Genomic DNA, 115343 nt, shown 5'->3' with positions numbered 1-115343 from the left:
AAAAAATAAATAAAAGGATGCTATAATAAAAACTACAAGTATGCTTTTAAAAGAGGTGAGATTCATTGAAAGTTAAATTTACAAGAACCATTTTTAAAAAGGCTGTAGATATATGCAGAAAAATTTGTGATAACAAAAGCAATCCGCAAATTTGGATAAGATCTTTTACAGATACAGATGTGTTATTTTATACGCAAAGAGATGATAAGGGGATTAAATATTTTCATCATATAAAAACAAATGAGCCTTTAGAAAAGGAAATATCGTTTGTCGCTAATCCTACTGATATGTCTGATTTAGCTGGTGGAAAGATAAAGGAATTGGATTTAACATTTTCAAAAGAAAACGATGACGATATATTGATTAGTTCAAATGGTAAAAAGGCAATTATTAAACATATACAGGGTAAATTCCCTTTAGAAAAACTTCCATACATATCAATGAAAGATCCAGATCTATTTATCAGTTTGATAGAAGATATAGTGAAATTTTCTTCAAAAGAAGTGAATAGTATTGAAATTGGTGGTTATGAAGTATCAATTAAAACGCCTATCTATTTCAAAAGGTTTAATTTAGTAGAGGACTTTCCTAAATTTATTTTCCCTTTGGATTATATCGAACAACTTAAAAAACATATATTATGGACAAAGAGCACAGTTAATCAAATGTCTCAATGTTCTAAAAAAGGTGAACTTTATATCAGAGTAGAAAATAAACACAAAAAAAATGAAAGTTTAACTGTAAGACAACTTTTTATACTTAATCAAAGGGATTCCTTTTCCCCAAGTATAAAACAAAGAGATGAAGAAATTGTTGAAACTATTAATTTGGATGCAGAAGATTTATATGAGATTTTAAGCGACTATCCAGCAGCAGTTAATGACGTATATTTATATGATAACAATGGAGACTTAATGATAGATCCATATGATAAAAAAGGTGAACCCCTTGATGAGGACGAAATTCATCCTATATACAAATTAAAATACGAGGGAAAAGTAAAGAAAACGAAAATCAACCGTATCGGATTATCCGCTCTTGTAGGTGGATATAAAGGGAATCAAAAAATAGATATAATAAAATATAAAAATGATGAAGGAGAAAACGAGGAAGTAATATTTGCTTTTAGAATATATGATAAAAATATTTACAGTTTGGTTTTAGCCAAGAATGAACCTAATTATATAAAAGTGCAAAACAAACTAGATAAATATTTGGAATATGAAAAAACATTAACATTTTTGAATGAATAGGCGCTAAATCATAGCGTCTATTATTTTTTTTGAACTAATTGAAGAATATAATGAAAGATAAAAAATTCGAAAGGTGAGAAAATGATTAAACCATTCAAAGTCGTAGTTACTGGCGGTGGTACAGCCGGACACATCACTCCAGCTATATCAATCGCAAAATCATTAGAGAAGAAATATAACGCTTCTATTTTTTACTTAGGGAATGAAAATTTTATTGAAAAGGATTTAGCAAGCAAGGCGAGTTATCCATTTTTCCATATCAATTCACAAGGGATGGAAGGTGATAAACCTTTCGAAAAGTGGAAAAATTTTATTCTGAGAAACTTCAAAGGAATCAATCAAGCTTACAGGCATTTAAAGAACATTGGACCAGATTTTATTGTGAGTACTGGGGGATTTGTAACCGCACCTGTGCTCGTTGCAGCAAAGATGCTTGCCATTCCGTATTTTATTCACGAACAAAATACCGTTATGGGAAGAGTTAATAAATTATTTGTCAAGGATGCGTTGGAAGTTTACTTTTCTTTCGCCAACACAATCAACGTAAAAAATGACAGGAAAGGAAAAGTTTACGGAAATCCTGTACCAATCAATGAAAAAATTGATCCAGGAAATGATGTTGTTGTATTAGGTGGAAGCGGAGGATCTGAATTCCTAAACGAGTGGGCCGTTTCGTTTGCAGAAAAAAATCCTAAAATTAACATACATCTGCAAGCTGGAAAAAAGAATGAAGAGAAAACAAAAGAAATAGTCGAAAAAAAAGGTCTTAAATCTCTGAATGTATATGGATTTGTTGATATTGTAGCTATGTATAAAAAGGCCAAGTTTGTAATTACCAGAGGTGGAACAAGTAGTTTATTCGAATTAGCCAATGCCGAAATTCCTTCGATAATTGTTCCGCTTCCTAATTCAATGGATAATCATCAATATATGAATGGACTTCAATTTCAAAAACTTGGTGGTATGACAGTGGTAGAACAACATTCACAAGATGAAGATAACGAATTAGATAAAGTTGTACAAGAATGGTCGTCTAAGCCGGAAGTTATAAATGAAAAAAGAAAGAATTTATCAAAATTCAGTTACATAAATTGCGCAGATCAAATCGCAGAAGACATTTTCGATATGTTCGGAGAAAAAACAAAAAAATTGAACTTGTAAAAAAAGAGTTAGGGGATTCCCTAGCTCTTTTTAATATGTATACATTGTTTCGAGTTCAAAGAATAAATTTAAAAAACTTAGAGATAATAATAGGTTCATCAAAATGCATTTTACTCATTGTATTTTCGATGTTTTTTAACTCTTGTTTTGTTGGAACGTAATTTAAACTTTTAGATTGCTCGATAATTTCTTTAATCATATGTAACAGGCTCCTTTTAGGTTTGTAAAAGAATGATACTCGCTTTTCGTTTTTTTGGGGAAAAAAATTATTTTCTTGTTTTCTTGTTTTCTATAAAAGACCTTGCGAAAAAGAATGGTGTTGCAAAAATAATGATTGGGATAGCGACAATAAGGAGGACTATAAAATGGGAAAAACTAATGGGTTGTTCATATAGATAACCTTCTTCGTCATATAAGGATTGGAATTCATTGTGTAATCCAGTGGAGTGAGAATAACCTTTTGTTTTCAAAGTCTCGATAAATGTGTGAATATCATAGTCTGCTTTGAAAATTTTTTTACTTGAAAACATACAAGATAATTCATTTTTACAAAGTTGGCAAGCGGAAAAACTATTAGGAAGAGTATCATTGATATTTGCTTGAATAAAAGGTGGAGATTTCATACGAAGAGTTTCGTTATTAACCGAAGTGCTATTAATATTTAAGGATTTGCCGTAATGAGAAAAACTATTATAAGTGAATATTTTGCTATATGGGCAACACAGACTTATAAGAATGAAGTCTTCAATATTTTGTGCAATGTGAAAAGGGAAATGGTTCTTTAATTTCAAATAGTCTTTTCTATATAACAAAATTGAAGAGCTGTATTGATCAAAAAAATAGGTTTTTTTAAGAAAAAAACTATTTTTTCTTAAAGAAGACCATTTTAATGTTCCTGTAAATTTCAAAAGTGCACCTCTTTTCATAAAAATCAAAGGAGTATAGAATGTTGATTACTGTTTTTTTAAAACTAAGCATTGCTGCGATAATTGGTATGGTATTAGGTTTAGAAAGAGAATTGAAAAGAAAACCGCTCGGATTAAAGACTAGCACTGTTATTTGTATTGCAAGCTGTCTTGTGACAATCGTTTCAATTCAATCAGCATACCAATTTGACAAGCCGAATCATATAACAATGGATCCATTGCGTTTAGCAGCCCAAATTATTTCTGGTGTAGGATTTCTGGGAGCAGGTGTAATAATGGTGAAAGGGTTAACTGTCACTGGTTTAACGACTGCTGCATTAATTTGGAGTGCATCTGGACTTGGAGTAGCTGTGGGAGCGGGATTTTGGAAAGAAGCTATAATTGCCTTTATTTTAATGATTGTTTGCGTGGAGTTGGTACCAACCTTAATTAAAATGGTTGGACCAGGAAGATTAAGAGAGAAAGAGCTGCAAATGTCTATAGTGGTCGAAGAATCAGTAAACGTTGAGGACATCCAGAAAAAAATTAAAGGAAAGAATATTGTGATCCATCAAGTGAGAGTTAAAGATTTAAGTACTGGGGAAAGAAAACTAGAGTATATATTATCAACCTACGAAAAAAGGTATACCACAAATGTATACCAAGAGGTAAAATCTATTAACGGCGTAACCATTGTTGAAATATCTACAGTAGGCTAGTTTAATTTATTATAAATTATATAAAAGTTAAAGTTCCATAGATCGAATATGAAAATTAAAACTTCAACTCAATAGGTTGAAGTTTTTTTAAATATGAATAATGTAAGTAACAATGAGATGATTTTTGTAAAAGATAGAGGGGAGAAGAAAATTATGATATCTAGAGTATTAATTAAGGAAAAAGTTTATCGATACTATGAAGAAACCATTAATTTATGGTTAATCTTTTCTTGGTCAGTTTTGTTATTAAGTTATTCATTTTTCATTGTTGCAAGCACTTTGTTTTATGAGGCTCCAACTTGGTTAGAGGTATTAGGGGATTATGGAATCGTTATATCAATCATCAACTTTTTTATAGCTGTGCTAGTCGTGATATGTTGCATCATTGTTTGGCTAAAAGAAAGAGAATTTGATGTAATTAAAACTAAATTATTTATCACAATTAGTTTTAATTTGGTATCTCTAATTTTATATTTTGTTTTGTCGTGAACCTCCCCGCCTAAATGGTGACGGAGCGAGATGGACCGAGCTATAACCTGGGTTCCGACGGCTTATGATGTATATAAAATTAATTAGGCTGCTTGTAGGAGTCTTTTTCCTTCTTCTCTGATGTTGATGGCTGCGTTGCAATCTCGATCCATAATGTTACCGCAGACACATTCAAATAAACGTTCAGAAAGAGGGAGGTTTTCTTTAACCTTACCAGTGTAGGTTATTTTATTTTTTCTTTCGGTTAGCATTTTATAGACAAAGCGAACACAAGCGAAGGTTTTAGCAGACATTGAAGTTTGATCTTCCGTTGAGACCAATCTAAAATTATACGATCATATTCATCCCCTCCTAAATCAAAGATTATAGAAGGAGAATTCTGCGAGTAATTGTTAAAAACCGCTAGGAAAAAGTCAGCGGTTTTTACTTTTAAAATGATATTGTGCGTTTAGAATAAATTAAAATCATCGAAATAACTAGAGAAAAGATAGAAAGTGTTGCAGCTGCATACAATATGTAGAATGGATCTTTTAACACAAGCGTCCCCATATAACCTAAGCTGAATGCTGTTCCAATATTTCTTGAGAAGCTTTGCAGGGAAGAGGAAAATCCTTTATCTTCGTTTGCTGATAATTCATAAGAACCTATTGAAGAAATCGTTTGTATCAAACCATAACAAAATCCTTGTATGGCTAAAATGGCAAATGTAATGTAAAACGGAGTGTCAGTTGAATAAAAGAAAAATGGGATAGTGGAAAGTGTAATGATGACATTGCCAATGAGAACCGGTCTTTTATAACCGTAATTCAAAACAATCTTACCGGATGGATAAGAAGAGAATATCCAACCAATACTTATTCCGGATAAAACCAGTCCGCTCATCAGTACACTGCTATTTTGAGCTTCTTGTAAGAAGTACGGAATAAAAGATTCCAAACCAAATAAAGCGAAGAAAAATAAAAATGTATTGACATTAAAAAATAAAATAGGAAAGTTTTTAAACATAGATAAGGGGAGGAAAGGGTTTGTTGTTTTTCTTTCTGATCGGTAAAAGAAATATAAAGAAATAATTGAAACAGGGAGTAAATAAATGATCCAACTTATATCTATTGTGACGGCCAGTAATGAAACTGTAGCAACCGAAAAAAGAAAAGCGGATAACCAATTAATTGGTCTTTTTATTTTTTCGAATGTTTCATCATAAAAATAAACGCAAGCTAAGATGAAAAGACCTAGTGGAATGTTAATAAAAAATATCCATCTCCAACTTGAAAATTCAACAATAAAGGATCCTAAGAGTGGTCCTAAAACAGCGCTAACAGCCCAAATTAATGAAAAGTGTCCTTGATACTTTCCTCTTTCTTTGAGAGTTAAAAGATCTCCTAGAATAATACCGGCAGAAGGAAGAACTCCGCCAGCTGCTATTCCTTTTATTGCTCGAAAGATAATTAGTTGAGGCATTGTTTGTGCAATCCCGCATAGGAAAGATGCCAAAGTAAACAATGAAACAGAAATTAAAAATGATTTCTTTCTCCCCAATCTATCTGCTAACTTCCCGAATATCGGAATTGTAATCGTAGATAAAAGGGTATATATAGCGAAAATCCAAGCATAATAACCCGCTCCGCCAATATCCTTCGTAATTAGAGGTCCGGTTGTATTTAATATAGTCGTGTCCATAGCTACAACAAAATTAGATATCAATAAGCTCCATAAGACAATCTTTGTCTTTATTTTCAATACGATTCACTCCTAGAGTAATAAGACTTAATTACTTCATTATTTTGAATTGAGGATTATCCCTTGAAAAAAATCATTCAAATCATTCTTCATTGCGACTAACTGTTTTAATTCAAGTCTTTATCGATTTCTAGATAAAACTTGAATTCACCAAAAAAGTTTATTGATATAGAAATTGTTTGTATATTGTAAATGATAAGATTTTGTCGATTTTAGTCGAAATTTGATGCAAGTAGATAATAGGAATAAAAAATAATGTAGATTAAAATTGACTTTGATTATTCAAGAGGAGGAATATATTGAAAAACGAATTTTTTCCTTTCCCAGAAGAAAATAAGTGGAATAAGTTATATTTAAATATTTTTTATAGAACGAGTCTCAACGGGGAGAAAAAAGAAAATTTTAATTTACAAAAAGAGTATGAGAATGACGTGTTTGTTTTTCGTCCATATTCAGAAGAATGCAGCTGCGGTTTTTGTGAAAAATATATAAAGGTCTATGGAATGGATCACCAAAAAAATTGCGCGACCAGAAGTATATCGGAGATAACTCTCCTTTATATATATTTCGGTGCAAAGTATGGTAGTTTAGATAAAATAATCAAAAATGAAGCCGAAGCAATGGGATTTGAATCTAATTTCAATGGAAATCTAAATGAGCTATGCACTTGTGAATGGATGGAGAAAGTAAGGGAATGGGAAAAAAAGAACGATCATTCATCAAACTGTTCAGCGGTTTTGCCGAATTTTCATCATAAAAGGTTAAATATCAAAATCTATTCAAGAAAAAATAGTGTCGAAGGTTTTATAATGAATAAAAAGATACCTTTTGATGTGTTTGAGAATGTGGTCAATGAAGTGTTGCAATCTATTCGGTGAGGAAGTGTAAATGTGGAGCAAGTCGAAATTAAAAAGTTGAAAGAACTTATTGATAAAGCTAAAAAGATCGTGTTTTTAACAGGTGCTGGGGCATCTACCGAATCAAATATCCCTGATTTCAGAGGTTCGGGCGGGTTATGGAAAAACAATCAGTCCTTTGCAAGTTTAATATCTAAATCTTATTTCAACCGTAATCCAAAAGATTTCTGGAAAAGTTACAAAGAAATTTTTTCGATAAAATTGTTGCAACAATACGAACCCAACTCTGGTCATTATTTTATTACTCAGTTGCAAAATAGCGGAAAAGACATAACTGTCATCACGCAGAACATTGATGGTTTGCATACAAAAGCAGGGACAAAAGATGTATTTGAAGTTCACGGAACTTTGCAGACCGCTACTTGTCCTAAATGTAAAACTGTTTATGATATAGATTATATTAGAGAAAATGAAATACCAAGATGTAACAAAGTAAATGCAAAAGAGAGTAAATGTGAATTTATTTTAAAACCAGATGTCGTCCTTTACGGGGACCAGATTAAATCTTTTAACCAGGCTCTCGGTGCAGCATACGATTCTGATTTATTCATCGTTATGGGTTCTTCTCTGGAAGTAGGACCAATTAATACAATTCCTAAATATATAGGAGATACGAATATACCGACAGTATTGATTAATAAAGAAAAAACAGATTTAGATGATTACTTTGATTTGTGCATTTACGACAAGATAGGAAATGTTGTGAAAGAACTGAAAAAGTGAATTTCAAATAGCAGTGAGGATGAACCCTTGCTGCTATTTTTAAATGTTGCTTCTAAAGGATAGCCTTTATAAGTAAAGAATGAACTAATAATTAACTCAAAGAGGGGTGATTATGAGTGAAAAAGTTAGTTTGCGGGATAGGTGTTGCTATTTTTGCTACTAGTGTTATTAACGTAGCAAACCCTTCGGTTGTATTAGCTGATGCGTCACCAGGGGATATAATCGTTACTTTAGGGGAAGACTTAAGTATTAACCAAAAAAATAAAGTGTTAGAAGATATGGGAGTAAACGAAAAAGATACAGAAATTGTCTATGTATCAAACGATGAGGAACATAAATATCTTGACTCTTATATTCCTAAAGCTCAAATTGGATCTAAATCAATCTCTTCTGCAAAGATTACACTCGGAGAGAAGAATACTGGCCTTGTAGTAGAGAGCAATAACATTAATTACATAACTGATGATATGTATTTAAATGCTTTGTCTACAGCTGGAATAACTGACGCTAAAGTATATGTGACAAGTCCTTTTGAAGTTTCCGGAACAGGAGCATTAACGGGCATTATAAAAGCATACGAGGTATCAAGCGGTAAAGTGATAAAAGAGGAAAATAAAGAAGCTGCAAACGAAGAAATGGTTACAACAGCTAAATTGGCTTCAGATAAAGACATCGGACAAGAAAAAGCGGTTGAGTTTATGAAAAAGGTTAAAGAAGAAATCGCTAAAGAAAATCCGAAATCTGAAAGTGATATTAGAACTCTTATACAAAAAGTTGCTAATGATATGGGAATTACCCTAACAGATAGCCAATTAGATCAACTAGTTGACTTATTTAATAAAATTAAGGATCTAAACATAGATTGGGATAAAGTGAATAAAACATTTGAATCAGCAAAAGAAAAATGGAATAATTTCGCTAACTCTGATGAAGGAAAAAACATCATAGACAGTTTCATTTCATTTATGAATAGCATATGGGATGGTATAAAAGCATTCTTCACAAAAAACTAATATATAGTTTTTTACGATTTCGTTTGTATATGTAATATAATTCAGTAATCATTTTCATTTACTAGTAAGAAGAACAAAATCAAATGTTCCGTTAAAAAAAGTGGTGAAATAATGAATATAAATTCAATGTTTGATTTGGTGATATTTATTGCAACATCATTTGTAGTTCTTGGACTCATACATACAATATTTAAACCGTTTACGTCAAAAGGGGAAATATCTATTGAAAAAGATTATAAAAAACAGGGACATAACGAATAATATAGAGCCATACCGTTTAAAGTTATTAAAGAAGACAATAGATAATAAAACAGTTCAAAGATCAATGGACGTAAAGGATATGATAGACAGAACTTCTCAATTTGTTGAAAGAATATCTCAGCAAATAAAAAAAGAGGATGATCAAATAAACGAATTAATAATCACAAAGAAAGAAAGACAACAAGAAGCGTACGAAAATTTCAATTTGATTATGAAAAAAATGAACGATGTTATGGACGGAACGGGACGTTAATGTTGGAGGCAAGAGCAAGGCGTTATAAATGTCTTGCTTTTAAAATCTTTAACTCCTATAACATTAAAGGATGAGGAAAATAATGAAAAGATATATTGTTTTTACACCATATTATATGGCTAACGGAGAAGTTTATTTCGTAAACGAAGGGCTAGAATTAAACGAGTTACTTTCGTATTTGGATGGCCAAAGAATACACAAAGATGTCAATCAGTCTTTGCTGTCTATATATAAAGTGATTGAGGAAAACAAAAAGTATCCAACCACAATAAAAGAATTAGTAAAAGTGATGAACGAAAGAATTAAAGATCCTGAAAGCGAAAATTTTATAATACGTTGGGAAGATTCTTCTCTAGGTGAATACAAATTAGATGGTAATAAATCGAGAGAGGGAATTGAGGAAAAATTAGTGGAACTGACCACAGCAGGTGAAACTGATATCTTAATACTTAATGCTGATGAAGCTAAGGACGCCGAGAATTTCTATAAAGAACATCGAAATAAAATGTTAATTGGCTTAGATAAAGAAGAAGCAACAGAAAAAACAATCTTCTTCGTAACAGCTTTTGAAAAATTATCAAAAACAGAAAATGGGGAGTACGATCTTGGAGACAAACTGATTATTGGGGTATCAGAAGATATCGAAGATGCCCGTAGTAATCTAAGAAAACAAGAGAAATTTATTCGTGGAAATCTCTATAAATTTGTTATTATTGAAGAAATTTTTATAGGTATGCGACCTTTTACAAAAAAATATTCCGAAACTTATAGTGATGGTACACTTTCTCCCAAAGAAGAAAATGATTTTGACGAATTGTTTTTTAAAATAATAGACACACCTGATGATTTTAAATATATGACCGTTGGACTTTAAGTTTTTTACTGAAGAGACAAGTATAAATTGCTTGTTTTTTTATTTAGAACTGGATAATGTGAATATAGATATTTTTTTAAAGAGGAGCGGCTATATGAACAAAAAAGACCGTGTTGGAAACCAAAAAGAAGATACAGTTATCTTTGTTACCACTTTTGAAAAGTTAGAGAAAAATGAAGGTGACTACTACGAGTTCGGTAGTACACGCACAGTAGGTGTATTTAAAGATATTGAAGAAGCGCGAGATATTGTTGAAAATAATAAAAATGATATAAACGAAACCATCTATAATTATGCTGTTATCGAAGAAGTTGATATGGGCTTATATCCAACGCTAAAAAGAGAACCCGAATTTTATAAAGCAACCAATGTTATGAAAGCAGGGGTTGATGGAAAAGAAAAACACAACTCAGACTTAATTTATGAACTTATTGAAGCTCCTGAAAATTCACAAAATGATTTACCTCTCGCCATAGGTTGAAGAATTTATTTTTTGAAAAGAAGCGGGTTAAATACGCTTCTTTTTCATTAATGCAAAAGGGGGGCTTGTTTAATGGAGAAAAAAGAAGAAATATTTAAAAATCTTTTAGAAGAAATCGTATCAATAGCTGAATCTAATAAATTAGAAGAAAAAATACAAACTGCTCTAAAATTATTAGAAATCATAGAGAAAGATCGTAAAACAGCAGACGTATTGTACGATGAAAGAATATCGTTACAAAATATCAGTGATTCTCTATATAATCTACGGTGTCAACTAAAGGGGATTGATAACACTCTTATAGAAGATATTGAATAATTGGCTACAAAATAATTATAAAAAAATAAAACCTATCTTAAACAGATAGGTTTTTAAATATATTAATCGAAGTAAATTGATAGTGACCAAGAAAAACCTGGAATAAAATATGCTCCATACTTAGCTAATAAAGATTTAAATTCTTCATATAATTTAGGCGAGCTATAATCATTTAAAACTTTGTATAGAGAACTTTCGAACGTCATTGTAATGCCTTCTTTATTGTAGTATTCGACGTACTCGGAAGGATCCATATTATCTAACCATTTGTTTTTATTTGTGTCATAAGCTTTTCCGTTTGTATAGATACGCGTATCAGTATTTAGGCGGTTCTTTTTCAACCAGTCAATTATGTCGTTAGCAAGTTCTTCATTTCTTGAATTTATTTCATATGTAGTCATTAGACCGCTCTCCTTTAATATCTTTTCTTTATTTTATATCCAAATAAAAAAAAGTGAAAAAAATTTATTTATTATGAAAAAGGGGATAGTATATCTCTGATTATTAGACCTGATGAGGTGGACAAATGAAAAAAACGATAACAGCTTTGATATCAACTTTTGCAATTTCTTTATCTTTACCAACACTAGTAGGTGAACCGACTAAGGCGTTAGAAACAAATACATACATTAAAATTTTAAAAGATAAAACGCCGATATACGAAAATAGAAAAGGCGTATTAGAAGTTGTTGGATACCTAAAATCAAATCAACAATATTTGTTGAATAAGGATTATAACCAAAATTGGTTCCAAATAAAAATGGGGAATTCATTTGCTTATGTCTCTAAGCTTTCTTCAATTAAAGAGAAGTATCCTTCTTATAAGAATGCTAATGTGAAATATAAAAATTCTAAGAAAACAATTAAGACCATAACAGATACGCCGGTATATGATAATACATCCGGAAAATTAGTTGATTTTGCTACGATAAAAGAAAATAGAAGATACCCTGTCCTTTATAAAGCGGGTAATTGGTGGGTGGTTGATATATCCGGGAGAATAGGATTTGTACATAATTCTAAGGTGAAAGAGGATAAAGGAGTATCGGTTTTAATGTACCACCATTTATTAAAGGCGAGTGAAAACACAAATCATAGGAATAATCAAACTGTGACGCCGGAAGAATTTAAAGCTCAAATGGATTACCTTCATCAAAAAGGTTACGAAACAATAACGACTGGTCAGTTAGAGCAATATATACGTGGAAACTTAAATTTACCTGCTAAAACCGTATTAGTTACATTTGATGATGGTTTAAAGTCAGTATATCTTTATGCGTATCCTATTTTGAAAGCAAATAATATGAAGGCAACGGAATTTATGATTACTTCGAGAGTTACAAATACGCCTTCAAATTTTAATCCTATTAAATTACAAACTTTATCTAAGACAGAAATGGCAAGAATGAGTGACGTTTTTGAATTTCAGGGACATACAAATAACCTACATAATATTGATTCGAAAAAACGTTCAATGCTTTTGTCAAAAACGAGCAGCCAGATTAAACAGGATCTTACCCTGAATAAAAAGTTCCTTAATGCAAAGGTTTTTTCTTATCCATTCGGTCAATCTAATTTCAAAACTGTTTCAGCGTTAAAGCAGGTTGGATTTACAAGTGCATATACAATGGATAAAGGATATGTAAACATAGGGGATGATGTATACAAAATTAAACGTTTTGGGATCGAGCCAGGTATGTCTCTAACAGCGTTTAAAGATATTTTTGAAAAATAAAAAAGTTGGTATACCACCAACTTTTTTTATGATATATGCGTCAGAAATTTCGCTTTAACGTAATTATTGAAATGAAATTATTTAACTTCAGATCTCAAATAAGATTTTAAATACTCTCCTTTGTAATTTTTGATGAATGATTTGATTTGCAATATGGTAGATAAACTAATGCTTGTGCGTCTATTCATATGTGAGTCAATTAACAAACCCCTATCAAGGTTAAGAAAAGTATCGAAATCATAGCAAAAGGGGTTAGGAGACCAATCTGGATGTGGTGTTGTTTGGAAAGAAACAACCGGTCTGTCATAGTATCCCATATACAAATAGGCGTATAATGTTTCGCCTTGTTCTGAATTTATTTTCAATTTATTCTTCATACTAAACATCCTTCCTTGTTTGTTTGAGTTATAATTATATCTTTATATTAATTTTTTTGGTAAAAAAAACTTTTTTTCTCATACCTATCGATTTAATTAATGAAGAGCGCTGCCGTTTAATTTGAGCGGAAAATAATGACTTCCCAGATTAGTGGATGTTCTTTTTCTTGAATTGGCCGCCTTTAACATCGTTTACATAACCAACTGCTAGGAATGCATTTTTATCTACATCGTCAACAATGCTTTTCATTTTTGCTTCTTCTAACCGGTTGATAATACAAAAGATGACTTTCTTTTTATCTTGAGAATACGCTCCTTCGCCCTCGAGATAGGTTACAGTTCTTCCTAACCGATCCATAATAGCTTGGCCAATTTGTAGATGGTTGTCGCTAATAATCCATACTGATTTTGTTTCACTCATACCTTGGACCACAACATCCATTGTTTTTGAAGCAATATAATATGTGATTAAGCTGTACATTGCTCCGGGCCAACCAAATACAAAGCCGGCACTTGTTAAGATAAACAAGTTAAAAAACATTACAACGTTGCCTACAGAAAAGGGAGTTTTAGTGCTTATTAGAACAGCCAATATTTCAGTGCCATCTAAACTTCCGGAACTCCTTAGAACTGTTCCTACACCTACGCCTACGATTATCCCACCAAATACAGCTGCCAGTAAAGGATCGTTTGTTGCTGGTTTAATATGATGAAACAATAATGTGAAGACGGAAGTTGCAACAATACCGTATGAGCTTTGAATGGCAAATGTGCGGCCAACTTGTTTATAACCCACATAAACAAATGGAGCGTTCAGTAGCATTAGAAACAAAGCCAATTTAATGCCGGTGATTTTTGATAGCATAATTGATATACCTACAATTCCGCCATCAATCATTGAGTTTGGAATTAGAAAGAGCTCAATGCCTAATGATAGAAGTAAAGCTCCTAAAGTGATGAAAATAAAATTCTTAATTAACCTTGTAAATGTCTTTTTTTTATTTGTTTTTTGTTTCAGTATTATTCCTCCTCGCGATTTAAAGTGAGTGTCAATGTTGCTTTAAAAATTGGAGCTTTTTCTATAGCATCTCTTTTTAAAACAACATTTTTTTAAGTATGGGGTTTATCACTATCATCCCATCTAATTCATTAGTGAAAAGATCGGAATTTCCTGATTATTCACTGTCAAAAAAGGAACAGCAAGTCCATTCCTTTCTTAGACAGATAACGAAGTAAACAATAAAATAAGTGACAAAAACAAAATACAAATAAGAGTAGTGAAGAACGGTTTAATTAAGATTTTGTTATATCTGAATTCGGTTTTTTCTCTGAAAAACTTATGATATACAGCGAGAAACGGGATGGAGGAAAGTAGGAGAAAGAAGAATATGAAAGCGGATGAACTGGTTGTTATTTCTAGTTTTTCGATGAAGAGAGAAGTTTTCATTGAGGATAGATCAATAACAGGAACGCCAAACATATAAATTGTTTTTCGGAAACCCATATAGAAAAGAACGGAAAACAGACCTTGATATCCTATAATAGCTGCTACTAAAGTTAAAAAATAACGTTCTACATAATACTGTGGTAGACCAGTGTCTATTATCATATGACCGAATACATACATCAAAGTAACAATCAAAATACATATCACAATTAAATCCCAAGAATAATCGATTAGTTCTTGTCCTGGAAGATGAGACATTTGCTTCACCACCTTTTCAAACTTTATTGTTTTCTACCAAATGAGTGAACTTAAGTCAAAGATAAGTGATAAAAACTTAGAAAATAAACTTAATCTGGATTTGATATCGAATATTTCTAAGAAGAAACGCTGTTGGTTGTGGAAGACAGTGGCTTTTTCTTTTTTTATTTTAAGTTCGATTCTTTTTTTCTCCATAGTTCTCCATTTTTTCAAATGGCATATTAACCATTTAATCAACCCACCCATATAAGGAATATTTCTATTTAAGGCTAAATACGCTAAATCTTATTTATTTTAGGTTTAAAAAAAGAAATCGGATATTTCTTATTTAAAAAAAGAGGGGGGTGATAAAGTTTGAAAAAAGAACAAAATTCATTTTTGGGTATAAGAGGTTCTGAACAACGAATTAGCAGAAGAGATTTTCTTGGAAATATTCCTCAAGACATACGCACAATAATCATAAATGCTGAATATTATTTATCTCCAGAAAGAGAAGAAATCATTATGGATCTATTAGATAAGCAATCGAAAAGAAACAAATTCACCAAAAATGTTAATGATGAAAAATCAGTTTTAAAATTTGTTAGCAACTTTAAAAGGATCCCAGAAAAATTGTTTGTATACGTGTGGTCTAGTTTGGATTACGGTCCAGTCTATAAGTTGAATTTAAAATGGACTCTAGAGAACTTCGAACACTTATGGAACCAGCATAACAATTATGATTTAAACCTTGTCAGTGAGAACGGGAAAATAGGAATGATGATTTCTCCGAATCACGATCCTCAAGAATGCGGATATTACCTGGTTACCAAATGGGGATTAATATAATTTTGAATTTCACCAATTAAGTGGAATTCCTGTAAAATATAATAAAGTCGTGTGGAGGTGAAATTTGTGAAAGCGGTTGGAACGATGAGCGACTTCAATATAGAGGATTGTGTTGCCATTATTGGTCCCCGAAAAGCGAGTAAAGAAGAATATGCTGTTGCATATCATCTAGCTCAAAAGGTTGTTCAAAAGGGGAAGATCGTTGTATCAGGTTTAGCTGAAGGAATCGATACTTATGCTCACCAAGGGGCAATTGATGCAGGTGGTAAAACAATAGCCATTTTAAGTACTTCTGAAGATGAGCCGATTTATCCTAAAACCAATCAACAATTGGCAGAGAAAATTAAGAATAACGGTTGTTTAATATATCCTTTTGAACTGTCTGCAAAGGAAGCAGATAAACGGTTCGGAAAACCAAAACACAAAAAACAAAGGTACATTTTGAGGTTACTGGAGAGAGACATTTTGTTGGCGAGTATATGTCCTTATATAATGGCTGTTTCAGAAAAACGAGTTACCGGCGGGACAAGATGGGGAATGAATTATGGAATGTTATTTAATCATTCAGTTCAGCAGTTCGGAAAAGAGGGAAAAGCTATTGATCTGAATTTCAATCAAAATGTTGCAATAGATTGGGAAATGGAAATAACGATACAAAAATTAGAATCTTAGGAGGGTGAAATGAAAGCATTTTTACAAGATCAAAAAAACAATGAAGAAATTGAGTTTACCGTTATAAATGATATAGCATTTATGAAATTTGAGGATAAGGATAATCTTTACCATCCAACAGAAAAAGATGATTACATAAGAAAAATCGGTTTTCGATTGGATGACTTCAAAAAATCAATAATAGCATTAAAGAAAATACGCACATTATCTTTTGAATTATTTTTGACAGAAGATAGCTTTAACACAAACATAACAGATCAAAAATTTACATTAAACTCATACGAAGATATTTATATTTGTTATGAATTACAGATAGAAGAACATACAATGCATATAAAACAAGATGAATTAGAAGCGGTTATTGAAGCATTTGATTTATAACTTCCAAGGACCGATATGACTCGGTTCTTTTTGTCTCTGTTTGCAATGATAAGTAGAAAAAAAGAGCTGAATAAATTCAACTCTTTATGATTTTATCGTATTTTTGTTAGCCCTTTGATCTAAAAACTAACAACCTGTTTTTCTGGATACACGTACTTTTCTATATATTCTCTGTCCTTTGTAAACTCAGGAGTATTCCAATCAACATCCCACTTGCGTCTTATGCTTTGAGTTGCTTTGCCATCGGGGGTTTGCCCTTGCTTAACAATTTCTTTTTTTATAATTGCTACTCCGCGTTTTTGCCAAATAGGAAGCTTGCTCCAATTGATTTGTTTTTCTTGCCATAACTTTTCTTGAAGTTGTTTCCCGTTTAAATTGTTAAGTTTATTTTGGTGGAAATGAGCTTGAGCAACCATTGCGATGCTGTTTTTTGTAGCATCTAATTGTCTCCAAATGAAGGCATTTGCAACTTCTTCTTTTGGTATGGTCCAAGCTCTTGCATCAAATTCAGCCCATTCTTTTTCAGGATATAATTTTGACATCACTTGGTTGAAACCAACAGTTGCTTTTGAAGCAGCAATTGTCTCTATTTTTGTCTTATTATTATTATAATAAGTTTCAGTGCCAAATTTAAATGGATTGTAATTTATTAAGAGGAGGGTGATTTCATCACTTTGAGTATAAGCTAATTTGCAACCAGTCATAGTTTTACAAAGATATTTGGCTGTTTCTTGCATCGCACTAGCAAGATCCTTATCAAATGGTTTTTCCATACCTTTTGTGTATGTATGAAATGCCTTACCATCAACCCTAATCAGTATGGGCATTCTTTTGGTTAGATATGTGGTGTTCACTTTTTCATATTCCTTCATTCGAGCAGAAAAATCATCGTATTTTTGCGTCATCAGTTCTATCTCCTTTTTCTCTATGTTAGTTGTAATATTGTTTATTCTTTGGTCGTAATAACAAAAGGTAATCCTTTTGTAAGCCCCCAGTACTCTTTTGGAAGAGTATATTCTAAAAGATTATTGGCAATAGAAAGAACAACAAGTTGTTCTACTTGACGATGATCTCCCCATTGATAGTTCTTTTTATCATAGCAAAGGTTTAAAAAATGCTGGCCTTTAGATAAGTCAACTGAGATTTCTCCTAAATATTTTTTAATTGTTTCTTTATACATTCTCGTGCGTAAAGGGTGTAAAGCGAAGCAGTTAACAATTCCTTGAACAACAATAGCATCTTCAGGCACTTTCCCATCGATTACTTCAGTTTTTTCATATAAACAATTCATAAACATATTGTCTAATTCTTTAGTTGAAATCACTTTAGAAACACTCCTTAATCCTTTTGATTTAGAATATTTTACACGAAGTACGATTAATTGGTGAAAAAATAAAAAACAACGTAGAAAAAGGAAACTTTTATAAACCTTGATAATTTAGGAACTAAAAAAGGATTAGTTATACACTAATCCTTTGAAACTATAGTTTGAATATTTTCCAGGACCCATTAATTGTTCCGAATTTGAATTCGTTTGTCTCGAACCAACTTTTTAGATCAAGACTTTCTTCTAATTTACCTGAATTTAAACGATAATAATACTTACTTTCGTCTTGAGCTATCATTCCATTAGACATTGCTTTGAAAAAGTCTTCAATATTGCCTTCTTTTACAAAATCAATATTCATTTTAATTTCACCTCGTTGTTTTTGTTATTTTACCTGAGTTTTTTAAAAATTGAGATGTTTTTTGAAAATTACCTTATACAGAAAAGTACAAAAAAGAACTTCTGAGATTGTTACTAGAGTTGTTTTGTTTGGCAATATAACGATGCTCTAATTGACTGGACGCAGGACCTTGTTTCATTAAGATTTCGTGAAAATACTTTAATTTAAGCTGTCTTCGTAGGGATTGTTGTTTTTTCACCATAATAGAAAGACCTTAGATTATTATCCAGGTCTTTAATGACTTAATTGTATATTTCATTCGTACTGTTTAGTTGCAAAAAATCAGCTTCTATCAATCTTCATTTAAACAATCTTCGCAAGCGTTACAAGACCAACAATATAACAACCACAATCATTTCCTCCACAATCACAACAGTTATAGATTTGTTCGCAATTACATTCATTGTTCATATACGATCACTACTTATATAAGTATTTCATAGTCGAAATATACACCGTAATTGACCAAATAAAACACCTCCACCTGTACGTGTATTGTAACGCATTATAAATAAAAAAATAAAAAATGTGACATTAATAAATTGCATTATTATTCCCAGAATAACTGCTTTCTAGTCATAAAAAATAAAACAAAACACAAGAAATTTTTGCATAAAAAGCGAAATGTAGACAAATAATATAATCAAAATACGAAAGGAGGAGCTAAAATGGCTCAACAACAATCACGTTCTAACAATAACAATGAATTATTAGTTCCTGAAGCTGCAATGGCTTTAGAACAAATGAAGGTGGAAATCGCCCAAGAATTTGGTGTTAATTTAGGTCCTGACACAACTTCAAGAGCTAACGGATCAGTTGGTGGAGAAATCACAAAACGGCTTGTCCGTTTTGCTCAAAGCAATATGTCTGGAAACGGATTTTAATTCTAATCATTTGGAACAAAGGCTGTTAAGCATTTTAGCTTAATGGCCTTTTGTTATTTGAGGATGATATTCTGATTTCGCTGAGCATATCATTAATTGGGGCGAAAAAAGAACTTTTTCAAAGGTATATCTGCTCTTATATTAAACATTTATAGTGAGAATATAATGTGGAGAGGGAAATACATATATGAATTTATTTTTAACTTTATTTGTATCATTTTTCATTTCAATTGTTGTTGGGCCATTTTTCATCAAACTTTTACGGAAGTTTCAATTCGGCCAAAGCATAAGAGAAGAAGGGCCTGAATCGCACAAGAAGAAATCAGGAACACCAACATTAGGTGGGATCATCTTCTTAATAGCTCTTACAATTTCAACTTTACTAATGGCAGGTCCTAAACCTGAAATATTGTTGTTATTGTTTATTACTCTGGGGAATGGGGCTATTGGTTTTCTTGACGATTTCATTAAAATTGCATTCAAACGCAATCTAGGATTAACCAGTAAACAAAAATTATTGCTTCAAATGGTTGTTTCAATCATTTTTCTAATATGCTTGAGTAAACAGGGGATGAATACAAATCTATATCTGCCTGGAACAGAGATTTCTATAAATTTTCATTGGTTCTATTATATATTTGTTTTGTTCCTAGTTGTGGGAACTTCTAATGCAACAAATTTAACCGATGGATTAGATGGACTTCTAACAGGGACAAGTATTCTTTCGTTAGGAGCATTTGCGACAATTGCTATGATGGTTGGTTCACAAAGTATAAGCTTATTTTCGATATCATTGGTTGGAGGATTATTAGGATTTCTAATCTTTAATAAGTATCCAGCCAAGGTGTTTATGGGGGATACGGGTTCATTGGCAATCGGTGGTGCGTTGGTTGGTATCGCGGTACTCTTAAAGATGGAAGTAATGTTGGCCATTATAGGAGGCGTTTATGTAATTGAAACATTGTCTGTAATCATCCAGGTTCTATCTTTTAAGATTAGGAAGAAAAGAGTATTTAAAATGAGCCCACTTCATCACCATTTTGAATTAAGTAATTTTAGTGAAACTCAAGTTGTAAAGGGTTTTTGGGCTACCGGATTTGTTCTTGCTGCAATAAGTTTACTCCTTGTTTAAGAGAAATTTACTAAAGAGGTATGATAAATCCTCTTTAGTTTTTTTTCATTTTGTTTGCAATTTCAGTACTGCTATGTATAAAAGAAGTGTTTTACGGAATTAGGAGGTGATTAGGATGAAAAAAGAAATGACCGATTTACAGCCGTTGTCATCTTTAACACCTTATTTAAACGATGATTTCAATAAAAACATAAATCAATTAGCGGCAAATCATAAGGTTGTTATTTTTTATATTCCTCGCCAAGATAAAGAAATTTTAACAATAATGCCTTCCATATTAAAACACATAAGTTTAGGATATGAAGTGCATTTGGTATCTTATTCAGTTCACTCTAATGAAGAGTTTAAGCTTATTAATCAAAAAATTTTTAGACAAAACAGAGAGCGTAATCAAATAAGTTCAATTACTAGACTATTAGATAAACAGACGTTTATTAATGACAAAAATAATGAATTCATTCAGTCGTCAGTGGAATTAGGCGTAAGAAAAGAGAACATACATATTTATAATTCAGAAAAAAACGCTAGTATTAGCGAACTTGTGTGTATTATTAGGGAATTGGAAAATAGGTTTCCTCTTGCAAGTCATAGATCATTAAGTTTTGTCGATGAAGAAGAACATTCTTCACTTTGGGGGAAAGCACTTATAAAATCATACGAAAAAAATGTAGTTACTAATGTTAACTTTTATATAAAGTCTGAGAATAAAGCCTCTGTAAACAAGATTAAACCTTTAATTGAACAAGTAAGCGAAGAAGAGATTACGCAATTAAAAAGAGCTGCTTATTCATATAGGATTAAGAAGGCGTCTGAGAGTAAATGCACAAAAAGTTATATTCAATTAAAAGAAAGTTTCGAGCGGTTTTTACAATTTCCAGTAAGTTATGTTCACGGTCCAACCATATAATTTAACCATTTTCGAGAAAGGCCTCTTATAGAGGCTTTTTGTTTGTGTTGTTTTGATGAGAATTTCTTAATTTTAAACAAAAGTTAATTCTAAAACATTTGTTTTGGGTAAAAGTTAGACCATATAATGAAAGAAATAATAGACAATTCGTAAGGAATATAAACGATTTTTTAAAAATGAATAAAAGAAAAATGAGCGATGTTAATTCGATTTATAACAAATTAAAGGCGATTGCTGAAGAAAAGTTAATTAAAATAATAATTATCTAATGAAACGAGGGATTATATGTTACAAACATTTAATAAAAGAGACCCTAAACGATTTTGGAGATGGTTTAAAAGGCGCGAAAAGGAGTTTCTCAATATAAATGATGAAAACATAGATATGATTTATGAGAAGTTCTACAAGTATTTCAATTTTTATAATCCCCATATAGAAGTAGAATTTTTCGAATTAAAAAAAGATAATAGAATGGAGATTACTTTCACTGCTAACGGCAATAAGGATTTATTTGACTCAATATTCACTTTAGTGAACGCAGCGCCAAAAGATTTAGAAAAAAGATGGATCATTAATGCTTTGAAACAACCAAGAGTAAATGAAGTTATTATTCATTTTGATGAAAAAACTGTAAGTTCAAAAGAAATTTTTTATGAGCTGGAGCCGTCAGAAAAAGATCCTTCAATGTATGATGTGTTTCTCAACATAAAGGGGATTGAATATGTAAATGAGAAATTTGAGACGCACGTAGCGGAAACAATGATCGCCGTACTTGATGCTGTACTAGGAGAATATTTAGTCACAATGAAAATTAACGAACTAATCTTGGTAGAAGATGGGGAGCTAAACTATCCAAAAACCATAATCAATATAAAAGATGACATTAAAAAATAGATGCTTGCTTTCGCAAGTGTCTTTTTTTATTTTTTTAAACCATTTTTATTATTTTGATTAAAATATAAGCAGAAAACATTCAAGGAGTGACATATGATGTTGAAAAAAAGAAAAGCCAAAAAAAGCGAACGCGGCATTTACATACAAGATATTCAATTAAAAGACAGTGTTTTCAAACCTGGTTCACATTTTAAATATATGATTGATAACAAGAAAAAAGAAGTTGTCATTCTTCCTGCTAAAGATGCTAAAAATACAGTTTCTAAACGTTCAATTAAAGATGGTGTTAAACCTGTAATCGATATAAGAAATACTGAGGCATTAAAAGCATTCAGTGATATGGATTACTTAGAAGTTGAAATCTTTGAAGAAAAAATTTTAGTTAAAGGATTGAAAGAAGAACCTGTAGATGAGACTAATACGTTAGTTTCAAAAATTAAAAAGACGGCAAAAAAAGTTGTAAGCAAAATTTCAAATGTAATTGATATCACGGAAAAAATTGAATTAAAGAAAAAGTTTGAGTTCTTATTATCCAGAGATCAACTAGATCAAGTTGTAGGTCAATCTTACAAACAAATATCTCTATTTGATTTTTTGAACGAAGAAGATGATGCGACTCACGATGATACATCCTCTGCAATTAAAAAGGCCATTTTCAATGCGAAAATACCGCTTCAAATAGCAAGTCTTTATAGTGGGGCGGGCATTATGGATTTAGGTTTTAAACAAGCAGGTTTTGAACTTAAGTTTGGATTAGAATTAAGCGAAGAAGCTGCTGAAACATACCGATATAACCTTGGTGATCATATTAATGTTGCGAATATCCAAAAGTTTGATTTAAATAGCATCTATAAAGCATCTGTGATGATTATGGGAAATCCTTGTACAGTCTTTACAAATTCCAACCGCTCTAAAAAGAGACTATTAGATCATCCGGATTATGTTCTTGTCAAAAGAACAATTGAAGCTATTAAAGCAAATCAGAATTGCGCAATTTTCGTTTGGGAAAATGTACCGCAAATTTTAACAGCATTAGAAGGTCAAGTACTAGAAGAAATCATTGAAGAACTAAACGAATTTGAAATTAGTTATGGAGTTCTAAACGCAGCTGACTTTGGTGCAGCTCAACTAAGAAAGCGTGCATTTATTATTGGCTCGAAAATAGGAAGAGTTGAATTACCACAACCTTATTTTGAACCAAAAGATTATAGGACTGTTGAAGAAGCGTTTTTAGATCTCGATGACACAGTTCCAAATCAAATGGATTTCACTAAGCCCAAAGCAGAAACTTTGGAAAAAATGAAATATGTTGGACCGGGAAGCAATTGGCGAGACATACCTGATCATTTAAAAAATAAGAAGATGGCTGCTGGATCTACACACAGTTCTATTTTTCGTAGATTAGAGTGGGATAAACCGAGTGTTAGTTTGCCTAATGTTCGAAAATGTAACATAATGCCACCTGAAGGGCTTAGAAGTTTAAGCGTTAGAGAAACGGCCAGACTTTTCGGTGTTCCTGATGATTTTATTTTCAAAGGTAAATTAAGTAGTATGCAACAACAAATTTGTAATGCAGTTTGCGTTCCGATGGCAAGAGCTATAGGAATTGTTGTCAAAAAAACAATTCAGCAATTCAATATTAGAAATGGATTCGAAAAATTTGGATTAGTATAAAGTATGAAAGCATCGAAGTAACTTCGATGCTTTTTTGTCTATTCAAGCGTTGTAGAAAATAAGTTGTTCGAAATATGATGTAGTACATCTATATAATTTGAGGTGATTGATATTTCAAAGATGTTTTATGTAATCAAGTTATCTTGTTTAGTGATCATACTGGGTTTCATTTGTTGCTTTTGTTTTACTATATATGAAAGCGAAAACCAAAAAAACGAACTACTAGAAAAGGAAATTACGCGGCAAGTAAAAGAAGGGAAGAACCAATCTTTTGATATCCAAAAAGTCGTCTCTGTACGAACACCAAGTTATGATGAAAAAGCCAAAATGAAAACGTATTTTAAAGATGAGATGAAAAAATCAGATCATTTATTGGTAATTGAAGCTTACATATATAAGGGTCGGAAGAAAGTTGATACACTCGTATACGCAAAAACTAGTGATTTCAAGAAAATAAAAGAAATCAAAAGAATTGAAGGCATACATATAAAGGATCAAGATAATGAATTGAATGTAATTGTGAATGTGGTTATCCAATAGTGAGTAAAAAAAGCCAACTTAATTAATAGTTGGTTTTTTTATAATACTTTGCTCTTTGGGCAAATTCTTTGTGTTTTTTAACTTCTCTTTTGTTTTTGGAATAATCTTCGTGTATTAACATACGTATGAACTTTCTGGAGCGATTAAAGAAGGATTTTTTGTTGAGGTAATTTAACGTTGAAGATAATTCATTTATATGAATTACACCAGAGGGGGGATCTTTAAGAGTAACGCGATCAGAAGTAAAAACAACAAGGGATAATATTCTGTATCCATATAACCGGTATTTATCCATTTTTTTATATAGCATCTTAATATGACCTTCGTTTTGTTTTATTGGGTTATAAAACTGATGATGTTTTTTTCCAATGACTTGTAACCATTTGTCGTCATCGGCTGCACCAGTTATAAATCCATCCTTATTTTTTGTTTCGATTACTAGAATTGTTTTATTAGGAAAAATAACAATATGATCGAATTGACTTGAAACAGGACCTTGTTTCATTAAAGTATCGTGGAAAAACTTTAATTTATGAGATTTTAATATATCATTGACTCGTGTTTCCCCGATAAGGCCTTTTACTTCGGCTGCTGTTGATTTTTGTTTGAAGAAATATTTAAAATATAATACTAAAAATAAAATGATTAAAGCTATTAATAATACCATCAATACGCACACACCACCTTGTTTATATGATTTTTTAAATTATAAGTGGGAATTGAATTAATAGGAAAAATAAATAAACAAATACAATTTTCAAAATGTTCAAAGGGGTAAAGTAAATAAATCTGTAGACAAATTAGAGAATATAGAAAAATTCTTGAAAAATGTAAATGGTGTGGAATAATTAATAAGAGGTTATCACGATTATTCGAATATCGTGCCTCCTTAAGCTGAGCGAGGTCATCAGAAAATTCAAAAGAAAATAACGTATTATTTTATTTTTTTGTTCATATAAATGAACTTCTAAATATAATGAGACAAAAATAGATAAAGGATTGATAAAAATGGAAGACCGCGAATTTTACTGTAGAAAGTGTAATGAATATTACGATGAAGATGAATTCGACACTCGATCGGATATCTGCATCTATTGCTTAGAGGATCATTATGAAGAAAAAGAGAAAAGAACTGAAAATCCGAGGATATTATCCCGTCCGAATCATAAAAGGGACGAAGAAAAAGATGCTCATAATGATGACAAAGAATATCGATGTAGAAGTTGTGGTTATTACTATGAGGAAGAAGAATTTGATTTTAATCATCGAAAATGCTATTCCTGTTTATCTGGTATCAATGACATCGGTGTGAATAGAAACGAGCGTAAAGGCGATAAAGACATTACGTTTTTGATCTTATTTGCATTGCTGATAGTTGCAGCATTTTTGATCACACGATAAAGCGAAAAAAGCATCTGTTTATATGATGCTTTTTGTTTTGCGTTTTACAGCCAGCCTTTTTCTTCTAGGATTCCTTGATCTCCATATATTTGTATGATTTTAGAGCCAACATAATTCTTTTCCGATACCTTTGTTAAAACTCCACAATTATTTGAAAAGTCATATTTAAATTCCCTAAGTTCATTTTCTGATACAAACAAACCTTTATCTTCGTTGAAAGAAAATAGGGTTTGAATCTCCAATATCAAAGGCGATGAATTCACTGAAATATTTATAACATCTATTTTATTTGAAGGTAATCCACAAACAGAAGAAATCATATCAAGACCTATGCTTTGAACTAATTGCCGTGTTTCCAAAAAATATCACCTCGCAATGTTTTGTGTATTCTACTTGTTTTCATAAGGAATTGTAAAAAAAATTTATAAACCTACTCTAGATAAAGTCTAGAGAGGGGAAACAAAATTGCCTGTTAAAATCTCTGTACTAGCTGCAAAAATGGCTCAAAAAGCTAGTAGAATGTTAAATAAAAATGGAAGCAATATACCTGGAGTCGTTGCAAGAAAAATTGATAAAAACGTTTTGAAAAAGCTTTCCGAAAAAACCGAAAAGATTATTTTCATTACGGGCACAAACGGTAAAACAACAACATCTCAGTTTGTAGGACACATACTAAAAGAATCTGGATTTAAAATCATACATAACAGTGAAGGATCTAATATGATTACAGGAATAACTACAGCATTTATCGATAATGAAAATTTCATTTCGGGAAACAAAGCGGATTTCGCGGTAATTGAAATTGATGAGGGTTCGATTGAGAAAGTAACAAAAGAAGTAAAGCCTGACTTAGTGGTCGTAACAAACTTTTTTAGAGATCAATTGGACAGATTTGGTGAAATCGATACTTTGGTTAATAAAATTGGAGAATCATTAAAAACAACTAATGCAAAATTGATTCTTAACGCTGATGATCCTTTCGTTAGTCGATTAGGAAGAATAGAAATGAGAGCAGATTATTTTGGATTAGGAAAAAACTCTTTCACTTTTGCTCAACACAATATGATTGAGTCCACGTTCTGTCCTGAGTGTGGCAAGAAACTTCAATATTCTTACACACATTATGGGCAACTTGGCCATTATCACTGTGAATGCAGTTTTGGCAGACAAACGCCTAAGTACGAAATCACTAAATTACAAGTAGGTAAGGGATTGGAATTTAATACTAATGTTGGTAACTTCAACATACCTGTTATGGGATCTTATAACGCTATCAATGCTTTAGCAGCTATCAGTGTTTGTTTGGAAGCGGGATTATCGCAAGAGCAAATACAACAAGCTTTAAGCACATTTAACGTTGGAAACGGAAGAATGGAAAGATTTGAAGATAAGGAAAAACAAATCGTATTGAACTTAGCTAAAAATCCTGCTGGAGTGAATGTAAGTTTATCAGAATCTCAATATACGGATAATCAAAAACAATATTTGCTTATCTTAAATGACTTGGCCTATGATGGTCGAGATATTTCTTGGATTTGGGATGCTGATTACGAAAAGATTAACAATGCAAAAACAGAAAGAGTTCTTTGTAGTGGAATAAGGGCAGAAGATATGGCTTTAAGAATGAAATATGCAGGAATTCCCCAAGAAAAAATCTTTGTAATTAGCGACCTGGAGGAGGCTGTAAATGAAATGATACGTGGAACAGAAGATGCATTTATTGTTCCGAACTATACAGCTCTTGAACCGACCAGAAAAGCTTTAATAAATAAATTGAAAAAATAAGGTGGAGTTTAAATGCTAATAACAAAAAAGCTAACTTTATATCATTTTTTTCCGGATAAATTGAACTTGTACGGGGACCGAGGAAATATCATCTGCTTAAAGAAGAGGTGTGAATGGCGTGGAATAGAACTCATTGTAAGGGAAGTTAGTGAGACCGATAACTTAGATATGAGTGATATGGATTTATTTTTTATCGGTGGTGGCAGTGACCGAGAACAAAGTTTAGCAACAAACGAATTACAAAAAATTAAGGATACCTTAAAAGAAAAAATTGAATCCGGAGTTCCAGGTCTCACTATATGTGGAGGATATCAATTCTTAGGAACTGAGTACATAGATGCTAACGGAAATAGACTTGAAACATTAGGAATTCTAGATTTTAAAACAGAAGCAAAGAACCCTAGGTTAATCGGAAATGTTCTTATTAAATCAGATCAATTTGGAAAAGTAGTCGGATTTGAAAATCACGGTGGTAGGACTTATCACAATTACGAGACATTAGGAGTAGTTGAGAAAGGTTTTGGGAACGAAGATAACGATAAGAAGGAAGGAATTGTATACAAAAATTTAATTGGAACATATTTACACGGTCCGATCCTTCCAAAGAATCCAGAAGTTGCTGATTTTCTCGTTAAACAAGCGATAGAGAAAAAGTATGGTGAGGAAATTGCAGAAGATTGGATGCTGCAACTTGATAATACGTTTGAGAATCGCGCCAAAGAAAGTGTATGGAAAAGAGTTAAAAATGGATGACTTCATCCAAAAATAAAACTGATATTTCTTTTAAAAAATGGTCATTAAAGGTAATGCGGGATTTTATGATAATCATAGGCTTTATTTTAATCATTAAAATTTTCTTGTTCGATTTTGGATTTGTAGACGGTGAATCAATGGAGCCTACTTTACACGATGGTGACTTGTTATTAATAAAAAAGTGGGATATTAACTTCAAAATTAAAGATAAGAGCAAAGGATTAAAATTTTATGATGAAGTTGTTCTCAAGGATGTAGTGTTCGAAAGTAAAAAGCAACCAATAGATATAGTTAAACGTGTAATTGGTCTTCCTGGGGACCACATTGAAATTAGAAATGGATTGGTTTATAGAAATCATAAACTAATAGAAGAACCCTCTATCAAAGAAAAAGCGATGCAAGTAAATCAAACATTCGATATAAAAGAAGGACAAATATTTGTAATGGGGGATAACAGAAATAATAGTACAGATAGTCGGCATATCGGACCACAATCGATTAATAAGGTTTCTGGTATTGTAATTGAGCATTTTCAAGCAAAAGTATTAGCCGGATTAAAAAATAAAATTGAAGCTCATTTCAATTAATTTTCAAAAACAAAGAAACCCTTTTCCATAGGGTTTTCTTTGTGTAACCAAAGGGAACTTCTGTTTTAAGTCCAAAGAAGGTGGAAGAGGTGAGCTTTAATTGAATAACTATAATTCCATTCATTTTCTCGAAGAATCAAAAAAAATAATTGATGAATCTATAGAATTAATAAAGGAAAATACAATTGATTCTCTACTTAGGTATTTTCAAACAGGGAAGATTAAAGATAACATTCATTTACCAACTTTATTAATTGAAGATGACTTTATTATTGAAAAATTGTTGGCTCAAAAAATAAAGCCAATCATAAACGAACTCGGGTTCGAATTGAATGAAAACGATTTAAATGAGAAAGGGAAACTGATTCTAGATTACGTAAAAGAAGATTTGGTTCTTTCGTTTGCAACTATAAATTTAAACGATAGAGTGCTGGAATTCCACTTCGATTTTGTGGAAATGGAGAGGGAGAGAGAAGTAAAACTAGAGAATCTTAAACGAAAAATCGCGTCTACCCAGCAAAAATATATGGATATCAAAGCGTATTTAAAAAGAGAGAAAAAGGGTGTTAAGAAGATTAAATATGGAGACATTTTCGACAGGTTAGAGGAGACAATATCTAAAATCAAAGATGACATAACTGTTATCGAGAAAGAAATATACGAAATAAACAATCAAAAAACTTTATTAGAAGATATTAAAAATGCTTTGCCTGATATTGAATATCAGTTTAGAAAATATGGTTTCTTAATTGAATTTGTAAAAGGCGAAGAGTACGAAATTTGAACTACTCGGCACTAAAGTACCGATTCAAAGCAAAAGGCCGTTCGGCTTTCATCCCACGACTGAAGTCACGGGTGTTCTGCTAAACTATCATAAATAAGAAAGCGGGATCATCATTGAATAAAAAATATTTATTGGTTGGATTAGGAACATCGAATAAGGCTGTTGCCAGAGATTTGATTAAAGAAAATAGAAAGTTCGACATATATATGGATAAAGGAGAAGTTCCTGACGACATAAAAGAATATGCCGGGGTTTCTTTGTTTAGTGAAGCAAATGATGTAATTACAAACCATTATAAAGCAGTGATTAAGAGTCCAGGGGTTCCTTTTTCTCATCCTCTTCTGGAAAAGTTTGATGTCGGCAATATTGCTGTTACGAACGAGATAGGTTATGCTCAAAAATACGTCCGACAACCTTTCATTTCTATAACGGGAACGAATGGGAAGACCACAACAACAAGCTTGGTGGAATACATATTAAACATAAGTAAAGATAGAGCTCGTTCGGTTGGAAATATAGGATACTCTTTTTTAGAAGAGGCAGTAAAAGGAGAGAATATACTGGTAACTGAATTATCCAGCTTTCAATTAAGAGAATTGGACAAGCTTAATCCAGATGTTTCGGTATGGTTAAATATATCTTCTGCGCATTTAGATTATCACAAAACGTTTGAAGACTATATCAATGCAAAGAAAAAAATATTTGTTAACCAATCAGAAGAAAATCTTTTGGTTTTCAATGAAGATGATCAAAATGTAAAAGAAGCAGCAAAGTTGAAACAGGGAAAGAAAAAATCTTTTTCCCTTGTAAATAAAGAGGCTGACGCTTATTTCGACGGAAAATTTATTTGGATTAGTGGAGAGAAGTGGCTTCGTAAAAGTGATGTAGGCATAAAAGGTGTACACAATATACAAAATGCAATGGCCGCAATATTAACCACATTAGAATTTGCGTCTAAGGAAGAGATTATAAAAGGAATATCTCAATTCAAGGGAGTAGAGCATAGGCTTGAAGTAGTTCTAGAAAGTGAAATATTAAAGATTTATAACGACTCTAAATCAACAAATATCACTGCTGTTAAAGCTGCTTTATCAGCGTTTGATAAACCGGTCGTATTAATGATGGGTGGGCTAGACAGAGGGAATGGTTATGAAGATTTAACAAATGAGTGGAGTAAAGTCGAAACTTTAATTTGTTTTGGTCAAAGCGGGCCCAAAATTTATGATTCTGCTAAAAACTATACTGAAGTAATCATAGAAAACGACATAGAGAAAGCCATATTGATAGCTAAAGGAAAAGTCTCGAAAGGTGGGATTTTGCTCTTCTCTCCTGGTTGTGCTAGTTGGGATCGTTTTAAAAATTTTGAAGAACGTGGAGAATTTTTTAAAAAAATTGTCCAGAAATAAACAATTTGTATATACTGTCAGTAAGAAAAGGAACAAAATACATATCAAAGGTGGAAACAAAAGTGGCAGTTATTTTAAATGAAATTGCTAAATTAAGAAAAGAAATAAGAGACTTGGAAGACTCTATGTCGTCTAAACTTAACCTGACTACAATTAGAGTTATCCAAAATGAAATTGATAAATTAATGGAAAAAATTGAACGCTTAGCGCCTAAAGGGTTTGTTCTAGCTGATGTTAAACTTAAAACAAGTGAATATATTAAACGAGCTTGCATTTTTACTGTGGAAAGCGGTATAGGATCAGAGGCATTTACTGATTATAATGAAGCAAAAGAATATTTAGAAGAAAACGATGAGGTTTATTTACAATCAGAAGACGAAGACTTTTGTGATGTTATCGAAACAGATCTTATTGAAGAATATAAATTATACTACGGTAAAGTTAATGATGAGAAGGCTGAAAACGAAACCGCAAACACAGAAAAATCTAAAATCAGATTAAAATTAACTAGAACTTATGTATGGGAATACGAGCCGAAAAAAGAGAACTATGATAAAGATATGACAATCGAGGAAATGGCTAAGTTTGATGCGGAAAACCCGATCATAACTGACTATATACCTAAAGATTCATATACGGATGAAGCAGTTACATATGAAATCATTTAATTAATATATCTAAAAAAGAATTGGTAAAATCCAATTCTTTTTTTTGAGTAAATGTAGGTTTTGTACAAAGTAATACGCAAGGGAAATATACCCTTGCGTATTACCGCTTATCTTGTTTTGAGGGTTTGACCAACCTTAACAACACTAGATGATAAATTATTTAATTTCATTAGTGTATCCACAGACGTATTCGTTTTTCTTGATATTGACCATAAAGTATCTCCACTTACTACTCTATACGCGTTAATAGCTGCGGAAGTGCCATAAGTGAAACTTTTTGATGCTGTGTTTGTAATTCCGTATTGATTTTTAGTTGTAATAGTAACTGTATAGTTACCTTTAGGGAAACTGCTTATATTACCTGCATATGCGTAGCTTCCAGAGCTTAATTGTTGATAATACGTTAGTTTTTGTAATCCTGGTCCTTTTAAGAGTATTGATACCAACGAATCCTTGTCAATGGTATAAGTACCGTAATAAACAGCATTTGAAAAACTAAAAGTATTTAAATTAATCGTGGTTGGTAATCCTCGGTTAATATTAAAGGTCTTTGTTTGTAAGGTTTTATCGATTCCATTATCGGCTTCGATTGTAATTGTATATAAACCGTTAGGGAAGCTATCAAGAATAGGTCCGCCAAATTTATATTGGCCGGCTTTAACATCTTGAGAGTAGATGAATTTATTTACACCTTGACCAGTTAAATGAATGGCCACTTTGCTATCTTGATCTACTGAGTAATAGCCCGAGAAAGTTGAATTTGTTGAATCTATATCCGTAACTGTTATTGATGGGCTTTCTTTTTTAACAAAAGTAGCTGTTTTAGAAACTGATTTATCACCAGCAGTAGCGGTTACGGTTACCGTGTAAGTTCCTGGAGGGGCAGATGAAATTGGTCCTCCAAAAGCATAAGAACCGGAATCTAACGTATTCAAAAACGTTAATTTATTATAACCATTTGGGCCGGTTAATCTAACAGAAACAATTGCTTTTTGGTTGATTGTGTATTCGCCGTGAAATGTTGATTGTGTATTTGTTGTATTTTTAATCTGTATTTCAGGAGAAACCACAGAAGGAGTAGGGGATTGATCGGGGATACTTTGTTGAGCTGTAATATAATCTTTATGGACATAACCGTATTTTCCGGCATAAGAAACTCTGTACCAATCAGAGCTTGTATCAAGAATCTCCATAGTTGCTCCTTTGCTTATAACCGTTATCACATTACCAGACCAACTTTTGATGTCTCTAAGATTGATAGCCATATTTGCTGTTGCAAAAGATCCGCCTTTTGATGGTGACGTGGAGGTATTATTATTATTTGTGTTAGTGCCAGGAACAAATGAAGTTATAGCTGTGCCAGGATAATAAAAAGAAACTATTTGTTGTGCTTTTTGTCCTTCTTTAGAGCGTTGATAAGCACCCCATTGGCTTAGTCCTATCCCGTGGCCCCAACCTCCGCCAGTAATAACATATTGGCTTGTATTTGAAGTTGAAGTTTTGATGTTAGGGCTTTTAAGAACACCGCTTCCAAAGGCATTATAAAGATAATAATCATACGTTCTAGTTGTTTTATCGAATGTTAATACTTTGATTGTTCCATCTGTGTTTTTAACGTATGTTTTTGTTGCTGGGTTATAGGCCAAAAATGATATCTTGATATGACCGTTTAATTGCGTGCTGCTGGTTGGATTGTCATTATGATCTGTAAAATCCAAAGTATCAATAGTAACAATTTTCAAATCATAATTAGCATAAGTAGTTAGATATCGCTTAATAAAGCTTTTTAAAGAACTTATTTTTGATGAGTCAGTGGAGTTTTCAAAAACTGAATTCCACCAGTTTTCGGGCCTAGTTAAATCTAATCCAGATAAATTTATTTGATTTTTATTTATAGAGAAAGTCCAATTGGTGTTTGAACTTCCTGATCTTTGATCGTAAGGATCGGTAATTCTAGATAAGTACGAAATATTGTTCCAACTTGCGGTTCCCCAAGAATTTATTTTGGATAAGACGGTTCCGCCGTTAGAAGAAGAGAAGACTGCATTATTGTTAATAGATGCTCCATTATAAGTTATGATTTGCTTTCTGGTAGCATCTACAGCATCTTCTACATACCCATAAGAAGAATTATATCCGTTATAGACTTGATAACTTTGTCCGTTGTCTATTTCTTTTCCAACATCACCATATGAATATGTTCTAGCCGTAATTGCTTGTGCTTTAAGTGCTTCGAATCCGCCATATTTCCCCCAATCGTTTGACATCTCAGAAGAAACAACACCAAGCAAATAATCTTCTTGCGACAACGTATTAACTGGTAATACGTTATTTCCTTTTAATCTAAAAGTAATATCTCCTAAAAAACAATAAGAACCAAGTTTAATACAATTGTTACGATCATAATTTAAAGGAAATAAAGTAATCGTTGTTCCTGAGTAAATAATAGAATTGTCTTTTAATAGTTGTATGGTACCGCTAGAATTTTTCACTGTATATGTTCCGCTTGTTAACAACAGGCTATTTTTTCCTGAGATTGAATAATTGCCATTAATAGTAAAAGAATACGAGGTTTTTTGAAAAGCTGTATAACCTAAACGAATTGATATTGGTGATTCGAAATTTGGTTCTGTATACGTTGCAGCTTTTACGTTAGTGGCAAAAGGGGTTAACAAGCTTAAAGAAAGAGTTAAAGTTAAAAAATAAGAACTTGTTTTCATCAAAACAATCCCCCCTTTAAGTCGCCCACATCATATATAAAAAGGGAGGTAATGCAACTAAATGAACAAAAAAAGATTGATTTTGAGTTAAAAAAACAGACACGACAAAGGTTTAGTCGCATCTGAAATAATAATATTTACAATTTGAAATTGTAAGCTTTCCATATGAATTTTTCTATTTGTTCTATTTTTTTAATGATGTAATATGCCTCCCAATATTTCGTCCCATTTTTATATACGCGGACGAAAATAATAGGTGGGTTTATCTTTAGCAGCTTAGGAAAAAGTCTATCAGGGTGAATAGGTGAGTCCAATAAATAAAACTGATGATTATTTTTATTGCGTTCTATTTTCACGTAGGGGATGTTCTTGTTCAATGAAAACCACCTTTCCTTTCAGGTATTTTTTTAAACATATTGTCATCTCTGGTTGTAATAAATGTAATGAGTCGTATACAATTAGTTGAAATGGATTAAGAAACAAAACTTCTGCTACTGCTTGCTCCTGCTGGTAATAAGAATAATTGCCGATTACAGTACAATCTTTCTTCTCCAATGTGATTGACCCATTCGGTTCTACTACCATATAAACAATATCTGTTTTCTCTTTTCCAAAGCTTATTTCTTTGGCATTTTTTTTGGAATAAGACAAATGTTCATAAAATGTATTTTTAATATATTTTTGAATGTCAGAAGCTGAAAAAGAAATAAATCTATCAATAGAAAATTCAATATGATCATTGAGGGTATGATAAAGCAGATTAACGCAGTAGTATTGAATCTCTTTTTTAAGTTGAATATCTATGAGGGAAAAAAAATCATCTTTTTGATTATTAGATAGGAGTTTATTTTTAATTAGATTATCTAGCTCGGTTTCAATTATGTAATCAGTGAAAAAAGAAGATGTTATTTCTGCGAAATGTTCCTTATGTAAAAAAATAAAAATGCCATCTGTATTTGGTATGTTTTTCGATATAAGGTGATCATAGAAATCCCTGTGATATTTAATACAGATTTTAAACATAAAAAGCACCTCTCTTATTATAAATGTTTTTAAGCGGGGGTTTGTGAATACCTTTAATAGGATTAAGAGAAAAATGCATTAATTGATTTTATGTAATAAGTTAACGTTTGGAGGAAATGAGTAGTGAAAGAATTCTTTCATTTTATTGGAATAAAAGGTTCGGGAATGAGTAGTTTAGCTCAAATATTATTTGATAATGGATACCCTGTTCAGGGTTCAGACATAGAAGAAACATTGTTCACACAAAAAGGGCTAGAAAAGAGAGGAATTAAGATGTTTCCGTTTGATGAAAAAAACATCAGCGGAGAACATATTTATATTATCGGTAATGCTTTTGATGAAAAAAACAAAGAAGTTAAAAAGGTACTTGATGAAAATTATAGGCATTATAGATATCACGAGTTTTTAGGGGTTTTTATGCAACGTTTTGTGTCCATAGGTGTGAGTGGCACACACGGAAAAACTTCAACAACTAGTCTATTAGCGCACGTATTAAAGAATCAATTTCCAACTAGTGCATTGATTGGTGACGGAACTGGATATGGAGAAAAACAAAGCAAATTTTTTGCTTTTGAAGCTTGTGAATATAAAAGACATTTTCTGAAATATAACGCTGACTATTCCATTATCACTAATGTTGATTATGATCATCCTGATTACTTTACAGGTATAGAGGATGTATTAGACGCGTTCAATGGATTTGCAAAGAATACAAAAAAGAAAGTAATTGTTTGTGGAGATGACCTTAACACTTCTAAATTAAATAGATATAATCAAGCAATAACATACGGCATAAATGAACATAATATAGTAAACGCTCAAAACATTAAAGTCAGACCGGAATTCACTATGTTTGAAGTGTATTTTAAAGGGGAGAAACAGGGGATGGTCAAAATACCGCAACACGGAAATCACGCCATCCAAAACGCACTAGCTGTTATAACTGTTTGTCTTTTAGAAGGAATGAGTATAAGTAATGTCGCACCACATTTATTGAGTTTTGCGGGCGCAAAAAGAAGATTTAACGTAGAAAAATGGAATGACTTTGTTGTTGTTGATGATTACGCTCATCACCCTAAAGAAATTGAGGTCACGATTGAAGCTGCGCGTCAAAAGTTTCCGGATAAACAGCTGGTTGCTGTTTTTCAACCGCATACTTATACAAGGACTGCTACCTTTTTAGAAGGATTCAAGAGTTCTCTTGGTAAAGCAGATAAAGTGTATGGTTGTAGTATATTTGGATCTGCGCGAGAGTCTGCGGAAACATTGAGTATAAATCATTTAACTAATCTTATCCCAGGATCAGAAGTATTAACACTCGAGACCATTGATAAGTTAACAGACCATAGAAATGCTGTTTTGTTGTTTATGGGAGCGGGGGACATTGGTAAATATATTGATGCTTTCAAAGACAATATAAAAATAAAAAAACAAGCATAAAAGAAGAGCCATTTAAAATGGCTCTTTTATTTTCTAAATACATAAATTTTCTCTTTTGAATCTTCTATTTTTAATCCTATTTATGTAGTAGTTGAATTTCATTTCGCCTTTTTCAAAATTATGAAAATTGCAAGATGTGCATAAATTTTCCTCGCTATTATCGCCGCCGCTAACAATTGGGTTTTTATGATCGAGTGTTAAAAATGTATTTGGTTTGGTCTCTCCATATTCTATTTGGCAGTAAACACATTTATAATTATCTCTAGCATAAATTTTCCTTCTTAGTTCTGGAGTTATTTCGTCTCGTACGTTTCGTCTTTTTTGGATTAGATGGAATATAAAAGATACGTGATCCATATTCAATGTATTTCTATAATTACTGCATTTATCGCAATAGCAAATGCCGTGCGTATTAGGAAATATCTTAAAAAACTCAGGGACTCTTAATAGCGTTCCAGTCTGAATATCCTCTAAACTTAATTTGGGGTTTAAATTCAGTAGTTGCTCTTTGCTTGTTCTATAATATGTGAGTATATCATTAACAGTTTCTTTATTTTTAACAATGTGGAAGGGTTCAAGAGAAGTGGTTAATTTTTTTTTATCTAAGTGTCTGTGGCAATAACAACATTTATATTTAGCTTTTCTTTTTATATAATCTGATCGGGATTCGTTTCTTCTTCTAATTCTTTTATTATTTAAACTGCTTTTTAATCTGCGAATATCATTTAATAATTCTGTCGCATCCATTTCTTCACTCCCTTTGATGTTTTATAGAATTATATTTAAGTATTAAACCGATTTTCAAGATAAGAAAAAACCTAAAAGTGGGTATTTAAGAAAGTTTTTGCTTATAATAGGTAATAGAGAAGTTTGTGGATGAAACATCGCATTAAAAAGAAAGGTGGGTGAGGTAATGGGTTGGTTTGAAAAAAAAATGAAGAGAACTCTATATAAAAAAATGCTTCTGGAGAAAGATATTGCAATGGCAATTAATGATGGAAGTGTTGACAGAGTGGTAAGAATTGTTCCTAAACATTCGAAAGATATATTTGAAAATCGATTAAAAGCTGTAAGGCCAGATTTGCTAAATTAGGTATTGAGTTAGCTAGCTGTAAAAGATATATAAACAAACCATTACTCATAAGTGTAATGGTTTTCATTTTATAATGTATATTTATCTTGATTTCGTATTCGAAAAAGAAAATTCTAAAAACAAACAAAAGTGCAGAGCCTATGATCTGCACTTTTGTTTGTTATATTTATCGACGACGAATGATGTCATCAACAAGCCCATATTCTTTCGCTTCTTCTGAGAGTAGAAAGTAATCACGTTCGCAATCGTGTTTAACTTTTTCAAATGGCTGTCCTGTATTTTCTGCTAGGGTTTTAGTTAAACTCTCTTTCATTCTTAGAATACGTTTTGCAGCAATATCAATCTCTGTTGCTTGACCTTGCGCTCCACCAAGTGGTTGATGAATCATTACTTCTGAATTTGGAAGGGCAAATCGTTTACCTTTAGCACCAGAAGATAACAAGAATGCTCCCATTGAAGCTGCCATACCCACACATATTGTTGAGACGTCAGGTTTAATTAAATTCATCGTATCATAAATGGCCATACCATCGGTGATACTTCCGCCAGGGCTATTAATGTACATCGTAATATCTTTTTCAGGATCTTGGCTTTCTAAAAAAAGAAGTTGCGAGGTAATAGAAGCGGCCATATTGCCATCAACACCACCATACATTAGAATAATGCGGTCTTTAAGCAAACGTGAAGGCATATCATAAATTCTTTCTCCACGAGGAGTATCTTCAACGACGTTAGGAAAAAAAGTGTTGTACATATGTATAATCCCCTTATTTTTCATTTTGTATGGTCATTATATTCTCAAAAGAAATAAAAAACAGGGGGAGAACAGAGTTTTATAATCTTTCTAAATATATTTTAGAAACGCCTTCTGTTGGAAAATCAAAAGCATTTGTATATAGATTCAAAAAATCGCTATAGTGAAAGCTACCTCCATTTTCCTTATAAGAATCAAACAATTCTTCCATTGATTTATCTAGATAATAAAAAGAAATCTCAGCATTATATTTTTGTGCCAATTTGTAAATTAGAGAGTGTTGATTATTAGTCAAAAACCAACCATATATATGTATTTCGTTTTTTAATGAAAGTTCGTGTTCTGCTTTTAATAAAAAATTTTTAGAGATTCCATCTTTTAATGGCAAAAGTGTATCTTCATCGAGACCTGTTTTGTAAATCAGTGGTTTTAGTGCTTTGTCTGAAAAATAATTACCATAATTCATTACAGGAAAGGAAGAATAAAGGTTAATCTTTTTTGTATTAATCATTTAGTTTTCTCCTTAAAAATAATTGTTAAAAAACTTGTTTTTTTAATCATATTTTTATAATGTACTCCCAGTTAGAAAGGAGGAACCGTTTGATGAAAAGAAAAATCGACTTAACCTCAATCGGCGGTTTACTTATAGCCTTATTAGGTATCGGAATCGGGTACTCTCTTGAGGGCGGAGAATTTGGTGCCTTGTTAGCAGTATCTCCTTTATTAATTATTTTTGGAGGTACCATTGGTGTTGTAACGGTTACTATGAGTATGAGTACTTTAAAAGATATGCCGAAACTATTTAAATATATTTTTACAGATGTCTCATACGATTTTCAAGCTTTAATTGAAAATATGATTGAATGGGGAAAAGTGGCAAGAAGAGACGGGGTAGTTGCTCTAGGTAACATAGCTGAAAAAATTGAAGATCCATTCGTTAAAAAAGGGATGAATTATGTTTTAGATGGCAGTGATTATGAAGTGATTAAAGAACTTTTAGAAAAAGAAATTGAAGCTATGATGGAACGACATCATACTGGAGCTAAACCATTTGAACAAGCGGGTGGGTTTGCGCCTACAATGGGGATCATCGGTACAGTTCTTGGGCTTGTTACTATACTAGGAAGTTTAGGAAGTGCTGGTATTGAAGAATTAGGTCACGGTATAGCTACAGCCTTTCTCGCAACTTTTATGGGGGTAGCATCGGCCAACTTAGTGTTCTTGCCTTTTGCAGAAAAATTAAAAGGTAAAAGTACAATGGAAGTCTTGTACAAAGAAATAGCTATGAACGGAATACTGGGTATTCAGCAAGGAGCAAATCCTACAATGTTAAAAAAGAAACTAGAATCATTTCTACCTGATGCGTTGCTTAACAAGCCGTCTAAACCTGGAAAAGAGGAAGAGTAATGAAAAAGAAAGCGCACGGACACGTTAACCACGAGAGGTATCTAGTTACATATTCAGATTTAATCACATTATTGCTAGCATTCTTTATAATCCTTTATGCAATGAGTAGTCCTGACGAGTCCAAATTAGAGGCTTTGGCAGAACAATTAACTTTGGCATTTCACCCGAGCGCTGAATCTTTGCTACCTCAGTTGAACTCTCAAGGAGGAGAAAGTAGACAAAGAGGGCAAGCTGCTACAAGTGAAGAACAAAAAACTATGGAGTCAGTCTCAGAACAAAGCTCTTTAAGAAAAGTTAAAGAAAAGATAGATGAAGAAGCTGGTAAACAAGGGGTATCCGGAGAAATTCAAACTAAGTTGACTGACGAAGGACTAAAAATTGTTTTAACAGATGATATATTGTTTAATTCAGGATCAGCTACTCTTAAAGATGAAAAAAGTACAGCAATCATCGGAAATATTGGATTAATTCTATCTACAATTAATAATCCTGTAACAATTGATGGACATACAGATAATATTCCAATAAGTAATAGTCAATACCCGTCAAACTGGGAATTATCAGCAGCTCGTTCATTAAGTGTTTTGAGAGAAATGGTTAATTTCACACCTAAACTCGATCCGACAAGATTTTCTGCTTCTGGATATGGAGAATACAGACCGGTTGCGGATAATTCCGTTGAACACGGAAGAAAGGCAAACAGAAGAGTTGAAATTCTTGTTAAACGTGAAAATCAAGATGGTTTATTGAAAGCGGGAGGTGAAAGCAAAAAATGAATAAAAAATTAATAATTATTATCATAGTTGTTTTATTATTAGCAGGTGCTGGAGTGGGATTTTGGTTTTATAAAAAAAGTTCCTCTTCGAATGATGATACAACATCAACAGCTTCTGAATCATCAACTAAATCTAATAGTTGGAATCCATATTCCACAGAAAGTCATCATACTGTAACTTTGACAGACCAACTGCTTAGCGCAGGAAATGGTGATTTTGTTGTAAAAATGAACATTACTTTAGATTTTGCTGGGGATGAAGCATATTACAAATATGTTGGTTATGAAACTAAAAAAGAAGCTGAAAAAGCTGAAAAAAGCAGTGAATCTCATTCATCTTCTAAAGATAAAGTAGCAACACCTATGGAATTGAAAATCAACGATACTATTGGGGAACTTATGATGAAAGCTAATGAAACACAAATTAAAAATAGAGAAACATTGAGAAATTATCTTAAGGACGGCATCAATAGAGAATTGGGATTTGATCAAGAGACTATTAAAAATCTTTACATTGAGAATTTTGTTATTCAATAAAAAACAGTACTATAAAAGTACTGTTTTTTTAGTGCGTACATATAATTTGATTTCTTTTATAAGACATAAGACAAAGTAACCTATAAAGAAATACATAACATAGATTGAGTTCAAGTCAAACCAATAATATAAAAATGAATTAATGATAAACGCGGTTAATAATCTTGAAAGCCAAATCAGGAAAAAACCATAGCTTTTTTCAGACAAGATGAAGTCTGAAGACTTCCACTTAATTAGAAAGGGGATGATCAGTAGTAACAAGAGTAAAAAAGAGGCCATTAGCTTTTTGCTCCTTATAAAAATAGTTTATTTATTCCTCGTCATCTTCGTCGTCATCATCATCGTCGTCTTCGTCGTCATCTGACAATAAGAACGTATCATCTTCGGTGAAATCTACGAGTTCCTCCTCGACGTCACCTTCTAATTCTTTTGAAATATAATCTTCTATTGAACTTTGAATTGTTTCTAGTAGTTCGTCTTTTTCGTGAGGGAAGATGCTTAGCGTTTCTGATATGGGATCGTAGTGTCCTATATTTTCGGAAGACTGTTTAACCAGTTCGAACATAGCTTCCAATGATATCTCGATTCTTTCCAAAACTTACACCCTTTCAAATAGTAAAACTTTTGGATGTTAATTGTGTTTTAATTTGTTTTTTCCTTCATTTTTTTATGAATGAAAAGAGCTCTTACGAACTGATTAGACAAGGGTATGAGGTTGTTTAAAGAAAGGTAAGAAAAGAGGTGGATATAATGCGAACGATTAGTATCTATAATAACTTTCTTCCCAAAAATCAAGAAAAAAGAGAAATGCTAAACAATAAAATAAAAGAGAACGGTTTTGGTACTGGAAGAGATGGAGATTTTATGTTTGTTGTCGGGGGGGATGGTACATTTTTAAAAGCGATTAAAAAAAATATGAAAATCAATCCACCAGTGCTCATTGGGATAAACACTGGTAATTTAGGATACTTGCACGAATTTTCATTTGATGAAGTAGACAGTATTTTTGAAATGATCAAAAAGAAAGATTATTGGTTACAATCTATACCCGTTTACGAAGCATTAGTTACGACGAAAAATCAAACAAAACGTTTATATTTTGTTAATGATTTAGTTATTGAAAGAAAAGAGACGAAAGTAATTCATTCTGAAATTCAGATAAACGGAGAAAAGCTTACCCAAATATCTGGTGATGGTGTAGTAATATCTTCCTCGTTGGGTTCTACCGCTTATAATCTTTCTGCGAATGGGCCTATTTCTTATGATTGTGATGATGTCTTGCAATTAGTACCCCTCCATCCAATTAACAACAGCAGATATCGTTCTCTCTCGAATGCTGTGATTCTGAAAACAAATAATGAAGTTACAATATTACCTAGTTACAAAAAGCAAATACCTTTCAGAGTCGTTTTTGACGGAAATGAGGGGAAGTTTAAGGATATAAAATCAGTAACGATTACGAAGTCTCCATTCAGTGTTAAACTCTTTAGAAGCAAAAATTATAAGAGTATTGATAACCTAAAAAATAAAATATTGCCTTACTAATCTCCTGGAATAAATTCCGGAGATTTTTTTTATTTTTTTCACAAAAAAATAAAATGTAGTCTAACATCTATTTCAGATTAATTGAAAGGGGGGGTTATATGAATAGATTAAACTCTATCCAAAACTATTTTACTCATTCGATAAAAAATGGTAAAGGCAAGGAGAACACGATTCAAGAATGTCTAAACCGTTTAAAAACTTATCAGGAGAAAGATCGATTTATTCGTTTTGTTGAACAGAAAGGATGAAAAGCAAAAAACCAGACTCAAAAAGGAATCTGGTTTTTATTTATTTTGTTCTTCGATTTCTTTTTCCATTGTTTTGTTTTCTTTCTTTATTCTGCCTAACTTGTTTCAAAGTATCTTCAGAGGTTTTTAAATAATCCCTCATTTTAGATTCAAAAACTTCTTTTCTATACTTATCTTCATCTAATAAAGATAACGAGAGTTGGAAAGATATTTTTCCTTTATGTCTTTTTGAAGAAGTAATCCTTGCTTTTACTGTTTCACCAACAGTAATTATATCTGACATATGTTTAATGTATCCGCTTGATTTTGTTTTGGCATCTTTGATATGCAAGAAATAATCATATGAATCATTTGCAGTTAATATCGCACCGCTTGGAAGCACTTTTACTACCTTAACTTCAATTACATCGCCTATTTTTGGCATTCGGATAAACCTCCTAGAAATAACTCTATTAGTTTTTATTCCAAAAAAGAAAGAAATCCTTTTTAAAAGGAGAAAAATAAAAAGATCATAAATAAGAGAATAAGAGGTGTAATTTATAATGATGAATCGAAAATTATCTTTAATAATTTTATTTATTCTATTTGGGTTGCTAATAACTGTTTTATTGACTTTTATGTCTTTCTCACAAAGTGGGAACAATCAAGATGTAGGGGAATTGAAAACTGGTTATGATCAACTCACTAAACAGGTAAAAGAATTAAAAGTTACTACTGACGAACTTAATTCAAAAGTTAATGATTCGAGTGGTTCTCAGACTTCAACTGTAAAAGCTACAACTCCTCAAACAACTTCTCCAGCGAGTCCTCCGGCGACTTCTCCGGCCACAACTAGCCCAACTGCTACAAAAACTGTTATTGGAAATAAAATTAATATGAGGTCTACTCCATCGACTGGAGCTAGAGTCGTAAAACAATTGGCGAATGGAGAAAAGGTTACACCAACTGGACAAACTCAAACTGTGAGTGGTTATAGTTGGATTCAAGTGAAAGATGCCCAAGGAAATTTAGGGTGGATAGTGGCTAGTTATATTAAATAAAATAATTTAATTTATACTAAATCAAATTTGATTTAAAAAGGTGCATATAAGTGGCTAACGGGAAAACTCACGAAAAATTAAACATTTCTTTTTTGGTATTTGCAATATTAGTTGCAGCTACAGTATTTAATAAAAGCAGATATATAGAGGGGATTTTTATTATTATTGGTTACCTTATAGGGACCTTTTATTTAAACCCTGATCTTGATTTGCCGAGCAGACCTTTTAAAAGATGGGGGATATTAAAATTTATATGGTATCCTTATCAAACATTTAAACATCGATCTATATGGACTCACGGATACATAATTGGTGATTTGATTAGGTATTCGTATATGATGAGTGTATTAATTATCCCAGTTATGTTGTTTAACTTCTTGCCTTTTGTTTCAACAGTTTTTTTGATAAAAGATTTATTAATTTTTATTGAGCAATACAAAATTGTATTTTTCTTAATCATTGTCGGGAATGTCCTATCGTCAGCAGTTCACACGTTAACAGATCAAACATCAAGCAAATTTAAAAAAATGACTAAAATAAAAACGCAGGAATAATCCTGCGTTTTTATTATTGCTTAATTATTTCGTTGACTATTAAATTGACTTCATCGCCAGTTAATGTTTCTTTTTCTATAAGGTTTTCCGCTATTTTTTTTAATGCAAGTGAATTTTGTTTTAATAATTGTCTGGTTTTTTCAAAACAATTATTAATGATCTTTTTAATTTCTTTGTCACTATCTGATTTTGTGGTGAAAGAGAAGCCTTCCAAGGTCATACCTAAATCATTAACCATATTTGTTGCAATTTTTTTTGACTGTTCATAATCTTGAGATACGCCTAACGAGTGTTCGTTAAAGTATAATTCTTCGGTTAAACCCCCGGCTAATAAAATGCACACTTGATCCATAAGTTCTTTAGACGTTTTTAATTGAGTATTTTCTTCCTCTTTGACCAAAACAACCCCAAGGATGTCTGAATGAGGGATTATAGTAACTTTTTGAATCATATTTGGTCTTAGCAGCGAGGTTAATAAAGCGTGACCTGATTCGTGATAAGCGATACGTTTAATGATTTCTTCAGAATGGGTAATCCGGCCCCTAGTGCCTAAAATAATTCTGTCAATTCCATTTTGAACATCTTGATACGTTATATAAGATCGTTCTTCCTGTAAAGCAATGATTTGAGCTTTTTGAAAAATATCTTCTATATCTGCGCCACTCATTCCAAACATAGAACGAGAAAGATCATCTAATTTATCCGACAAATGTTTATCCATAGGTATATCTTTGGTTTTGATCTCTATAATTTCTCGACGACCTTTGATATCTGGAAGTCCGATATTGATTTTATAATCAAATCTACCGGAACGTACCAACGCTGGATCTAAGCCAGTTTGATGGTTAGTAGAGGCCATAACTAACACTTGTTCGTTTTGAATATTTGAAAGCTCAATTAATAATTGATTCAATGTATTTCTTGATTCGGAATTATTTTCGGACTCTCTTTTCATTCCAATAGCATCTATTTCGTCGATAAAAACGACACTAGGTTGATTTTTCCTTGCTTCTTTGAATAATTCTCTCACTCTAGATGGGCCTACGCCAACATACCTTTCGACAAATTCAGGGCCGTTGACTTGAAAGTATTTTGCGTTTATTTCGTTTGCGATGGCTTTAGCAAGCATTGTCTTACCGGTTCCTGGAGGACCATATAAAAGAATGCCGTTTATAGGTTTTATTTTAAAGGTATTAAGATTTTTGTGATTATGAAATAACATTATAGCTTGATTAATTTCCTCGCTGACTTGAGGAGATAAACCCCCGATATCTTTAAGATTAATTTTAGGGAGATCAGTCATAAACACTTTTTCAGAATTGATATTAGAATAATCTAATTCATTTTGTGCTTTTTTGCGTCCTCTAAAATCCATTAAGAACAACAAGAGAAAGAAAAATGCAAACAATAGGATTACAGAGAATATAAGCACAAAAAACATTAACCAAGAGAATTCATAATATTTATAAGGCATATTATATTTTTCTAATATCTTTGATGTATTTTCTGACCTATTGCTATACTTATTCATTTCTTTTATGGTTCCATCCGGAACGCGTGAAGAATATACAATGTCATCAGTATAGTAGTACAAATTCCCGTTCTTTTTCTCAACCAAGTAAGGTTCCGTATTTTTCTTAAATGTTTTGCTAATGACATTTTCGAAAGAAGAGTAAGGAACTTCTCTAACTTCCTTTCCGCTGGGAGTTGTGAAAAAGGTGAGGGAAAATAAATAGGTGGTAAAATGAATTGAAAAAGTGAGGTAAAGAATCATTACAATTATTTTAAATATCGTTTTTAATATCATTTTACTTGTAGAGTTCATTTTTTGCAGTCCTTATTTAGACTTTTTTAATTGCTTAATGAAATCTTCTCGCTTAGATTTGATCCGCTGCATTGTGTTATCTACAGCTTTGATTTGCGCTTCTACAGTTGGATGAGTCTTTCTAAATACAATTTTCCCTATTTCTTCGTATGAATAATCCTCTGCGTAATACCAACATACGGATTTTTCAGTTTCAGAAAACGTATTCCAAACTTCCCAGAAAGTTTCTGTGGTTATAAGATGATGTTCTGGACGGAAGTCTTCAGACTTCAACAGGTGTTCAAAAGTATTCTCAGAGTCATTTTTGCAAACAGGGGAATGATAACTATATGCTTCATTTAAAGTTTTCATTTTATTGCTTCCTGCTCTGCTAATTATCGATTGGATATGGAAATTAATAACGTGCTGAACAAAGATCTTGAAGGGGCGTTTACGTTCAATTTTAAAATCCCTGATAGCCTTATAAAATCCGATGTAGCCAGATTGAATTAAATCTTCTTCCTGATCACCTCTGTTATAACGGCCTTTCCTCTTAACTGTACGTTTTACAAAGTCTATATATTTTACAGCAATTATTTCTCTTGCATCTTGATCTTCTTCCTGGGCAAGAAGAACAAGAGTTTCATCGGTACACTGATAATTATTTTCTAAAGCTAATTTAAATAGAAGTGCTTTGACATCCTGATAACCATTTTGTAAAAGAGCAATTAACATATCTTCGTTTAACATATTAAGATTATCTTTATTTTTTGTGTAAAGAAGGCGCAAAGGTGTAAGATCATTATGCTCTTTATAGAGATCTAATAACTCTTCGTTGGAGAGAGTGGATAAGCTTTTTTGTAATATATTATCTTTAATATTATTCATTGTTCCTCCTAAATAGGATTCCCGCCTTTCATCAAAAAGTTAAAAGATTTGAAATATAAAAGAAGGGGTAATTATTTTTTCGAAAAATATACCGGTTTTTAGTTCAACTGAATTATATTTTATAGAGAATTAAAAAAACAATACTGAAATTAAAAAAACCGCCAGCGGCGATTTTTTTAAAATGAGGGTTTACAATACATTATTTAGAAGGTTTATAAGATCTTTGCGCTTATTATTCAATTCGTCCGTTTCGGTTGCTTGATCTATTAATTTAGACGGGCGATTCTGAAAGAATTTCAGTATTTTTATTAATGGGTTGTATGTAAGAAAATAGTGGATTGGAGTTTTGACATATCCATTTTCTATCTCTGCATCTGGGACAATTTCAAGGTACGCCGATTTATTATACACTTGATAAACGATATAACCGTCAGAAGAGAGGTAAACATCATTACTAATTAAGTCTCGATCATTTTCGGGAAAAATATAAATTAAAACAGAGTCTTTGCCATTGATTTTTTTCTTTGTTGTAAAAGGATAGATCTTTTCGATGAATTTCAATAACAAATCAACTTCTTCTTGAATGATTACATCTCTATCTCTAATAATTGGTTCATAATGTTGATGAGCGCTTTGTAATCTGCTTACGATTTCATTGATTTCCATAGGGAAAACACCTCCTAGCTGAAAATATATTAGCTAAAAGGAGAAGAATATCAAGAAAAAGAAAACAAAAAGTAGTTATTTTATTGATCGCATACTTCATTTGACTTTTGAATATTAAGAAAAAATTATGTCATCATTAGATTAATTTTTCGAAACAGTGATAAAATATGTATTTAAGCCTCTTCTCGAAAAAACCAAACACATTTTTTCGCTTTGAAGGGTTTAGCATTAAAAGATTCGAATATGTTATGATCCATTTTGGCATTTGGATAATAAGATTCGTAATATGTTTTGAATAATGTGAACTTCTCGTCTTTATTGCTTGGTAGAACAAATTTTTCACTTGGGATTGGAAAAGCACTTCGATCAGTTTCTAAATCGCTGCTGAAATCTGAGTGGTATAAATTAATGACTTCCTTCTCAGTTAGTTTCGAAACATCTTGGCTAAAGAAAATTGTTCCTTCTTTCTTGGCTCTAAAAAGGTCAGATTTAACCCTAAATATGTTCTTGCCATTATTTTTTTCAACTTCAACAATTTTTTTCATATCGACCTTCATAAAAAAGCACCTCTTCACGTACTATATATAAGTGGTTAAACATAAGTTGTATTATAAGATGCGGTGGAAATTTGTGCAACTGTTTTTAATAAAATATTTGGACAAGTTTTTATTTTTTCGTTTTCTTTCACTTTTTTTAAGGATATACAAAAAATCTTCGAAAGTTTTATAGTAATACTGGTTTACAAACCGGATCGGAGGTCATTTCTAAAGTGAAAGAAACAATCAATAATATCCACGTCATATCAAAGGGGACTTTAATAAGTGTCATTCTGCATATGATCGTTATTGGATTCCTTGTTATTACTGGGTTTAATATGTCTCTTCCTTTATTTACAGCAGCTTTATTTGTTGTAATGGCGACGTCTGGTTTTTATGTTGGAACTATAAGTGATCGTTATGCAGAAATTAATGGTCTTATCGTTTCTGTCATTACAAGTACAATTGTATTATTATATGTTGCGCAGTATACATCGATGAACTGGTCTGTAAATCAAATTTTTATTGCCAGTTATTTAGTTATAGGATTTGTATCTTCTCTTATTTCAAGAATAACTAATAAAAAACACAAAGTGAAAAATAAATTGAAAAATAAAGAGAAAAATACAGACATTTTGATATTGAATGAAAGAGCTAAAACAGCAGAAAATCTTGATGATAACGGTATTGAAACAGGAAAATCCTTTAATAAGACAAGATTGTTTTCGGAAAAGAAAAAAGAAAATAAACGAAAAAACACAAAGAATTCGTAACTTACGGGTTCTTTTTATTTTTTCGTTTAAAATTATTTTTTTATTAAAATATGAATTATAATAATTAAGTAAATAATGAAATTTGGAGGTAGAAAAATGGGGAATTCAGATAGACAAGCAGCTTTAGACGCTGCACTAAAGCAGATCGAAAAACAATTTGGGAAGAATTCAGTAATGAAATTGGGTGAGAAAACAGATACAAGGATTGAAGTTACAAGTTCGGGATCTCTATATTTAAACCAAGCTCTTGGAGTATTTGGTTATCCTAAAGGAAGGATAATTGAGATATATGGGCCCGAGAGTTCAGGTAAAACGACTGTCTCTCTTCACGCTATTGCAGAGGTCCAAAAAGCAGGCGGAACGGCTGCATTTGTTGATGCTGAGCACGCCCTTGACCCTGTTTATGCAAAAGCAATTGGGGTTAATATAGATGAATTATTAATTTCGCAACCAGACACAGGTGAGCAAGCTTTAGAAATAACAGAAGCTTTGGTTAGAAGTGGAGCTGTGGATATTGTAGTAGTTGACTCTGTGGCTGCGTTGGTACCAAAAGCGGAAATAGAGGGAGATATGGGTGATTCTCACGTTGGTTTGCAAGCGCGTTTAATGTCCCAAGCTATGAGGAAATTATCTGGAGTTATCAATAAATCGAAAACAATTGCAATCTTTATTAATCAAATTCGTGAAAAGGTGGGAGTTATGTTTGGTAACCCAGAAACAACACCTGGTGGAAGAGCGCTAAAATTTTATAGTTCGGTTCGTTTAGAAGTTAGAAGAGCTGAACAGTTAAAAGATAAGGATAAAGTTGTTGGTAATAAAACTAAAGTTAAAGTTGTGAAAAATAAAGTCGCACCTCCTTTTAGAACAGCAGAGTTTGATATTCTTTATGGGCAAGGTATATCTTTTGAAGGTGAGCTGATTGATTTAGGTGTTGAATTAGAAATTGTGCAGAAGTCTGGGTCTTGGTATTCGTTTGGAGATGATAGAATAGGTCAAGGTAGGGAAAATGCTAAAACTTATTTGAAAGAACATCCTGAAACTATAGAAGAAATACATAAACGCATTAAAGTGCATTTGGGAATAATTGAGGGTGATAATGTATCTACTCCGAATAATGAAGCTATAGAAGAGTAAAATAAAAAAGAACCTAATACATTAGGTTCTTTTTTTAGAGTTTTGTTTGAGTTTTTGAAATAATTCTAGATGCTTCGATTCCAACATTAAGTCATTCAAGAAGTCTATTTCAGTATCTTTTAAAGGTTTATTGTCTCGCACTTTCATTTCTAATAAGTGGATATATTTACTTTTAGATACTGCGTCTGTGCGATTACCTAATTTTTTTGCGTAATAACGCCATTGAATTGGATCTAATTTGTATGAATTATCACTTGGTTTTATAATGATGGAATACAGTTCTTTAAAAATATAAATCTTTTTAAAGATTCTGCTCTTTTGCGCATTATTTAAAACCCTGGTTCTTATTAATAGCTTTTTATTATTTTTTTTAAAAGTATTTATATCGAACAAAAAACGCAGAATCAATATAATTAAGTAAATAACTAAACCGAACAAAAAAACTGTAGATAATACTGAAATTGCTTCTTTTGAAGTTGTTGGAACTATCAATTTAAAAACACTTTTTTTATCAGAAAAGATAAATAATACGAATAATAAAAAGATAGACAAAGCAAAATAAATCATTTTGTCCTTAGTTTTTGATTTTATGCCATATTTAAGATCATATTTATCCACCATATATAATCACCCGATTTTAAATTAGTTGTTTTATTAGAAAAACCTTGCTATTATTGTCTAAGAGACAAAATAAATTATGTAAGAAATTATAGTAAAAGGTACAAATCAGGAGGGTGATTATGACTAAACCTGGCTATCAAGTATTTGAAAATGAAGAGAAGCTAAGAGAATATATAATAAAGATTGATCCAATGAAATCTTTCACTCCAAGTAAGAGGGAAATCGCTTGGAATCCAGCGGATAGAATTTGTCGTGAATGCAATAATTCTTTTAAACCAAAAAAACCTGCTCAACTTTATTGTTCGGACTGTCAAAATAAAGAAGAGAGAAAAAATAAGAGAAAGGGCGGTTTGAAAGCCAATCCAACCCCCTCTAAATGTGCTGACTGTGGACACGACTTCTATAAAACAGCTCCCGCTATGAGAAAATGCGAAATTTGTAGTAAAAAGGGCGGGAAGAGAATTAGTAAAGCTGATTAGTTAAAGTGCTTTATTCAAAGGAAGGTTATGTATAACATCAATCCCATAATGAGGGAAGATGTGTATGTAGCCTTCTTTTTTTGGTTCAACATTAAATCCTGAAGAAAAAATTTCTGTAAGATATTTTATTTCACTTTCTTGTTTTTCAGGAAATTGTTGTGTTAAAAAGGAACTAAATACACACTTTATTGCTTCTAAGAATGTACAATAACTCTTTGTTTCATTAGTAGGTAATTTAACAATATAACTTATATTCATAAGTGTTCCTCCAGATGCGAAAGTTTAAACAATAGATGTGATCTATTGTTTATTTTTTAAGATTTGAAATCCATTAAAAAAATAAGAATTTTGAAATAATAATGTTTTTATAAAATATAATAATAACAAAGATTAATATATATTAAAAAAAGACAAGAGTTTTAACAATAAAATATCCATTAATAATAATTAAAAACAAAAAGTTCTCGAAACGGGAATCTACAAAGTAGAAAGCACATATTATAATGGAATAGAAAGGTCGATAGTGAAATGGAATTAGGGAGAAGAATCAAGCATTATCGCATAGAGAGAGGATGGACTTTAGAAAAACTTGCAACTGAAATTAACTTCGCAAAAAACACGGTGCACAATTGGGAAAATAACAAAAGAGAGCCAGATAACCAAACGATTAGAAGCATAGCAAATGCATTAGGAATATCAATAATAAATCTGTTTAAAAAGGAAGGATTGCTTAATATGAATTTTAATGAAGATCTGCGTTATATTGGTACAAGACACTTAGAAGAAATGGATCCTGACATTCCAGTAGAAGTATTAAATTGGCTTGAGAATTTTATTGCAGTTGAAGAAGAAGCAGGATATCCTGCGATGTTAAAAGGTACATATGGTTATATGATAGTGATGGAGTATTGGCACAATGAAATAGAAAGGGATATAGTTGATTATGGTGATTGGCAAAACATTAAGTCTAATGATTTACTTTCATTTTTACAAGAAACGGCTCAATGGCTTGAAACGTTGGAACCCAACATCAAGGTAATTGTTGGAGACAAAACTGCACCTCTTAGTGCACACGAATTTTGCATTTTCATACCTTTTGGGACCGAAGACAAAACTTACAAAGACATTTTAGAATCTTGGAAATATGCTGAAATTAAAGCAAAAAATGAAGCATAATTCATAGAAATAGTATATACAGTAAAAAACCAACCAAAATAGGTTGGTTTTTTGACAATCTTTCGATTCAATAAAGTTTACTAATTACTTAACTGCATCTTTAAGTGCTTTTCCTGGTTTGAACGCAGGTACTTTACTTGCTGCAATTTCAATTTCTTCACCTGTTTGTGGATTTCGTCCTTTTCGAGCAGCTCGCTCACGAACTTCGAAGTTACCGAAACCAATCAGTTGAATTTTATCGCCATTTTTTAGAGCGTCTGAGATTGTATCAAAAACAGAGTCAACTGCTTTTGTAGCATCTTTCTTTGAAAGTTCTGCTGATTCAGAAACTGCATTAATTAGATCTGTCTTGTTCATAATAAAAATTACCTCCGAAACATTATTTAGATATTAGAATGGCCATTAACCATCGACCATCTTTAATATTGTAGCCTTTTTTCTTTAATCCTTCAAAAGAAAACATTATTTTTTAATAATTATGATGAAGAGGCAAGAATTTGCCTCTTCATTTTAATGCTTATAAGAGATTTCAGCACCAAGGAAATTCAACTTCTCGATAAACTCTTCGTAGCCGCGGTACAAATAACGAAGCGACTGTACTGTTGTGACTCCATTTGAGGCGATGCCCGCCATAATCATACTTGCTGCACCCCGTAAATCATAGCTGTCTACACGGCAACCTGTTAGTTGAGAAGGGTGGATGACTGCAACATTGTTTTCAGTTACTTTAATTTCTGCACCCATTTTCATTAATTCATCTAAATGACGGAAACGGCTATTAAAAACTTTTTCAGTTAAAACTGATGGGGTCTCTGCTAAAGTCATAAGAATTGAAATTTGTTGCTGACAATCTGTAGGGAAAGCAGGGAACACACCTGTTTCGATTTTAACACCTTTTAGCGGACCTACATATGAAGCTTCAATCCAATCATCGCCAATTTCAACTTTAACGCCCATATCAACTAGTGCTTGAAGTGGTGCGCTAAGATGGTCTGGGCAGCAATGTGTTACTCTTACGGAACCTTTTGATGCAACAGCAGCTGTTAACAAAGTGAAAGCTTCTATACGATCTGGTTGAACTTTGAATCGTACAGAGTTCAATTTCTTAACACCTGTAATTGTTAAAGTTTTGGGATGCGAAAATTCAATTTTTGCGCCCGCTGCATTAAGGAAGTCTACCAATTCAAATACCTCTGGTTCAACAGCTACGTTGTTTAACTGAACTGTTGAAGGAGAGAAAACGGATGCGGAAATAAGATTTTGAGTCGCACCTACAGATGGGAAGGGGAGTGTATATTCGCCTTCTAAACCGTTCGGAGTATCTACCATATTATTACCTGCTTCTAAATTCACGTTTGCACCGAGAGACTTGAACCCATTTAAATGAATATCAAGCGGGCGGGATCCTATAACACATCCGCCAGGCATAGAGACTCTTGTTTCGCCGTATTTTCCGAGAAGAGGACCGAGAAACAAGGAAGAAGCTCTAAGTTTAGTAGAAAAATCTTCTGATATAGGGCGATTCATTAAGTTTCGTAGATTTAATTTGATCTCTCCGTCTTTAAAAGAACCTTCTGCGCCTAAATATTTTAAAATGTCCACCATTACGTGTATATCGGACAAATCCGGTACATTTGTTAATTCAACTTCTGGGACTAATGGCAACGCTGCTAAAATAGGTAAGGCTGCATTCTTACTACCCTGAGTTGTTACTTGTCCGTGTAATGGAGTGTTACCTGAAACGATAACAGAGTCCGCTTTGATGTTTTTAATTTGTGTGCTCATATATGTAATCGTCGCTTTTTAAGGCGACAGTACACCCCTCTCGTATGTAAACTTGCTATTAAGCAATTTATTAAGTTTTTTTATGTTTCCTTGTATTAATTTTAAAAGAAAATATATTTTCTTAAGAATTATATAATAACCAAATTACAAATAAAAGAGTTAGAAATTATTTCTAACTCTTTTAAGTAATTAAAAGTGCTGATCATCTGATGAAATCCAAAATGCCTTAGAAGATAAATCTTGATTTTGCTCAACTTGTAAAGTTTTATCAAATAAATCTTTTATGTTTGAATTGTGAGTAATCATAAATATTTGTTTGAAAATAGTTGTAAGTTTTCTTAGAGCACTAATGATTGTCTCTTGGCGGCTTTCATCTTGAGAACCCAAAACTTCGTCTAAAGCTAAATAATCAAAGTTCTGATGTTCACCTTTAGAGGTAAGTATTCTTGAAATTGCTAACCTCATACATAAAGCTATTAATTTTTTTTCGCCTCCTGAAAATCGGTGAAGAGGCTGTGATATTTTGTTTCTATAAACAAATACATTGTAATGTTCATCGATTTCCACTAGATCGTACTTACCATCAGTTATATATGCCAGGAGTTCTTGCATAATTTGTTGCATCTTTGGTCTCGCTGCGGACATTCTTCTTATTTTGTAATTCTTAAATATTTCTTCTGATTTAATCAACAAAGAGAGTTCTTTTTTTCTTTTTTCGAGTTCGGTCGTTTTAATTTCATTTTCTTTTTTATCATTGAATAGGTGTTGTAGGCTAGTATTTAAACTCTTGGATTGTTCTAAAATTAAAGAGAGCTCTTTTTCTGATTGTCTAAGTTCTGAAACTTTCGTATTGATCTTTTCCTGAAATGATTTGTATGTATCTATGTCAAAAGCAATCTTTTTTAAGTTCTTATTGAGTTCTAATACTTCGGTATTCAAACAAGAAATTTGGTTTTCAATTTTTTGCTTATTTTCAAGCAGTTTCGATTCTTTAGCAATGATCGATGTTAAAATATTAAATCGATCTTTCTTTTTTTGTAACATATTCGTTTTTTCTAACAGTTTATTATATTCTTGTTCGTCAAATTTGATTTCTCCTAATTCTTTCAATTGTTTTTCAACTTTAAGATAATGAGTTTTGTCTTTTAAAAAATCGTTCTTAAGATATGAAAGTTCGTTTTCAAGTTGAAATAATTGTTGAGACTTCTTTTCTAGATCTAATTTTATTTTTTTCAGGGACATTATTTTTTCTTGATTATCGTTTTTTTCTTTTTCTTTCTTTTTTATTTCATTTGTTAGGTTTTTATGTTCTTTTGCTAGATGGGTTAAATTGCTTTCATAGTCTCTTGAAAGGGAATAGAAATGGTCGCCCATAGTGCGTTTGCAAATGGGGCAGGTAGAATTTTCGCCAAGAGTATGTAAGTTTGACCGTTCAGACTTAATTCTTTTTCCTTCGTTCGTAATATAGGAATGGTTGCTTTTTAGTTCAATGATGACATTGTTTAAAGCGGTTATATTTTTTTCGATTTCTTCAATTTGCTTATCAACATTGGTAAGTTCAGATTTGTAATCTGTTTGTGGCAAGGTTTTTTTTAATTTGTCGATTCTTTCTTTTTTTGCACTTAGATTTGTTTTCAAATCTGAAATAAGTGATTCGAGTTGTTTCTTTTGTACAAAAAGAACTCTGATCTGCTGCAACTTTTGAAGGAGAGAGACCGAGAGGTCGTACTCTTCAATCTCCAATTGAAGAGATGAAAATTCTTTTTTGTGTTTCTCGATTTCAGCTAATTCGGCAATAAGGGGAGTTAAAATCATATCATTTAAATGGTTTTTTTCTTGGTTCTTACTTGTTATTTTAGTGTTTATATCTTGATGGTTTTCATACTTCGCATCTAACTTCGTTTTTTTTTCTAGAAGAGCATTATACGTTTTCTCGATGAGTTTTGTTTCTCTTAGCTTTTGTTTTTCTTTGTCTTTTATGGATAATATAGATTCGTTTAGTTCTTTTTCTTGTTCAATGTAAAACTCTTTATTTTTAATATGTCTACTTTGCTCATCGATAATTGTTACTAGATGGTTTTTATCTTCTCTAACTTTCTTCAGAGCCAAATCTAATTTGTCCAGTCTTAACAACCTGGATATTTCTTTTTTTCGTTTTTCGGGACTAAGTTTAATTAAGTTATCGAAGTCGTCTTGTTGGGCATAAAATGCATTAACGAATGAAGATTGGTCCATACGTAGCAACTTGTGAGCAATGTGATTGGTAACTTCTTTTTGACCACCTGTAATAAGAGACTTTCCGTTAATATCTAATTTTGCTTTTGCGCTTGTTTCGTGTCTGAAAACAGTAAATTCATTATCATCAATAACAAAGGTAAGCTCTAACCACCATTTTTGATTTTTTTTTGCTTGATCATATTTAATTTCTGACGATTTAACTTCACCCGAAATACTACCAAACAGTGCAAGTTCTATTAGCGTTAATATCGTTGTTTTACCTGAACCGTTGCTACCGTTAATATTAAAGAATCCTTCTTCAAATTCAATATCTATGCTTTCGTATTGCCGTACATATTCTCCTCTAATTCTTTTAATCTTCATTTTCTAAAACCTCCGTCAAATACTTAGATGTAATAGCATATAAGTCATTTCTTAAAAAGTTAGGATCTTCTGGGAGTTCGTCTATAAAACTTTTAAGTCCTTCTTGCAACCCTTCAAATTCTTCCTCGTCATTGCTTTTAAAGTTGATTGTATTTGAAAGATCAATTTTGTTTTTGAATTCAAATTTAAAATACAAACAACGGTCAATATATTCTTTGATTTTATCAGTTAAAAATAAATGTCTGTGTTTGAGATTTTTGGACAAATTTTTTATAACAATTCTTACAATTGAATCATCAATCTCTGCTGATTCAAATCTTTCAAGGATTTGAGATTGTATGTCTTCTAACAACATACCTTCTGCATCAATTGGTTTCATATCGATCATTGGACGAACTCGCAAGAATCGATGATTGATTTCAACTTCGAATGTGACTAAGTCAACTTCTACAATAAGTACTCTTGGGTTTTTTTCTTGGCCGAATGCGAGGTGATCAATCGGCCCTGGGTATATGATATTATTGCCTAAATCGGTGAAAAAGTGATAATCACCAAGAGCTATATAATCCATTTTTAAATTGATTAAATCATCTATGTGAACTACTATTGAGCTATCGTTGTTTGCGTAGTGAGGAATAGTTGATACGCCACAATGAGCAACCAATATATTAAATTTACCTTCAATCCTTTTTACTTTTTCCAACTCTTTTTTGAAAGAAACGTTGTTATAAGAAGAGGGGAGAAGGTGGCAAATAATATCCGAATTAGGGATCTCATATATTTCATAAATGCCTTTATAGCTTGTTACAACGTTCTCCATTTTCCCTAATTTAAAAAGTTCATTTCCTATTCCAGCTTTTTTAGAAAAGTTATGGTTTCCGGCAATTTCAATCCATTGTCGCCCTGTAGTTGAAAATCTTTCTACTTGATCCATATAGAAGTTATAATATGCGGGATTTTTGTAACCAACCTGATTAATACCATCGCCGGCGTGAATAGTGAAATCTACTTTTTCTTCTAAAGCTATATCAATTGCTTGAGCAAAAGAGTTGTTTACATCTGAAGTTCTAATATTTTCTCCTGTTTCTGTCCATTTATTAACCTTTAACTCAGAAAATTCATTGTGCAAACTTGCATTTCCGTTGTAACCTAAGTGGGTGTCTGCTATGTGCATAAATTTAATTTTTTTATTAGACATTATTTATCCTCTCATTTGTATATATATTTATATAATTAATTATTATATATCAAAATATAATCATCATTGAAAAAACAGACCTAACTATAGGTCTGTTTATGTGATTAATGAAAAAGAGAAAAATCATTTTTGTTTTTGAGTGATGAAGGAAGATTCTTTTTTAATTTTTCTATGTAATTATTATATTCGAAGATTTTAATTGGCAATGCAAAAGGGGAATTAGGTGAAGAAATTATAGCCTCTCCTGGCATTAACTGATTAATATCCATCTCTAAGTTTTTAATCGACTTTTGAACTCTCCCTTTTAATAAATCAAAATCTGTTTCGTCAGAAATTCCTAAAATAATATGTGTGTTCATTTGAGATAGAACAACCGGATCCATCAATTTTGCTTGTTGAGTTATACCTATTAACCCAACTAAATATTTTCTGCCCTCGTTAACAACCGTTCTGAAAATATTTGCGTCTGAATGATCATTCTTTCCCAATACTCTCTGACATTCTTCTAATACAATTGCTATTACAGGATACTTTCCGTTTTCCATACCTTCTCGGTCCTTTTTATACAGTTTCTTTTGTCTATCCAATACTTCGCTAGTTAAAAGGGAAGAGAGATATAATTCTTGAAGTTCGTTCAATCCATCCATATCAATTAAAACACCTTTCCCGCTCATTAGATGATTAATAATGTTAGTTAATTCATCTTGATTTTCTTCTTTGACTAAAAAAGGAGCTCGGGCGATTCTTTTTAATTTCGAAATTGCTGCTTTTACAGCTTCTATATGAACGCCTGTTCTAAGCATATCCCTTAGAAGAGTAGGGGATGAAGGTGATTTTGAAAGTTGAGATGACACAAAGTCTTGTAGGTCGAATTCTTCATCAGAATATGGACGGCCATACATTGCATAATAATCTTCTTCGTCATATGGTGTTTCAACTAACGTTTGAAACCATTTTTCTTTAAAGACGGATTGAGCTAGTGAAAGATATCTTTCTTGGGGTTCAGTCCAATTCATTTGTCTACGTAAATTCATTAGGGAGTCTACAGTCACTCTCTTATATGATATTCTTAACTTTTTGTCACCGCTTCTGCTGACTTGATTATCTTGATTATAAATAACCAATCTTTCTTTTTGCAGAGGGTGTCTCTTTAAATCTGTGATATATTCTCCGTGGGGTTCAAATATTAAGGGGGAAACTTCCCCTTTGCTTTCTAGCATTACACCGTTTAGAACTTTCATTGTATTGGATTTTCCTCCGCCGGTTCTTGCAGTGATAAAGGTATGAGTGCTCAAAGACTTTTTAAAGATTCCGGCTTCTAAATCAAGCACTTGGCTGCCTGATCGTAAATGGCCAATTTTAAGATCTCCCATTGTTTCTTTAAGTGGGCCATTAAAATCTTCCGGAATTAATTTTCTAACCCTAGAAAAAACAGAGGGAATGGTACGTACAGTGAAAAATCCGTTGGTTTTGGAAATCCCCAAAATCTCACACTCCGCTATATTGAAGCGCTGTTCTTCTCTTTGTGGTTGAAAAAGTTCTTCAGGGTTTTCGTGCTCATCGCTAAAATCTTTCTTTTTTTCGTAAAGGTTGTGCTCGCGTCCCATTTCTAAGGCCCAAGATGAGTTACCTCCATATTTAATATCATTAACTCGTAAGAAATATTTTTCTTGTGAAAACGATTCTTCGGAAATTAGAATTTCTCCATTTTCTATTGGGGTTTTGGCCCAACCTTCTTCAGTGATAGTTAAAGCATCAAAAACGAATTTTAAACTAGCGATATTGCCATCATAAATATGTCCACCTATAAATTGTTTATCCATACTATTCACACTCCTGATTCAAAATTGCTAGATTAACGGCCAAAAGACATAACATCTAATTGATCGTGGTAAATCGTAAACAACTCATCTACAAAACTTTTAGGAATTCCTCGTTTTCTACATTCGATTTTGAACTCTTCTAAACAGTGTAAAAATTGTTGCTGGCTAATCCTTACTTCATCGTGTATCCATTGAAGGGGGTAGGGGTATCCTTGATTTCCTTTGTTAAAACAATATGATCCGATAAATTTGATCACTTCCTCTTCTGAAATACCTTTCGGTAAAACAAGATCCAATCTAAATATCAAATCTATGTGTTTCCTGAACTTTACGAAGTATGTATCTTCTTCTTCATAATAAAAATACCAGTTTGAATCAATTTTTTGTTTGAGAGATTGCGCAGATAAAATCATCGGAACTGGAACATTATCTTTTAAAAGAGAAGTATCTTTTGACAAACCTGCTAGGATAATCCCTTTTTGTTTTGCTTGTTCGCATAAGTTTTCAAAGAAAAGTTTGTTAGTGGAAATGACGCCAGAAATCATCGAACCATCAAATAATATAATGTCACCTTTATTCAAAATTGAAATAAGATACTTAACTTTGTCCCACTCTAAAAGGGTGCGAATTCTTTCTGTTGATTTCTCAAAATCTAAATTTCTTTGTGGCCTTTGACCAGTTACATTGATGTAATACTCTGCGTGACGCTTTTTATAATTGTCTTTAGTCAGTATTTCAATTTTGGTTCTGCTTTTTTCCGTAAGGATTAATTTTTCTGATTGATAAAGTTGAAAACCACTGTTGATCGCAGAAAAAACAAAACTTTTTCCTTTAACACTGTGATGGCTGCCATCTATAGATGCTAAAATATTTGTATGATTTTTCGCTTTAAACGTTTTAAACTGATAAATATCATTTGTTTCAGAATCAGTTTTCAACTGTCCGCGAACATTTTCTAAAAATTGAGCTGATCTTCTAAGAGAATTTTGATCAATATAGAAAGACAATTTATCCACTCCTTTTCCGAATAAATTTGTTTAAATTGAGTTATGGTAGGTAGGTATTAAATAAGCAGAAAGTCTGGAGTTTTATCCCCAGACTTTTTTACGATTGATCATCTATATTCTTTTTAAATGTTTTGAACTGTTTCGTATCAAATAATCCGTGATTTTTAATCGTAACCCATTTTAATTGTACTCCCTCAAAATATGGAAGATTATATGTTTTCCCCACTTTTAAAGATAAGTCTTTATCTAAATACTGAAAATAAACAGTTCCATCTTTATCAACCTGATTGATTTGTAGGGAAGAGCCTGAGTTTTTTAAAGAAAAAGGAAATGAACTAATAGGAACAATGTTTTCCTGTTTTTCAAAAGAATCATAACCCTTATCGTATATAACCAATAATGGGGTATATTTACTTGGCATCAAAGACTTTTCTCTTAAATAAACTGTGTCCGTTTTGTTGTCATATTTCCAAAGTTTAAGGCTATCTAATAAAGTATCGAATCCTCTTTTTCTAAATGTGAACTGATGTTCCTTAACGGTAAAGAAAATTGTTTTATTTTCCGGAAAATTTTCGGGTGAATGTTCTTTGCTGTAATGATGTTCTACATACAAGTTCTGTACAATCAAAAAGAGGAGGGCGGCAACAATAATTGCCGTCCATAGTGGTGAGTTGTTTTTAAAAAATTTCACCAAATCACTCCTCAAAATTTTCTGTTTGAATTTCATTGTCTTGGTCTTCATCTGAGAGCATTGCAATTGATTGAACTGAATCTTTTTCTCTCAGGTTTATCACCTTTGTTCCCTGAGCGTTTCTACTATATTGGGAAAGATTTTTTGCCTTCAACTTAATAAGTGAACCTTGGGAAGACAATACATATACTGAATCTGTAGGTTCAATTATTAATGAACCAACTACATTACCGGTTTTATCGTTGGTTTTTATTGCTCTGACACCAACTCCGCCACGGGATTGTAATTTAAAGAGTGATAATTCGGATCGTTTACCGTAGCCAAATTCTGTGATAATAAATATCTCTCCGAATGATTCATCTATACCGGCTGCAATAACACAATCTCCTTTTCGTAAAGAGATACCTTTTACACCTTGTGTATCTCGGCTTGTTTGTCGAACCTCTGATTCAGAAAATTTAATTGCTTGGCCAAACTTTGTTACTAAAACAATGTCGTTAGAACCATTTGTTAGTGATACGTTAACTAAAGTATCATTTTCTTCGTCGAATTTAATTGCAACTATTCCTGATCTACGAATATTTTTATAATCCGATAAAGAAGTCTTTTTTACTTTTCCTTTAGCTGTAGCAAAGAATAAAGAGTAGTCATTACTAAAATCTTTAACAGATACAACAGATTGAATTTGTTCTTCATCTTCTAATCCGGGGAGCAAGTTAAAGATATGTATGCCTCTAGCATTTGATTGGGTTTCTGGGATATCGTAACCTTTCAAACTATAAACTTTGCCGAAATTAGTGAAAATCAATAAATTATCGTGTTTATATAATATTTCAAGATGTTTTACAAAGTCATCAGTATCCAAACCCATAGAATTGACTCCGCGGCCGTTTCTTCTTTGTGTTTTATAATGAGATTCAATAGTAGCCTTGATATAACCATTGTTGCTAAGTGTGGAAACAATACGCTCATTCTGAATTAGATCTTCTACGGACATATCGTTAATTGGTCCAGAGATAGATGTTTTTCGTTCTTGGCCATACTCTTCTTTTATTTTTTCTAAATTTTCTATGATAGCTTCTTTGAGTTTAGCTTCGCTTTCTAAAATTTCTTTCAACCTTTTAACTTCGTTTGTCAAAGCTTCTAGCTTTTCGGAAATTTCTTTTTGTTCGAAGTTGGAAATCGTTCTAATTTTTCTGTCTAAAATATATTTCGCTTGTTCATCGTCAATGCGTAGTAGGTTCATAAGACCATTTATCGCATCCTGATCGGTGTCAGCTTGCCTAATGATTTTTAATACTCTATCTAAGTCACTTAATGCTTTTGATAATCCTTGTAATTCTTTATAAGTTTTTTCGTTTTTCTTTAAATCAAAAGTTGCTTCTCTAGTGAAAACTATTTGTTGATGTTTGATATACTCATCAATCATTTGTTTTAAACTTAAGCATCGTGGTTTTGTTTTACCTTCAGGAGTAGGGATGAGTGCAGTATTATTTATAGATATCTTTGTTTCCAATGATGTGTATTTATATAAATGATTTAAAACGACTCTTGGATCTACACCTTTTTTTAACTCAACAACTGTTCGGAAATTGTACTCTGTTGAGTTTTTATCATCGTCGTTATAAACTCCGTCTTTTTTTGAAAAATCCAATGCTCTTTTAGGTTTTTGAATATAGATTCGTTTTTTGTTTTGTTTTCTGGTTTTGAACTTATATTCGTCAAATAACTTTTGTATATTTTTGATTTCTTCTCTTAAAGTATGTCTTCCTACTTGGTATGGAACTTGGGTGATAATAATTGCTACGTTACCATCAACTTCTTCGAAATGTGCTTTTCCTCGAACTGTAATAGTCCCTCTACCAGTTTTAAAAGCTTTTTCAATGCCTTCTACACCAAGAATAGAACCCCCAGTAGGGAAATCTGGACCTTTAATTATTTTAATCAATTCTTCGATTTGAATATCAGGATTTTTATATTGCGATATAACAGCATCAATAACTTCGTTCAAATTATGAGGCATCATATTACTTGCCATTCCAACTGCAATTCCTGATGTACCATTTGCAAGAAGGTTTGGAAATTTAGAAGGGAGAACAACTGGTTCTGTTTCGGTTGAATCATAATTATCTCTAAAGTCAACTGCATCTTTGTTAAGACCTTCCAATAGTTCCTCAGCGATTTTTGTCATTTTAGCTTCGGTGTAACGCATTGCAGCAGGGGGATCTCCATCCATAGAACCGAAATTTCCTTGTCCTTTTGCAAGGGGGACTAGCATATTCCACTCTTGAGCTAACCGAACTAAAGCATCATAAACTGAAGAGTCGCCGTGAGGGTGATATTTACCGATTACATCACCAACAATACGAGCACTTTTCTTCGTCCCTTTACTATAAAACATCTTTTCTTTCCACATTGAATATAGAATTCTTCTATGAACTGGCTTTAGCCCATCTCTAACATCCGGGAGGGCACGTGAAGTGATAACGCTCATTGCGTAATCTAAAAACGAAGGACGTAATTCATCTTCTAATGGTACTTCAATAATGTTTTCTTCTACTTTCAAGACATTACCCCCCTTAAATATCAATGTCTGCCTTATGGCTGTTTTCTTCTATAAATCGTTTTCTAGGAGCTGGATCGTCTCCCATTAAAGCTTCAAAATAATCGTTCACTAATTCTGCATCTTCGATTTTTACACGTAATAAGATTCTTCCTTTGGGATCCATAGTTGTTTCTTCGAGTTCGGTTGCATTCATTTCTCCGAGTCCTTTATATCGCTGTACAAAGGCTCCGGGGTATTCTTTTTTGGCTGCGTTTAGCTCCTCGTCGTTTCTAGCAAACTCTAATATCTTGTTACCTCGCTTCAAGCCGTACAAAGGTGGTTGTGCCAAATAAACGTAGCCATTATCGATTAATGGTTTCATAAATCGATAGAAGAAAGTGAGTAAAAGTATTTGAATATGTGACCCATCAACATCGGCATCGGTCATTATGACGATTTTATGGTAACGGGCATCCTCGATATTGAAGTTTTCTCCCATACCAGCACCTATAGCTGAGACAATATTTTCGATTTCTTTGTTTTCAAGTATTTTATTCATTGAAGATTTTTCGACATTAAGGATTTTACCTCTAAGAGGGAGGATAGCCTGGAATAAAGAATTAGCTGCTTTTTTTGCCGTACCTCCCGCAGAGTCTCCTTCGACAATGTACAGTTCTCTTAATTCTGGAGGAGTGCTCTGTCTACAATCTGTTAATTTTTCTGGAAGAGTAAAAGAACTATCTTCCCGTTTGTTTTGTTGTCTTATTGCTTGTCGTGCTCTTTTTAAACTCATTCTCTCGTTATAAGACTGCATTACTTTGTCTATTATAAGATTCAATTCTTTTGGGTTTTCAGCTAAGAATTTTGTGAATTGTTCCTGCACAATTTTTTGTACGATTGGTCGTACTTCTGGATTGCCTAATTTTGTTTTTGTTTGTCCTTCGAATTCTGGATTAGGAACCTTAACTGATATGACGCCAACAAGACCAATACGCGTATCAGAACCCTCGAGTTGTTCATCCTTTTGCTTGCTTTTAATCAAATTCTTTTGTTCAACAATTTGTTTAATTGTATTAGTAATAGCTGTTTTAAAGCCGGTTTCGTGAGATCCACCTTCATAAGTTTTAATATTGTTTGTAAAACTTGTGATCTGTTCCTTGTAGTCAGATGTATACTGAAAACCAACTTCAACACGGATATCGTCTTGTAGATCTGTTAAGTGAATAACATCTTGATGAAGGGGAGTTCTTTTTTTATTTAAATGCGTAACATAATCTAAAATTCCATTTTCAAAGTGGAAAGTTGCTGTTTGATAATTGCCATCGTCGTCTAATACTCTTTCATCAGTTAAAACGATTTTTAGGCCAGCATTTAAAAATGCACATTCTCTTAAACGGTTGTGTATGGTTTGGTAATCAAACTCTGTTGATTCTTTGAAAATTTCACTATCAGGTTTGAACCAAATTGTTGTCCCAGTGTCATTTTCATCTGTTTCGCCAATGATCTCTAATTGTTTGACCGTTTCGCCTCTAACAAATTCAATTTGATGGATTTTTCCATCTCTTCTTACGGTAGCAATCATTCTAGAAGAAAGAGCGTTTGTAACAGAAGAACCAACGCCGTGCAAACCCCCGGAAGATTTATAGGCACTGCCTTCTCCACCGAATTTTCCTCCTGCGTGTAAAACGGTTAGTACTACTTCTAGTGTCGGGATACCTTTTTCGCTATGTATAGCTACTGGAATCCCGCGACCTTTGTCAGAAACGGTAATCGAATTATCTTGGTGGATCGTAACGCTAATTTCGTCTCCGAATCCACCCATATGTTCATCAATACTATTGTCTACAATTTCCCACACGAGATGATGTAGGCCTTTAACAGATGTTGAACCAATATACATACCTGGTCTTAATCTAACGGCTTCGAGACCTTCTAATACTCTAATTTGGTCAGCTCCATATTGTTGCTTATCTTCATTCACTATTGTTTCACCTCGATTTTTTATATAGAAAACAAAAAAGGACTTCCAATTTAAATTTTTAAGAAAATGTAAGAAACCTTTGTTCTAAAGGGGAAAAGGGGAGTCTATATGACAAATTTAAACGATGATTTAAAATACAAATCAGGCTGGTTTGCTTGCAAAGTAACATCCGGTCACGAAATGAAAGTGGTTAATGAATTAAAAAAATTAACCAAACATCCAAAATGGTCTCAATACATATTTGACGCTTTTGTTCCGACCGAGAAAGTAATTGATAAAAAGGGAAAAGACAAAATAAAAGTTCTTATCAAAGAAAATATTTATGTAAAGATGATTTTGACCCAAGAAGTATACGGCATTATACAAATTGAGGGATTTAGAAGACCTTTACCACCTAAAGATCCGACTCCTGTGCCAGAAGAACAAATGCAAGCTTTGTTCAAGTATAAGAATGACTAAATCTTTTCTTAAATGTATTGATTATATTCTATAAATTAAACAGAAACCAATTTTTAAAGAACAAAAAGAAAAAAGCTCGCAAATGCGAGCTTTAATTTTTGGTTCTAAATGCTTCACGAACTTTATCATCTATTTGTACACTTAACGCTTTTTGATAGACTATTGCTTCTTCAAGAGAAGAATTCCAGGTAAATGCAATTCTGTCTCCTTCTGAAGTTTCGCCTGATATAATAAAAGAATCTAAATGATAACGTTCGCCGGTAGGTAGGATTAGGCAAGCCCCATCGTTTGGAATTTCGATTATACTATCGTCCTTTTCTTTGCCGCCCTTAATTAATTTGACCTTTTGACTCATAATACACCTCCAACGTTATTATAAACGCAAAAAAGATGTTGCACCATCCAAAACACTAAAATATGTAAAAAAATTTGAAGTTGAAAGAAAAATAATTGACATAAGATATCTGAACTCTTTTTTTTACTATATTCCTTGAATATAATTATAATACAACCTCAAAGAATCCCAGGTCTCTTTGAGATTATACCTCAACATTGCTACCCTTGATGCTGCAAAAAGTTTTTGCTAGTGTCGAGGGTAGCAATGTTTTAAAAATGTTTTCCGATGCATTTGTTTTAAATGAGATAATGAAGGAAAACAATAGGTGGGAACAACTATGAATAATAACATAAGTCTTAAAAATAAATACTTTAACATCACCGGTTCAGATGGTGTTGGTAAAGATACTGTCATAAATAACATTCTAAAATTTATCAATAATTATACAACTTTTAGAGAACCGGGCGGAACATCAGAAGCTGAGGTTATTAGAGAAATTATTTTGGGGATAGATGAAAAAGTAAGATTACAAAATTTCGATAAGGTTTTAAAAATGGATATACTTAAGTTAACCAGAGAATATGTAAATAAAGCATTTGATTTTTATAAGAGTATGCCGGATATGGATATCACTGATTCAAATAATATGATGATGGTGGGGGAGATAGAGGCATATTTGTACGCTGCGTCTCGAAACGAAACTAATCATAAAATTGTTATCAAAGGTATTGAAAAGGGATTGAATGTAATAGGGTCAAGAAGTGTAGCTTGTTCAATGGCTTATCAAGCAGGGGCAAGAGGATTAAAGTTTGAAGATGTGTGGAGTTTAAACAAACCAACCTTAACAAAGATGCCTGATTTTGAGATATATTTAGATATACCAACTGAAATTGCTATGGAAAGATTGAGAAAGAGAACGGATAAACAAGATCGTTTAGATGAAGAGGGATTTGAATTTCACAAAAAAACAAGAGAAGGGTACTTAACTTATTACAAAAAATATTGCCCTTATCCAGTTCATATTGTTGACGCATCAGGAACAGTGGAAGAAAATACGCGCAGCGTATTAGAAATTATAAATAAATATTAAAAAAACAAAGAAGCCTGACATATGGTTTTCTTTGTTTTTTTAAAAGTGAAATGAGCATATTAATTTACTCTCTTTCTCGATTTTTTAATTCTCGATAGATAATATATCTTTTAGCGGTTTGACGAAAATTAAGTTTCATTAGTGTATCTTCAACAAAATCTTGGATTTGCTCTACGTTCGGAACTAATTCTATATAAGAGCGGGTAATTCTTTCAATTACTGATTCAGTTACCTGTTTTGCAATGTAAGGATTACCCTCGTTAGATTCAACAAACGCTTCAGATATTGCATTTTTTATTCGATTTTTATCAAATCTAACTAAACGACCATCTCTTTTAACACAATGTTTAATTGATTGCATCAATTAACACCTCCTGTCTGTCTATATTGAAATTTTTTATATGGTAATATAAAAAAATGAAAATCAAGAAAAAAATAAAAAAATCCTGTTCTAGAATAGAACAGGATTTTGTTTTTTATATTTCATATTTCATATTCTAGATGAACTTTTCCAGATTCATCTTCTGACAACTCCGCAAAAAAGATTTTAGTAAATTCTTTTAAGTGTTTCACGTCGCTTTCCGCGAAGTCTTTTAAAATAAATAAATGTTTACCTTGGATATAATCTTCCAAATGATTGATATCTCTAACTAAAAGCAATTGAGGAATTTTTTCTTTATATTTTTTAAAAGTAGTCTCATCATTGGTAATGACCCAATAAGTATGTTTAAGTTTCTTACCTTCATCAATACCTTCGACAGGTTTTTTAACTTCCTGGTCAAGCCATAATTCTTTCAAATAACTACGTAATAAATCTTTATTTAAACCGATATTTTCGAAAGAAGGGGCCAATAAATTAATTACTTCTTCTAAAATGAATACTCTTTCTAACTTAGGAACAGAGTTTAAGTGAATAGAATGTCTTTTGAGAGCAACTCTTGCTTCTGAAAGTGTTGTAATAGTTTCATTTTCTAGAGAATAGATTAAGGAGAAGGCTTCAATAGATTTCGCTTTCTCTATTAAAGATAAAAATATTTCTTTTGCTTTCTCTTCATAAGCTTCATAAAGATCATTTACATCAAGATACCAAGGTTCTCCATTCTTTTCTAGAATAGGCATTTCTACAACAAGGGGCTCAACACCAGCTATTTCTAACAATTGTTTTGCTGTTTTCATAACCTTGCTTCTTCCCGCACTATCTGGATCCAATACTAAGTAGCATTTTTTGATTTTATCTGGAGATAAGTCTCTTAATTTTTTTATTTTTTCAACGTGAATATCCTTAAATCCATTTGCACCTCTCATTTCCATCACATTTTCAAATCCCATAGACTTTACTGCTGTTCTCGTGTTTTCGCCTTCTACTAAGAAAAATTCTTCATATGACTGTATATCATCTAATCCGCTCGGTGTCTCATACACACCTTTTAATCGTTTATGAGGTACCTTTGCATCTTTATTAAAATTTTTTCCGTAAAAGCCAAAAACCTTTTTGTTGAAGAAATAGGGAACAATAGCGTGATTTCGGAAAGAATCAACTATTTTTCCATCTTTCAATTTAATACATACATTCGCTTTTAAAATATCCTCATCTTTAAAACCTTTGTTCTTTAACCGCAAATAGAGTTTATTTCCTTCGTCTGATCTAGGAGTAATACCAAGTTTATTATTAATTTTTAGGGTTTCAAAAGGAACTTCTGCGTATCTAAAATGACGTGTATTTAAATAATAATCATCTAATTTTTTAGCATAGTTTGTTTTTGTACCTAAATAATGATAATACTCAACAGTTGCTTGTAGAATTTCCTGTGTTGTGTCTCTTTTAAAGCCACCTTCTGATTTAAGTTCACCTAATTTAATTCCTAATTCGTCGCCAAAGTTTTCGACTAAAAATTTCACTGATTTCCAAAAATATTTACCGGAAAACTCAGGATCTTTTGCCATTTCGGGAGTTAGATCAAAAATAAAACACATTACCATTTCAATTATATTCAATGGTTTTTTTGTGCAGCCGCTATAACAATAAACTGATTGGTCGTTGTTATAAACAGCAAACGAATCTCCGTTAGTTTGATCTGTATGGAAAGGACAGTATGTATGATAAAAACTTTGGTTAGAATTAAAAGTCAACTTTACTTTACCGTTAGCATCAAAAGCATCGGGAAATTTATTTCTATTCTCCTCGGTTTTAAATCTATCATCGGTGAAGATTTTTTGTAAAACGTCACTTGTTTTTATGTTAGAGCTTCTTAATTTTTCGTGGAAGATCGTTGCATTCATTTTATAATAAATCTCCTTTCTGATTTTTTCTAAGTATAAATAAAATTTTAAACTTGTATGAAAAAAACAATTTTTCTCTTGCTTAAAATTGAATGTCTAAAACATCGTATTTGCTAATATTTAAGATTTGGTCATAATCTTTAAAACTCGCTTTATTGTGAAGAATAAAGTGAACCGGTAAATATTCCGGTGGAGGCAATATATACTTATATTTTTTTGAAGAGAGAAGAGGCTGATTTAAGAAAAAGTGGAGATTCGGTTTACCATCGTGGTAGAAGGGGACGCGATCAATTTGTTCTTGAAGCAAAAGCACTATTTCGCTTATCATATCTGATATTTCATCGTTTGAATATTCTTTTCCATTTTTAATGGAAGTTATGAAGCCTTTGTGATTGCGTTCAAACTGATAAGTACCGTTTTTCAAAGACAAAATATTAATTGCCAACGTATCTAACTGAGTAAAAGTGAAGAAATATTTATATAACCATAAATAATTTTTAAAGCTATTTCTGAACGGGTGAGAGTAATACTTCTCGGATAAATGCATAATCAAGTTGCTAGCTTCCGAATACATTGTAAAAATATATGACACTGTTTTCTCAAAAGCTTTCCAAAAATCTTCGAATTCTAAATTGTCTTCGATAAATGGATTTTTTAACGGAAATAGATTGTGATTAGTTTCAGTATCTTTTCCTCCATTGAGAGTTAGGTACAGAATTTTTAGAGTGTTACAAGGCTTATTGAATAAAATGACGTCGCGGTCTGCTAAAAAGGGAAAACCTAAGTGAGACATTGTATAGAGTTGATTCTCTTTAAACAGTCTTGAATGTAAGAACCGAACAGGAGATCTATTCTTCATCAATTTATTGTAAAAATCTTTTAAGAAAGAAGGCGTTTCGACGTGAGGTATAACCATTATAGGGAATTGTAAAGATTTTAAGCTGTTATAAAAATGTAAGAAGCGAAAGGTGGTTTTAGAGGGTTCGGCTGAGAATATTGTTTCTAACACTAAGAATTTAATTTTGCGTTTTTCAAAGAAATATTGTACAAACAATAACTTTGTATAAAACTCGCTGATGAGAGATTGTGCTAACTCCTCATTTAGTTTTTTTGACTGTATATCGTTTTCGATATAAATATCAATGAAATGTATCAATGACGGTAGGTGGAACGTAACATATGGATTTTCACTTATCCCATAAAGAATAGCTGACAACAAACCATTTAAAGCATCGGTGGCATTTTTTGCTGGTTTTTTCATTTGATAGGGAAAATCTAATTCGAATCTTTCTAAAGATTCAATTTGCCTGTGTATCTCAATTCTTTTTTCTGCCCAATCAGTTGTCTTTAAAAAATTTTCTAATCTCTTCAGATGATTCTTCTTATCTTTTATCAACCGGCTTATTCCGTATAAAGGCAATTGTCTGATGTCAGGGGTGAAAATAGGAGGTATTTGTGATCCGAAATTCTTTTCAAGCAACTCCATTTTTACGGCCTTTCGCAAATCAGATGAAGCAGTCTCGTTAAATAAATCCCGAAATCTTTTTTGATCTGTAAATGAAAAAGAAAATGTCTTTTCTTCAAAGGATAGCCCTTCTAAATGCTGAAGAATAAATGAAAGTGAAAGCAATTTTTCATTCGGTATATCTTCCATATCGTTTTTAATACGAAAATTGTTTAAAAACTGGTAATAGGAAGAAAATAAACTTGATGAAATTAAAAAATTAGGTTTTTCAAAAAAAGGTTTTTTATTTAAATTAACAAAATCATTAACGTCAATTTCATCACACCACTTTCCGGGGAGAAAACGGTCGTTATTCATTAACACACCCCCTTGGAGAAAGAAAATAGAGGAGGAACACTATGGCATTTGGTAAAGAGTTCGCTAAAACATTTAGTCAACTTTCTAATTCAATGAAAAGTGAAGATAGCGCACAGCAAAAAATGGAGAAGAAAAACAGTAGTAGAACAACTACAGTTGAGGTAGATAAAGAACAAGAAGAGAAATATCTATCGAGTTTAAATAAAGCGGATAACGATTTTTCAGGTAAGATTATCAATTCTGTTACTCAAAAGAATCGAAAAGCTAAGTTTATAAATGAAAGTAAAGCCGTTAAAGCTATGGAAATGAAAGAAGCTGACGATGCTTATGATGTTATCGATGAGCTCAGAGAAGGTCAAGCTATGCTTTTAATCTTCGAAGAAACAGAGAGGGCGATTCAAGAGAAAATTGTTGACAGAATCTTTGGAGCTTGTCATTATGGAAATCTTTGTGTTGAGCAATTAAAAGGTAACCTGATCCTGCTAGATCCTAATTTAAAACTATGAGTCCTTTAGGGCTCATTTTTTTAATATTGATTGAATTTCTAAACTAGTTTCATTAAGACATTTATTGCACACTGGAAAGTTATAGTTTTCTAAAGTTTCATTTGTTATAACGTCTTCTTTTGTCAAAGGCTTATAACAAATCGTGCAACTTGAGTACATTTTGGACAATGGTGACACCTCCTGTGTTTGATTTAAGATAACAAAAAACTTCAAAAAAACAAACAAAAAGACTGAAAAATTTCAGTCTTTTGTGTATTTTTTGTTAGGAATTGAATAGTTGTCGATAGATATTGAAATATTGTCATTAAACATTCCTGTTGTGTACACAATGTCTATGTACTCAAACAAATCCTTAGCATATAATTCTCTAAATTCTTCTCCTCGTTTCCACAAAGAAGCTCTGTATCTGCTGCGTTCTTTTTCAATGTAGACAGATGCATTTATTATAGATTTTCCAAGTTGAGTGGGGGGAGAATATATATAGTTGTTAGGGCTAAACAATCTGATTTTAGAGTTTGTGTTTTCTATAAACTGTACAATACTTAGAGATAACTCGTTAATGGGTAATTCAATCTCATAAAACAAATTATCTTTAGCGAATTTCGAATCATCCAATTTAAAGGCTGCTTTGCGTATCGCTTCTCTAAATAACTCAAATTGATCAAGTTTGATGGTTAGACCAGCTGCCATTTCGTGGCCGCCATATTTATAATTCCCTAATGTCTTTTCTGTTTCGATTAATAAATGTAAGATATCGATTCCTTCAATTGATCTACAGGATCCTGTTAAATATACTTCTCCATCTATAGTCTTTTCGCAGAGCACTATTGATGGAACGTTGTATGTTGAAACAAGTTGGCTTGCTACTAGACCAGCAATGCCACTGTGATATTCAGGATCTGCTTTGACAACAACAATTCTGTCGTACCACGATGAATCCCTATTACTCAGAAATTCTTGAATATTTTCTGTAGCTAATTTTTGTAGTTCCTTCCGCTCTTTGTTGAACTTCTCCAATAATTGGCCTTTTTCGAAAGAAAGATCAAAATTATCTTCTAAAAGAAATTCAACTACAGGAAAGGCACTATCTAATCGTCCAGCGGCATTAAAGCGGGGGCCAAAAACAAACCCTAATGAACTGAAATCAACTTTTTTAATATTCGCTAATTCTATGATTGTTTGAACCCAAGGTTTTGGATCTTGATTCATCATTTGGATGCCGGCAAGCGTCATTAATCTTACTTCGCTATCCTGGTTTTCAATATCAAATTGAGGGACTAAGTCAGCTACAAGGCCTACTGCTACCATATCTAAGTGTTTGATAATATCCATCTGATCCCAAGATTTCTTTATAAACAAGCCTTGCAGTAATTTGAAAATAACAGCCACTCCAGAGAGACATTTGTTTGGATAGTTGCAATCTATTCTCTTGGGGTTCACTACAGCGTATGCAGATGGAATAACCATAGTTTCTCCGTTTTTTTCTATAAAAGTTGATTTTTCTTTATATTGTTTCAAAAGATTTTTATCGGAAGTTACAAAAGGTTCGTGATGGTCGGTAATGATTACATCAATAGGGCAATTATGAACAGTTTCCATTTCTTTTATTCCAGTATCTCCGGTAACAATCAAGTCATATTTTTGCGCGAATTCTTCCATACGGTTTGCGTTTAATCCGTAACCATCTTTGTGTCTATGGGGGACATAATAATCGACTTTAATTCCTTTATCTCTTAAAGACTTTATGAATAAAGCAGTTGTAGTAACCCCATCAGCATCATAATCTCCATAAAAAAGGATTTTCTCTTTTTTTTCAAAAGCGCTAATTAATCGATCTAATGCTTTTTCAAGATCTTTCATATCGAATGGATGGTTAAAAATTTTAAGTGATGGATTAAGAAAATTGTTAATTCCTTGTTCGTTGACACCAATATGATCTAAAATTACTTTTTTGTTTTTTATATCTTCTTCGGTGTCATATGGATAAAAATTTTGCATTGTCTCTATTTTTAACATAGATATCGCTCCTTTTAATTTTCTAATTATACATTGGGCGTAATCGATAAAGTAAAAAAGAAATGGGAGGGAACTTATGAGTCGGGTTGAAAAGTTTTATCAATCTAAAATTTTTCAGGAAATGAGTGGTTTACCTGAAAAAATTATAGAAAAAGAAGAAGAACTCGAAGAATCTCTAGGTGATAATTTAATTCTGTCTAAAAAAGAGTATGAGGACGGAAAACTTATTCTAGGGAAAATTAATGAGTGGTATTTTCTTGGGAATAATAAAAAGAAGTTCAAGGTATTTGAAGATAAAAGAATGTTTTTGCTTTTTATAAAACAGGAGTTTGAAAGGGCCACAGAACATAATACGCAAGGAATAGACCCATCCTGGAAGGGATTTTGGGCAAGAGAGGTTGAATCATTATAATTTTATTTTTCCACTAATAATGCAATATCATAATAGAATAGAGAAAGAAGACGTAAAGGAGAGAACAAGATGGATTTATCAGAATCTATTAAAGATGAAATATCAGCATATATTAAGAATGAAAAACTAAAACGCAGCGTGTCAGAGGAAATGAAAGAATTGTTGCAAAATGTTTATGAAAATTTGTTCATCAAAAATGCTCAATTGAAATCATTAGAAACATCAATTGAGGCTCTTGGCTTTGCGGAATTAGATTCTTCTTTTGTTGAACAAAAGAAAGAAGAATTAATTGAGGAAATTGAATTAAATAAAAGCAATTTAACAACTAAAGTTGAAAAAATGATTACTGAAGAGAATAAAGAAGATTTTATAAAGATAATAAAGAAAACAAAATTTATTCAGAGAGAACCATTTGACTTTAAATTTTTCACGAATATGAGATCTGAAACGGTAAATGCTATCACTGAAGGGGTTTATGAAGAAGTAACAAAGCTGTCCCCCTATAAAATTGCAGATCTAGTACAATCAGAATATAAACAGCCGCAAATAAAAAAATTTCTTGATCTTTATAAGAAAAATTATTTGGACTCGGAAATTTCTAATTGGATTAATCAATATGGAATAAATAAGGATGATCAACAAAAAATCTTGAATCATTTTGATGAGATTAAAACAAACGTTTTTTTAACGGAGGATATGATTAATCGCATTGCTATACGATGGTCAACAATGATAGGTATAGAGGTTAGTTCTCCATCTGAAAAGGATAAGAAAGCAATCGAAGAAGTTTCTGAAATCATTAAAAATAATGCCCACTGTATTCTATAAAAGCAAAAAAAGAACACGATTCCTTGGTGTTCTTTTTTTTATATGTTAATTTCTTTTGAAAGAAAGGGGAGAGTAGGATGCTTCAATTTCTAATAGCAATTTTTTTTGTATTAGTGTGTTTACTTTATATAAACAGGAAGATCGGAGTATTAACAACGAAAGTTCCTGAAGAAATAGACGATGATTTTATAGAATTACCTGATGAAAAGGGATATTGGGATGAAACAAATGAAGCCATCATAAAACTAAAAAAAGAAATTGATATCACTGGAATTAGAAAAGAAGATATTGAAAAAATTTCTGAATTAAAAAGAGAGATATCAAACGGATTCAAACAATGGGAAAATGTCGTACAGGTGATCAATCAAATGATTACACAAAAAACTAAATTGATGTCTCAAGGAAGTTTTTTTCCGAAAGATTTTGCATTAGATATTAATAAATTAAAGATGGAAAAAGAAAATGCTAGAGAAAATCAATTAAATAATCCTTTAAAATCTCCGGAACAAATTAAGTTATTTATAAATGATCAACAAGAAAAAATAAACAACTACATCGAAATCAAAACAAAAGTAGAAGATATGTTGGAAAAACTAGAGATATACGAAAAGTCTCTAAAAACAAAACAAAAATCAATCGAATATTTTAAGAAAAAACAAGAATTATTCATCTATATACAAAACGGAGATTTTAAAGGAGCTCGTAAAATTTTAAAAGATATGAAATCTAAAATTAAGAATAGCGTTTAGTTTAGAAACGAAGAAATTATTTCTTCTGCTTTTAAATAAAATGGATGACGTCGATCAATTGCGTTTTCAATTCCGTTTTTTTTATAACGAATAGCGTGAGAAATATTTAGATCGAAAGCGTGTAAGAAAAATACAAGTTCATCTTCAGGATTATGATTATCAAAAATGGATAGACAATATCTATTCAGTGAAGAATCATACTCAAAGGACCAACCTTTATAACCTTTTTCTTTTAATGAAGTGTTAAGCTCTATTGTATTAAGCGGTGTTATTTGCATATTGCGTTAATCCTCCTAAAAATAAACCTTTATTTAAATATTTATTTGTTTTTTTGTTTTCTTATTTTTTGTAAACATATTATAAAAAACATTTTTTAAAAAAACCCTTCTTTTAACGGATTTTTTTAAAAAATAATAAAAATATTTTTGTTTTTAAATAAACATCAGTCAATTATGCATTATCGTTGGTATATAAGGGTTTTAGGAGGTTATAAACGTTAACAGAAATTAAAAAAATGGCGATTTACACTCCTTCAATATGTAAAAAATAGAGAATAAGCCCATATTTGAGAAATTTTTTATTTGTATTCTTGTATCTTTTTTGAATATAATTATTTTGTGCAAAAAACATATAAAGAAATACTTGTTTTATAATTTATTTTTTTATAGGAAATACCCGAAAAAATAAAAACAAAGAGATAAGACGATATCTACATAGATGATAAACAAGTTCATATAACTGGCAGTGTGCTCATCCTTGATCGACAGGCGTGAAAAGGATGCAAAAAAGACGCAAAAAAATTGTTAGAGTTTCCCGTCAACCTCGCTCACGACTAACCCTCGTGATGTAAGCCCGTTAGAAGGGCGTTAGCTCCCCAGATTGAAACTAATAATTTTTTAAAAAGACTACTCACTTCAAAGTATAGAGTAGTCTTTTTAGTTGATCTTTTTGATCGTTATTAGGAGTAAAATAACCCGTGCTCGTTGCTTAATTGCAAGGTGGGTTGTGATATGTTTCGTGGTGAAACGACCGGTAAAGCGAGACCTGGGCGGTTCAGTAATGCTTGAGGAGCATAACTGGTATCACAATGCGGCGGCTCCATACGCTAAAACAGGATAGCTTTTTGCCGATTTCCACCCTATTAGTGAAGGGTGAATTTTGGGCCCTCCACCACACATCAGGATAAGGGCATCGCTTCGCTCTGTTAAATACGATCAAACAACTTAGTTCCTGTGTTGATCGATTTTTCGAATTTAACATCGTTGATTGTTACATTGTTGAATACATTGATTTTGCTCTTTAAACTATCTAACAAGTTCAGATAATCGTCTCGTGTTGAGGGTGTGAGAACAGGATAATTCTTAACTTGGGAATAGAGGGTGTCGTACATATCAATTGGTGTTACAACATTACTAGAACATTTGACCATTGAAATCGCTAGAGTATTGAGGATAAAACGGGGAGATATTCCTTGCATACCATCACGGAGAGGATCTCCATCATCTGATAAACGAGTATTAATAGCAAAGATAGAAGCAAAGCGAACGGCTCCAGGGTGGACGCTAACTCCTTTGACAACTAATTTATTTTTCAGAGCAGAATGGTAAATCATTTCTTCATTTTTGTAATGCATATTATATGGCATTTGTACAATATACAGGCGATCAATTATGGCCTCATTTTCTTTTACAGAGATAAATTTATAAAATTCACCTTCATTTGTATGAGCAATTAAGCATTCGTCAACGTATTGAAGTGGGAAACGAGGGGTTTTGAATTGTTGTTCTTCGGCAAGTGTTAATAAAATATGGAGAAATGCTGAATCTGCTTTTAAAACCTCTATGAATTCCATTATTCCTCTGTTACCTTTATGGAGTTCACCATTAAAATCATAAGCTCTTGGATCAGCTTCGTTTCCTATTTCTTCTACTCTTCTTAAATTGGGGGCACCCCATAATTCAGACATATCGTTTCTTTCAGCAGGAGCAAAAGTTCCGATACCATTTCTACTTTCCTCTTCAATATAAAAACGTTCCACTTTAACATTAGAAATATTATGTTTCCAATCATAATCTAAATGGTGTTTGCAATAGGGGCATAGTTTACCCTCAATCTTAATGCCGTATCTATCCCAAATTTCCTTTCGAGCTGTTTCATCTTCTATGAGATGCAAGGGATCTTCGTTGATAGGGCAATTTTTTATTTTATACATTGCACCTTTTTCATTTTTTGTGTAATCAGATAATCCCTTTTTTAAAAATGAAAGAAACATAGATTTCCCTCCGCCTGGAGGTCCTAAGAAGAATAATATTCTTTTTTTAATATCTAAGCCCATACTTGCTGCTCTGAAGTAGTCCATAATCTGTTCGATTTGTTTTTCGGCACCAAACATTCTACCTTTAAAAAAATTGTACTGTATGTTCCCAGATTCGTCTTCTGAAGTACCATAAGAGAGAATCATATCATAAACTCTTTGTACAGCGTTGCGGGCTAATTTAGGATTTCCTATGACCCTTTCAAAGTATTTATCGAAAGTCATTTCTTCAGTGTTTAAAGTTTTTCCCTTTTTACCGATTGAATGTAAATATTGTTCTTGCGACATAGCAACACCTCCGGAATTTAAGCTATTGTTATTATATTCATTAATATAATTTGTCAAGGATATGGACAAAAGTCTATGATATATCATCGAGAAAAATGTAACGAGAATAAAAAAATTAACCGGTGTATGGTCCGGTTAATTTATAATAAAGTAATATGTGTTTGTTCTAGGGCAGCGGAAACAATATAAGATTTCGCCATCTTTCCAAGTGATTTTGTAATCATCGTAGCTGTCTAATTGGAAAACAAAATCGGTTGTTTTGTTGCAACAGTTACATTTTACAATCTTTGGTGATGCTGAAAATTCAGGATATCCTTTTATAAGACTGTATGGTTCGGTGGCGAGGAAATTTTCATTCCACCTTATGCTTTCATACCAGTCTTCAGATAGTTGTTTGTCTCCTTTATGATATGAAAGGATTGCTTTGTATCCTTCTTGGTTATAAAGGGGGAGGAGATTCCAATGAGGCAATGACCAGGATGCTTCAAATCGAATTGCAACATAGGGCAACACTTTTTCAGATTTATTAACTGTTATGCTTCGTTTAATATCAGGGTTTTCATATTCATATACCTTGATCTGAGGGTCATAGTGTTCAACCTGACAACGGCAATGGTAAAGAACTGTGAGAACAACTGAATTATCTTGATTTAACTGTCTAAGCTGCATAAGAAAAATCATATCTTTTTTGCATTTATCGCAAGTTGGCCAAGTATCATTTTCAGTAAAATAAGGAAGTCCACCTAAATGAGAGTCAACATTTGGGTTATCTACTTTCGTCTCTAAAAATAGCATATTCAAAGATGGCTTCTTCGATTGATTAACATACTCTTCTAAATTTTTAGTCACCAATATTCCTCCCTTAGAAATTAAAATGTGTCTTTATAATTGAAACAATTTGTTTTGAAGTTGTGCCGTCTCCATAAGGATTTTTATTTTGGGAAAAGGAATCATAGTAAATTGGATCCTTTAATAATTTATGACTTTGCTCTAAAATTTTTAAAGTATCAGTTCCTACTAATTTTAAAGTGTTTGCTTTGACACCTTCGATTCTTTCAGTTGATTTGCGTGCAACAAGCACAGGCTTTCCGAGTGAAGGGGCTTCTTCTTGAATGCCTCCAGAGTCAGTAATGATAAAGTGGCAAGAGGCCATTAATTTAGAAAATGAATAGTAATCTAAGGGTTCTAATAAGTGAATCCTAGGGTGGTTGTTTAATGACGAATAAACTTTTTCGCGAACTTTTGGGTTTTTATGAAGTGGGAAAACGATTTGGATATCGTTGTGTTCAGAGACTAATTCATTGATTGCTGTGTATATATGATCTAATTCAGTTAAATTTTCTCTTCTGTGTGTTGTTAATAAAATGGTTTTGTAAGGACTGTTTATTATCGATTCAAGATCTGATTGAAGTTTATCTGTCTTTTTCGTTATTTCTAATAATGAATCGATGACAGTATTTCCCACAACGAAGATTTCATTTTCTTTAACTGACTCTGATAATAAATTTTGTTTGTTAGTTTCTGTAGCTGCAAAGTGGAGTGAAGCGTATCGACCTACCACTTGCCGGTTCATCTCTTCTGGAAAAGGGGAATATCTATCAAAAGTACGTAAACCTGCTTCAACGTGACCTACTGGAATTTGTCTAAAAAAAGCCGCTTGAGCGCCGGCTAGCGTAGTAGCTGTATCCCCGTGAACAAGAACTAAATCTGGTTTTTCTTTGTCAAGAATTTTTGATAAATCTACAAGAATATAAGATAAGATTTCTTCAAGATTGGGATTTTTACTCATTATGTCTAAATCATAATCAGGTTTAACAGAGAATAATTTAAGCACCTGATCTAGCTGATCTCTATGTTGAGCGGTATTTACAAATATGGACTCTATATTCGGATCTTCTCGAAGAGCTTTGATCAAAGGAATCATTTTAATTCCTTCTGGTCTAGTGCCAATGACGCTTAAAACTTTGATTTTTTTATTCATTAATTGAACCTCCAAGATTATACGGGAACAAATCTAAAATATTATTTCTAAAGGATTTTGTTTTTCCCTTGAAAAAAGGTGCAAGATAAAAAGCGCAATGATAGAAATCAAAGCGCTTTTTTTATTTTATGCAATTTGCAATCTGCCTTCTTCTTGTGTGATTCTAATTGATGTAAGGTTATCGTTTGTCAGAATGTGATCAATAATCAAATCTTCCATTTCTGATGTAATAACGCGGGCAAGAGGTCTAGCTCCCATTGCTGGATCAAAACCTTTTTCAATAAGTAATGATTTCGCATCTTGATCTAAGGTTAATTCTATTCCTTGGTCTTTTAATAAAGTTTTTTGGTACTCATCTATTCGTAAATCAAGAATTTGAGAAATATCCGTTTCATTTAATTGATTAAAGACAATTAGTTCGTCAATGCGATTAAGGAATTCTGGTGAATAAGAACTGCGTAATGCTTCTTTTATCTTGCTAGATTTCCGCTCAACTTCATTGGTATCACCGTTAAATCCAAGTTTTGATTTTTCTTGAACCCCAATGTTACTCGTTAAAATGATCAATGTATTTTTAAAGTCAATTACTCTTCCTTTTGAATCTGTTAATCGGCCATCGTCGAAAACTTGAAGGAACAAGTTTGATATTTTATGATGGGCCTTTTCAAATTCATCTAAAAGAATAATGGAGTAAGGGTTTCTTCTAACTTTCTCCGTTAGTAGACCTTCTTCTTCGTGACCTACATATCCAGGGGGAGAGCCTATCAATTTAGAAGTGCTGTGTTCCTCCATATATTCACTCATATCGAACCGAATAATTGCATCTTCTTGTCCGAATAAACTTTCCGCTAAAGCTTTTACTAACTCAGTTTTACCAACACCAGTTTGTCCTGCGAACAGTAACACAGTTGGATTTTTAGATTTCTTTATTTTTAGTCTAGATCTTTTCACCGCTCTTGAAACGCTTCTGATTGCTTCTTTTTGACCAATTAGTCTTTTCTCAAGTTCGTTTTCTAAATTTAACAAACGTTCTTTTCCTTCTTCTGTAACCTTGGATACTGGAATATTCGTCATACCCTCGATAACTTTCGAAACAGTTTCAGAGTTAACAATTTTGGAATCTTGGATGGTTGATTGGATCTCCTTCGCTTCTTCAGGCGGTGTTGCGGAAGAAATGAACATATCGAATTCTACCTCTAAGTCGGTTAAATCTTCTTGATTCCAAATCATAGAAACAAGGCTGCAAGATTCATCGAGAACATCAATTGCTTTATCTGGGAAATGTCTATACGGAATATAGTCTTTAGATAAACTGACTATAGTATCGAGACAATCGTTAGATACCTTTACATTATGGTGTGATTCAAATAAAGGCTTAACTCTCTTCAGAACTTCGAGTGTTTCTTCGGAACTTAACTCTTCAATCTTAATTTGTTGAAAGCGTCTTGAGATTGCTGGATCCTTTTCTATTTTTCTAAATTCGTTTAATGTAGTTGCACCAATAACTTTGAGTGTCCCTTTTGTGAGATATGGTTTCAATAAGTTAGCAAAATCCATATCGTTATCTAAAGAGGAACCGGCCCCCATAATTAAATGAATCTCATCGATAAACAGAATACTCTTTTCGTCTAAACTTTTGATTAAAGCATTGAATTTTTCTTCAAAATCTCCTCTAAATTTCGTTCCAGCCATCAACGAAGCAATATTAAGAGAATAAACCGTATGATCATTTAGCCTAGGAAAACTGCCTTTTTCAATTTCAAAAGCAAGTAATTCGGCAATTGCTGTTTTTCCGACACCAGCTTCTCCAATAAGGATTGGATTATTTTTTGTTTTCCTTAACAAAACCTGAATCGTTTTTCTTAATTCATTTTCTCTAAACAATACCGGATCATATTTTTTTAGGACTTGCTGATTTAGGTTTGTTAAAAAATCATTTGTATTTGTTTCTTTCTGTTTATATAAATCTTCAAGCTTTCTTTGAATAGAAGTATTCAAAAATCCGATATTTTTTTGTCCGGAATTCGGTAAATGCTCTTGAATAAAAGATTCTAAAATGTTTTCTCTGTTATTCATACAGTCAGTGCAAATAATCATTTGTTTCTCAATTTGAGGCATTGCAACTATTGTCAGTTCTTTTTTTTCTTTTTTGCAGATTTCACACGTTTCTAAATTTTTCATTCCTTTTGTATCCTCCTTGGATTGTTTAAATTAATTTTAATCCAAGAAATATCTATAATTAGAAAAAAATAAAATTATTTAAGGTCATATTTTTCTTTATCTTTTTTAATTGCTGTTGTTTTCTTTGATTTCCGTTGTAAGAAAGTGAAAATTTCTACAAATAAAACGGCCATTATACAAACTAGAGTGAAATAAACAGCAATAATAACAAGGTTAAATGTACCGAAGGAAGAAGACGTTAAATAATCTACAGTATAAACGCAAAATAAACCGGAAAACAGGCCGACAAATAAAATGCGTAATAAAGAGAGAATTAACCGAAAAGGAAATTTTATAAATGATCGCATTAAATAACACCTTTCTATAAAACTGTAGTTACTCTTTCTTTGAGAGAAAAAGAAAAAAATCCTATTATTTGTTGAAATATTTAAAGAATCGAGTTAGAAGAGTGATGTTAACTCGAGGGAGGGCTATAATTGAAGAAAAAAGTTGTATTATTTTCAGCTGCTTTTTTAATGGCTTCGCCTTTAGCGAGTGTGAAAGCTTATGATTTATATACTGTTAAGAAAGGAGACACGCTTTGGAGTATCAGTGAGAAATATAATAAAAGTGTTTCTCAATTAATCGAATGGAACAACATTAAAAATAACAATATATTTGTAGGTCAAAATTTAAAAGTTGGTAACGTGAGTACAAATTCTGGAACGGTCTCAGAGAAAAGTAATAGTACGTACACTGTTAAGGCAGGAGATACTTTATGGAGAATAGCGAACAATAATAAGGTGTCGGTGCAACAATTAATGACATTGAATAAATTGAGCACTTCAAACGTATATGTAGGACAAAAACTCATCATTTCACAATCTGCTTCGTCATCTCCGACAACAAAACCAAAGGTATACGCAATTGTAACAGGTTCCGCTTTAAATCTAAGAAGTACGCCAAATGGTTCTGTTGTAACAACAATGCCAATTGGAACTAGGGTAGAAATCTTGTCTACATCAAATGGATGGAATCAAGTGGTATACGGAAATAAAACTGGGTGGGCTTCAGTAAGTTATCTAAAACTTGATACGTCCGGAAGCAGTAATACGACGACATCGCCTACGACAACATCCCCTACAACAAGTTCATCAACTTATACAGTTAAGGCAGGGGATACTCTTTATGGTGTTAGTAGACAATTTGGAGTCAATGTGAATGACATTATGACTTGGAATAACCTCAAATCTACCACATTAATTGTTGGTCAAAAGTTAAATCTTAAAGCGACAAGTTCTTCTCCAACTACATCAACCCCGACAACAAAACCAAAGGTATACGCAATTGTAACAGGTTCCGCTTTAAATCTAAGAAGTACGCCAAATGGTTCTGTTATAACTACAATGCCTTTAGGGACTAAAGTAGAAATTTTATCCTCATCAAATGGATGGAATCAAGTGGTATACGGAAATAAAACTGGCTGGGCTTCAATTAGCTATTTAAAACTTGATACTTCTGGAAGTGGTAATACAAGCACCGCTCCTACAGTCACAACAAGTTACGCTTACGTATCAGCTTCTGCGCTCTATCTGCGATCGGCTCCAGATGGTGAGGAGTTAACCATTATGCCAAACGGAGCAAAGGTGAAAGTGTTACAGACTTCAAATGGTTGGAGTAAAGTAGTCTACGGATCAACTACTGGGTGGGCTTCAAGTAGTTACCTTACGTCATCATCTAGCACAGGAGGAAGCGGTTCTACTGGAAGAGTAGTTGTATTGGATCCTGGTCACGGTGGAGCGGATGCCGGGGCCGTAAACGGTTATTATTATGAGAAAAATCTTACTATGAATTTCGCTAATAAAACAAAACAATACTTAGAAAATCTCGGATATAAAGTTTATCTAACGCGTTCAGGTGATAACAGTTGCTTAGCTGTTTATACATTAACTCCTGATCTACAATGTCGTGTTGATAAAGCAAAACAATATGGAGCAGACGCATTTGTCAGTATACATATAAACGCAGCCTTACCAGGGGCTATTGGTACTGAATCTTATTACAATGCAAATAATAATTATGATGGAAGTATGAATGCTCAGCCCGCAAAAAGTAAACTTTTAGCTCAAACCATTCATAGCAGATATCAACCTTCTATGGGAAGCAATAACCGTGGAGTACAAGATAGTAGCTTATATGTTTTAAGAAAAAATAGTGTTCCAGCGACATTGCTTGAAGTTGGTTTCATCTCTGATACGAGAGATCTGAACAAAATGATTAGCGGAACTTATCAAAATAGTGTTTCTAGTGCGATCGCACAAGGAATAAATGATTACTTTAAAAAATAAGGACGGGAGATTTCCCGTTCTTTTTTTCTTTTTTAAAAGGGAATAACTTTTTTCTTTGAAAATCTAGGGAAAAGGGGTGTTTTAATATGTCGAAAAATCAAGACTTATATTTAGCAGCTAGGAAAGCTTTAGAAGACAGAGGTGTAGATCTAAGCAAATTGGCTGTTCTCGTATATGATGCTCAAAAGAAACATTCTCCTATTATTACTGAGGAAATCGCTTTAGAGCATATTGAAGCCGTTTTAAAAAAACGTGAAGTACAACACGCAGTACTTACTGGAATTGCTATTGATATTGCGGCAGAAAAGAAACTTTTAGAAGGTCCAATTTTAGATGTGATTCTAAGAGATGAAGGGTTATACGGAGTAGACGAAACGTTAGCGTTGTCTATTACTGGATGCTATGGAAGTATTGCTAGTTCAAACTTCGGTAACTTCGATATCAATAAACCTGGAATTATTGGCGTATATAACGATAAGAAGGCTAAACCAGGAGAATGCCATACATATCTAGATGATATTCTTTGTGCTTTAGTAGCAGCTGCTTGTAGTAGATATGCACATCAAAATGGGTAAAATGTAAAACCATAATTGCTAAGTAGCATTATGGTTTTTTGTTTTTTTTGAGAATATAATTCCATTGATTCTATAAAAAAGGAGATAAGATCAGATGAAAAAAGTGTTAATTAGTGCAGGTATTATCGCTGTATTAGTCGGTGGATATGGAGCGATTTCATACAATGGTATGGTTACAAAGGAAGAAGATGTAGATAATAAGTGGTCTCAAGTGGATAATCAATTAAAACGAAGAGCGGATTTAATCCCTAATCTAGTTGAAACTGTTAAGGGATATGCTAAACACGAAGAAGAAGCAATTGATTCCGTTACTGAAGCAAGAGCTAAACTTTCAGGAGCTAGTTCCCAGTCTGAAAAAATGAAAGCTGATCAAGAATTGACAAGTTCACTAAATAGACTAATGGTAGTTGTAGAAAACTATCCCAATTTAAAAGCAAATGAGAACTTCAAGGACCTGATGACTAGCTTGGAAGGGACCGAAAACCGAATCGCTGTTGCTAGAAAAGATTATAATGATAAAGTGACAACATATAATAAAGTGATTAAAAAATTCCCTAAAAATATATTTGCTAACTTATTCGGGTTTGATAAAAAAGAATATTTTGAGGTGAATGAAACGGACAAAGAAACGCCAAAAGTTGATTTTGGAAGTAAATAAAAATGAAGAAGTTTAAATTTATTCCATTGCTCTTTTTGGTGGTGATGTTTCTATCTGGAGTAGGTGTTGCAAAAGCGACACCTAACATTCCTGAAATTAAAGGGGACATTTATGTTCAAGATTTTGCTCATATCTTTAATGAAAAAGAAAAAGCAGAATTACTAGAACTCGGAAAAAAAATGGACGATAAAACCAGCGCTCAAATCTCTGTTGTAACTGTGGACAGTTTAGAAAATAGAAACATAGAGGAATATAGTGTTGATGTTTTTAGGAAGTACGGATTAGGAGACAAAGAAAAAAATAATGGTGTGCTAATTCTATTTTCTAAGAAAGACAAGGAAGTTCGTATCGAAATTGGTTACGGTTTAGAAGGTGCGGTTACTGATATTGAAGCTGGGGACATACTGGATGAGTTCGCCATTCCTTTTTTTAAAAAGAGCGAATACAGTTCAGGTCTTGTTAATACATATAAAGAAGTTTTTAACAAAGTAGCTAAGGAATATAAATTAGGGGAAAGCTTTGATCAAAAAGTTGAAAAACCTAAAGAAGAAAATAAAACTGTTTCTGTATGGGTCATTTTAGTCTTAGTTATATTAATTGTATTGGACATAATTTTTTTAAAAGGAACTTTTTCGCAACTAATCTTAAGTATTTTTTTATCGATGGCTAATAGCAAATCTGACAATGGACCAAGAATCGGAGGTGGAGGTAGCTCTGGTGGAGGAGGTTCAACTAAAGATTGGTAATAAAAAACCTACGAATTGGATCGTAGGTTTTTTGTGTATGTTTTTGTCTTAGGATATAAAATCCTTTAAACGAGAAAGTTTAGAATGGAAGATCATCGTCGCTGATATCAATTGGCTTTCCATCATTGGCAAAAGGATCGTTACCAAAGTTTTGAGAACCTTGGTTGTTTCCGTTATTGACAGACGGGTTATTATTGCCGCCGCCAAAATCATTTCTTGGAGCATTATAACCGCCGTTGTTACCGCTATAACCACCGTTATTACTATTATTACCGTTATTACCACCATTGTTTCCGGAATTACCACTAGACTTTGGTTCAAGGAACTGGACGCTCTCAGCTTGAACTTCTGTAACAAAAACGCGTTGTCCTTGTTGGTTTTCGTAATTCCTTGTTTGCAATCGACCATCAACGCCTACTAGACTTCCTTTTTTAACGAAATTAGCAACATTTTCAGCTTGTCTTCGCCAAGTAACACAATTTATAAAATCTGCTTCTCTTTCTCCTTGCTGATTTGTAAAAGTTCTATTTACTGCTAAAGTGAAGGTCGCTACAGCTGCTCCGTTTGGGGTGTATCTTAGTTCTGGATCTTTGGTCAAGCGACCAACAAGTACTACGCGATTCAACATATGTATAATCTCTCCTCGTTTTCAAAAATATTATGGTTCATAAATAAATTATAGATGAAAATGATAAATTGGGTAAAAAAAATAAAAATTATTGATATGAAACAATTTCAATTTGATTATTTTTGTCTAAATGATTTATGTAACCAAGTTTTTTATATTTTTTTGAATAATTGAATGGCATAGTTAATTTTGAAATTTGCTTTCTATCTCGTTTGTAAAAAACAAACACTTCGTCCACATTTATTATCATTTGTTTTAAAATGCTATCATATTCTTCTCGAACTAGTTCATTTGCGTTTGTATAAAGATGCTCTATTACCTCTGTTCCGTTACTAGATAAAAATTTAACTCCTTCAATTAAACCTTGGTCTTCTAAATCGTATAGTGAGCCAGGCAAGTGTATTGTTAAATGTTTAGAATACTCTTCAGGAAGCTCTAGAAAAAAACGAACAATATCTAAATCGATGGTGCGGTAGAAGAGAACTGAAATATGAGTATCATCAATTACGTCATACATAAATTCAAAAACTTTGCTTAACTCATCTGAGTCTAAGCGATTGGGAGCGAACAGTGCGATTCGTGTCATTTATTAAATCCTCCTTTGTTAGGAATTTGTATCGAATTTATATTCATAAAAAAGATATAAAATCATTGTTTGTTTTTTAATAAACCTGCCCAATAATGAAATTTATCTTTTTCGTTATTTAAAAGGGCTAAATCAATATTTTTCTTGATTTCTTTTACTGTGATTTCAATTGGAATTTCATTTGAAAGGTAGACTGTATTGCCACTTGAAAGATACTGATAAAGGATAAACAAAATTTCTTCTGGATCGCTGAATAGGAAGGGGAAGTCTGAGACATTTTCATCTTTGATCCATAAATAAATGTCTTTTTTCTTTAAGATAATAAGTGGAAGGGTGTTTTTTTCGTCGGAAAATTCTATTTGGTTGCAGAACTTAAGTAAATGAGAAATGAGACTTTCGTGTGTTTCTGGATAAAACTTAAAGGCGGATTGGAATAAAGCTTCTATATTCAAAAGGAAAACCTCCCATCTAAAATTTTTATCAAATTAACAAATCTTGATAGAAATTTAAAGGAAACCAATATCTTTTGTTTTACATAAAAAAAGATGGGAGGGGTGAATGTGGAAAATGAAAACACCCAGTTTGAAATTAAAAAGAGCAAAAAAGATAATGCAAAAGAATGGATAATATCGATTATTGTCTCATTAATTATAGTAGCATTATTAAAAATATTTATTATTGGTTTTGCTGTGGTAGATGGTCCTTCGATGGAAAATACAATACAAGACGGAGACCGTGTCTTTTATGCTAAGATGGTGAAACCTAAAAAAGATGATATTGTAATTGTCAAAACAAAAGATGGAACTAAAATTATCAAACGTGTTATAGGATTAGGCGGAGACCATATTGAGATAAAAGATGGAACATTATATGTAAACGGCAAAAAGAAAACGGAGAAATATATAAAAGAACCAATGGTTGAAGAAAATTATGATATAACTGTGCCCAAAGGCGAAATATTCGTTATGGGAGATAACAGAAATGTCTCAGCTGATAGTAGAATGTTTGGGACTTTTAATGATGATGAATATTTAGGGAAAGTCGTATTAGAAGTATTTCATCAATTTAAAGCCTATTAAGGTACAAAAAAAAAGACCGAATTGAAATTCGGTCTTTTAACTTTATTGATCTAAAGAAACAAAATTCCCCCAAGTGATTTCTTCGTTAGAAGAATTCGTTGGTTTTCTTCCGCCAGAAGTGAGAACCCAAAGAGTTTGGATATTTGAATAGTCCGGAGCAGGGCCGTATCCATCAGTTAAGTATATAACTCCATCTGGTTCAAATTGTAATGTGAAATCAGTTCCTTCGATTTCTTTTTTTGCAGCAAACTCAAATACAGGAATAAATGACGTTCCTCCTCGTCCTTTGACTTCAAAATTATCAATATCGATTTCATCAATTGATTCTACTGATTGAATATCGGCATCACATTGGACAATAGTAATATTAGCGTAGTTCTTCATTGCGTTGATCTCTGACAAAAACTGTGCTAACGTTTTTTGGTCAAGAGACCCACTTGTATCAATTGAAACTAGGAGATTTAACTCTTTTCTACGTAAAGTTCCCATTTTAAGCGAACCATACTTACGTGAAAGTCTAGACCAAGTATATCTCTTCTTGGTCGAAATGAGTGATTGTGCAAATGAAGATAAAAGATTAGGCCAATCAAGTTGAGGTTCAAATAATCGTTCAATTATACCTGTCATTTCACCAGGGATACTACCTGTAGAATTGATTACATCACTTAACATATTTTTTATAATACCTTTTTGAATATCATCTGATAAATCGGACTCTTTGCCCCAAGTGGGGTGAAGATTTTCGAAACCAGGAGCTTTATTTTGGCTATGGCTATTACTATTTCCATCGCTACTGCTGTCTTTATTATCGCTGTTTCCGTTTTTCATATTATTGATAATATCTTGTAGTAATGTGTTTGAAAGTTCAGGTGGAAGAGTGATTGGTTCTTCGCGATTTTCAAGTAACGTATAATATTCTTCAGCAGATAACCCTTTTGGAAGGCTAAAGTGATAATACATTAGGGCATCTTTGGGTAAGATGGCTATAGAACTTTCAATGCGTTGATTAATGTCTATATCACAAGCAATATTCCATAAAGAATGATCTTTTCCTTTTGATCTAATATGATGTAAATCAGTAATATGTAAAATTTCGTGAATATCAATAAAGATTTGTTCTCTTGTTTGATATGTTAAATATCCAAGTGGGTTTGTATGTCTAGTAGGGCGACCATTTGGGATTGAAACAGCTGCTACAGGACATTTCGAATTAGTTTCGTCAACCTTAGTGTCTAAGTGGAATTTTGAAAGTAATTTAGCATAGAAAGGGTGATTTTGTATAATTAAAAAAATATTATTGTTTATTGCTTCGTTAGTTTTTGCTACTAGAAGTTTTTTCTTCTCTTGTGACAAAGTGTCGTTTGCAAGCATTTGTTTGCCTCCGTTTGTGTAGTTTTTTTAAAATTATAGAATAAAAAAATAAGAACTAGAGAAAAAAGTTAATATAATGAAAGCCAATCAAAAAGATTGGCTTTTAAATTATATCGCTTCGTGTAGATATTCTTTAATTGTTTCGTGACTGTATTTAAATAATGCGGAAAAATAACGTCCATTTATTCCTTGTGTGAGAAGTGGGATTATATTAGTGTCTTCATCGCTATCAACCAATTCTTTCATTGCAACGACACATTTTCCTTTTGGCAAATCGAATAGAAATCTTGCTAATCTAAGAAGATTATCACTTAAATGTTTTCTGAAATCCTCATCTTGAGCATTTTTGATAATATATTTAACTAATTGATCACAAGTTTCGTTATACCAGCTACTTTTATTTTCTTGCACGGCATTTAAGAAATTTTTACGGAGGTTTCCTTTAGATTCTTGGTGTTCATATGCCTCTTTTAATGTACCGATTTCATAGGTGGTTATTGGTGTCCCATCAAGACGTTTTCCTTCAATTTTTTCAATTACAGGTTCTTCTCCAAGTTCGAATTCATCATATTGTGATAGAATTTCTTCTGGTGAAAGTATCTTTTCGGCGATCTTATCCTCGACTTGAAGGAAGTTGCTTAAATGTTTAGGACCTATAATTGCAGAAATAATGTCATTTCGGATTGCAGGATCTGGATACTCAATTCCTACACCATAAAGCGAGAGAAATGCAGGGTTTCTGAATGAAGAAGTATTTTTCGGTACCTCGAAAGAATTCTCTTCTTCGTCAAACAAACTATTATTGAAATGTTTGTAATAACCGATTGTTAGCTCATCATATCCTGAATCTTCTGCTTCAGCAAATTCTAACCAAGTTTCGAAATCATATGTGGTTTTTAAATGAATACAACGGTTAGAAAAGGCGGGGTCTGCAAACCAGTCAGAAACAATATATCCTTTTTCTTTTGGGTTAGCTGCGGCAAAGAAACTAATTTCTTCGGGCGTCACATAACCTTTGAATTTCCCACTATCGAATAATTGGAAAATCATCTGGAACATCTGTTTATCTTCGATTCGGTTTACTTCATCAAGGAATACGATTCCACCTGGAGCATCATCTACAGAAAGACCTTGTGAAGTATAATATCCTTCGATTGCATCCCAGTTCTCGATGTAGTTTTTGATTAATGAAAAATTAATTTGGTATTCGTTCTCACAAGCAATAATTTCTCCGTCTATAACCTTCTTTCGAGATATTAAATTGCCTTCTCCATCTCTTTTGTATCTTGGGAACATTTCAGCAATAATTTTACCTAAGAATTTTTCATTTTCTTGTTCTTTAATGTCTGGGTAACTCATATCTTCAGCTAACTCTTGTCCTAAACGAACATTAATTGCAGGAATATGTAATGCAGTAGCAGCTTTATTAACTGTATATGTTTTTCCAGAACCTTTAGGTCCCCAGAATACGAAAGGAGGTCTAACGTAGTTTTTTCTTGCTCTAAAAGAAGGATCCATAATCGCATTAGCAATTGATACAATTGCTTGTTCCATTTGTTTACCTTTCATTTGTAACACTCCTATATATGTATGTATTTTGTTTCTGAATTAATTTTAAACAAAAAATGAATGGAATGTGAAAAAAATATTTTTTTCTAAAAAACATATTAAAATTAAAGGGTGATATAATGTTTTGTAAATATATATAGAAGAACTGCTGGCAGGAGGTATAGTTTTGGCAAAACAACAAGATGAGAAACAAAAAAAGAATAAAAAAACTGAACAAAATAAAAATGAAGAATCGAAGGAGGTTGAAAATGAGCCTCAAGATAACGATTCGGAGTTGAATGAAAATAAGAATGAGAATGTTGACTCAGAAAATCAGAAGAATGATGAACAACAAGCAAACGAACAAAGATGGTTGCAAAAGATATTAGATCACCCCATTAAAGTTTTGATAAAAGGTGAAGCAAAACAAGATGAAGATTGTGATTATGAAACTAAGATGGTGAAAGATATCATTGATCCTGAAGATGATATATGGTTCTCAAAGCAAAAAAATAAACCAATTTTAAAAGAGACGGGAACTAAAAAATTAATTCAAGCAACTGGAGCTACATTTCCTAGGATCATACCTATAGAAAAGCAAAGTGATGCTCCATCAAAGGATAGAGAGCAAGTTTGGATTGAAGCGACTGTTCTTTTTCCAAACGGTGAACAGCACGAAGAATATGGTATTGCCAATCGATCAAACTGCACAGATTCTATTTCTCAAGCGAATTTGCCGATTATGGCTCGAAAGAGAGCGATGAACCGTGCATTTTACCGATCGGATTATATTGGACTTTATGATGTGTATGATGAAAATGAAACATTGGATGTAAAAGATGAAAAGTATAAGAATGAAATAAAGCAGTTGAAGCAAACTAACTATAACCTGAATAAGTCTAACCAAACGTTGCAAAATGAATTGGACAAAACAATTAAAAAACGCGAAAGGCTTCTTAATCAAATGTGTAAAGAAGTGAAAACTGAAGATGGCGAATTAGTATGGAAAATAAATGATGTGCAACGATTGACGGATTTATCAAAAGGCACAAGTTTGGTAACTTACATAGCACAACTTAAATTGCAACATATACATAAGAATAAAAAAGCAAGCAGCAATTAAGCTGCTTGCTTTTTTTATGAGTAAAAAAATTGTTGAGCGAGGAGATAAATGGTCAAAGATAAAAGTAAGATAGGTGCAAGTGGTATAGAAGTTAATTTAGATTTTTTGAATTGATTAATGAAAAAGAATATGATGACTAAAATCCAACTTAAAAATAGATACGGAATCCAGTCAATAATCGGTAATAATAGAAGAAAAGGAAGCAATATAAAAGGATCTGCTTCTCCCATACCGGATTGATTAGAAAAAAACTTAGATATTCTAGAAGGCCAATTTTTCTTTTTTGTATGCTTTTTTGTATTAGAAATCTTCATTTCTCTCTTAAATATTTTTTTGGTTAAAAAAATAAATACTGAAAACAAGTAAAAGGTTAAGAAAACAAATAAAATTGCGCATAAAGTTAATAAGTTTGGTTTCATTGCAAGAAATACAAGTGTGACAAATAAAGGGACTAGGATATTGAATTCTTTATGAAAAATATCATCTAATACACAGTACAAGAGAAAAATTATTAATAACCATACTTTCCAATCAAAGTAAGGATTATAACTAAATGCAAATAGACAAAATAATATTGTGAAATATATAAATTTAGAAATGTTTTGTTTGATTTCTGGTTTATGAAAGAAAGTGAAAAAATAAAGGATGAACACAAAACTTAAACAATAAAAAAGTACATTCATTTTTTTTGCTCCTTTGAAGAAAAAAAGTAGGGGGTTATACCTTTGGAACTTGAAGAAAACAAAAAATGTTCAGTATGTAATGATAGATATGCTTTCAAAGAACTTTCTGAAATATTGGGTGATGACCTTCAAATCTGTGTTTCTTGTCTTGAAGAAAAGATGAAAAAAGGAGAAATTAAATCCTTTGATGAAAAACAATATGAGAAAATTACGAAACTCATAGAAGAAGTTCATATGTTCGAATATGAAGATGGCCAAGAAGAAAGAATGATGAGAAAAAACGATGTGAATAAAGAAAAAGAAGAACTGTATTCTTTACAGTTTGGGCGCGATTTAACTCAATTGGCTGAACAAGGAAAGCTTACACCAATCGTAGCTAGAAAAAAAGAAATTGAGGAAACTATTTTAATATTGAGTAGAAAATTTAAAACCAATCCATTATTAATTGGTGAACCTGGTGTTGGCAAAACAGCAATTGTAGAAGGGATTGCTCAGAAAATTATTTCTTCTGACGTTCCGGATGGGTTGGCAAATAAGCGAGTTATCGAATTAAATATTGGTGCTATGGTTTCGGGAACTAAGTATCGTGGTGAATTTGAACAAAGATTGCAAAGAGTTTTAGAGGAAGTAGAAAAGAATCAAGATATTATTTTATTTTTAGACGAATTCCACACCGTTGTAGGTGCAGGAGGAGCAGAAGGATCAGTAGATGCTTCTAATATTTTAAAGCCTTCGCTTGCTAGAGGAGAAATACAAATTATTGGTGCTACTACTTATGATGAATATAGAAAATACATTCAAAAAGATGGAGCGCTCACTCGTAGAATGCTTACTGTTCAAGTGAATGAGCCTACAGTAGATGAATCTGTTGAAATTATAAACGGATTAATTCCTGTTTTTGAAAATCATCACGGCGTAAAATTCGAAAAGAATGTTGTTAGGTCAGCTGTAGAGCTTTCTAAAAAATATCTTTCGGATAAGTTTCTGCCCGATAAAGCAATTGATTTGATCGATGAAGCTGCTGCGTTTAGAAAAGTTGAAAAGACATCTACAAAATATGATTTTAAAGCAATTGAAGAAGAAAAGGCTAAAGTGTCCGAGAAGAAAAATGCTGCGATTTTAAAAGAAGATTATGTAACAGCGAGAGAATTAGTATTAAAAGAAAAAGAACTTGAAGAAAAAATAGAGAAGGAAAAAACCAAAGTAGAAAAAGAAAAACAAAAGAAACTAACAGTTAATGTTAGTCATATCGCAGTGTTGTTGGAGAGAAAAACAGGTATTCCTGTGAAAGACACGGATAAAAATGAAAAGGAAAAGCTAAAGAATTTAGATAGTTTGTTAAAAGGGTATGTTAAAGGACAAGATAAAGCTGTTGACGTAGTGACAATGTCTGTTAGACGCTCAAAATTAAAACTGAAAGACCCTAATAGACCTGCTGGAGTATTTTTATTCCTCGGACCAACTGGGGTTGGTAAGACGGAGTTAGCAAGAGCATTGGCTACTGAATTGTTTGGAGACAAGGAAGCAATGATTAAAATTGATATGGGTGAATTCCAAGAGAAACATTCGGTGTCAAAGTTAATCGGATCGCCTCCAGGATATGTGGGTCACACTGATGGAGGTAAATTAACAAACTTGCTTAGACAAAAACCTTATAGTATTGTTCTTTTTGATGAAGTGGAAAAAGCTCATCCGGACGTACTAAACGTAATGCTACAGATTTTCGAAGATGGGGTTATTACAGATAATAAAGGGAAAACTGTGGATGCTAAAAACGCTATTTTTATTCTAACTAGTAATGAAGGTAGCCAATATTATTCGAAAAAGGTTAAATCACTTGGTTTCTTTACTAATCAAGAAGAAGAAAACAAAGACCTCGAAAAAAGGGTTATTGATTTTGTTAGAGGAAATGGTTTCTTTAAACCAGAATTTTTAAACCGGTTAGATTCAATGATTGTGTTTAATCCATTGACTGAACAAGCAATGAAAGAAATTGTTGAAAAACAAGTAAACGATCTGATCAGTAGACTTAAACAGTCAGGGTATAATTTAGAATTTAGCAAAGAATCGATCGATTATTTGAAAAAAGAAGGGTATCGACCAGAGTCTGGGGCGCGTGAGTCAAAACGGAATGTAGAGAGCGTCACCGATCTACTTGCTAATAAAATACTCGATGGAGAAAAAGAAAAATATACTGTTATTGTGAAAGAAGAAAAACTCGCCATCAAATAAGAAAAAGAGTGCCTTTAAAGGCACTCTTTTTGTATTGCGTTTAACATATCGAAAAAAAAACCGATTTCTTTAAGGTGGATAATTTTTGGCTTATTTCTACAATTACAGAGGTCTCACTTTTTACTTTTTTTTCAAAAAAACTGAAAATTTTAATTATAAAGGAGGCAGGAATATGAAGTAATTGATCAGTTTACGAAGTACATATTATATATTCCTAAAATAAGATACTTTTTACTTATTGATGAACAAACATCATTGTTACACAACATAGAGTGTGAAATATGTAATGAGTATTTAAAAAAGGGGCCGAAGAGATTATGGATCGCCAGTTAAGATTTAAAAAGGGGCAAATAGTATGGTGTACTTTGGATGGCGAGAACTATGAACAAAGAGGCACCAGACCTTGTATAATCGCACAAAACGATGTCGGAAACAAACATAGTACAACGACATTAGTTGTACCTTTCACATCTAGAAAAACAAAATCAAAACTTCCAGTTCACGTAGAAATAAAAAAAGAAGAATTTAAAAATACAAAGTTAAAGGATTCTATAGCTCTTTGTGAACAGGTAAGGGTTATTGATCGAAGACGAATTACATATGTTGAAAAATGCATTTTATCAGAAGAAACAATGGAAAAAATCCATAAGGCATTATTGATTTCTTTCGGTTTCGGAGAAGAGAAAAAGGATAAAAAAGTAGTTTTTATTCGATTAAAAGATGGAGTTGGGTCAGAACATAGATCTTCTAATCCTTTTCCGGCCTTGGTAATTCAAAACCAAAAAGGTAATAAATATTCACCTACTTTAATTGTTGCGCCCTTTGGATTGTGTAAGCGTAAAAAGTTACCTACTCAAGTTTATGTTCCAGGTGACCAAGTTTGCAGGCAATTCAAAGATAGTGTAGTAATGCTTGAACAAATTAGGGTTATTGATAAATCAAGAGTTGTTCAAGAAATTGAAGAAACTCATTTATCAGAGCAAATCCATAAAGAAATTGAAAAAGCAATATTGATTTCTTTTGGAATTGAATTAAAGCACGCTATAAATTGAAAAAGGAATGAATTAAAGGATTCATTCCTTCTTTTTTTTTTGATGATAGGGAAAATGTGAAATAATTAAAAGGTATAGTATAGAATTGAACTACTCGGCACTAAAAACTGAGATTCCTGAGAACACCAGACTTAGCCAATCGGTTTTCCTTTTGGCCATAGGTTTTAGTTATTTTATCAGGCTACACCGTTGATTCCACCGGCAATAAGTCTTAAACCTTCGTTTTTTATATTCATTGCAGCGTTGATATCACGGTCGTGAGCACAGCCACAATTATTACAAGTCCAGGTCCTGATGTTAAGTGGTTTCGGTCCATCTTGATGGCCACAGTTGTTACAAATCTGGCTAGAAGGAAACCATCTGTCAATTTTGATGATTGTTTTCCCGTACCAGTCAGCTTTATAGGTAATCATTGAGACAAACTCACTCCAAGAGACATCAGAAATAGCTTTAGACAACTTTCGGTTCTTTAACATACCTTCGGTATGTAAATCTTCGATCACAATCACGTCGTGGTTTTTGACGAGATCAGTAGATAATTTATGTAAGAAGTCTTGGCGTTGGTTTTTTACTTTCTCGTGAAGACGAGCTACTTTTATTTTTTGCTTCTGATAATTCTTAGCATCGATTAACTTGATGTTCTTTTTCTTAGCTAATAGTGCTCGATTCTGCTTTTTAAAGAAGCGAGTAAAACTATCACTTAAAAAACGAACAGAGCTCTGAAGCGCGGTAGAATCAATTTCCTTTAACCAAATGTATGTATTTTTCAACTGAGGCAATTGATTCGCACAAGCATTATAAGAAAGTCCTTTTCCGGTTTTCTCATACGTTTGATTCCACTCGTGCAGAAAATGGTTAAAGAGAAAACGGCAAGAACCGAAGGTTTTATGTATTAAGATCTGTTGTTCTTTTGTGGGGTAGATTCGAAATTTGTAAGCACGGTGTCTGAGCAAGTTCTTCACCTCCATTCATTTGTTTTTTAGAAACATATGTTCTGATTATAGCAAACGTTATTTCCTTTTCAAAGCAAAAGACCGTTCGGCATTCATCCCACGACTGAAGTCACGGGTGTTCTGCCGAACTATCATAAACAATTTTAGTTAGGTGATAAAATGATTGTTGGATTAATTGACTCAGGGATAGGAGGGTGGAGTTTTCTTACGAAAATAAAAAAACACTTCCCTGATCATACATACTTGTATTTTGCGGATCAAAAAAATTCTCCTTATGGCAATAAAAGTGTGGAGGAATTAAGAAAAATAGCAATGGACTGGATTAAAGTATTGAAAGAACAAAAACTTGATATTTTGATAATCGCTTGTAACACGTTAACAGCTTGGTTTCGGGACCAATTTAGAGAAGAATTAAATATACCTGTCTTGGGAACGACTGATGGATTAGTATCTCGAGATTTTCAAGGAATTAATACGATTTTATTGGCTACAGTCAAGACTGTTCAAAGTAAATGGTATCAAAACTTATTTTCAAATATTGAAAGTGCTGTGGGAAACACTTGGTTGGCAGCAGCTATCGAAAAGGATTATGTGATAAGCCAAAATGATATTATAAAGTTGAAAAATGAAGTAGAGCGAGAAGCCGGTTTTGATTGGGACGCTATGATATTAGGATGTACTCATTATCCATTGATAATTGAGCAACTTAAAGAAATATGGCCCGAAAAAACATTTGTTGATCCAGCTGAAGCCATTATTGAAAAACTAAAAAATATTTTAGATAACAGCTTTTTAGTTAACCATAAATTCGTTATGTATACTACCGGTAATATTGAAACTTTCAACAAACAAATAGAGGCATACTTCTCGATTGAAATTAGAAAGAAGATGAAAGTGGATAAGATCAATATAAACAATGATAAACACGAAAGAGGGCATTCAATTGAAATTTTTAAATGCGTTGAGAGAAAAAGAAGAATTGGAAAAAAAACTGAGTGAAATCAACAAACAATTAGATAAAGTGAATGCTACAGACTATCGGTATTTTAGCTTGGTAAAAGAAATATTGAATGAGGGTATAAAAAAAGCAGACAGAACAGGGACTGGGACAATCAGTTCTTTTTGTAAAGAGATGCGTATCGACTTAAAAAGGGGGTTTCCTATATTAACAACCAAAAAAATGAGTTTGCAATCAATCTCAAGTGAGCTTGCTTGGTTTGTAAAAGGGTATACTAATATTGATTTTTTACTAAAATACAATAATCATATTTGGGATGAATGGCCGTTTATGAGGTATGTAAATAGTAAGGAATACAACGGTCCTGATATGACTAATTTCGGATTGCGTTCACAAAAGGATCCGGAGTTTAGAGAAATCTATTTAAAGGAAAAAAAGAAATTCTGCGAACGAATTTTAAATGACCGAACGTTTAGGAATCAATTCGGTGATATTGGTCCTGGGGCATACGGGGCTCAATGGAGAAGTTTTGATGGACCAGACAATCAATCTGCTGACCAGTTGAAAGATATTATAAATCAGATAAAATCAAATCCTGATTCTAGGCGATTGTTGGTTGTTGCGTGGAATCCAATTCAAGTGAAATCTAAAGACACAGTTTTACCTCCGTGCCACTTTGCATTTCAATTTTATGTTGTGAACGGTAGGTTAAGTTGCCGTTTTATGATGAGAAGCACAGATGTATTTCTCGGACTACCTTATAACATTGCTTCATATGCTTTGTTAACACATTTAGTAGCCAGAGAATGCGGTTTAGAGGTTGATGAACTGATTTATCACGGTGGAGATGTTCATATATATTCTAATCATCTAGACCAGATTAAAGAACAACTAACAAGAACACCGAAAGAAATGGCTCGTTTAGTTATTGACGTAAATATGGGAAGTATTTTTGATTTTGTTCCAGAGAGTGTAAGTTTAGAAGGATATGATCCTTATCCAGCGATTAAAGCACCGGTGGCTGTATAACAAAAAGTAAAGTGAGTGTTTAGAATGATTCATATACAAAAGGGCGATTTGTTGGATAGGAATAATGGCTGTCATTTTATCTTGCATCAGGCGAATTGCGAAAAGGTAATGGGGAAAGGTATAGCTGAAAAAATAGCAAAGATGTATCCGAAGGTAAAAGAAGTAGACAGAGATTTCCCTGATGAGTTGGGGGATCGATTAGGTAAATATTCTATAGCTAAAATTGAAGATGAATTTTATATTGTTAATTTGTATGGGCAGTTGTATAGAGGAAAACCTAAAAGTAAAAAAGAACTCGAAGACCGTTATAAACATTTTCAAAAAAGTCTATCTTCGTTTCTAAGTGATCTTCATAAGAAACAAAGAATAGAAGAGAAGCAATACAAAATAGGATTGCCGTACAAAATTGCTTCTGATATGGCTGGAGCTGATTGGGTAAAGATATTAGAAATATTGATAGATGTATCTGAAAAATGTAATATCCAATTATTTATTTATAAAATATAGGCTGTTTTCGCAAACATTGTTGTTTTTTACTATTTTAAAAATAATGCATTATAATAATTCAAATGAACAAAAGACTCATTTCACGAACTAGAAAGGATGTTTAAAAATGGAACAAGTAAACCAATATGAACTTGGGAAAATGTTGTATCACGATTGGAAACAGCAAGAGAGTGAAGAGAGCTATAATGTTATTCGAAATCTTGGAAAAGAAAATGTAAATGTTGCATCATTGAAACGTGGCTTTATCGAGGAAAGGGCAAAGTTTATTCAAGATAGTGAAGTTGAAGAATGTTTTTACGGAGCGATGGATGAAGTGGGTATTGATTACTGGAAAGAATAACTACGTAAAACGATAAAATCATACATTATACAAAAATAGACCCTGGTTCTCCAAGGTCTTCTTTTTTTGTCTGCGAAAAGAGCCATAAAATAAGATAAAATAAAAACCACCGTCCGGGTGGTTTTTTTAGTCTAAGCCAAAGTCAACTCGATCGTACTCTTTTTCAACAATATTTTCATTTAATCTTTCCACATATAAATTTGTTGTAGAGATGTCTGAATGGCCGGCTAATTCTTTGACAATGGCCAAAGGTACATCCCGCTCAAGTAATCTTGTAACGAACGTATGCCTGAACCAGTGAGGTGAAATATGTTTGTTTACTTCCTTGTTATTAGAAAGGTGAAGTACCACTTTTTTAATAAGTTTGTATAGACTGTCGTAACTTAATTTTTCGTTTTTATTTCTGGAAAAAGCAATGAAAATGGGGCGTTCATCGTTCAGAATATCTTCAGTGTAACCAAGCAATTTTCTGTACAGAAATAATTCATTTGTGATTTTATCATTAAGAGGTATCTTTCTGTATTTGTTACCTTTCCCTTTGAACTCAATAAATAAGCGTCCTTTTTGTTTAAGAATATCGGTGAAATACAGGTTAATGATTTCGCTAGCACGCATACCGGTTGTTAACAGGAAATATCCTATTAAGCGATTACGACTTTTTAACGCTTCTCTTTCGCTTCTTTTCGTTAAAACAATCTCATCCAACGCGGAAATAACTAATTTCGCAGTTTCTAAATCCATTTCTCGAATTTCTTTTCTCTTTTGACCGGATTTAGAAGAATAATGATACTTTGGTATCTTAGGGTTCTTAATCCAATCAGCCATAGGAAAAGAAAAGAAATTAGTCATATAACCAAAAGTAACAAGTCTTTTTAGAATACCTAATTTTCTTCTCGCAGATCTTCCTGCATATTTTTTTGATAAATATGCTTGATACTCTTGAATAGTGATGACATTTATTTCTTTAAGACTTATCGTTTGTTGAGACAAGAAGTCCAAAAAATTATTTATATCATCTGTATATGATTTTATTGTGTCATTGGACAATTCTTTAGAAGGTGGGAATAATTCGACTTTTTTGAATGCCTCTAGAAAAGTGTCTGGTGATGCATTTTTGAAATTAAATCTTCCGTCTGATTCAATAAATGCATTGAATTCGGTTGACATATTTGAACACCTGCCTTTAAAACCTATACGAATATCTTATATAAAAAGATAAATGTTGGCAATACCCGATGACCAGAACAAAAAACACAGACAATCAAATGTCTGTGTTTTTTGTTTGCTTGAGGTTTGATGAATATTGTATCCAAAAATAAATGTGAAGAAGGGTGAAAGCAGTTAAAGATAACAAAGGTATTGTAATGAAACCGAACCAATTTATATATATGGATCCGCAGTTAATACCGTTTTGACAAAGTGCTATAGGGTGGTAAAAACCCAACTTTTGAATACCAAAGTGGTAAAAGCTAATGATGTTTCCCAATAGAATCATAGGATACGTATAGAGAAATAGATTCTTATCTTTTTTGAAAAAACCGAATGCAAAAAAGAAAACTAGAGGATACATCAAAATCCTTTGATACCAACATAAAGTGCAAGGGATAAATTTCATCGCTTCGCTAAAGAATAAACTCCCTGAAGTGGCAATAATAGATACTATCCAAGGGAAGAAAAAGGGGTTTACCTTTTTAATCATTTATTTTCACCGTTTTGCGCTTCTTCGATGGCACCTTTGATCGTTTCATAGTTTAAAGCATCAACGACTTTTTTGCCATTAACAAAAATTGTAGGAGTTCCTTCGATTTTTGATTTATCTGCATCTTTAAGATCTTCTTTAACTGCTTTTTCGTATTCTTTGTTATCAAGTATATTTTTTAATTTACTTGCTTTTTCGCTTCCAAAAAGTTTAGTGGACACTTTTGTCAGGTATTTCTTTGTAATAACATCTTTTTTTTCATTTGAAGAATTGTTGTTTTTGTATATTTCGTTCTGGTATTCATAGATACTTTCGTGTAGCTTCCAAAAAGCATCGTTTCCTAGAGATTTATAAACACCTTCGGCATAAACAGCAGCTCTGTCGGAATCATCTGCAATGAAAGGAAAGTTTTTAAATATGAATTTAACTTTTCCTGTATTGATATAATCTGTTTTTAATTCTGGGTATATGGAATTTGAAAAATAACCGCAAGCAGGACATTTATAATCTCCAAATTCAACTATAGTAACTGGAGCATCTGAATCACCAATTACAGGGTCATTTTTTGTGTTTATTTGCGTCACTTCATCCAAAGTATATACCGGATCACTATCGTCGTTATTGACGCTTGAAAACTTATCTTTGAATATAAAGAGACTTCCGATTATTAGGATTGCAATTAAAGAAACTGAAACGCCAAGGATTATATCTCCTTTATTTTTGTTTTTCATTTAAAACCTCCTGGTGAAATAAAATATTCATACAAATAATTATGAATTTAAATAAACTGTCCTTTAAGGCAACTTTGTAATTATATTTTCAAAAGTGAATAGATTACAACAGAATATCAGTAAAATAAAAACGCCCTAGGGCGTTTTTAATGGAAAGCGTTGGTTACTCCGTCAAGAATTTGTCTAAATAGTAAAGCTATGGAGTCGAGGAAAGAACTAAATCCTTTAACTTGTTTAAATGACTCTGAAGATACGATTGCTTCTTCGTTGAGCAATTTATCTTTGTAATATACTTTGACTTTACCAATTTCATCTCCAGAGTTTGTTCCGCCGACAATATAGCTATGGCCGACATAATCAAGTTCTAATTCGTCTGGGGATACACCGACACGGGTTACAACGTTCAAGTCATCTTTATAGACAACAGAAGTAGGTCCTGGTGTTGTACTTTTATAAACAGAAAAATCTGTGTATTTTTCTCCGGATCTAGCCACTTTAATAACAGTGTATTGATTGTAACCATAATTCAATATCTTGTTGATGTCAGAAGTTCGTTTTGAAGAAGATGAGGCATTTAAAGTAATTACGATGAATTTCATACCATTGTGTTCAAAATAGCCAACTGAATGATATTCGTGATTTCCCCAACCAGATTTCAAACCTTTTGCGCTAGAATTATCCATAACGAATCCGTTTTGGTTTTTTAGTACAACTGTTTTTCCTGGTCTAGTATCAAATTTCATTTCTTCTTTTGTGTAGTATTTTAGATATTGAGGATAATTTTTGATAATTGCTTTTGAAAGCAGAAACATATCTTTTGCTGTTGATATGTCATCGTTGCCGCCACTAGGAGAATGGAATGTAGTATTATCCATACCTAGTTTTTTTGCTTCTTTGTTCATTCGTTTTACAAATTTGTCTGTAGTTCCGCTTATGTATTCTGCTGTAGTAACTGCTGCGTCATTGCCTGAAGCAATGATAAGGCCTTCAAGAAGTTTTTGAACGGAAACTTTTCTTCCTGCTTCTAGAAACATAGTGGGGGATTGGGATTGCCAAGCTTTATTACTAATATTTGCTTTGTCTTTCGTGCTTACTTTGCCGGACTCTATGTCTTGAATAAGGATGTATGTAGTCATTAGCATAGAAAGATTATGAATAGAGGTTTTTTCATCCGAGTTTTTATCGAATAAAACTTCGCCAGTGCTTACGTTATAAAGGAAAGCTTCGTCCGATTTAACACTTGGTGTGCCGTTCTCTTTTTCTTGTGCCTTGGCAAGATAAGGACTTAGCATTGAAATGATGACAAAGATTATAGAAAGAATCAGAAACCATCGTAATTTATTTTTTTTCACATAGAGTACCTCCTAGAAATTTTCGTATGATATATCAACACTATTCTTGCAAAAACTAAAAAACCTTTGAGGTATAAACGAAAAAAGATACTCCTGTTAGAGAAGTATCTGCAATTGACCTAGAAAGAAAAGTTTGAAATATCAATATGAGGGGTTTCAGAAATAAATTCAGATTCAGTTGGATTATAGTTAGAATCGTTTCTTTTGCGATAGTTTTGTGCTTTTTCCATAAGTTTTTTATCAAATAAACTAGATTGTTGTTCGAGTGCTCCTTCAGTTAAAATCTCAATAAAGTCGCTCTCATTTTCTAGTTTCCGGAACGGCTGAATGTCCTTTTCGTCAATTATTCCTTCTTGAATTAAATTATTTATTTTTGTCATAGATATTTGGCAGCTTTTAAAGAACTCCATAGGATCTGTTTTTACTTCAAACTTATTAAATATGAATCCGGAATTTAAGTATTTATTAAATTCGCGTTTTTTTACAAAGGTGCTCGTTAATTTTGGGGTGGAAGAAATAAATAGTTCTTCAACAGTTAGATCGCCAAGAATTAGGTCTCCACTACATTGAGAGAATTTATTTTCAGGGAAGATAATGACTTCATATTCGTTATTTTCTATTCTTTTGATGAAAATCTCTTTTTTGCCGGAAACGCCACTAAAAACAATATTTGGATCATAATCATAAGTTTTTGTTAACTTTAATGTTCCGTATTCGGTTTTAATGCTGTTAGAAGGCATAATTTGTTTTAACTTTTCTTTTGCTTCCTCTAATCTGCTTTTAGAGAGGTTTTCTTTAATTGATGTTTTTTTAAATTCATTTGATAGTTCGCCGATGTCTTGTGTTATTAAATGTTCATACTTAGATTGAATGTGATCCGTATCTACAATAGATTTTCCGCCTGTGTATAAACGAATGGACTCTTTATAGTTAATTTTAGCTTTATCAAGATTAAAGTATTTTTCTACACTTTTGTTTATTTTCACGGCTAGTGGTAAAAAACCATAGTCTTCTAGGTATTCATAAATCTCATCATTAAACGAAAATTCTTTTTTGTGTTTTGTCCTAACTACAATTCCATCGATCTTAAGTAGTTTTTGATCTTGTTTTTCATAATGGTGTTTGATTCCCTGTTTGATTGTGTCTAATTTAATTTTAATTTCTTTGTGATTTATATATGTTTCAATATATTCATTGAAAGTGTTTTCGAATTGAATGTATCTTCTTTTTACTTCTAATTCTTGTTGTTCTTTTATGGACTTGTTTAGATGTAAGAATTTCGTTTTATGTATTTTTATTGAACGCATTCCTCGACCTCCTATTTTTAACTACAATTTATATTTTAATGAAAGTAATAAAAAATAGTAAAAAACATAAGGAAATTATAATGCTCATAATGAAAATTAGGAAGGAAGGGGGTTATAATTATGAAAACCAAATTAACCAAAGATGATTTGCTTAAAAATGTATCAGGTACGTTAAAAAAACTTGAAGAATTGAAGTTTATTGATGAGCAAATCTCAAAAATTTATCAAGGTCCACTTTTGGCCAAAGATAAAAAGAAATTAGTGATAGCTGTGAATGTTGGGTGGGTTGTCTTATTCACTCTGATGGCGATAGAATTCCCTGGGTATCATTTGTTGTTGATGCCGATACTTTACTACATATTTAGGGGGTCAAAGATAGCAGAGAGAGTAAATGGAGCATTTATGAAGAAACACTTAGAAGAAAATGAAAAACTACTTGAAGATTTATATACTGAAAAGAGTGAGAAGGAATACGAATTGAAAACAATATCAATGTTAGAGCAAGAGTTACACGATATTACAATGTTGAGACAATTTGAAAGCTATTTGAAAAACAAACAAGCAATTACTATTGAAAAATGCATTGAATTATACGAAAGACAAACTAAATAAGAAAAGAAGTTGGTTTTCAACTTCTTTTAAACTTGAATGGAGTGGGAACAATGAATACACTAAAAAATTTACATATAAAATTAAAAGACGAATTCTCAAAAATGCCGATGCGTTCTACGATTGGGAGTGCGGGTTTTGATATATTTTCAGACAAAAAAATTGTATTACCTGCGCAAAAATCAGTTTCAATAGAATTACCTTTTCGGTTTGAAGGAGAACTAGAAATGGGTTATGAAATCAGATTGTTTGTGAGAAGTTCGTTTGGTATTAAAAAGAAAATGAGGTTGGTGAAAGATGATCAAAAAAACATTCCTTACTTGATCTTAAGCCCTGATAAAGAGAAAATTGTTGTCACCATATTGAATGATAATGACAAAGATTTAGTTATTGAGAAGGGCGAACACTTTGCTCAATTTGTTGTTTGTAAAAAAGATGGTAGGGACACCAAAATCGACTTTGAAAACGTTCCAAATGAAGAAGCTTCTAAACATAATATATTACCGAGTAAACTTGTACATAAACAAGGCAGCTTATATGAGTATGTATTGTTAGAGGATATAACGTTAGAAGCAAACGAACAGAAAATGTTTGCTACAGGGTATAGAGTTTTATTGGATGAAGGGACTTGGTCTGGAATAACTGTACACGAAAATGTTCAAGAGAAAGTGATGCTCGCTAATCAAACAGCTGTTATAGATCGTGATTATGCTTTTGCAGATAATTTTGGGCATTGTTTCGTGGCATTGGTGAACTTGAGAAATGAATCGATAACTATAAAATCAGGGACAAGTCTTTTAAATTGGTGGTCCGAAAGGTTTTATACGCTAACTGATGAAATGAAGTCCAATAAACATAGAACAGGTGGTATTGGATCAACAACTGAGTAAAAATCTAATTATGTCGAAGATTAGAATGATAATCTGATTATAGAATATAAAGAAGACATACCAATATGGTATGTCTTTTATGCTTTATAGATATTTTTTCGGGTTAAAACCGACTTTTTCTTCTATTTGTTCCAATGACAACCCGAGATCATTCAATATTTTAACCATTTTTTTTCTCTCTTCTTCTCTACCTTCTTCTCTACCTTCGTCTTTGGCCGTTTCGATTTTATTCGCTTCATCGGTCAGTTGTTTGAAACGAGCATCATACTCAGCTTTCAACTCAGGTGTATTCTGGATTTGTTTGATTCTTTCTTCAGCTTTTTTGATATCTTCGTTCACTTTTAAAACCTCCCTATACAGATTCTCTTGTTTATCTGGTCTCAAAAACAATAACCATTGATGAAATTCTTCTTCTAAAGATAGTTTTTCCTTAGATATTTTAGGCATTTCAATGAAATGATATTCTGGAGCATCTTCCAAAACAATATTATGTTTACGTTCATAACTGACAAAGTGAGTATTGAAAGCAGAATGACTATTAAATAAAACAAAGTCCAGTATATTTATCGCAATCACTTTTGGAATTCTGCTGTATCTTTCTTTTATTTTTAAATCACTTGTAATATTCTTTGAAGTATAATAGATGCTTCGTTTTGGGAAAAAGCTTTGTTTCCTTAATTGTACTTCAATGTTAATTATTTTACCATCATCAGTAAATGCTTTCAGATCGAGGTATGATTGTTTCTCATCTATCGTTTCTTTGTTGGTTGGACTCTCCTGAAAAATGCTCTCTAAATGTTCAATTTTAAAATCTAAGAAAGAGTTTAGAAAACTTTTTAGAAGCTCTTCTTCTGAAAAAATCATTTTAAATGCTACATCAATTAATGGATCAATCCTGGTCATCTTGAAACTCCTTTGAAATTTAATTGTGAATAAGAATTCACTGTAAGAAGTATAATTATTTTTTAAAATACTAGTGATAAAAAGACAAAAAAAATGTGTTGTTTAAAGGGATTCTTGACATCTTGAAACTTAAGATTGAAACGGATCGGCTAACCCCTTTATAGTGTGTAGATATAAAAAGGGTTAGATACTGTGTGTTTTTGGTCTGCACAGTACACAAATCAATAAAAGATAGTATTTCTATAGGGAGTACAATTTTTTTTTACAATATTCTGTTGAGGTGATATGTAATGAGAATAGTTAATGATATGGCTGGAGCTACTCGTTGGATTGCGGGAAAAGATAAAAATATTGAACTTGCGATGATTACAATTGGAAAACCATATGAGATACATTGGGATGAGATTGAAAAAGAGCATTATATAGTAGACGATGAAGGGAATGATTCGCTGGTGTTTTTAGCGCTCGAAGGTATCCTCGTAAGCTTGAAATGATGTTAATCAAGAAAAAGTCTGTTATATCATCAGAACAGCCTTTTTCTCCACAAATAAGAGAAAATAAGTTTTTTAAGTTTTTGTTAATGCGATGAAAAAAAAGGAAAATAAATAAATATTTTTTCCAATGGAAATTTTTCTAGGTTATACTTAAAAAGTATATAGAATACACTACTCTATGAAACAAAGGAGACTAAAGGAATGGAAATTAAAGATTTGAATGTTTTACTTCAAAAAAACTTCGAGAAAATGGCTAATGAAGCTAGTCATTTATTTGAAGTGGGATTAGATAAAGATGAGTTATGGAATATGTACCTAGATAGTTTTCCAGAAGGTACTAATGAAATTTATAGAGAACGAAGACAATATGATTGTAGTAGCTGCCGTCAGTTTATTAAAAGTATTGGAAATGCTGTTGTTATCAAAGATAATGAAATTAAAACTATTTGGGATTTTGAAACTGGAGATGACACGTTCCAACCGGTATTAGATGCTTTATCTGCTTATGTTAAATCAAAAGCAGTATCTAATGTTTGGATAAGCAAATTCAATAAAATAGGGTCAGCAAAAAACTTTGAATCGTTGGAAAATGGTAAGGTAGTTCAATGGAATCACTTACACTTAGAACTTCCTAATCAATTTGTAGACAAGAGTAGTAGATCGGAAGCTGATATCAAAGGTAACTATAGAGATACGAGGAATGTATTTAAACGGTCTTTAGAAGAATTAACTCAAGAAAGTTTACTTACTGTATTAGAACTTATTTCTCAAAATTCGCTATACAAAGGCGAAGAGTGGAAAGGTGCATTAACTGAGTTTCTGAATTACAAGAAACAATATGATAAGTTGAATTCTAAGGAAGAAAAAGATAACTATGCCTGGGAGAAATCAGTAAAGATTGGCGGAGCAATTGGGAGAATAAGAAATCACAGTATCGGAACTTTGCTGGTCAATATTACTGAAGGGATGGATTTGGATACAGCAGTTAGGAAATATGAAGTGATCGTTGCACCTTCAAACTATAAACGGCCAAAAGCAATTTATTCGAAAAAAATGTTAGAGGATGCTAAAAAAACAATTCTTGAACTTGGTTATATGGAATCTTTGCAAAGAAGATATGCAACATTAGATGATATAACCGTGAATAATATTTTGTTCTCTAATAAGGATGCTGCTAAGCGAATTAGTGGTGCAGACATATTCGACGAAATGCTAAGTGAAATTTCTATCGATCCTAAGAAATTTTCAAAAGTTGAAGAAGTTTCAATAGACAGTTTTATGAATAATATTCTGCCAACAGTAAAAGAAATTGAAGTATTCCTAGAAAACAAACACTCAAATAATATGGTGTCGTTAATTGCTCCAGAAATTAAAGATAGCAAAACAATGTTTAAATGGAATAACAACTTTGGATGGGCTTACTCAGGTAATATAACGGACAGTTCGATGAAGGAAAGAGTTAAATCTGCTGGTGGAAACGTAGATGGTGTATTGAGATTTTCAATACAATGGAATGACGATGAGTACGATGGTAATGATTTAGACGCACATTGCATCGAACCTAATGGGAATCATATTTATTATGGGCAAAAAAATAACTGGGGCACAACTGGTCAGTTAGATGTGGATATTATAGAACCACAAAGAAATGTCCCAGCAGTAGAAAATATAACTTGGATTAATAAAGGCAAAATGGAGAAAGGTGTTTATACGTTCTTTGTTGAAAACTTCACCAATAGAGGCGGGAAAAGAGGTTTTAAAGCCGAGATTGAGTTTGAAGGACAAATATATTCTTTTGAATATAACAAAGAAGTAAAAGAAGATGAACGAGTTAGTGTTGCAGAAGTTACGTTTGATGGTAAAGACTTTAGCATTAATGAAAAGCTGCCTTCTAATGTCTCTTCAAGAGAGGTATGGAACTTAAAAACAAATCAATTTATCCCAGTATCAGTTGTTATGTTTTCACCTAACTATTGGGATGAGCAACACGGGATTGGTCACAAACATTATTTCTTTATGCTAAAAGACTGTGTTAACCCAGAAAACCCTAATGGATTTTATAATGAATTCCTGAAAGAAGATTTGGTGAAGCACAAAAGAGTGTTTGAGGCACTTGGAAGTAAGATGGCAGTAAAAGAAGTTGATGATCAGCTTTCCGGATTGGGTTTTTCTTCAACAAAGAGAAATGAATTGTTAGTTAAGGTTAAAGGCCAATCAGAGAGAGTTGTAAAAATAAAATTCTAAATAATGACTAAGGAGAATGATATTCTATGAAAACAGAGAAAATGTTTGAGGTAGCTACACGTTCTAAATTTAGATTTCCATTCAGAGGACAGATTTCAGTCGAGGATCTATGGGATTTGGATGTCCAAAACTTGGATCTTATTTTTAAAGAATTGAATTCAAAGCTAAAACAGCAACAAGAAGAGAGCTTGCTCAATGAAAAAACGAGAGAAAGTAAAGATTTAGAAACTAAAATAGAGATTGTAAAGTATATCGTTGGAGTTAAGTTAAAAGAGAAGGAATCTAAAGAAAAAGAGAAAGAAAAGAAAGAAAAACGACAAAAGATACTAGAAATTATAAATTCTAAACAAGACGATGAACTAAAGGATAAATCAATCAAACAATTACAGGATATGCTTGATAAAATAGATGAATAAAAAAATATAAATTTAAAAACCACAACGTATCGTTGTGGTTTTTTATGTAACAAAAGTAAATGAACGAGGGGGAGAGGAGATAGGAGTTTTTTTGTTTATGAAAGAGTGTATTCCTTATAAAAATGAAATAGAATTTCTAAGAAGTTGAAAGTCTGGGGGATAGATATGAATTTACCAAATAAAATATCAATAGCTCGTATTTGTGTAATACCCGTATTTATTGCGGCAATGTTAATTCCATATGATATGGGACAAATAATGAATATGAATACAGGTATGTTTATAGCATTAATTGTTTTCATATTTGCTTCATTGACAGATTGGGTTGATGGATATTTAGCCCGAAAATTAAACCAGGTAACGAATTTCGGGAAATTCTTGGATCCATTAGCAGATAAGCTATTAATGACAGCTGGCTTTATTGTTTTTGTGCAAGTAGGACTAGCACCAGCGTGGATTGTTATTTTAATTTTAGCCAGAGAATTTGCAGTAACTGGATTGAGGGTAATTGCTGCATCTGATGGTGTAGTCATTGCAGCAGCTCAGTCAGGTAAAGTTAAGACAACGATTCAAATTCTAACAATAATTGTACTATTTCTTAATATAGATAGCTTGCTAAATAATGTGATGCTTTATGCTTCGTCGTTCATTACTATTTATTCAGGTCTTGAATATTTCATAAAAAACAAAAAAGTATTAAAAACGAAAAACTAAAGGGCCTTGGGCTCTTTTTTTCTGAATTAACTATGTTCCAAATTCACAATATAATTTAATGTACGTGTATAACAGAATAGGATCAAGTGAATTTTCACAGGTTTTTTCACAATTATAAAAAATAGCAACGTATAATCTAAAAAAAGAAGAAGCTATAAGAGGCTGGCTGAAAGGTGTATTGAAAATGATTGGAAACTATGGAGATTTAGTGAGAATAGCAAAAGAGATTAATAAACGTCAAAACAGATCGATATTTAATTGTACTGAAAAACCAATACTGTGCGGAAACAATCCTCAAAGTCACCCTCAATTAGAGCCAAAAATAAACTTAATAGGGGATGATTTTGAGTTAATTTTAGCTTGTAAAGTATGTCAGTGGGAGCAAGAGGTATCTAATTATATGATTAATGCAGCAGGTGAGTAAATAAAGAATATAATATGTGAAGGTGATTATTTGATGCTTACTATTGTACAAGGGAATCAGGAAAATATTAAAGAATTTTATAACGAATTGGTGATAAATCACGAAACAGATTATGATTCTATTGAAGAAGCGAGAGAAAAATACGAAATAGAGCCAGGTTCATTTGCACTGGTTTATAAAAAAGGAGATTTGTTGTTGAAAGGAGAGTGGGTTGAAGGACATAATGATTTGTTTTTTGAAGAAGGGGTAACGCTAGGAACGACCAAAATTACTCCTACATACACAAATGAGTTTGTAATGTTGGAAAAGCTACAAGAGGACGAAGCTTTCCCGAGATTATATGGGTTTGATGAAAAAAACAACGTTACAATAATGGAATACATTGATGGTGAGAGTTTATATAACAATGTTCTTAAAAATGGTGTTAATGTTTCAAAAGAAATTGAGGAACAAGTATTAGAATCATTTCGTTTTGTTTTGAAAAAAGGCTTTTTTCCATATGATGTTCATTTTCGTCATATTATCCTTCAAAAGGGGAGAGTAAGAATTTTTGACACTTCTCTATATCAACCATTGAGCTACTTAGTGGAGGAAAACAGTTTTTTTGCTACGTTGTCTATTGATGAACTTGCGATGATTGCTTGGGAAACTTCTAAAAGAATTACGTTTGAAAATAAAAAATAAGAGAAAGGGGGACGAAAAACGATGACTAGTTTGAAAATAAAGAGAAATCCCAATAAAAGACCTTGTATAGCCAAAAATATAACATTTCCAGTGCAAAAATTGAATAACGAATGGTTAAGAAAGCTTAAGAAATAAGTGTACATAAACAAGAAAATCGTTGAGTAAGTTTTGATTAATTCAATGCGTTTTCAAAAATAACTATGTTCCAAATTCACATTTATAATAAAAATTTTGATCGTACAAAAAAAGATGAATACAATATTAAACTTCTCGTACTAGTAACCATAGGGTGGGAAGGCATAATTCTAATATAGGGAATTACGATTTAGACAAGTGTTTTATTTGCGGAGTAAAGATGCCAAATGAAGATGAACCAACTTGTTCGCTTTTGTGCGAAATAGAAAGACAGGAGAGAGAGGAAAGGGAA

The 115343-nt window shown here is 32.3% G+C and carries 127 protein-coding genes (1 of these 127 cut by a window edge); 68 read left to right on the top strand and 59 right to left on the bottom strand.

Going from position 1 to position 115343, the window contains the following annotated elements; translation table 11 throughout:
- The first annotated feature begins 65 nt into the window (after window positions 1-65).
- Both AAGG74_RS19295 and AAGG74_RS19290 read left to right on the top strand, forming a co-directional pair.
- Window positions 66-1253: a hypothetical protein gene (locus tag AAGG74_RS19295; protein ID WP_429676841.1), complete on the top strand. Its 1188-nt coding sequence runs from the start codon at window positions 66-68 to the stop codon at window positions 1251-1253.
- A gap of 81 nt (window positions 1254-1334) precedes the next feature.
- A complete protein-coding gene (locus tag AAGG74_RS19290) occupies window positions 1335-2414 on the top strand; it encodes a UDP-N-acetylglucosamine--N-acetylmuramyl-(pentapeptide) pyrophosphoryl-undecaprenol N-acetylglucosamine transferase (protein ID WP_429676840.1) in 1080 nt (359 codons plus the stop codon).
- Window positions 2415-2469: 55 nt separating this feature from the next.
- On the opposite strand, the gene AAGG74_RS19285 is transcribed toward AAGG74_RS19290, so the two are convergent.
- Both AAGG74_RS19285 and AAGG74_RS19280 read right to left on the bottom strand, forming a co-directional pair.
- The gene (locus AAGG74_RS19285) at window positions 2470-2613 is read right to left on the bottom strand and encodes a hypothetical protein (RefSeq protein ID WP_429676839.1); all 144 of its coding nucleotides are present in this window, start codon (window positions 2611-2613) and stop codon (window positions 2470-2472) included.
- A gap of 67 nt (window positions 2614-2680) precedes the next feature.
- Window positions 2681-3322, bottom strand: coding sequence for a hypothetical protein (locus tag AAGG74_RS19280; protein WP_429676838.1), 642 nt, complete (start codon window positions 3320-3322; stop codon window positions 2681-2683).
- A gap of 38 nt (window positions 3323-3360) precedes the next feature.
- On the opposite strand from AAGG74_RS19280, the gene AAGG74_RS19275 reads away from it, so the two are divergent.
- Window positions 3361-4038: an MgtC/SapB family protein gene (locus AAGG74_RS19275; protein WP_429676837.1), complete on the top strand. Its 678-nt coding sequence runs from the start codon at window positions 3361-3363 to the stop codon at window positions 4036-4038.
- A 93-nt stretch (window positions 4039-4131) separates the two neighbouring features.
- Entirely contained in the window at window positions 4132-4527 is a 396-nt protein-coding gene (locus AAGG74_RS19270) for a hypothetical protein (RefSeq protein WP_429676836.1), read from the top strand.
- Window positions 4528-4610: 83 nt separating this feature from the next.
- On the opposite strand, the gene AAGG74_RS19265 is transcribed toward AAGG74_RS19270, so the two are convergent.
- The gene (locus tag AAGG74_RS19265) at window positions 4611-4847 is read right to left on the bottom strand and encodes a zinc ribbon domain-containing protein (protein ID WP_429676835.1); all 237 of its coding nucleotides are present in this window, start codon (window positions 4845-4847) and stop codon (window positions 4611-4613) included.
- A gap of 109 nt (window positions 4848-4956) precedes the next feature.
- A complete protein-coding gene (locus tag AAGG74_RS19260; protein WP_429676834.1) occupies window positions 4957-6267 on the bottom strand; it encodes an MFS transporter in 1311 nt (436 codons plus the stop codon).
- Between the two features lie 299 nt (window positions 6268-6566).
- On the opposite strand from AAGG74_RS19260, the gene AAGG74_RS19255 reads away from it, so the two are divergent.
- From AAGG74_RS19255 to AAGG74_RS19225, 7 genes are all read left to right on the top strand, one after another.
- On the top strand, window positions 6567-7145 hold the full coding sequence (locus AAGG74_RS19255) for a hypothetical protein (RefSeq protein WP_429676833.1): 579 nt from the start codon (window positions 6567-6569) through the stop codon (window positions 7143-7145).
- Between the two features lie 12 nt (window positions 7146-7157).
- Entirely contained in the window at window positions 7158-7907 is a 750-nt protein-coding gene (locus AAGG74_RS19250) for an NAD-dependent protein deacylase (protein WP_429676832.1), read from the top strand.
- A gap of 116 nt (window positions 7908-8023) precedes the next feature.
- Entirely contained in the window at window positions 8024-8920 is an 897-nt protein-coding gene (locus AAGG74_RS19245; protein WP_429676831.1) for a DUF1002 domain-containing protein, read from the top strand.
- Between the two features lie 223 nt (window positions 8921-9143).
- Window positions 9144-9434 (top strand): hypothetical protein, encoded by a 291-nt coding sequence (locus tag AAGG74_RS19240; RefSeq protein ID WP_429676830.1) that lies wholly within the window; start codon window positions 9144-9146, stop codon window positions 9432-9434.
- Window positions 9435-9516: 82 nt separating this feature from the next.
- A complete protein-coding gene (locus AAGG74_RS19235; protein ID WP_429676829.1) occupies window positions 9517-10308 on the top strand; it encodes a hypothetical protein in 792 nt (263 codons plus the stop codon).
- A 94-nt stretch (window positions 10309-10402) separates the two neighbouring features.
- A complete protein-coding gene (locus AAGG74_RS19230) occupies window positions 10403-10789 on the top strand; it encodes a hypothetical protein (protein ID WP_429676828.1) in 387 nt (128 codons plus the stop codon).
- Window positions 10790-10861: 72 nt separating this feature from the next.
- Complete coding sequence (locus tag AAGG74_RS19225) at window positions 10862-11107, top strand: hypothetical protein (RefSeq protein WP_429676827.1); 246 nt, start codon at window positions 10862-10864, stop codon at window positions 11105-11107.
- Between the two features lie 62 nt (window positions 11108-11169).
- On the opposite strand, the gene AAGG74_RS19220 is transcribed toward AAGG74_RS19225, so the two are convergent.
- Window positions 11170-11508 (bottom strand): hypothetical protein, encoded by a 339-nt coding sequence (locus AAGG74_RS19220; RefSeq protein ID WP_429676826.1) that lies wholly within the window; start codon window positions 11506-11508, stop codon window positions 11170-11172.
- 125 nt (window positions 11509-11633) lie between these two features.
- Here AAGG74_RS19220 and AAGG74_RS19215 point away from each other — a divergent pair, with 125 nt between their 5' ends.
- A complete protein-coding gene (locus tag AAGG74_RS19215) occupies window positions 11634-12842 on the top strand; it encodes a polysaccharide deacetylase family protein (RefSeq protein ID WP_429676825.1) in 1209 nt (402 codons plus the stop codon).
- Between the two features lie 77 nt (window positions 12843-12919).
- Here AAGG74_RS19215 and AAGG74_RS19210 read toward each other — a convergent pair whose 3' ends face one another.
- The 3 genes from AAGG74_RS19210 to AAGG74_RS19200 form a co-directional block, all read right to left on the bottom strand.
- Window positions 12920-13219, bottom strand: a complete 300-nt coding sequence (locus AAGG74_RS19210) for a hypothetical protein (protein WP_429676824.1) — start codon at window positions 13217-13219, stop codon at window positions 12920-12922.
- A gap of 148 nt (window positions 13220-13367) precedes the next feature.
- The gene (locus tag AAGG74_RS19205) at window positions 13368-14243 is read right to left on the bottom strand and encodes a YitT family protein (protein ID WP_429676873.1); all 876 of its coding nucleotides are present in this window, start codon (window positions 14241-14243) and stop codon (window positions 13368-13370) included.
- A gap of 192 nt (window positions 14244-14435) precedes the next feature.
- A complete protein-coding gene (locus AAGG74_RS19200; protein ID WP_429676823.1) occupies window positions 14436-14924 on the bottom strand; it encodes a hypothetical protein in 489 nt (162 codons plus the stop codon).
- Between the two features lie 354 nt (window positions 14925-15278).
- On the opposite strand from AAGG74_RS19200, the gene AAGG74_RS19195 reads away from it, so the two are divergent.
- The 3 genes from AAGG74_RS19195 (at window position 15279) to AAGG74_RS19185 (ending at window position 16805) form a co-directional block, all read left to right on the top strand.
- Window positions 15279-15752 (top strand): hypothetical protein, encoded by a 474-nt coding sequence (locus AAGG74_RS19195; RefSeq protein ID WP_429676822.1) that lies wholly within the window; start codon window positions 15279-15281, stop codon window positions 15750-15752.
- A gap of 66 nt (window positions 15753-15818) precedes the next feature.
- Entirely contained in the window at window positions 15819-16424 is a 606-nt protein-coding gene (locus AAGG74_RS19190; protein ID WP_429676821.1) for a DNA-processing protein DprA, read from the top strand.
- A 9-nt stretch (window positions 16425-16433) separates the two neighbouring features.
- Complete coding sequence (locus AAGG74_RS19185; RefSeq protein ID WP_429676820.1) at window positions 16434-16805, top strand: hypothetical protein; 372 nt, start codon at window positions 16434-16436, stop codon at window positions 16803-16805.
- A 119-nt stretch (window positions 16806-16924) separates the two neighbouring features.
- On the opposite strand, the gene AAGG74_RS19180 is transcribed toward AAGG74_RS19185, so the two are convergent.
- The 3 genes from AAGG74_RS19180 to AAGG74_RS19170 all read right to left on the bottom strand — a co-directional run bounded on the left by AAGG74_RS19180 (window position 16925) and on the right by AAGG74_RS19170 (window position 18493).
- Complete coding sequence (locus AAGG74_RS19180) at window positions 16925-17710, bottom strand: tRNA(His) guanylyltransferase Thg1 family protein (protein ID WP_429676819.1); 786 nt, start codon at window positions 17708-17710, stop codon at window positions 16925-16927.
- 41 nt (window positions 17711-17751) lie between these two features.
- The gene (locus AAGG74_RS19175) at window positions 17752-18129 is read right to left on the bottom strand and encodes a hypothetical protein (protein ID WP_429676818.1); all 378 of its coding nucleotides are present in this window, start codon (window positions 18127-18129) and stop codon (window positions 17752-17754) included.
- 157 nt (window positions 18130-18286) lie between these two features.
- Window positions 18287-18493 carry a hypothetical protein gene (locus AAGG74_RS19170; RefSeq protein WP_429676817.1) on the bottom strand — a complete coding sequence of 69 codons (207 nt, stop codon included), beginning with the start codon at window positions 18491-18493 and terminating at the stop codon, window positions 18287-18289.
- Between the two features lie 707 nt (window positions 18494-19200).
- Here AAGG74_RS19170 and AAGG74_RS19165 point away from each other — a divergent pair.
- The 6 genes from AAGG74_RS19165 (at window position 19201) to AAGG74_RS19140 (ending at window position 24563) form a co-directional block, all read left to right on the top strand.
- Window positions 19201-19416, top strand: a complete 216-nt coding sequence (locus tag AAGG74_RS19165; RefSeq protein ID WP_429676816.1) for an alpha/beta-type small acid-soluble spore protein — start codon at window positions 19201-19203, stop codon at window positions 19414-19416.
- Window positions 19417-19603: 187 nt separating this feature from the next.
- Window positions 19604-20548, top strand: a complete 945-nt coding sequence (gene mraY / locus AAGG74_RS19160; RefSeq protein WP_429676815.1) for a phospho-N-acetylmuramoyl-pentapeptide-transferase — start codon at window positions 19604-19606, stop codon at window positions 20546-20548.
- Between the two features lie 115 nt (window positions 20549-20663).
- On the top strand, window positions 20664-21455 hold the full coding sequence (locus tag AAGG74_RS19155; protein WP_429676814.1) for a hypothetical protein: 792 nt from the start codon (window positions 20664-20666) through the stop codon (window positions 21453-21455).
- A gap of 285 nt (window positions 21456-21740) precedes the next feature.
- The gene (locus AAGG74_RS19150) at window positions 21741-22349 is read left to right on the top strand and encodes a hypothetical protein (RefSeq protein WP_429676813.1); all 609 of its coding nucleotides are present in this window, start codon (window positions 21741-21743) and stop codon (window positions 22347-22349) included.
- 96 nt (window positions 22350-22445) lie between these two features.
- Complete coding sequence (locus AAGG74_RS19145) at window positions 22446-24023, top strand: DNA cytosine methyltransferase (protein WP_429676812.1); 1578 nt, start codon at window positions 22446-22448, stop codon at window positions 24021-24023.
- Window positions 24024-24143: 120 nt separating this feature from the next.
- Window positions 24144-24563 carry a hypothetical protein gene (locus AAGG74_RS19140; RefSeq protein WP_429676811.1) on the top strand — a complete coding sequence of 140 codons (420 nt, stop codon included), beginning with the start codon at window positions 24144-24146 and terminating at the stop codon, window positions 24561-24563.
- Between the two features lie 22 nt (window positions 24564-24585).
- On the opposite strand, the gene AAGG74_RS19135 is transcribed toward AAGG74_RS19140, so the two are convergent.
- Window positions 24586-25230: a nuclease-related domain-containing protein gene (locus AAGG74_RS19135; protein WP_429676872.1), complete on the bottom strand. Its 645-nt coding sequence runs from the start codon at window positions 25228-25230 to the stop codon at window positions 24586-24588.
- Between the two features lie 341 nt (window positions 25231-25571).
- On the opposite strand from AAGG74_RS19135, the gene AAGG74_RS19130 reads away from it, so the two are divergent.
- Window positions 25572-25964, top strand: a complete 393-nt coding sequence (locus AAGG74_RS19130; RefSeq protein WP_429676810.1) for a hypothetical protein — start codon at window positions 25572-25574, stop codon at window positions 25962-25964.
- Window positions 25965-26008: 44 nt separating this feature from the next.
- On the opposite strand, the gene AAGG74_RS19125 is transcribed toward AAGG74_RS19130, so the two are convergent.
- Complete coding sequence (locus AAGG74_RS19125; protein ID WP_429676809.1) at window positions 26009-26323, bottom strand: hypothetical protein; 315 nt, start codon at window positions 26321-26323, stop codon at window positions 26009-26011.
- Window positions 26324-26429: 106 nt separating this feature from the next.
- Between AAGG74_RS19125 and AAGG74_RS19120 the strand changes: the two genes are divergently transcribed.
- From AAGG74_RS19120 to AAGG74_RS19095, 6 genes are all read left to right on the top strand, one after another.
- The gene (locus AAGG74_RS19120) at window positions 26430-27749 is read left to right on the top strand and encodes a MurT ligase domain-containing protein (RefSeq protein ID WP_429676808.1); all 1320 of its coding nucleotides are present in this window, start codon (window positions 26430-26432) and stop codon (window positions 27747-27749) included.
- A 12-nt stretch (window positions 27750-27761) separates the two neighbouring features.
- Entirely contained in the window at window positions 27762-28502 is a 741-nt protein-coding gene (locus tag AAGG74_RS19115; protein ID WP_429676807.1) for a type 1 glutamine amidotransferase, read from the top strand.
- Window positions 28499-29089 (top strand): signal peptidase I, encoded by a 591-nt coding sequence (gene lepB / locus AAGG74_RS19110; RefSeq protein WP_429676806.1) that lies wholly within the window; start codon window positions 28499-28501, stop codon window positions 29087-29089. The genes AAGG74_RS19115 and lepB (AAGG74_RS19110) overlap by 4 nt, the downstream gene beginning before the upstream one ends.
- A 100-nt stretch (window positions 29090-29189) precedes the next feature.
- Entirely contained in the window at window positions 29190-29873 is a 684-nt protein-coding gene (locus AAGG74_RS19105; RefSeq protein WP_429676805.1) for a hypothetical protein, read from the top strand.
- 113 nt (window positions 29874-29986) lie between these two features.
- The gene (murD, locus tag AAGG74_RS19100; RefSeq protein WP_429676804.1) at window positions 29987-31279 is read left to right on the top strand and encodes a UDP-N-acetylmuramoyl-L-alanine--D-glutamate ligase; all 1293 of its coding nucleotides are present in this window, start codon (window positions 29987-29989) and stop codon (window positions 31277-31279) included.
- Between the two features lie 62 nt (window positions 31280-31341).
- Window positions 31342-31947 carry a V-type ATP synthase subunit I domain-containing protein gene (locus AAGG74_RS19095; protein WP_429676803.1) on the top strand — a complete coding sequence of 202 codons (606 nt, stop codon included), beginning with the start codon at window positions 31342-31344 and terminating at the stop codon, window positions 31945-31947.
- 107 nt (window positions 31948-32054) lie between these two features.
- On the opposite strand, the gene AAGG74_RS19090 is transcribed toward AAGG74_RS19095, so the two are convergent.
- Both AAGG74_RS19090 and AAGG74_RS19085 read right to left on the bottom strand, forming a co-directional pair.
- The gene (locus AAGG74_RS19090; RefSeq protein WP_429676871.1) at window positions 32055-34667 is read right to left on the bottom strand and encodes a SpoIID/LytB domain-containing protein; all 2613 of its coding nucleotides are present in this window, start codon (window positions 34665-34667) and stop codon (window positions 32055-32057) included.
- 336 nt (window positions 34668-35003) lie between these two features.
- Window positions 35004-35690 (bottom strand): hypothetical protein, encoded by a 687-nt coding sequence (locus AAGG74_RS19085; RefSeq protein WP_429676802.1) that lies wholly within the window; start codon window positions 35688-35690, stop codon window positions 35004-35006.
- 123 nt (window positions 35691-35813) lie between these two features.
- Here AAGG74_RS19085 and murC point away from each other — a divergent pair, with 123 nt between their 5' ends.
- Complete coding sequence (murC, locus tag AAGG74_RS19080; protein ID WP_429676801.1) at window positions 35814-37130, top strand: UDP-N-acetylmuramate--L-alanine ligase; 1317 nt, start codon at window positions 35814-35816, stop codon at window positions 37128-37130.
- A gap of 33 nt (window positions 37131-37163) precedes the next feature.
- Here murC and AAGG74_RS19075 read toward each other — a convergent pair whose 3' ends face one another.
- The gene (locus AAGG74_RS19075; protein WP_429676800.1) at window positions 37164-37877 is read right to left on the bottom strand and encodes an endonuclease domain-containing protein; all 714 of its coding nucleotides are present in this window, start codon (window positions 37875-37877) and stop codon (window positions 37164-37166) included.
- A 166-nt stretch (window positions 37878-38043) separates the two neighbouring features.
- Here AAGG74_RS19075 and AAGG74_RS19070 point away from each other — a divergent pair, with 166 nt between their 5' ends.
- Window positions 38044-38223: a hypothetical protein gene (locus tag AAGG74_RS19070; protein ID WP_429676799.1), complete on the top strand. Its 180-nt coding sequence runs from the start codon at window positions 38044-38046 to the stop codon at window positions 38221-38223.
- A 166-nt stretch (window positions 38224-38389) separates the two neighbouring features.
- On the opposite strand, the gene clpP is transcribed toward AAGG74_RS19070, so the two are convergent.
- Window positions 38390-38977 carry an ATP-dependent Clp endopeptidase proteolytic subunit ClpP gene (gene clpP / locus AAGG74_RS19065; RefSeq protein WP_429676798.1) on the bottom strand — a complete coding sequence of 196 codons (588 nt, stop codon included), beginning with the start codon at window positions 38975-38977 and terminating at the stop codon, window positions 38390-38392.
- A 79-nt stretch (window positions 38978-39056) separates the two neighbouring features.
- The gene (locus AAGG74_RS19060; RefSeq protein WP_429676797.1) at window positions 39057-39488 is read right to left on the bottom strand and encodes a hypothetical protein; all 432 of its coding nucleotides are present in this window, start codon (window positions 39486-39488) and stop codon (window positions 39057-39059) included.
- A gap of 92 nt (window positions 39489-39580) precedes the next feature.
- Between AAGG74_RS19060 and AAGG74_RS19055 the strand changes: the two genes are divergently transcribed.
- Genes AAGG74_RS19055 through AAGG74_RS19045 form a run of 3 tightly spaced genes read left to right on the top strand, consistent with a single transcriptional unit; the run spans window position 39581 to window position 41696 of the window.
- Entirely contained in the window at window positions 39581-40384 is an 804-nt protein-coding gene (locus tag AAGG74_RS19055) for a motility protein A (protein ID WP_429676796.1), read from the top strand.
- Complete coding sequence (locus AAGG74_RS19050) at window positions 40384-41160, top strand: flagellar motor protein MotB (protein WP_429676795.1); 777 nt, start codon at window positions 40384-40386, stop codon at window positions 41158-41160. The genes AAGG74_RS19055 and AAGG74_RS19050 overlap by 1 nt, the downstream gene beginning before the upstream one ends.
- A complete protein-coding gene (locus AAGG74_RS19045; protein WP_429676794.1) occupies window positions 41157-41696 on the top strand; it encodes a flagellar basal body-associated FliL family protein in 540 nt (179 codons plus the stop codon). The genes AAGG74_RS19050 and AAGG74_RS19045 overlap by 4 nt, the downstream gene beginning before the upstream one ends.
- A 310-nt stretch (window positions 41697-42006) precedes the next feature.
- On the opposite strand, the gene AAGG74_RS19040 is transcribed toward AAGG74_RS19045, so the two are convergent.
- Complete coding sequence (locus tag AAGG74_RS19040; protein WP_429676793.1) at window positions 42007-42291, bottom strand: hypothetical protein; 285 nt, start codon at window positions 42289-42291, stop codon at window positions 42007-42009.
- Between the two features lie 155 nt (window positions 42292-42446).
- Here AAGG74_RS19040 and AAGG74_RS19035 point away from each other — a divergent pair, with 155 nt between their 5' ends.
- Both AAGG74_RS19035 and AAGG74_RS19030 read left to right on the top strand, forming a co-directional pair.
- On the top strand, window positions 42447-43241 hold the full coding sequence (locus tag AAGG74_RS19035) for an NAD(+)/NADH kinase (RefSeq protein ID WP_429676792.1): 795 nt from the start codon (window positions 42447-42449) through the stop codon (window positions 43239-43241).
- A gap of 98 nt (window positions 43242-43339) precedes the next feature.
- The gene (locus AAGG74_RS19030) at window positions 43340-43489 is read left to right on the top strand and encodes a hypothetical protein (RefSeq protein ID WP_429676791.1); all 150 of its coding nucleotides are present in this window, start codon (window positions 43340-43342) and stop codon (window positions 43487-43489) included.
- 40 nt (window positions 43490-43529) lie between these two features.
- On the opposite strand, the gene AAGG74_RS19025 is transcribed toward AAGG74_RS19030, so the two are convergent.
- The gene (locus AAGG74_RS19025) at window positions 43530-43913 is read right to left on the bottom strand and encodes a S1 RNA-binding domain-containing protein (RefSeq protein WP_429676790.1); all 384 of its coding nucleotides are present in this window, start codon (window positions 43911-43913) and stop codon (window positions 43530-43532) included.
- Between the two features lie 118 nt (window positions 43914-44031).
- On the opposite strand from AAGG74_RS19025, the gene AAGG74_RS19020 reads away from it, so the two are divergent.
- Window positions 44032-44529, top strand: a complete 498-nt coding sequence (locus AAGG74_RS19020) for an SH3 domain-containing protein (protein ID WP_429676789.1) — start codon at window positions 44032-44034, stop codon at window positions 44527-44529.
- 50 nt (window positions 44530-44579) lie between these two features.
- Window positions 44580-45083, top strand: a complete 504-nt coding sequence (locus AAGG74_RS19015; protein ID WP_429676788.1) for a metal-binding protein — start codon at window positions 44580-44582, stop codon at window positions 45081-45083.
- A gap of 13 nt (window positions 45084-45096) precedes the next feature.
- Here AAGG74_RS19015 and AAGG74_RS19010 read toward each other — a convergent pair whose 3' ends face one another.
- The 4 genes from AAGG74_RS19010 to AAGG74_RS18995 form a co-directional block, all read right to left on the bottom strand.
- Complete coding sequence (locus AAGG74_RS19010) at window positions 45097-46908, bottom strand: AAA family ATPase (protein ID WP_429676787.1); 1812 nt, start codon at window positions 46906-46908, stop codon at window positions 45097-45099.
- Window positions 46909-46920: 12 nt separating this feature from the next.
- Window positions 46921-47775 carry a sigma factor gene (locus tag AAGG74_RS19005; protein ID WP_429676786.1) on the bottom strand — a complete coding sequence of 285 codons (855 nt, stop codon included), beginning with the start codon at window positions 47773-47775 and terminating at the stop codon, window positions 46921-46923.
- A gap of 189 nt (window positions 47776-47964) precedes the next feature.
- Entirely contained in the window at window positions 47965-48441 is a 477-nt protein-coding gene (locus tag AAGG74_RS19000; RefSeq protein WP_429676785.1) for a hypothetical protein, read from the bottom strand.
- A gap of 173 nt (window positions 48442-48614) precedes the next feature.
- Window positions 48615-48998, bottom strand: a complete 384-nt coding sequence (locus AAGG74_RS18995) for a hypothetical protein (protein WP_429676784.1) — start codon at window positions 48996-48998, stop codon at window positions 48615-48617.
- A 212-nt stretch (window positions 48999-49210) separates the two neighbouring features.
- Here AAGG74_RS18995 and AAGG74_RS18990 point away from each other — a divergent pair, with 212 nt between their 5' ends.
- Both AAGG74_RS18990 and recA read left to right on the top strand, forming a co-directional pair.
- On the top strand, window positions 49211-49750 hold the full coding sequence (locus tag AAGG74_RS18990) for a hypothetical protein (protein WP_429676783.1): 540 nt from the start codon (window positions 49211-49213) through the stop codon (window positions 49748-49750).
- A gap of 96 nt (window positions 49751-49846) precedes the next feature.
- Window positions 49847-50884, top strand: coding sequence for a recombinase RecA (gene recA / locus AAGG74_RS18985; RefSeq protein WP_429676782.1), 1038 nt, complete (start codon window positions 49847-49849; stop codon window positions 50882-50884).
- A gap of 21 nt (window positions 50885-50905) precedes the next feature.
- On the opposite strand, the gene AAGG74_RS18980 is transcribed toward recA, so the two are convergent.
- Window positions 50906-51505: a hypothetical protein gene (locus tag AAGG74_RS18980; protein WP_429676781.1), complete on the bottom strand. Its 600-nt coding sequence runs from the start codon at window positions 51503-51505 to the stop codon at window positions 50906-50908.
- 119 nt (window positions 51506-51624) lie between these two features.
- On the opposite strand from AAGG74_RS18980, the gene AAGG74_RS18975 reads away from it, so the two are divergent.
- Window positions 51625-51984, top strand: a complete 360-nt coding sequence (locus tag AAGG74_RS18975; protein ID WP_429676780.1) for a hypothetical protein — start codon at window positions 51625-51627, stop codon at window positions 51982-51984.
- On the opposite strand, the gene AAGG74_RS18970 is transcribed toward AAGG74_RS18975, so the two are convergent.
- Window positions 51985-52242: a hypothetical protein gene (locus AAGG74_RS18970; RefSeq protein ID WP_429676779.1), complete on the bottom strand. Its 258-nt coding sequence runs from the start codon at window positions 52240-52242 to the stop codon at window positions 51985-51987. It lies immediately after the preceding gene.
- A gap of 270 nt (window positions 52243-52512) precedes the next feature.
- On the opposite strand from AAGG74_RS18970, the gene AAGG74_RS18965 reads away from it, so the two are divergent.
- Window positions 52513-53160 carry a helix-turn-helix domain-containing protein gene (locus tag AAGG74_RS18965; protein WP_429676778.1) on the top strand — a complete coding sequence of 216 codons (648 nt, stop codon included), beginning with the start codon at window positions 52513-52515 and terminating at the stop codon, window positions 53158-53160.
- Window positions 53161-53244: 84 nt separating this feature from the next.
- On the opposite strand, the gene AAGG74_RS18960 is transcribed toward AAGG74_RS18965, so the two are convergent.
- The 9 genes from AAGG74_RS18960 to AAGG74_RS18920 form a co-directional block, all read right to left on the bottom strand.
- Window positions 53245-53517: an HU family DNA-binding protein gene (locus AAGG74_RS18960; protein WP_429676777.1), complete on the bottom strand. Its 273-nt coding sequence runs from the start codon at window positions 53515-53517 to the stop codon at window positions 53245-53247.
- A 153-nt stretch (window positions 53518-53670) separates the two neighbouring features.
- Window positions 53671-54945: a UDP-N-acetylglucosamine 1-carboxyvinyltransferase gene (gene murA, locus AAGG74_RS18955; protein WP_429676776.1), complete on the bottom strand. Its 1275-nt coding sequence runs from the start codon at window positions 54943-54945 to the stop codon at window positions 53671-53673.
- A 189-nt stretch (window positions 54946-55134) separates the two neighbouring features.
- Entirely contained in the window at window positions 55135-57546 is a 2412-nt protein-coding gene (locus AAGG74_RS18950) for an SbcC/MukB-like Walker B domain-containing protein (protein WP_429676775.1), read from the bottom strand.
- Window positions 57536-58744, bottom strand: coding sequence for a metallophosphoesterase family protein (locus AAGG74_RS18945; RefSeq protein ID WP_429676774.1), 1209 nt, complete (start codon window positions 58742-58744; stop codon window positions 57536-57538). Before AAGG74_RS18945 ends, AAGG74_RS18950 begins: the two co-directional genes overlap by 11 nt.
- Window positions 58745-58848: 104 nt before the next feature.
- Complete coding sequence (locus tag AAGG74_RS18940) at window positions 58849-60567, bottom strand: ATP-binding protein (protein ID WP_429676773.1); 1719 nt, start codon at window positions 60565-60567, stop codon at window positions 58849-58851.
- Between the two features lie 32 nt (window positions 60568-60599).
- Window positions 60600-61574 (bottom strand): DNA double-strand break repair nuclease NurA, encoded by a 975-nt coding sequence (locus tag AAGG74_RS18935; protein WP_429676772.1) that lies wholly within the window; start codon window positions 61572-61574, stop codon window positions 60600-60602.
- Between the two features lie 97 nt (window positions 61575-61671).
- Entirely contained in the window at window positions 61672-62265 is a 594-nt protein-coding gene (locus AAGG74_RS18930) for a hypothetical protein (RefSeq protein WP_429676771.1), read from the bottom strand.
- Window positions 62266-62269: 4 nt separating this feature from the next.
- Window positions 62270-64831 (bottom strand): DNA topoisomerase (ATP-hydrolyzing), encoded by a 2562-nt coding sequence (locus tag AAGG74_RS18925; RefSeq protein ID WP_429676770.1) that lies wholly within the window; start codon window positions 64829-64831, stop codon window positions 62270-62272.
- 13 nt (window positions 64832-64844) lie between these two features.
- Entirely contained in the window at window positions 64845-66791 is a 1947-nt protein-coding gene (locus tag AAGG74_RS18920) for a DNA gyrase/topoisomerase IV subunit B (RefSeq protein ID WP_429676769.1), read from the bottom strand.
- Window positions 66792-66899: 108 nt separating this feature from the next.
- On the opposite strand from AAGG74_RS18920, the gene AAGG74_RS18915 reads away from it, so the two are divergent.
- Complete coding sequence (locus AAGG74_RS18915) at window positions 66900-67250, top strand: transcription termination/antitermination NusG family protein (RefSeq protein WP_429676768.1); 351 nt, start codon at window positions 66900-66902, stop codon at window positions 67248-67250.
- A 91-nt stretch (window positions 67251-67341) separates the two neighbouring features.
- On the opposite strand, the gene AAGG74_RS18910 is transcribed toward AAGG74_RS18915, so the two are convergent.
- Window positions 67342-67605: a hypothetical protein gene (locus AAGG74_RS18910; RefSeq protein WP_429676767.1), complete on the bottom strand. Its 264-nt coding sequence runs from the start codon at window positions 67603-67605 to the stop codon at window positions 67342-67344.
- 319 nt (window positions 67606-67924) lie between these two features.
- On the opposite strand from AAGG74_RS18910, the gene tmk reads away from it, so the two are divergent.
- The gene (gene tmk, locus AAGG74_RS18905; RefSeq protein ID WP_429676766.1) at window positions 67925-68677 is read left to right on the top strand and encodes a dTMP kinase; all 753 of its coding nucleotides are present in this window, start codon (window positions 67925-67927) and stop codon (window positions 68675-68677) included.
- 64 nt (window positions 68678-68741) lie between these two features.
- Here the strand turns inward: tmk and AAGG74_RS18900 are convergent, their stop codons facing one another.
- The 3 genes from AAGG74_RS18900 to AAGG74_RS18890 form a co-directional block, all read right to left on the bottom strand.
- Window positions 68742-69038 carry an ATP cone domain-containing protein gene (locus tag AAGG74_RS18900; protein WP_429676765.1) on the bottom strand — a complete coding sequence of 99 codons (297 nt, stop codon included), beginning with the start codon at window positions 69036-69038 and terminating at the stop codon, window positions 68742-68744.
- Window positions 69039-69160: 122 nt separating this feature from the next.
- Entirely contained in the window at window positions 69161-70957 is a 1797-nt protein-coding gene (locus tag AAGG74_RS18895; RefSeq protein WP_429676764.1) for a hypothetical protein, read from the bottom strand.
- Window positions 70958-71039: 82 nt separating this feature from the next.
- Window positions 71040-72779, bottom strand: coding sequence for a pyruvate formate lyase family protein (locus AAGG74_RS18890; RefSeq protein WP_429676763.1), 1740 nt, complete (start codon window positions 72777-72779; stop codon window positions 71040-71042).
- A gap of 41 nt (window positions 72780-72820) precedes the next feature.
- On the opposite strand from AAGG74_RS18890, the gene AAGG74_RS18885 reads away from it, so the two are divergent.
- Window positions 72821-73285: a cell division protein SepF gene (locus AAGG74_RS18885; protein WP_429676762.1), complete on the top strand. Its 465-nt coding sequence runs from the start codon at window positions 72821-72823 to the stop codon at window positions 73283-73285.
- A gap of 240 nt (window positions 73286-73525) precedes the next feature.
- Here AAGG74_RS18885 and AAGG74_RS18880 read toward each other — a convergent pair whose 3' ends face one another.
- Window positions 73526-75301 (bottom strand): single-stranded-DNA-specific exonuclease RecJ, encoded by a 1776-nt coding sequence (locus AAGG74_RS18880; protein WP_429676761.1) that lies wholly within the window; start codon window positions 75299-75301, stop codon window positions 73526-73528.
- 76 nt (window positions 75302-75377) lie between these two features.
- Here AAGG74_RS18880 and AAGG74_RS18875 point away from each other — a divergent pair, with 76 nt between their 5' ends.
- The 3 genes from AAGG74_RS18875 to AAGG74_RS18865 all read left to right on the top strand — a co-directional run bounded on the left by AAGG74_RS18875 (window position 75378) and on the right by AAGG74_RS18865 (window position 77290).
- Window positions 75378-75713, top strand: coding sequence for a hypothetical protein (locus AAGG74_RS18875; protein ID WP_429676760.1), 336 nt, complete (start codon window positions 75378-75380; stop codon window positions 75711-75713).
- Between the two features lie 69 nt (window positions 75714-75782).
- Window positions 75783-76541, top strand: coding sequence for a hypothetical protein (locus AAGG74_RS18870; protein ID WP_429676759.1), 759 nt, complete (start codon window positions 75783-75785; stop codon window positions 76539-76541).
- Between the two features lie 77 nt (window positions 76542-76618).
- The gene (locus AAGG74_RS18865; RefSeq protein WP_429676758.1) at window positions 76619-77290 is read left to right on the top strand and encodes a hypothetical protein; all 672 of its coding nucleotides are present in this window, start codon (window positions 76619-76621) and stop codon (window positions 77288-77290) included.
- On the opposite strand, the gene AAGG74_RS18860 is transcribed toward AAGG74_RS18865, so the two are convergent.
- From AAGG74_RS18860 to AAGG74_RS18835, 6 genes are all read right to left on the bottom strand, one after another.
- Window positions 77287-77568, bottom strand: a complete 282-nt coding sequence (locus AAGG74_RS18860; protein ID WP_429676757.1) for a hypothetical protein — start codon at window positions 77566-77568, stop codon at window positions 77287-77289. The two genes, AAGG74_RS18865 and AAGG74_RS18860, sit on opposite strands and share 4 nt — an antisense overlap.
- Before the next feature lie 926 nt (window positions 77569-78494).
- Window positions 78495-79892 carry a hypothetical protein gene (locus tag AAGG74_RS18855; protein WP_429676756.1) on the bottom strand — a complete coding sequence of 466 codons (1398 nt, stop codon included), beginning with the start codon at window positions 79890-79892 and terminating at the stop codon, window positions 78495-78497.
- A gap of 135 nt (window positions 79893-80027) precedes the next feature.
- Window positions 80028-80741 carry a DUF1963 domain-containing protein gene (locus AAGG74_RS18850; protein WP_429676755.1) on the bottom strand — a complete coding sequence of 238 codons (714 nt, stop codon included), beginning with the start codon at window positions 80739-80741 and terminating at the stop codon, window positions 80028-80030.
- A 13-nt stretch (window positions 80742-80754) separates the two neighbouring features.
- Entirely contained in the window at window positions 80755-81873 is a 1119-nt protein-coding gene (gene wecB, locus AAGG74_RS18845; RefSeq protein ID WP_429676754.1) for a non-hydrolyzing UDP-N-acetylglucosamine 2-epimerase, read from the bottom strand.
- 126 nt (window positions 81874-81999) lie between these two features.
- Window positions 82000-84054: an AAA family ATPase gene (locus AAGG74_RS18840; protein ID WP_429676753.1), complete on the bottom strand. Its 2055-nt coding sequence runs from the start codon at window positions 84052-84054 to the stop codon at window positions 82000-82002.
- 74 nt (window positions 84055-84128) lie between these two features.
- Window positions 84129-84401 carry a hypothetical protein gene (locus AAGG74_RS18835; protein WP_429676752.1) on the bottom strand — a complete coding sequence of 91 codons (273 nt, stop codon included), beginning with the start codon at window positions 84399-84401 and terminating at the stop codon, window positions 84129-84131.
- A 129-nt stretch (window positions 84402-84530) separates the two neighbouring features.
- Between AAGG74_RS18835 and AAGG74_RS18830 the strand changes: the two genes are divergently transcribed.
- The 4 genes from AAGG74_RS18830 to AAGG74_RS18815 all read left to right on the top strand — a co-directional run bounded on the left by AAGG74_RS18830 (window position 84531) and on the right by AAGG74_RS18815 (window position 88360).
- A complete protein-coding gene (locus AAGG74_RS18830) occupies window positions 84531-86381 on the top strand; it encodes a LysM peptidoglycan-binding domain-containing protein (protein WP_429676751.1) in 1851 nt (616 codons plus the stop codon).
- 86 nt (window positions 86382-86467) lie between these two features.
- A complete protein-coding gene (locus tag AAGG74_RS18825) occupies window positions 86468-86956 on the top strand; it encodes a phosphatidylglycerophosphatase A family protein (protein WP_429676750.1) in 489 nt (162 codons plus the stop codon).
- Between the two features lie 94 nt (window positions 86957-87050).
- Complete coding sequence (locus AAGG74_RS18820; RefSeq protein ID WP_429676749.1) at window positions 87051-87614, top strand: LemA family protein; 564 nt, start codon at window positions 87051-87053, stop codon at window positions 87612-87614.
- 2 nt (window positions 87615-87616) lie between these two features.
- The gene (locus tag AAGG74_RS18815) at window positions 87617-88360 is read left to right on the top strand and encodes a TPM domain-containing protein (RefSeq protein WP_429676748.1); all 744 of its coding nucleotides are present in this window, start codon (window positions 87617-87619) and stop codon (window positions 88358-88360) included.
- A 79-nt stretch (window positions 88361-88439) separates the two neighbouring features.
- Here AAGG74_RS18815 and ssbA read toward each other — a convergent pair whose 3' ends face one another.
- The 3 genes from ssbA to AAGG74_RS18800 form a co-directional block, all read right to left on the bottom strand.
- On the bottom strand, window positions 88440-88988 hold the full coding sequence (ssbA, locus tag AAGG74_RS18810; protein WP_429676747.1) for a single-stranded DNA-binding protein SsbA: 549 nt from the start codon (window positions 88986-88988) through the stop codon (window positions 88440-88442).
- Window positions 88989-89076: 88 nt separating this feature from the next.
- Window positions 89077-89574, bottom strand: a complete 498-nt coding sequence (locus AAGG74_RS18805) for a hypothetical protein (RefSeq protein ID WP_429676746.1) — start codon at window positions 89572-89574, stop codon at window positions 89077-89079.
- A gap of 62 nt (window positions 89575-89636) precedes the next feature.
- Window positions 89637-90026, bottom strand: a complete 390-nt coding sequence (locus AAGG74_RS18800; RefSeq protein ID WP_429676745.1) for a hypothetical protein — start codon at window positions 90024-90026, stop codon at window positions 89637-89639.
- Window positions 90027-90134: 108 nt separating this feature from the next.
- Between AAGG74_RS18800 and lepB (AAGG74_RS18795) the strand changes: the two genes are divergently transcribed.
- Window positions 90135-90653 carry a signal peptidase I gene (lepB, locus tag AAGG74_RS18795; RefSeq protein WP_429676744.1) on the top strand — a complete coding sequence of 173 codons (519 nt, stop codon included), beginning with the start codon at window positions 90135-90137 and terminating at the stop codon, window positions 90651-90653.
- 42 nt (window positions 90654-90695) lie between these two features.
- On the opposite strand, the gene AAGG74_RS18790 is transcribed toward lepB (AAGG74_RS18795), so the two are convergent.
- Together AAGG74_RS18790 and AAGG74_RS18785 are read right to left on the bottom strand one after the other, a co-directional pair.
- On the bottom strand, window positions 90696-92024 hold the full coding sequence (locus tag AAGG74_RS18790; RefSeq protein ID WP_429676743.1) for a vWA domain-containing protein: 1329 nt from the start codon (window positions 92022-92024) through the stop codon (window positions 90696-90698).
- A gap of 108 nt (window positions 92025-92132) precedes the next feature.
- On the bottom strand, window positions 92133-93593 hold the full coding sequence (locus AAGG74_RS18785) for a hypothetical protein (protein ID WP_429676742.1): 1461 nt from the start codon (window positions 93591-93593) through the stop codon (window positions 92133-92135).
- Window positions 93594-93759: 166 nt separating this feature from the next.
- Here AAGG74_RS18785 and AAGG74_RS18780 point away from each other — a divergent pair, with 166 nt between their 5' ends.
- Window positions 93760-94695, top strand: coding sequence for a hypothetical protein (locus AAGG74_RS18780; RefSeq protein WP_429676741.1), 936 nt, complete (start codon window positions 93760-93762; stop codon window positions 94693-94695).
- Between the two features lie 14 nt (window positions 94696-94709).
- Here the strand turns inward: AAGG74_RS18780 and AAGG74_RS18775 are convergent, their stop codons facing one another.
- Entirely contained in the window at window positions 94710-95378 is a 669-nt protein-coding gene (locus AAGG74_RS18775) for a hypothetical protein (protein ID WP_429676740.1), read from the bottom strand.
- A 42-nt stretch (window positions 95379-95420) separates the two neighbouring features.
- Between AAGG74_RS18775 and AAGG74_RS18770 the strand changes: the two genes are divergently transcribed.
- Complete coding sequence (locus AAGG74_RS18770; protein WP_429676739.1) at window positions 95421-97610, top strand: ATP-dependent Clp protease ATP-binding subunit; 2190 nt, start codon at window positions 95421-95423, stop codon at window positions 97608-97610.
- A gap of 317 nt (window positions 97611-97927) precedes the next feature.
- Window positions 97928-98662, top strand: a complete 735-nt coding sequence (locus tag AAGG74_RS18765; protein WP_429676738.1) for a type II toxin-antitoxin system PemK/MazF family toxin — start codon at window positions 97928-97930, stop codon at window positions 98660-98662.
- Between the two features lie 176 nt (window positions 98663-98838).
- Here the strand turns inward: AAGG74_RS18765 and AAGG74_RS18760 are convergent, their stop codons facing one another.
- A complete protein-coding gene (locus AAGG74_RS18760; protein ID WP_429676737.1) occupies window positions 98839-99615 on the bottom strand; it encodes an RNA-guided endonuclease TnpB family protein in 777 nt (258 codons plus the stop codon).
- A gap of 159 nt (window positions 99616-99774) precedes the next feature.
- Between AAGG74_RS18760 and AAGG74_RS18755 the strand changes: the two genes are divergently transcribed.
- The 4 genes from AAGG74_RS18755 to AAGG74_RS18740 all read left to right on the top strand — a co-directional run bounded on the left by AAGG74_RS18755 (window position 99775) and on the right by AAGG74_RS18740 (window position 102449).
- On the top strand, window positions 99775-100614 hold the full coding sequence (locus tag AAGG74_RS18755) for a glutamate racemase (RefSeq protein WP_429676736.1): 840 nt from the start codon (window positions 99775-99777) through the stop codon (window positions 100612-100614).
- 22 nt (window positions 100615-100636) lie between these two features.
- Window positions 100637-101602: a thymidylate synthase gene (locus tag AAGG74_RS18750; protein WP_429676870.1), complete on the top strand. Its 966-nt coding sequence runs from the start codon at window positions 100637-100639 to the stop codon at window positions 101600-101602.
- Window positions 101603-101626: 24 nt separating this feature from the next.
- Window positions 101627-102109: a macro domain-containing protein gene (locus tag AAGG74_RS18745; protein WP_429676735.1), complete on the top strand. Its 483-nt coding sequence runs from the start codon at window positions 101627-101629 to the stop codon at window positions 102107-102109.
- A gap of 106 nt (window positions 102110-102215) precedes the next feature.
- The gene (locus tag AAGG74_RS18740; RefSeq protein WP_429676734.1) at window positions 102216-102449 is read left to right on the top strand and encodes a hypothetical protein; all 234 of its coding nucleotides are present in this window, start codon (window positions 102216-102218) and stop codon (window positions 102447-102449) included.
- Between the two features lie 126 nt (window positions 102450-102575).
- On the opposite strand, the gene AAGG74_RS18735 is transcribed toward AAGG74_RS18740, so the two are convergent.
- The 5 genes from AAGG74_RS18735 to AAGG74_RS18715 form a co-directional block, all read right to left on the bottom strand.
- On the bottom strand, window positions 102576-103616 hold the full coding sequence (locus tag AAGG74_RS18735) for a tyrosine-type recombinase/integrase (RefSeq protein WP_429676733.1): 1041 nt from the start codon (window positions 103614-103616) through the stop codon (window positions 102576-102578).
- Between the two features lie 94 nt (window positions 103617-103710).
- The gene (locus tag AAGG74_RS18730) at window positions 103711-104148 is read right to left on the bottom strand and encodes a disulfide oxidoreductase (RefSeq protein WP_429676732.1); all 438 of its coding nucleotides are present in this window, start codon (window positions 104146-104148) and stop codon (window positions 103711-103713) included.
- Window positions 104145-104879 carry a DsbA family protein gene (locus tag AAGG74_RS18725; RefSeq protein ID WP_429676731.1) on the bottom strand — a complete coding sequence of 245 codons (735 nt, stop codon included), beginning with the start codon at window positions 104877-104879 and terminating at the stop codon, window positions 104145-104147. The genes AAGG74_RS18730 and AAGG74_RS18725 overlap by 4 nt, the downstream gene beginning before the upstream one ends.
- Before the next feature lie 146 nt (window positions 104880-105025).
- Entirely contained in the window at window positions 105026-106231 is a 1206-nt protein-coding gene (locus AAGG74_RS18720; RefSeq protein WP_429676730.1) for a D-alanyl-D-alanine carboxypeptidase family protein, read from the bottom strand.
- A gap of 119 nt (window positions 106232-106350) precedes the next feature.
- On the bottom strand, window positions 106351-107538 hold the full coding sequence (locus AAGG74_RS18715) for a hypothetical protein (protein WP_429676729.1): 1188 nt from the start codon (window positions 107536-107538) through the stop codon (window positions 106351-106353).
- Between the two features lie 120 nt (window positions 107539-107658).
- On the opposite strand from AAGG74_RS18715, the gene AAGG74_RS18710 reads away from it, so the two are divergent.
- Window positions 107659-108150, top strand: a complete 492-nt coding sequence (locus AAGG74_RS18710) for a hypothetical protein (protein WP_429676728.1) — start codon at window positions 107659-107661, stop codon at window positions 108148-108150.
- Between the two features lie 50 nt (window positions 108151-108200).
- Window positions 108201-109037 carry a hypothetical protein gene (locus AAGG74_RS18705; RefSeq protein ID WP_429676727.1) on the top strand — a complete coding sequence of 279 codons (837 nt, stop codon included), beginning with the start codon at window positions 108201-108203 and terminating at the stop codon, window positions 109035-109037.
- A gap of 84 nt (window positions 109038-109121) precedes the next feature.
- Here the strand turns inward: AAGG74_RS18705 and AAGG74_RS18700 are convergent, their stop codons facing one another.
- Window positions 109122-109940: an Rpn family recombination-promoting nuclease/putative transposase gene (locus AAGG74_RS18700; protein WP_429676726.1), complete on the bottom strand. Its 819-nt coding sequence runs from the start codon at window positions 109938-109940 to the stop codon at window positions 109122-109124.
- Between the two features lie 290 nt (window positions 109941-110230).
- Between AAGG74_RS18700 and AAGG74_RS18695 the strand changes: the two genes are divergently transcribed.
- From AAGG74_RS18695 to AAGG74_RS18665, 7 genes are all read left to right on the top strand, one after another.
- Complete coding sequence (locus AAGG74_RS18695) at window positions 110231-110434, top strand: hypothetical protein (protein ID WP_429676725.1); 204 nt, start codon at window positions 110231-110233, stop codon at window positions 110432-110434.
- 201 nt (window positions 110435-110635) lie between these two features.
- Window positions 110636-112678 (top strand): hypothetical protein, encoded by a 2043-nt coding sequence (locus tag AAGG74_RS18690; RefSeq protein ID WP_429676724.1) that lies wholly within the window; start codon window positions 110636-110638, stop codon window positions 112676-112678.
- A 26-nt stretch (window positions 112679-112704) separates the two neighbouring features.
- Complete coding sequence (locus AAGG74_RS18685) at window positions 112705-113094, top strand: hypothetical protein (protein ID WP_429676723.1); 390 nt, start codon at window positions 112705-112707, stop codon at window positions 113092-113094.
- Between the two features lie 165 nt (window positions 113095-113259).
- Window positions 113260-113808: a CDP-diacylglycerol--glycerol-3-phosphate 3-phosphatidyltransferase gene (gene pgsA, locus AAGG74_RS18680; RefSeq protein ID WP_429676722.1), complete on the top strand. Its 549-nt coding sequence runs from the start codon at window positions 113260-113262 to the stop codon at window positions 113806-113808.
- A 184-nt stretch (window positions 113809-113992) separates the two neighbouring features.
- The gene (locus AAGG74_RS18675; protein ID WP_429676721.1) at window positions 113993-114232 is read left to right on the top strand and encodes a hypothetical protein; all 240 of its coding nucleotides are present in this window, start codon (window positions 113993-113995) and stop codon (window positions 114230-114232) included.
- Window positions 114233-114265: 33 nt separating this feature from the next.
- Window positions 114266-114916 carry a hypothetical protein gene (locus AAGG74_RS18670; RefSeq protein WP_429676720.1) on the top strand — a complete coding sequence of 217 codons (651 nt, stop codon included), beginning with the start codon at window positions 114266-114268 and terminating at the stop codon, window positions 114914-114916.
- A gap of 355 nt (window positions 114917-115271) precedes the next feature.
- A protein-coding gene (locus AAGG74_RS18665) for a hypothetical protein (protein WP_429676719.1) crosses the window boundary here: on the top strand, window positions 115272-115343 show its start. The gene runs 153 nt beyond the window's last position; 72 of the gene's 225 nt are visible here — the first part of the coding sequence; its start codon is at window positions 115272-115274; its stop codon lies off the right edge, out of view.

This window comes from Bacillus mexicanus (genome assembly GCF_050445615.1).
Lineage (GTDB): Bacteria > Bacillota > Bacilli > Bacillales > Bacillaceae > Bacillus > Bacillus mexicanus.
The sequence above is the reverse complement of the archived record's forward strand: the minus strand, read 5'-3'. Positions and strand labels throughout refer to the sequence as shown.

Coding starts and splice junctions, on each gene's coding strand:
- AAGG74_RS18960 (WP_429676777.1), bottom strand. CDS start 53,517: ATGAACAAGACAGATCTAATTAATGCAGTTTCTGAATCAGCAGAACTT.
- AAGG74_RS19075 (WP_429676800.1), bottom strand. CDS start 37,877: ATGGATGCGACAGAATTATTAAATGATATTCGCAGATTAAAAAGCAGT.
- AAGG74_RS18700 (WP_429676726.1), bottom strand. CDS start 109,940: ATGACCAGGATTGATCCATTAATTGATGTAGCATTTAAAATGATTTTT.
- AAGG74_RS19290 (WP_429676840.1), top strand. CDS start 1,335: ATGATTAAACCATTCAAAGTCGTAGTTACTGGCGGTGGTACAGCCGGA.
- AAGG74_RS18735 (WP_429676733.1), bottom strand. CDS start 103,616: ATGTCAACCGAATTCAATGCATTTATTGAATCAGACGGAAGATTTAAT.
- AAGG74_RS18785 (WP_429676742.1), bottom strand. CDS start 93,593: ATGAAAGGTAAACAAATGGAACAAGCAATTGTATCAATTGCTAATGCG.
- AAGG74_RS19085 (WP_429676802.1), bottom strand. CDS start 35,690: ATGTTTAAAATCTGTATTAAATATCACAGGGATTTCTATGATCACCTT.
- AAGG74_RS18825 (WP_429676750.1), top strand. CDS start 86,468: ATGTCGAAAAATCAAGACTTATATTTAGCAGCTAGGAAAGCTTTAGAA.
- AAGG74_RS19220 (WP_429676826.1), bottom strand. CDS start 11,508: ATGACTACATATGAAATAAATTCAAGAAATGAAGAACTTGCTAACGAC.
- AAGG74_RS19225 (WP_429676827.1), top strand. CDS start 10,862: ATGGAGAAAAAAGAAGAAATATTTAAAAATCTTTTAGAAGAAATCGTA.
- AAGG74_RS18755 (WP_429676736.1), top strand. CDS start 99,775: ATGATTGTTGGATTAATTGACTCAGGGATAGGAGGGTGGAGTTTTCTT.
- AAGG74_RS19055 (WP_429676796.1), top strand. CDS start 39,581: ATGAAAAGAAAAATCGACTTAACCTCAATCGGCGGTTTACTTATAGCC.
- tmk (WP_429676766.1), top strand. CDS start 67,925: ATGAATAATAACATAAGTCTTAAAAATAAATACTTTAACATCACCGGT.
- AAGG74_RS19215 (WP_429676825.1), top strand. CDS start 11,634: ATGAAAAAAACGATAACAGCTTTGATATCAACTTTTGCAATTTCTTTA.
- AAGG74_RS19180 (WP_429676819.1), bottom strand. CDS start 17,710: ATGACGCAAAAATACGATGATTTTTCTGCTCGAATGAAGGAATATGAA.
- lepB (WP_429676806.1), top strand. CDS start 28,499: ATGACTTCATCCAAAAATAAAACTGATATTTCTTTTAAAAAATGGTCA.
- AAGG74_RS19135 (WP_429676872.1), bottom strand. CDS start 25,230: ATGGTATTATTAATAGCTTTAATCATTTTATTTTTAGTATTATATTTT.
- AAGG74_RS18975 (WP_429676780.1), top strand. CDS start 51,625: ATGACTAAACCTGGCTATCAAGTATTTGAAAATGAAGAGAAGCTAAGA.
- AAGG74_RS18805 (WP_429676746.1), bottom strand. CDS start 89,574: ATGACACGAATCGCACTGTTCGCTCCCAATCGCTTAGACTCAGATGAG.
- AAGG74_RS19035 (WP_429676792.1), top strand. CDS start 42,447: ATGCGAACGATTAGTATCTATAATAACTTTCTTCCCAAAAATCAAGAA.
- AAGG74_RS18840 (WP_429676753.1), bottom strand. CDS start 84,054: ATGAAAAATTTAGAAACGTGTGAAATCTGCAAAAAAGAAAAAAAAGAA.
- AAGG74_RS19150 (WP_429676813.1), top strand. CDS start 21,741: ATGTTACAAACATTTAATAAAAGAGACCCTAAACGATTTTGGAGATGG.
- AAGG74_RS19050 (WP_429676795.1), top strand. CDS start 40,384: ATGAAAAAGAAAGCGCACGGACACGTTAACCACGAGAGGTATCTAGTT.
- AAGG74_RS18865 (WP_429676758.1), top strand. CDS start 76,619: ATGCTTCAATTTCTAATAGCAATTTTTTTTGTATTAGTGTGTTTACTT.
- AAGG74_RS18790 (WP_429676743.1), bottom strand. CDS start 92,024: ATGCTTGCAAACGACACTTTGTCACAAGAGAAGAAAAAACTTCTAGTA.
- AAGG74_RS19235 (WP_429676829.1), top strand. CDS start 9,517: ATGAAAAGATATATTGTTTTTACACCATATTATATGGCTAACGGAGAA.
- AAGG74_RS19010 (WP_429676787.1), bottom strand. CDS start 46,908: ATGAACTCTACAAGTAAAATGATATTAAAAACGATATTTAAAATAATT.
- AAGG74_RS18965 (WP_429676778.1), top strand. CDS start 52,513: ATGGAATTAGGGAGAAGAATCAAGCATTATCGCATAGAGAGAGGATGG.
- AAGG74_RS18855 (WP_429676756.1), bottom strand. CDS start 79,892: ATGTCGCAAGAACAATATTTACATTCAATCGGTAAAAAGGGAAAAACT.
- AAGG74_RS18695 (WP_429676725.1), top strand. CDS start 110,231: ATGAGAATAGTTAATGATATGGCTGGAGCTACTCGTTGGATTGCGGGA.
- mraY (WP_429676815.1), top strand. CDS start 19,604: ATGAATTTATTTTTAACTTTATTTGTATCATTTTTCATTTCAATTGTT.
- AAGG74_RS18915 (WP_429676768.1), top strand. CDS start 66,900: ATGACAAATTTAAACGATGATTTAAAATACAAATCAGGCTGGTTTGCT.
- AAGG74_RS18910 (WP_429676767.1), bottom strand. CDS start 67,605: ATGAGTCAAAAGGTCAAATTAATTAAGGGCGGCAAAGAAAAGGACGAT.
- AAGG74_RS18880 (WP_429676761.1), bottom strand. CDS start 75,301: ATGTTAAAAATAGAGACAATGCAAAATTTTTATCCATATGACACCGAA.
- AAGG74_RS19090 (WP_429676871.1), bottom strand. CDS start 34,667: ATGAAAACAAGTTCTTATTTTTTAACTTTAACTCTTTCTTTAAGCTTG.
- AAGG74_RS19130 (WP_429676810.1), top strand. CDS start 25,572: ATGGAAGACCGCGAATTTTACTGTAGAAAGTGTAATGAATATTACGAT.
- AAGG74_RS18745 (WP_429676735.1), top strand. CDS start 101,627: ATGATTCATATACAAAAGGGCGATTTGTTGGATAGGAATAATGGCTGT.
- AAGG74_RS18835 (WP_429676752.1), bottom strand. CDS start 84,401: ATGCGATCATTTATAAAATTTCCTTTTCGGTTAATTCTCTCTTTATTA.
- AAGG74_RS18980 (WP_429676781.1), bottom strand. CDS start 51,505: ATGGTGGATAAATATGATCTTAAATATGGCATAAAATCAAAAACTAAG.
- AAGG74_RS18775 (WP_429676740.1), bottom strand. CDS start 95,378: ATGAATGTACTTTTTTATTGTTTAAGTTTTGTGTTCATCCTTTATTTT.
- AAGG74_RS18875 (WP_429676760.1), top strand. CDS start 75,378: ATGAGTCGGGTTGAAAAGTTTTATCAATCTAAAATTTTTCAGGAAATG.
- AAGG74_RS19185 (WP_429676820.1), top strand. CDS start 16,434: ATGAAAGCATTTTTACAAGATCAAAAAAACAATGAAGAAATTGAGTTT.
- pgsA (WP_429676722.1), top strand. CDS start 113,260: ATGAATTTACCAAATAAAATATCAATAGCTCGTATTTGTGTAATACCC.
- AAGG74_RS18715 (WP_429676729.1), bottom strand. CDS start 107,538: ATGCGTTCAATAAAAATACATAAAACGAAATTCTTACATCTAAACAAG.
- AAGG74_RS19210 (WP_429676824.1), bottom strand. CDS start 13,219: ATGAAGAATAAATTGAAAATAAATTCAGAACAAGGCGAAACATTATAC.
- AAGG74_RS19170 (WP_429676817.1), bottom strand. CDS start 18,493: ATGAATATTGATTTTGTAAAAGAAGGCAATATTGAAGACTTTTTCAAA.
- AAGG74_RS18815 (WP_429676748.1), top strand. CDS start 87,617: ATGAAGAAGTTTAAATTTATTCCATTGCTCTTTTTGGTGGTGATGTTT.
- AAGG74_RS18705 (WP_429676727.1), top strand. CDS start 108,201: ATGAATACACTAAAAAATTTACATATAAAATTAAAAGACGAATTCTCA.
- AAGG74_RS18730 (WP_429676732.1), bottom strand. CDS start 104,148: ATGATTAAAAAGGTAAACCCCTTTTTCTTCCCTTGGATAGTATCTATT.
- AAGG74_RS18945 (WP_429676774.1), bottom strand. CDS start 58,744: ATGTCTAATAAAAAAATTAAATTTATGCACATAGCAGACACCCACTTA.
- AAGG74_RS18820 (WP_429676749.1), top strand. CDS start 87,051: ATGAAAAAAGTGTTAATTAGTGCAGGTATTATCGCTGTATTAGTCGGT.
- AAGG74_RS18890 (WP_429676763.1), bottom strand. CDS start 72,779: ATGAATAACGACCGTTTTCTCCCCGGAAAGTGGTGTGATGAAATTGAC.
- AAGG74_RS18940 (WP_429676773.1), bottom strand. CDS start 60,567: ATGGATAAACAATTTATAGGTGGACATATTTATGATGGCAATATCGCT.
- AAGG74_RS18870 (WP_429676759.1), top strand. CDS start 75,783: ATGGATTTATCAGAATCTATTAAAGATGAAATATCAGCATATATTAAG.
- AAGG74_RS19230 (WP_429676828.1), top strand. CDS start 10,403: ATGAACAAAAAAGACCGTGTTGGAAACCAAAAAGAAGATACAGTTATC.
- AAGG74_RS19005 (WP_429676786.1), bottom strand. CDS start 47,775: ATGAATAATATTAAAGATAATATATTACAAAAAAGCTTATCCACTCTC.
- AAGG74_RS18885 (WP_429676762.1), top strand. CDS start 72,821: ATGGCATTTGGTAAAGAGTTCGCTAAAACATTTAGTCAACTTTCTAAT.
- AAGG74_RS18895 (WP_429676764.1), bottom strand. CDS start 70,957: ATGAATGCAACGATCTTCCACGAAAAATTAAGAAGCTCTAACATAAAA.
- AAGG74_RS18995 (WP_429676784.1), bottom strand. CDS start 48,998: ATGAAGGTCGATATGAAAAAAATTGTTGAAGTTGAAAAAAATAATGGC.
- AAGG74_RS18690 (WP_429676724.1), top strand. CDS start 110,636: ATGGAAATTAAAGATTTGAATGTTTTACTTCAAAAAAACTTCGAGAAA.
- AAGG74_RS19070 (WP_429676799.1), top strand. CDS start 38,044: ATGGGTTGGTTTGAAAAAAAAATGAAGAGAACTCTATATAAAAAAATG.
- AAGG74_RS19045 (WP_429676794.1), top strand. CDS start 41,157: ATGAATAAAAAATTAATAATTATTATCATAGTTGTTTTATTATTAGCA.
- AAGG74_RS19285 (WP_429676839.1), bottom strand. CDS start 2,613: ATGATTAAAGAAATTATCGAGCAATCTAAAAGTTTAAATTACGTTCCA.
- AAGG74_RS18740 (WP_429676734.1), top strand. CDS start 102,216: ATGGAACAAGTAAACCAATATGAACTTGGGAAAATGTTGTATCACGAT.
- wecB (WP_429676754.1), bottom strand. CDS start 81,873: ATGAATAAAAAAATCAAAGTTTTAAGCGTCATTGGCACTAGACCAGAA.
- AAGG74_RS18970 (WP_429676779.1), bottom strand. CDS start 52,242: ATGAATATAAGTTATATTGTTAAATTACCTACTAATGAAACAAAGAGT.
- AAGG74_RS19270 (WP_429676836.1), top strand. CDS start 4,132: ATGAATAATGTAAGTAACAATGAGATGATTTTTGTAAAAGATAGAGGG.
- clpP (WP_429676798.1), bottom strand. CDS start 38,977: ATGTACAACACTTTTTTTCCTAACGTCGTTGAAGATACTCCTCGTGGA.
- AAGG74_RS19000 (WP_429676785.1), bottom strand. CDS start 48,441: ATGGAAATCAATGAAATCGTAAGCAGATTACAAAGCGCTCATCAACAT.
- AAGG74_RS18860 (WP_429676757.1), bottom strand. CDS start 77,568: ATGCAAATAACACCGCTTAATACAATAGAGCTTAACACTTCATTAAAA.
- AAGG74_RS19025 (WP_429676790.1), bottom strand. CDS start 43,913: ATGCCAAAAATAGGCGATGTAATTGAAGTTAAGGTAGTAAAAGTGCTT.
- AAGG74_RS19200 (WP_429676823.1), bottom strand. CDS start 14,924: ATGTCTCATCTTCCAGGACAAGAACTAATCGATTATTCTTGGGATTTA.
- AAGG74_RS18670 (WP_429676720.1), top strand. CDS start 114,266: ATGCTTACTATTGTACAAGGGAATCAGGAAAATATTAAAGAATTTTAT.
- AAGG74_RS19140 (WP_429676811.1), top strand. CDS start 24,144: ATGTTTTATGTAATCAAGTTATCTTGTTTAGTGATCATACTGGGTTTC.
- AAGG74_RS18765 (WP_429676738.1), top strand. CDS start 97,928: ATGGATCGCCAGTTAAGATTTAAAAAGGGGCAAATAGTATGGTGTACT.
- AAGG74_RS18675 (WP_429676721.1), top strand. CDS start 113,993: ATGATTGGAAACTATGGAGATTTAGTGAGAATAGCAAAAGAGATTAAT.
- recA (WP_429676782.1), top strand. CDS start 49,847: ATGGGGAATTCAGATAGACAAGCAGCTTTAGACGCTGCACTAAAGCAG.
- AAGG74_RS18950 (WP_429676775.1), bottom strand. CDS start 57,546: ATGAAGATTAAAAGAATTAGAGGAGAATATGTACGGCAATACGAAAGC.
- AAGG74_RS18900 (WP_429676765.1), bottom strand. CDS start 69,038: ATGCAATCAATTAAACATTGTGTTAAAAGAGATGGTCGTTTAGTTAGA.
- AAGG74_RS19060 (WP_429676797.1), bottom strand. CDS start 39,488: ATGATTAATACAAAAAAGATTAACCTTTATTCTTCCTTTCCTGTAATG.
- AAGG74_RS19275 (WP_429676837.1), top strand. CDS start 3,361: ATGTTGATTACTGTTTTTTTAAAACTAAGCATTGCTGCGATAATTGGT.
- AAGG74_RS19115 (WP_429676807.1), top strand. CDS start 27,762: ATGCTAATAACAAAAAAGCTAACTTTATATCATTTTTTTCCGGATAAA.
- murA (WP_429676776.1), bottom strand. CDS start 54,945: ATGAGCACACAAATTAAAAACATCAAAGCGGACTCTGTTATCGTTTCA.
- AAGG74_RS19155 (WP_429676814.1), top strand. CDS start 20,664: ATGAAAAAAGAAATGACCGATTTACAGCCGTTGTCATCTTTAACACCT.
- AAGG74_RS18710 (WP_429676728.1), top strand. CDS start 107,659: ATGAAAACCAAATTAACCAAAGATGATTTGCTTAAAAATGTATCAGGT.
- AAGG74_RS18725 (WP_429676731.1), bottom strand. CDS start 104,879: ATGAAAAACAAAAATAAAGGAGATATAATCCTTGGCGTTTCAGTTTCT.
- ssbA (WP_429676747.1), bottom strand. CDS start 88,988: ATGTTGAATCGCGTAGTACTTGTTGGTCGCTTGACCAAAGATCCAGAA.
- AAGG74_RS19145 (WP_429676812.1), top strand. CDS start 22,446: ATGTTGAAAAAAAGAAAAGCCAAAAAAAGCGAACGCGGCATTTACATA.
- AAGG74_RS18685 (WP_429676723.1), top strand. CDS start 112,705: ATGAAAACAGAGAAAATGTTTGAGGTAGCTACACGTTCTAAATTTAGA.
- AAGG74_RS19165 (WP_429676816.1), top strand. CDS start 19,201: ATGGCTCAACAACAATCACGTTCTAACAATAACAATGAATTATTAGTT.
- AAGG74_RS19030 (WP_429676791.1), top strand. CDS start 43,340: ATGAATAGATTAAACTCTATCCAAAACTATTTTACTCATTCGATAAAA.
- AAGG74_RS19020 (WP_429676789.1), top strand. CDS start 44,032: ATGATGAATCGAAAATTATCTTTAATAATTTTATTTATTCTATTTGGG.